The sequence below is a fragment of the Gelidimonas denitrificans genome (assembly GCF_055694065.1).
In genome coordinates, this window is sequence record NZ_CM146350.1 from 1,955,968 (window position 1) to 2,071,310 (window position 115,343).

At 53.6% G+C, this 115,343-nt stretch carries 105 protein-coding genes (1 of these 105 running past the window's edge); 65 read left to right on the plus strand and 40 right to left on the minus strand.

Going from position 1 to position 115,343, the window contains the following annotated elements; genetic code table 11:
• The 6 genes from moaA to FKCLFG_RS09145 form a co-directional block, all read left to right on the plus strand.
• Positions 1-59, plus strand: partial view of a GTP 3',8-cyclase MoaA gene (gene moaA / locus FKCLFG_RS09120; RefSeq protein ID WP_472612779.1) — the end only. The gene continues 1,057 nt to the left of window position 1, outside the view; only the last 59 of its 1,116 coding nucleotides appear in the window; the start codon falls outside the window, past its left edge; the stop codon is at positions 57-59.
• Between the two features lie 157 nt (positions 60-216).
• Positions 217-1,356, plus strand: a complete 1,140-nt coding sequence (locus FKCLFG_RS09125; RefSeq protein ID WP_472612781.1) for a PilT/PilU family type 4a pilus ATPase — start codon at positions 217-219, stop codon at positions 1,354-1,356.
• The gene (locus FKCLFG_RS09130) at positions 1,353-1,739 is read left to right on the plus strand and encodes an ArsC family reductase (protein WP_472612782.1); all 387 of its coding nucleotides are present in this window, start codon (positions 1,353-1,355) and stop codon (positions 1,737-1,739) included. Before FKCLFG_RS09125 ends, FKCLFG_RS09130 begins: the two co-directional genes overlap by 4 nt.
• A 3-nt stretch (positions 1,740-1,742) precedes the next feature.
• Entirely contained in the window at positions 1,743-2,870 is a 1,128-nt protein-coding gene (gene dapE / locus FKCLFG_RS09135) for a succinyl-diaminopimelate desuccinylase (protein WP_472612783.1), read from the plus strand.
• A gap of 30 nt (positions 2,871-2,900) precedes the next feature.
• Positions 2,901-3,809: a 50S ribosomal protein L3 N(5)-glutamine methyltransferase gene (prmB, locus tag FKCLFG_RS09140; protein WP_472612784.1), complete on the plus strand. Its 909-nt coding sequence runs from the start codon at positions 2,901-2,903 to the stop codon at positions 3,807-3,809.
• A 145-nt stretch (positions 3,810-3,954) separates the two neighbouring features.
• A complete protein-coding gene (locus FKCLFG_RS09145; RefSeq protein WP_472612785.1) occupies positions 3,955-5,937 on the plus strand; it encodes an ATP-binding cassette domain-containing protein in 1,983 nt (660 codons plus the stop codon).
• A 16-nt stretch (positions 5,938-5,953) separates the two neighbouring features.
• Here the strand turns inward: FKCLFG_RS09145 and FKCLFG_RS09150 are convergent, their stop codons facing one another.
• Positions 5,954-6,325 (minus strand): VOC family protein, encoded by a 372-nt coding sequence (locus FKCLFG_RS09150; protein ID WP_472612786.1) that lies wholly within the window; start codon positions 6,323-6,325, stop codon positions 5,954-5,956.
• 408 nt (positions 6,326-6,733) lie between these two features.
• On the opposite strand from FKCLFG_RS09150, the gene FKCLFG_RS09155 reads away from it, so the two are divergent.
• Positions 6,734-7,294 carry an NADPH-dependent FMN reductase gene (locus FKCLFG_RS09155; RefSeq protein WP_472612787.1) on the plus strand — a complete coding sequence of 187 codons (561 nt, stop codon included), beginning with the start codon at positions 6,734-6,736 and terminating at the stop codon, positions 7,292-7,294.
• A 186-nt stretch (positions 7,295-7,480) separates the two neighbouring features.
• On the opposite strand, the gene FKCLFG_RS09160 is transcribed toward FKCLFG_RS09155, so the two are convergent.
• From FKCLFG_RS09160 to FKCLFG_RS09170, 3 genes are all read right to left on the minus strand, one after another.
• The gene (locus tag FKCLFG_RS09160; RefSeq protein WP_472612788.1) at positions 7,481-8,146 is read right to left on the minus strand and encodes an amino acid ABC transporter permease; all 666 of its coding nucleotides are present in this window, start codon (positions 8,144-8,146) and stop codon (positions 7,481-7,483) included.
• An 85-nt stretch (positions 8,147-8,231) separates the two neighbouring features.
• Positions 8,232-9,038 carry a transporter substrate-binding domain-containing protein gene (locus FKCLFG_RS09165; RefSeq protein ID WP_472612789.1) on the minus strand — a complete coding sequence of 269 codons (807 nt, stop codon included), beginning with the start codon at positions 9,036-9,038 and terminating at the stop codon, positions 8,232-8,234.
• A 276-nt stretch (positions 9,039-9,314) separates the two neighbouring features.
• Complete coding sequence (locus FKCLFG_RS09170) at positions 9,315-10,232, minus strand: DMT family transporter (RefSeq protein WP_472612790.1); 918 nt, start codon at positions 10,230-10,232, stop codon at positions 9,315-9,317.
• Position 10,233: 1 nt separating this feature from the next.
• On the opposite strand from FKCLFG_RS09170, the gene FKCLFG_RS09175 reads away from it, so the two are divergent.
• The 3 genes from FKCLFG_RS09175 (at position 10,234) to arfB (ending at position 12,890) form a co-directional block, all read left to right on the plus strand.
• Positions 10,234-11,226: a helix-turn-helix domain-containing protein gene (locus tag FKCLFG_RS09175; RefSeq protein ID WP_472612791.1), complete on the plus strand. Its 993-nt coding sequence runs from the start codon at positions 10,234-10,236 to the stop codon at positions 11,224-11,226.
• A 147-nt stretch (positions 11,227-11,373) separates the two neighbouring features.
• A complete protein-coding gene (locus tag FKCLFG_RS09180) occupies positions 11,374-12,462 on the plus strand; it encodes a CaiB/BaiF CoA transferase family protein (protein WP_472612792.1) in 1,089 nt (362 codons plus the stop codon).
• A 17-nt stretch (positions 12,463-12,479) separates the two neighbouring features.
• A complete protein-coding gene (gene arfB, locus FKCLFG_RS09185; protein ID WP_472612793.1) occupies positions 12,480-12,890 on the plus strand; it encodes an alternative ribosome rescue aminoacyl-tRNA hydrolase ArfB in 411 nt (136 codons plus the stop codon).
• Between the two features lie 72 nt (positions 12,891-12,962).
• Here arfB and FKCLFG_RS09190 read toward each other — a convergent pair whose 3' ends face one another.
• On the minus strand, positions 12,963-13,274 hold the full coding sequence (locus tag FKCLFG_RS09190; protein WP_472612794.1) for a hypothetical protein: 312 nt from the start codon (positions 13,272-13,274) through the stop codon (positions 12,963-12,965).
• Positions 13,275-13,455: 181 nt separating this feature from the next.
• Between FKCLFG_RS09190 and ompR the strand changes: the two genes are divergently transcribed.
• Positions 13,456-14,214 carry an osmolarity response regulator transcription factor OmpR gene (gene ompR / locus FKCLFG_RS09195; RefSeq protein WP_472615829.1) on the plus strand — a complete coding sequence of 253 codons (759 nt, stop codon included), beginning with the start codon at positions 13,456-13,458 and terminating at the stop codon, positions 14,212-14,214.
• A 17-nt stretch (positions 14,215-14,231) separates the two neighbouring features.
• Positions 14,232-15,566, plus strand: a complete 1,335-nt coding sequence (locus FKCLFG_RS09200; RefSeq protein WP_472612795.1) for a sensor histidine kinase — start codon at positions 14,232-14,234, stop codon at positions 15,564-15,566.
• Between the two features lie 54 nt (positions 15,567-15,620).
• On the opposite strand, the gene FKCLFG_RS09205 is transcribed toward FKCLFG_RS09200, so the two are convergent.
• The 4 genes from FKCLFG_RS09205 to ispD all read right to left on the minus strand — a co-directional run bounded on the left by FKCLFG_RS09205 (position 15,621) and on the right by ispD (position 17,724).
• Positions 15,621-15,926 (minus strand): encapsulin-associated ferritin-like protein, encoded by a 306-nt coding sequence (locus FKCLFG_RS09205; RefSeq protein WP_472612796.1) that lies wholly within the window; start codon positions 15,924-15,926, stop codon positions 15,621-15,623.
• 80 nt (positions 15,927-16,006) lie between these two features.
• Positions 16,007-16,276: a DUF4404 family protein gene (locus FKCLFG_RS09210; protein WP_472612797.1), complete on the minus strand. Its 270-nt coding sequence runs from the start codon at positions 16,274-16,276 to the stop codon at positions 16,007-16,009.
• A gap of 140 nt (positions 16,277-16,416) precedes the next feature.
• A complete protein-coding gene (ispF, locus tag FKCLFG_RS09215) occupies positions 16,417-16,908 on the minus strand; it encodes a 2-C-methyl-D-erythritol 2,4-cyclodiphosphate synthase (RefSeq protein WP_472612798.1) in 492 nt (163 codons plus the stop codon).
• A 120-nt stretch (positions 16,909-17,028) separates the two neighbouring features.
• A complete protein-coding gene (gene ispD, locus FKCLFG_RS09220) occupies positions 17,029-17,724 on the minus strand; it encodes a 2-C-methyl-D-erythritol 4-phosphate cytidylyltransferase (RefSeq protein ID WP_472612799.1) in 696 nt (231 codons plus the stop codon).
• Between the two features lie 301 nt (positions 17,725-18,025).
• Here ispD and FKCLFG_RS09225 point away from each other — a divergent pair, with 301 nt between their 5' ends.
• From FKCLFG_RS09225 to FKCLFG_RS09235, 3 genes are all read left to right on the plus strand, one after another.
• Positions 18,026-18,274: a DUF2164 domain-containing protein gene (locus FKCLFG_RS09225; protein WP_472612800.1), complete on the plus strand. Its 249-nt coding sequence runs from the start codon at positions 18,026-18,028 to the stop codon at positions 18,272-18,274.
• A 202-nt stretch (positions 18,275-18,476) separates the two neighbouring features.
• Positions 18,477-19,340 (plus strand): fused MFS/spermidine synthase, encoded by an 864-nt coding sequence (locus FKCLFG_RS09230; protein WP_472612801.1) that lies wholly within the window; start codon positions 18,477-18,479, stop codon positions 19,338-19,340.
• A gap of 154 nt (positions 19,341-19,494) precedes the next feature.
• On the plus strand, positions 19,495-20,142 hold the full coding sequence (locus tag FKCLFG_RS09235; RefSeq protein WP_472612802.1) for a hypothetical protein: 648 nt from the start codon (positions 19,495-19,497) through the stop codon (positions 20,140-20,142).
• 128 nt (positions 20,143-20,270) lie between these two features.
• Here the strand turns inward: FKCLFG_RS09235 and FKCLFG_RS09240 are convergent, their stop codons facing one another.
• Positions 20,271-20,528: a hypothetical protein gene (locus tag FKCLFG_RS09240; protein WP_472612803.1), complete on the minus strand. Its 258-nt coding sequence runs from the start codon at positions 20,526-20,528 to the stop codon at positions 20,271-20,273.
• Positions 20,529-20,931: 403 nt separating this feature from the next.
• Between FKCLFG_RS09240 and FKCLFG_RS09245 the strand changes: the two genes are divergently transcribed.
• The 4 genes from FKCLFG_RS09245 to FKCLFG_RS09260 all read left to right on the plus strand — a co-directional run bounded on the left by FKCLFG_RS09245 (position 20,932) and on the right by FKCLFG_RS09260 (position 27,540).
• A complete protein-coding gene (locus tag FKCLFG_RS09245) occupies positions 20,932-22,404 on the plus strand; it encodes a DASS family sodium-coupled anion symporter (RefSeq protein WP_472612804.1) in 1,473 nt (490 codons plus the stop codon).
• Between the two features lie 320 nt (positions 22,405-22,724).
• Positions 22,725-26,252 carry a transcription-repair coupling factor gene (mfd, locus tag FKCLFG_RS09250; RefSeq protein WP_472612805.1) on the plus strand — a complete coding sequence of 1,176 codons (3,528 nt, stop codon included), beginning with the start codon at positions 22,725-22,727 and terminating at the stop codon, positions 26,250-26,252.
• 40 nt (positions 26,253-26,292) lie between these two features.
• On the plus strand, positions 26,293-27,135 hold the full coding sequence (gene serB / locus FKCLFG_RS09255) for a phosphoserine phosphatase SerB (protein WP_472612806.1): 843 nt from the start codon (positions 26,293-26,295) through the stop codon (positions 27,133-27,135).
• Positions 27,136-27,177: 42 nt separating this feature from the next.
• On the plus strand, positions 27,178-27,540 hold the full coding sequence (locus FKCLFG_RS09260; RefSeq protein WP_472612807.1) for a DUF4870 family protein: 363 nt from the start codon (positions 27,178-27,180) through the stop codon (positions 27,538-27,540).
• A gap of 281 nt (positions 27,541-27,821) precedes the next feature.
• Here the strand turns inward: FKCLFG_RS09260 and FKCLFG_RS09265 are convergent, their stop codons facing one another.
• The 5 genes from FKCLFG_RS09265 to phaC form a co-directional block, all read right to left on the minus strand.
• Entirely contained in the window at positions 27,822-28,994 is a 1,173-nt protein-coding gene (locus FKCLFG_RS09265; RefSeq protein WP_472612808.1) for a cystathionine beta-lyase, read from the minus strand.
• A 162-nt stretch (positions 28,995-29,156) separates the two neighbouring features.
• Complete coding sequence (gene rimO, locus FKCLFG_RS09270) at positions 29,157-30,530, minus strand: 30S ribosomal protein S12 methylthiotransferase RimO (protein WP_472612809.1); 1,374 nt, start codon at positions 30,528-30,530, stop codon at positions 29,157-29,159.
• A gap of 157 nt (positions 30,531-30,687) precedes the next feature.
• Positions 30,688-31,260 carry a polyhydroxyalkanoate synthesis repressor PhaR gene (gene phaR, locus FKCLFG_RS09275; RefSeq protein WP_472612810.1) on the minus strand — a complete coding sequence of 191 codons (573 nt, stop codon included), beginning with the start codon at positions 31,258-31,260 and terminating at the stop codon, positions 30,688-30,690.
• Between the two features lie 289 nt (positions 31,261-31,549).
• A complete protein-coding gene (locus tag FKCLFG_RS09280) occupies positions 31,550-32,290 on the minus strand; it encodes a 3-ketoacyl-ACP reductase (RefSeq protein WP_472612811.1) in 741 nt (246 codons plus the stop codon).
• Positions 32,291-32,321: 31 nt separating this feature from the next.
• Positions 32,322-34,043, minus strand: a complete 1,722-nt coding sequence (gene phaC / locus FKCLFG_RS09285; RefSeq protein ID WP_472612812.1) for a class I poly(R)-hydroxyalkanoic acid synthase — start codon at positions 34,041-34,043, stop codon at positions 32,322-32,324.
• Positions 34,044-34,097: 54 nt separating this feature from the next.
• On the opposite strand from phaC, the gene yajC reads away from it, so the two are divergent.
• Positions 34,098-34,313: a preprotein translocase subunit YajC gene (yajC, locus tag FKCLFG_RS09290; protein ID WP_472612813.1), complete on the plus strand. Its 216-nt coding sequence runs from the start codon at positions 34,098-34,100 to the stop codon at positions 34,311-34,313.
• A gap of 37 nt (positions 34,314-34,350) precedes the next feature.
• On the opposite strand, the gene pgeF is transcribed toward yajC, so the two are convergent.
• Entirely contained in the window at positions 34,351-35,124 is a 774-nt protein-coding gene (gene pgeF / locus FKCLFG_RS09295) for a peptidoglycan editing factor PgeF (protein WP_472612814.1), read from the minus strand.
• A gap of 31 nt (positions 35,125-35,155) precedes the next feature.
• Positions 35,156-36,160, minus strand: coding sequence for an RluA family pseudouridine synthase (locus FKCLFG_RS09300; protein ID WP_472612815.1), 1,005 nt, complete (start codon positions 36,158-36,160; stop codon positions 35,156-35,158).
• A 74-nt stretch (positions 36,161-36,234) separates the two neighbouring features.
• Here FKCLFG_RS09300 and FKCLFG_RS09305 point away from each other — a divergent pair, with 74 nt between their 5' ends.
• Entirely contained in the window at positions 36,235-37,032 is a 798-nt protein-coding gene (locus FKCLFG_RS09305; protein WP_472612816.1) for an outer membrane protein assembly factor BamD, read from the plus strand.
• Positions 37,033-37,114: 82 nt separating this feature from the next.
• Here the strand turns inward: FKCLFG_RS09305 and yaaA are convergent, their stop codons facing one another.
• Positions 37,115-37,888, minus strand: a complete 774-nt coding sequence (gene yaaA / locus FKCLFG_RS09310) for a peroxide stress protein YaaA (RefSeq protein WP_472612817.1) — start codon at positions 37,886-37,888, stop codon at positions 37,115-37,117.
• Between the two features lie 34 nt (positions 37,889-37,922).
• On the opposite strand from yaaA, the gene FKCLFG_RS09315 reads away from it, so the two are divergent.
• From FKCLFG_RS09315 to FKCLFG_RS09325, 3 genes are all read left to right on the plus strand, one after another.
• The gene (locus FKCLFG_RS09315; protein ID WP_472612818.1) at positions 37,923-38,354 is read left to right on the plus strand and encodes a putative toxin-antitoxin system toxin component, PIN family; all 432 of its coding nucleotides are present in this window, start codon (positions 37,923-37,925) and stop codon (positions 38,352-38,354) included.
• A gap of 70 nt (positions 38,355-38,424) precedes the next feature.
• On the plus strand, positions 38,425-39,087 hold the full coding sequence (locus FKCLFG_RS09320) for an energy-coupling factor ABC transporter permease (protein ID WP_472612819.1): 663 nt from the start codon (positions 38,425-38,427) through the stop codon (positions 39,085-39,087).
• A 226-nt stretch (positions 39,088-39,313) separates the two neighbouring features.
• The gene (locus tag FKCLFG_RS09325; protein WP_472612820.1) at positions 39,314-40,504 is read left to right on the plus strand and encodes a pyridoxal phosphate-dependent aminotransferase; all 1,191 of its coding nucleotides are present in this window, start codon (positions 39,314-39,316) and stop codon (positions 40,502-40,504) included.
• 79 nt (positions 40,505-40,583) lie between these two features.
• Here FKCLFG_RS09325 and galE read toward each other — a convergent pair whose 3' ends face one another.
• The 4 genes from galE to FKCLFG_RS09345 form a co-directional block, all read right to left on the minus strand.
• Entirely contained in the window at positions 40,584-41,597 is a 1,014-nt protein-coding gene (galE, locus tag FKCLFG_RS09330) for a UDP-glucose 4-epimerase GalE (protein ID WP_472612821.1), read from the minus strand.
• Between the two features lie 161 nt (positions 41,598-41,758).
• Entirely contained in the window at positions 41,759-43,195 is a 1,437-nt protein-coding gene (locus FKCLFG_RS09335) for a mannose-1-phosphate guanylyltransferase/mannose-6-phosphate isomerase (RefSeq protein ID WP_472612822.1), read from the minus strand.
• On the minus strand, positions 43,192-43,476 hold the full coding sequence (locus FKCLFG_RS09340; protein WP_472612823.1) for an NUDIX hydrolase: 285 nt from the start codon (positions 43,474-43,476) through the stop codon (positions 43,192-43,194). The genes FKCLFG_RS09335 and FKCLFG_RS09340 overlap by 4 nt, the downstream gene beginning before the upstream one ends.
• Before the next feature lies 1 nt (position 43,477).
• Positions 43,478-44,887, minus strand: a complete 1,410-nt coding sequence (locus FKCLFG_RS09345; RefSeq protein WP_472612824.1) for an undecaprenyl-phosphate glucose phosphotransferase — start codon at positions 44,885-44,887, stop codon at positions 43,478-43,480.
• Between the two features lie 356 nt (positions 44,888-45,243).
• Here FKCLFG_RS09345 and tsaB point away from each other — a divergent pair, with 356 nt between their 5' ends.
• From tsaB to FKCLFG_RS09385, 8 genes are all read left to right on the plus strand, one after another.
• The gene (gene tsaB, locus FKCLFG_RS09350) at positions 45,244-45,960 is read left to right on the plus strand and encodes a tRNA (adenosine(37)-N6)-threonylcarbamoyltransferase complex dimerization subunit type 1 TsaB (protein ID WP_472612825.1); all 717 of its coding nucleotides are present in this window, start codon (positions 45,244-45,246) and stop codon (positions 45,958-45,960) included.
• Between the two features lie 47 nt (positions 45,961-46,007).
• The gene (rimI, locus tag FKCLFG_RS09355) at positions 46,008-46,472 is read left to right on the plus strand and encodes a ribosomal protein S18-alanine N-acetyltransferase (protein ID WP_472615830.1); all 465 of its coding nucleotides are present in this window, start codon (positions 46,008-46,010) and stop codon (positions 46,470-46,472) included.
• On the plus strand, positions 46,469-47,389 hold the full coding sequence (locus FKCLFG_RS09360) for a uracil-DNA glycosylase (RefSeq protein ID WP_472612826.1): 921 nt from the start codon (positions 46,469-46,471) through the stop codon (positions 47,387-47,389). Before rimI ends, FKCLFG_RS09360 begins: the two co-directional genes overlap by 4 nt.
• Positions 47,352-48,386, plus strand: a complete 1,035-nt coding sequence (locus FKCLFG_RS09365; RefSeq protein WP_472612827.1) for a DUF1853 family protein — start codon at positions 47,352-47,354, stop codon at positions 48,384-48,386. Before FKCLFG_RS09360 ends, FKCLFG_RS09365 begins: the two co-directional genes overlap by 38 nt.
• A 183-nt stretch (positions 48,387-48,569) precedes the next feature.
• On the plus strand, positions 48,570-49,271 hold the full coding sequence (locus FKCLFG_RS09370; RefSeq protein WP_472612828.1) for a histidine phosphatase family protein: 702 nt from the start codon (positions 48,570-48,572) through the stop codon (positions 49,269-49,271).
• 111 nt (positions 49,272-49,382) lie between these two features.
• Complete coding sequence (locus tag FKCLFG_RS09375; protein ID WP_472612829.1) at positions 49,383-50,459, plus strand: phosphotransferase family protein; 1,077 nt, start codon at positions 49,383-49,385, stop codon at positions 50,457-50,459.
• A gap of 21 nt (positions 50,460-50,480) precedes the next feature.
• Positions 50,481-51,743, plus strand: a complete 1,263-nt coding sequence (locus FKCLFG_RS09380; RefSeq protein ID WP_472612830.1) for an acyl-CoA dehydrogenase family protein — start codon at positions 50,481-50,483, stop codon at positions 51,741-51,743.
• 153 nt (positions 51,744-51,896) lie between these two features.
• Complete coding sequence (locus FKCLFG_RS09385) at positions 51,897-52,601, plus strand: glutathione binding-like protein (protein ID WP_472612831.1); 705 nt, start codon at positions 51,897-51,899, stop codon at positions 52,599-52,601.
• A 192-nt stretch (positions 52,602-52,793) separates the two neighbouring features.
• Here the strand turns inward: FKCLFG_RS09385 and FKCLFG_RS09390 are convergent, their stop codons facing one another.
• Both FKCLFG_RS09390 and FKCLFG_RS09395 read right to left on the minus strand, forming a co-directional pair.
• Positions 52,794-53,477 (minus strand): type 1 glutamine amidotransferase domain-containing protein, encoded by a 684-nt coding sequence (locus tag FKCLFG_RS09390; protein WP_472612832.1) that lies wholly within the window; start codon positions 53,475-53,477, stop codon positions 52,794-52,796.
• A gap of 209 nt (positions 53,478-53,686) precedes the next feature.
• Positions 53,687-54,709, minus strand: a complete 1,023-nt coding sequence (locus FKCLFG_RS09395; RefSeq protein WP_472612833.1) for an AraC family transcriptional regulator — start codon at positions 54,707-54,709, stop codon at positions 53,687-53,689.
• Between the two features lie 335 nt (positions 54,710-55,044).
• Between FKCLFG_RS09395 and FKCLFG_RS09400 the strand changes: the two genes are divergently transcribed.
• The 3 genes from FKCLFG_RS09400 (at position 55,045) to FKCLFG_RS09410 (ending at position 59,068) form a co-directional block, all read left to right on the plus strand.
• Positions 55,045-55,881 carry an enoyl-CoA hydratase/isomerase family protein gene (locus FKCLFG_RS09400; protein ID WP_472612834.1) on the plus strand — a complete coding sequence of 279 codons (837 nt, stop codon included), beginning with the start codon at positions 55,045-55,047 and terminating at the stop codon, positions 55,879-55,881.
• Positions 55,882-56,111: 230 nt separating this feature from the next.
• Positions 56,112-57,299 (plus strand): thiolase family protein, encoded by a 1,188-nt coding sequence (locus tag FKCLFG_RS09405; protein WP_472612835.1) that lies wholly within the window; start codon positions 56,112-56,114, stop codon positions 57,297-57,299.
• A 218-nt stretch (positions 57,300-57,517) separates the two neighbouring features.
• On the plus strand, positions 57,518-59,068 hold the full coding sequence (locus FKCLFG_RS09410; RefSeq protein ID WP_472612836.1) for an acyl-CoA synthetase: 1,551 nt from the start codon (positions 57,518-57,520) through the stop codon (positions 59,066-59,068).
• Between the two features lie 42 nt (positions 59,069-59,110).
• Here FKCLFG_RS09410 and FKCLFG_RS09415 read toward each other — a convergent pair whose 3' ends face one another.
• Both FKCLFG_RS09415 and FKCLFG_RS09420 read right to left on the minus strand, forming a co-directional pair.
• Positions 59,111-60,115 (minus strand): NAD(P)/FAD-dependent oxidoreductase, encoded by a 1,005-nt coding sequence (locus FKCLFG_RS09415; protein ID WP_472612837.1) that lies wholly within the window; start codon positions 60,113-60,115, stop codon positions 59,111-59,113.
• 123 nt (positions 60,116-60,238) lie between these two features.
• Positions 60,239-60,685: a CBS domain-containing protein gene (locus FKCLFG_RS09420; RefSeq protein WP_472612838.1), complete on the minus strand. Its 447-nt coding sequence runs from the start codon at positions 60,683-60,685 to the stop codon at positions 60,239-60,241.
• A gap of 178 nt (positions 60,686-60,863) precedes the next feature.
• Between FKCLFG_RS09420 and FKCLFG_RS09425 the strand changes: the two genes are divergently transcribed.
• From FKCLFG_RS09425 to bioC, 5 genes are read left to right on the plus strand one after another with little or no spacing between them, the layout of a single operon-like run.
• Entirely contained in the window at positions 60,864-62,186 is a 1,323-nt protein-coding gene (locus FKCLFG_RS09425; protein WP_472612839.1) for an O-acetylhomoserine aminocarboxypropyltransferase, read from the plus strand.
• Between the two features lies 1 nt (position 62,187).
• Positions 62,188-63,012: an alpha/beta fold hydrolase gene (locus FKCLFG_RS09430; RefSeq protein ID WP_472612840.1), complete on the plus strand. Its 825-nt coding sequence runs from the start codon at positions 62,188-62,190 to the stop codon at positions 63,010-63,012.
• Positions 63,009-64,169, plus strand: coding sequence for an 8-amino-7-oxononanoate synthase (bioF, locus tag FKCLFG_RS09435; RefSeq protein ID WP_472612841.1), 1,161 nt, complete (start codon positions 63,009-63,011; stop codon positions 64,167-64,169). Before FKCLFG_RS09430 ends, bioF begins: the two co-directional genes overlap by 4 nt.
• On the plus strand, positions 64,166-64,906 hold the full coding sequence (locus FKCLFG_RS09440) for an alpha/beta fold hydrolase (RefSeq protein WP_472612842.1): 741 nt from the start codon (positions 64,166-64,168) through the stop codon (positions 64,904-64,906). Before bioF ends, FKCLFG_RS09440 begins: the two co-directional genes overlap by 4 nt.
• Entirely contained in the window at positions 64,899-65,684 is a 786-nt protein-coding gene (gene bioC, locus FKCLFG_RS09445) for a malonyl-ACP O-methyltransferase BioC (protein WP_472612843.1), read from the plus strand. The genes FKCLFG_RS09440 and bioC overlap by 8 nt, the downstream gene beginning before the upstream one ends.
• 176 nt (positions 65,685-65,860) lie before the next feature.
• Here the strand turns inward: bioC and FKCLFG_RS09450 are convergent, their stop codons facing one another.
• Positions 65,861-66,064 carry a DTW domain-containing protein gene (locus FKCLFG_RS09450; protein ID WP_472612844.1) on the minus strand — a complete coding sequence of 68 codons (204 nt, stop codon included), beginning with the start codon at positions 66,062-66,064 and terminating at the stop codon, positions 65,861-65,863.
• A gap of 74 nt (positions 66,065-66,138) precedes the next feature.
• The gene (locus FKCLFG_RS09455) at positions 66,139-66,294 is read right to left on the minus strand and encodes a hypothetical protein (protein ID WP_472615902.1); all 156 of its coding nucleotides are present in this window, start codon (positions 66,292-66,294) and stop codon (positions 66,139-66,141) included.
• On the opposite strand from FKCLFG_RS09455, the gene FKCLFG_RS09460 reads away from it, so the two are divergent.
• Complete coding sequence (locus FKCLFG_RS09460) at positions 66,235-66,606, plus strand: DUF7947 five-stranded beta-barrel domain-containing protein (RefSeq protein WP_472615831.1); 372 nt, start codon at positions 66,235-66,237, stop codon at positions 66,604-66,606. The two genes, FKCLFG_RS09455 and FKCLFG_RS09460, sit on opposite strands and share 60 nt — an antisense overlap.
• A 198-nt stretch (positions 66,607-66,804) precedes the next feature.
• Here FKCLFG_RS09460 and FKCLFG_RS09465 read toward each other — a convergent pair whose 3' ends face one another.
• A complete protein-coding gene (locus FKCLFG_RS09465) occupies positions 66,805-67,815 on the minus strand; it encodes a hypothetical protein (RefSeq protein ID WP_472612845.1) in 1,011 nt (336 codons plus the stop codon).
• A 328-nt stretch (positions 67,816-68,143) separates the two neighbouring features.
• Between FKCLFG_RS09465 and FKCLFG_RS09470 the strand changes: the two genes are divergently transcribed.
• Positions 68,144-68,935 (plus strand): alpha/beta hydrolase, encoded by a 792-nt coding sequence (locus FKCLFG_RS09470; protein ID WP_472612846.1) that lies wholly within the window; start codon positions 68,144-68,146, stop codon positions 68,933-68,935.
• A 133-nt stretch (positions 68,936-69,068) separates the two neighbouring features.
• On the opposite strand, the gene FKCLFG_RS09475 is transcribed toward FKCLFG_RS09470, so the two are convergent.
• Together FKCLFG_RS09475 and FKCLFG_RS09480 are read right to left on the minus strand one after the other, a co-directional pair.
• Complete coding sequence (locus FKCLFG_RS09475) at positions 69,069-69,422, minus strand: YkgJ family cysteine cluster protein (RefSeq protein WP_472612847.1); 354 nt, start codon at positions 69,420-69,422, stop codon at positions 69,069-69,071.
• Positions 69,423-69,549: 127 nt separating this feature from the next.
• Positions 69,550-69,897: a DUF167 domain-containing protein gene (locus tag FKCLFG_RS09480; protein ID WP_472612848.1), complete on the minus strand. Its 348-nt coding sequence runs from the start codon at positions 69,895-69,897 to the stop codon at positions 69,550-69,552.
• 402 nt (positions 69,898-70,299) lie between these two features.
• On the opposite strand from FKCLFG_RS09480, the gene FKCLFG_RS09485 reads away from it, so the two are divergent.
• Positions 70,300-71,517 carry a tyrosine-type recombinase/integrase gene (locus FKCLFG_RS09485; RefSeq protein ID WP_472612849.1) on the plus strand — a complete coding sequence of 406 codons (1,218 nt, stop codon included), beginning with the start codon at positions 70,300-70,302 and terminating at the stop codon, positions 71,515-71,517.
• Positions 71,518-71,945: 428 nt separating this feature from the next.
• Here the strand turns inward: FKCLFG_RS09485 and FKCLFG_RS09490 are convergent, their stop codons facing one another.
• Positions 71,946-72,962 carry an Arm DNA-binding domain-containing protein gene (locus FKCLFG_RS09490; RefSeq protein WP_472612850.1) on the minus strand — a complete coding sequence of 339 codons (1,017 nt, stop codon included), beginning with the start codon at positions 72,960-72,962 and terminating at the stop codon, positions 71,946-71,948.
• Between the two features lie 1,220 nt (positions 72,963-74,182).
• Between FKCLFG_RS09490 and FKCLFG_RS09495 the strand changes: the two genes are divergently transcribed.
• The 4 genes from FKCLFG_RS09495 (at position 74,183) to FKCLFG_RS09510 (ending at position 78,081) form a co-directional block, all read left to right on the plus strand.
• Positions 74,183-74,371, plus strand: a complete 189-nt coding sequence (locus tag FKCLFG_RS09495) for a helix-turn-helix transcriptional regulator (RefSeq protein ID WP_472612851.1) — start codon at positions 74,183-74,185, stop codon at positions 74,369-74,371.
• Positions 74,372-74,849: 478 nt separating this feature from the next.
• On the plus strand, positions 74,850-75,506 hold the full coding sequence (locus FKCLFG_RS09500; protein ID WP_472612852.1) for an inovirus Gp2 family protein: 657 nt from the start codon (positions 74,850-74,852) through the stop codon (positions 75,504-75,506).
• 355 nt (positions 75,507-75,861) lie between these two features.
• Positions 75,862-76,131 carry a phospholipase D-like domain-containing protein gene (locus FKCLFG_RS09505; protein WP_472612853.1) on the plus strand — a complete coding sequence of 90 codons (270 nt, stop codon included), beginning with the start codon at positions 75,862-75,864 and terminating at the stop codon, positions 76,129-76,131.
• 240 nt (positions 76,132-76,371) lie between these two features.
• Positions 76,372-78,081, plus strand: a complete 1,710-nt coding sequence (locus FKCLFG_RS09510) for an RNA-binding domain-containing protein (protein ID WP_472612854.1) — start codon at positions 76,372-76,374, stop codon at positions 78,079-78,081.
• A gap of 355 nt (positions 78,082-78,436) precedes the next feature.
• Here the strand turns inward: FKCLFG_RS09510 and FKCLFG_RS09515 are convergent, their stop codons facing one another.
• Positions 78,437-78,646 carry an HNH endonuclease gene (locus FKCLFG_RS09515; protein WP_472615832.1) on the minus strand — a complete coding sequence of 70 codons (210 nt, stop codon included), beginning with the start codon at positions 78,644-78,646 and terminating at the stop codon, positions 78,437-78,439.
• 200 nt (positions 78,647-78,846) lie between these two features.
• Here FKCLFG_RS09515 and FKCLFG_RS09520 point away from each other — a divergent pair, with 200 nt between their 5' ends.
• The 11 genes from FKCLFG_RS09520 (at position 78,847) to FKCLFG_RS09570 (ending at position 98,809) form a co-directional block, all read left to right on the plus strand.
• Positions 78,847-79,725 (plus strand): helix-turn-helix transcriptional regulator, encoded by an 879-nt coding sequence (locus tag FKCLFG_RS09520; protein ID WP_472615833.1) that lies wholly within the window; start codon positions 78,847-78,849, stop codon positions 79,723-79,725.
• 15 nt (positions 79,726-79,740) lie between these two features.
• Positions 79,741-85,038: a DEAD/DEAH box helicase gene (locus FKCLFG_RS09525; protein ID WP_472612855.1), complete on the plus strand. Its 5,298-nt coding sequence runs from the start codon at positions 79,741-79,743 to the stop codon at positions 85,036-85,038.
• On the plus strand, positions 85,035-87,803 hold the full coding sequence (locus FKCLFG_RS09530) for a helicase-related protein (protein ID WP_472612856.1): 2,769 nt from the start codon (positions 85,035-85,037) through the stop codon (positions 87,801-87,803). The genes FKCLFG_RS09525 and FKCLFG_RS09530 overlap by 4 nt, the downstream gene beginning before the upstream one ends.
• A 10-nt stretch (positions 87,804-87,813) precedes the next feature.
• Positions 87,814-91,818, plus strand: coding sequence for an Eco57I restriction-modification methylase domain-containing protein (locus tag FKCLFG_RS09535; protein ID WP_472612857.1), 4,005 nt, complete (start codon positions 87,814-87,816; stop codon positions 91,816-91,818).
• Complete coding sequence (locus tag FKCLFG_RS09540) at positions 91,818-93,134, plus strand: AAA family ATPase (RefSeq protein ID WP_472612858.1); 1,317 nt, start codon at positions 91,818-91,820, stop codon at positions 93,132-93,134. The genes FKCLFG_RS09535 and FKCLFG_RS09540 overlap by 1 nt, the downstream gene beginning before the upstream one ends.
• Complete coding sequence (locus FKCLFG_RS09545) at positions 93,135-93,671, plus strand: hypothetical protein (RefSeq protein WP_472612859.1); 537 nt, start codon at positions 93,135-93,137, stop codon at positions 93,669-93,671.
• Entirely contained in the window at positions 93,668-94,360 is a 693-nt protein-coding gene (locus FKCLFG_RS09550) for an RNA ligase family protein (RefSeq protein WP_472612860.1), read from the plus strand. The genes FKCLFG_RS09545 and FKCLFG_RS09550 overlap by 4 nt, the downstream gene beginning before the upstream one ends.
• Complete coding sequence (locus tag FKCLFG_RS09555) at positions 94,357-95,118, plus strand: HNH endonuclease (protein ID WP_472612861.1); 762 nt, start codon at positions 94,357-94,359, stop codon at positions 95,116-95,118. The genes FKCLFG_RS09550 and FKCLFG_RS09555 overlap by 4 nt, the downstream gene beginning before the upstream one ends.
• A 126-nt stretch (positions 95,119-95,244) precedes the next feature.
• Positions 95,245-96,267, plus strand: a complete 1,023-nt coding sequence (locus FKCLFG_RS09560) for a hypothetical protein (protein ID WP_472612862.1) — start codon at positions 95,245-95,247, stop codon at positions 96,265-96,267.
• Positions 96,268-96,273: 6 nt separating this feature from the next.
• Positions 96,274-96,717 (plus strand): hypothetical protein, encoded by a 444-nt coding sequence (locus FKCLFG_RS09565; RefSeq protein ID WP_472612863.1) that lies wholly within the window; start codon positions 96,274-96,276, stop codon positions 96,715-96,717.
• Between the two features lies 1 nt (position 96,718).
• A complete protein-coding gene (locus tag FKCLFG_RS09570; RefSeq protein ID WP_472612864.1) occupies positions 96,719-98,809 on the plus strand; it encodes an AAA family ATPase in 2,091 nt (696 codons plus the stop codon).
• Positions 98,810-99,185: 376 nt separating this feature from the next.
• On the opposite strand, the gene FKCLFG_RS09575 is transcribed toward FKCLFG_RS09570, so the two are convergent.
• The 6 genes from FKCLFG_RS09575 to FKCLFG_RS09600 form a co-directional block, all read right to left on the minus strand.
• Positions 99,186-99,380 (minus strand): hypothetical protein, encoded by a 195-nt coding sequence (locus FKCLFG_RS09575; RefSeq protein ID WP_472612865.1) that lies wholly within the window; start codon positions 99,378-99,380, stop codon positions 99,186-99,188.
• A 2-nt stretch (positions 99,381-99,382) separates the two neighbouring features.
• Complete coding sequence (locus tag FKCLFG_RS09580) at positions 99,383-100,297, minus strand: recombination directionality factor (RefSeq protein WP_472612866.1); 915 nt, start codon at positions 100,295-100,297, stop codon at positions 99,383-99,385.
• Between the two features lie 132 nt (positions 100,298-100,429).
• Complete coding sequence (locus tag FKCLFG_RS09585) at positions 100,430-101,431, minus strand: YqaJ viral recombinase family nuclease (RefSeq protein WP_472612867.1); 1,002 nt, start codon at positions 101,429-101,431, stop codon at positions 100,430-100,432.
• A 135-nt stretch (positions 101,432-101,566) separates the two neighbouring features.
• Positions 101,567-102,526, minus strand: a complete 960-nt coding sequence (locus tag FKCLFG_RS09590; protein WP_472612868.1) for a DUF932 domain-containing protein — start codon at positions 102,524-102,526, stop codon at positions 101,567-101,569.
• A gap of 261 nt (positions 102,527-102,787) precedes the next feature.
• Positions 102,788-103,159 carry a hypothetical protein gene (locus tag FKCLFG_RS09595; protein ID WP_472612869.1) on the minus strand — a complete coding sequence of 124 codons (372 nt, stop codon included), beginning with the start codon at positions 103,157-103,159 and terminating at the stop codon, positions 102,788-102,790.
• Positions 103,160-103,242: 83 nt separating this feature from the next.
• On the minus strand, positions 103,243-103,599 hold the full coding sequence (locus FKCLFG_RS09600; protein ID WP_472612870.1) for a hypothetical protein: 357 nt from the start codon (positions 103,597-103,599) through the stop codon (positions 103,243-103,245).
• 276 nt (positions 103,600-103,875) lie between these two features.
• On the opposite strand from FKCLFG_RS09600, the gene FKCLFG_RS09605 reads away from it, so the two are divergent.
• From FKCLFG_RS09605 to FKCLFG_RS09625, 5 genes are all read left to right on the plus strand, one after another.
• Positions 103,876-104,166 carry an H-NS histone family protein gene (locus FKCLFG_RS09605; protein WP_472612871.1) on the plus strand — a complete coding sequence of 97 codons (291 nt, stop codon included), beginning with the start codon at positions 103,876-103,878 and terminating at the stop codon, positions 104,164-104,166.
• Positions 104,167-105,206: 1,040 nt separating this feature from the next.
• Positions 105,207-105,350, plus strand: a complete 144-nt coding sequence (locus FKCLFG_RS09610; RefSeq protein WP_472612872.1) for a hypothetical protein — start codon at positions 105,207-105,209, stop codon at positions 105,348-105,350.
• 60 nt (positions 105,351-105,410) lie between these two features.
• Positions 105,411-106,925 (plus strand): hypothetical protein, encoded by a 1,515-nt coding sequence (locus FKCLFG_RS09615; protein ID WP_472612873.1) that lies wholly within the window; start codon positions 105,411-105,413, stop codon positions 106,923-106,925.
• 536 nt (positions 106,926-107,461) lie between these two features.
• Positions 107,462-108,250, plus strand: a complete 789-nt coding sequence (locus tag FKCLFG_RS09620) for an AbiJ-NTD4 domain-containing protein (RefSeq protein ID WP_472612874.1) — start codon at positions 107,462-107,464, stop codon at positions 108,248-108,250.
• Positions 108,247-111,567 carry an NERD domain-containing protein gene (locus FKCLFG_RS09625; RefSeq protein WP_472612875.1) on the plus strand — a complete coding sequence of 1,107 codons (3,321 nt, stop codon included), beginning with the start codon at positions 108,247-108,249 and terminating at the stop codon, positions 111,565-111,567. Before FKCLFG_RS09620 ends, FKCLFG_RS09625 begins: the two co-directional genes overlap by 4 nt.
• 263 nt (positions 111,568-111,830) lie before the next feature.
• Here the strand turns inward: FKCLFG_RS09625 and FKCLFG_RS09630 are convergent, their stop codons facing one another.
• Positions 111,831-112,445, minus strand: coding sequence for a tyrosine-type recombinase/integrase (locus FKCLFG_RS09630; RefSeq protein WP_472612876.1), 615 nt, complete (start codon positions 112,443-112,445; stop codon positions 111,831-111,833).
• 448 nt (positions 112,446-112,893) lie between these two features.
• Here FKCLFG_RS09630 and FKCLFG_RS09635 point away from each other — a divergent pair, with 448 nt between their 5' ends.
• Both FKCLFG_RS09635 and FKCLFG_RS09640 read left to right on the plus strand, forming a co-directional pair.
• Entirely contained in the window at positions 112,894-113,904 is a 1,011-nt protein-coding gene (locus FKCLFG_RS09635) for a hypothetical protein (RefSeq protein ID WP_472612877.1), read from the plus strand.
• Positions 113,905-113,985: 81 nt separating this feature from the next.
• Positions 113,986-114,735, plus strand: coding sequence for a TRADD-N-associated membrane domain-containing protein (locus FKCLFG_RS09640; RefSeq protein ID WP_472612878.1), 750 nt, complete (start codon positions 113,986-113,988; stop codon positions 114,733-114,735).
• Positions 114,736-115,343 lie beyond the last annotated feature (608 nt).

A 115,343-nucleotide genomic window follows, 5' to 3' on the forward strand; every position in this document is an offset into this window, starting at 1 on the left:
ACACATCCGATTTACCGCCGACGACCAGAAAAGTCGAGATGTCTTATATCGGTGGCTAAAGCAAAGGGCGGGTGCAACCCGCGCCTGAGATTGCGCGCGGGTTGCACCCGCCCTTATTTTTTCGTGCCTTTCGTGTTTTTCGTGGATTGTGTTTTTCTCCATGATGAACGCGCATAACATCAATTATTCACATAACAAATAAATCGAGAGCACATGATGAGCATGGATCGTTTATTTTCTCTGATGAAAGAGAAAGGTGCGTCAGACATGTTTCTGGCCATCGATTCGCCGATCCACCTGAAGATTCAGGGCAATCTGGTACCGATCAATCAGCAAAAAATGGACATGCAGCACATCATGGCGCTGCTGGGCGAAGTCTTGTCTGCGGCCGACATGGCCAAACTTGAACGGGAAAACGAGCTCAATATCGGCATGCCGGCACGAGACATTGGCCGCTTCCGCTTGTCTGCATTCCGCCAGCGCGGCAGCTTTTCGGCGGTGTTGCGGTTCATCCCTTATGACATTCCGGCGCTCGGCACGCTTGGCCTGCCGAGCATTCTGTCCGAACTGATCATGGACAAGCGTGGGCTGATCCTGGTGGTCGGCGCCACTGGTTCCGGCAAATCGACTACGATTGCCTCGATGCTGGATTACCGCAACGAGATGCGCAGCGGACATATCCTGACGCTGGAAGATCCGATTGAGTTTCTGTTTACCAACAAGCGATCGATTGTCAACCAGAGGGAAATCGGCACCGATTCCGCCAGCCTGGAAATCGCGCTGAAGAACTCGCTGCGGCAAGCGCCCGATTGCATCCTGATCGGCGAAATCCGCGACAAGGAAACCATGTCGGCCGCCCTTGCCTACGCGCAATCCGGGCATCTGGTATTGGCTACCTTGCATGCGAACAACAGTTACAACGCATTGAACCGCATCATCAGTTTTTACCCGCTCGAAAATCGCTCTGCGCTGTTGCTGGATATTGCATCGACGCTGCGCGCCATCATCTCGCAACGACTGGTGCGCTCGCCGACGGGGCAGCGTCTGGCCGCAACCGAAGTCATGCTCAATACGCGCTATGTGGCGGAACTGATCGAAAAAGGGGAAATCACGCAGATCAAGGAAGCAATTGAAAAAAGCCTGTCGTCAGGTTCGCAGACTTTCGAGCAAACCCTGCTGCACATGATCAAGAGCGGCAAAATATCGCAGGAAGAAGGCTTGGCCAATGCGGATTCGCCCAGCAACCTGCTATGGCAACTCAACAATAACGAGCAATCGAGCAAACTTGCGCCGCAGGAGCCGGCAGCCAGCAAGCCCAACGAACCAACCTTCACCGAATTCACCCTCAACGCATGAGCGACCACGGCCAGTTCGAAAAAATCACCCTGCACGGCATCCCCAACTGCGATACCGTCAAAAAAGCCCGCGCCTGGCTCGATGCCCGCGCGTTTGCCCACACCTTTCACAACTTCAAAAAGGATGGCGTGACGCCGTCCCTGATTCAATCGTGGCTGGAAAATAACGATTGGGAAATATTAGTCAACCGCAAAGGCACGACCTGGCGCGCGCTATCCGACGAACGCAAAGCGGCTATCATTGACGCGCCCAGCGCAATCGCGCTGATGTGCGAATCGCCGTCCGTCATCAAGCGGCCGGTATTGACGATGAACATTGCCGGTGAAGAACAATCCCATATCGGGTTCACCGACGCACTCTACCAACAGATTTTTAAGATATAGCCCATGAACAAAACCCTCGCACTAGCCGAAGAGTTGATCGCGCTAAGTTCCGTCACCCCGCAAGACAAAGGCTGCCAGCAGCGCTTGATCGCGCTATTGTCTCCGCTCGGCTTTGCGTGCGAAACCATTCAATCCGGCGAGGTCACCAACCTGTGGGCACGCAAAGGCACGACGCAACCGCTGGTAGTTTTCGCCGGCCATACCGACGTGGTGCCGACCGGCCCGATCGAACAATGGCAATCGCATCCGTTCGTGCCGACGCAGCGCGACGGTAAGCTGTATGGCCGCGGCGCAGCCGACATGAAGACGTCGATTGCCGCTTTCGTAGTCGCCACCGAAGAATTCGTCGCCGCCCATCCGGACCATAAAGGCTCGATCGGCTTCCTGATCACCAGCGACGAAGAAGGTCCGTCCACCGATGGCACGATCATCGTCTGCAATCTGCTCAAGGCACGCGGCGAACAGATCGACTACTGCATCGTGGGCGAACCGACTTCTTCCGGTGAGTTGGGCGACACCATCAAGAATGGCCGCCGCGGCTCGATGTCCGGCAAGCTGACCATCAAAGGCATCCAGGGTCACATCGCCTATCCGCAATTGGCAAAAAATCCGATCCACCTGGCCGCACCGGCAATAACTGAACTGGTGGCCGAGCATTGGGACCAAGGCAATGCCTATTATTTGCCGACTTCATTCCAGATTTCCAATGTCAACAGCGGCACCGGCGCCAATAACGTGATTCCGGGCGACATCGTGATCGATTTCAACTTCCGTTTCTCCACCGCCAGCACCGCAGACGGGCTGCAGCAACGCGTGCATGCGATCCTGAATCGGCACGAACTGGAATACGACCTGCGCTGGACCATCAACGGCCAGCCGTTCCTGACGCCGCGCGGCATTCTGAGCGACGCTCTGTGCGCTGCGATCAAGGTGGAAACCGGAATCGACGCCGACCTGTCGACCACCGGCGGCACCTCGGATGGCCGCTTCATTGCGCAAATTTGCCCGCAAGTAATCGAATTCGGCCCGCCCAACGGCAGCATCCACAAGATCGACGAACATATCGAACTACGCTTCATCAACCCGCTGAAAAACATCTATCGCCGCACGCTGGAAAACCTGCTGGCCTGACGAACCTTTAATACCGACATACCGATACCCATGACCCACCAAATACTAGCCCACCCGTTCTCCACCCCGCGCGACTTGTTTCGCTATGCGATCACGCGCTTCAATACCGAACAGCTGTTTTTCGGCCACGGCAGCAGCAATGCGCTGGACGAAGCCGCCTACCTGATCCTGCATACGCTCAAACTGCCGCTGGAAACACTCGATCCTTTTCTGGATGCGCGCCTGCTGCCGGAAGAAGTTGCCGCCATCCTGGAGGTCATCGAGCGCCGCGCCACCGATCGAGTGCCGGCCGCTTACATCACCCATGAAGCGTGGCTCGGCAGCTACCGTTTTTACGTTGACGAGCGGGTAATCGTGCCGCGCTCCTTCATCGCCGAGCTGATTCCTGAATTTTTCTCACCTTGGGTCACAGACCCGGAAAGCGTGACCGACATCCTCGAACTGTGCACCGGCTCCGGTTGCCTGCCGATCATGTTGGCCGATGCGTTTCCGAATGCCCATGTCGATACCGCCGACATCTCGAAGGATGCGCTGGATGTGGCGTTTCGCAATGTCGCTGATTACGGCCTCGAAGATCGGATTACGCTGATCGAGTCCGACCTGTATACTAATGTCCCCGACAAGAAATACGACGTGATCGTCGCCAACCCACCCTATGTGAACAGTGGTTCGATGGGACAATTGCCGCAGGAATACCTGCATGAACCGCAGATTGCGTTGGCTGGCGGTGACGATGGCATGGATCTGGTGCGCAAGATTGTGGCTGGGGCGGTGCAGCGTCTGACCGACAATGGCATACTAATCGTCGAAATCGGCAATGAATATGCGTTCGCCGAAGCTGCCTTCCCGGATTTGGAATTAACCTGGGTCACCACTAGTGCCGGCGACAATATGGTATTTTTGATCACAGCAGAACAATTGAAGCAGCAACTGAAGTAGCAACTAAGACAATAAGCTTCAAACTGCAGCACAGGCAATACGGGAGTCTGGTCAAATTAACCGTACTCCCATTTGTATTTTTAAACGCGCAATGAATACATGCGGTAATAGCATGGTTTTACAGCATACTCCCTAGAAATTAATTATGATTCGGTTCCAGCAAGTCAGCCTGATGCGCGGCATCAAGCCTCTCCTCGACAACGTCGACGTCACACTCAACCCCGGCGACAAAATCGGCCTGATCGGCGCCAACGGCGCAGGCAAATCCAGCCTGTTCGGCCTGTTGCGCGGCGAACTGCACGCCGATCAGGGCGAAATCGACTTCCCGGCCAAGTGGCGCGTCGCCTACGTCGCGCAGGAAACCCCGGCGCTGGAGCGCGCCGCGCTGGATTACGCGATCGACGGCGACCTTACGCTGCGTAAGCTCGAAGCAGAATTGGCCGTGCTGGAAGCGCAACCGGAAAGCCACGACAACGGTATCGCCATCGGCAACATGTACGGCGCGCTGGCCGACGCCGACGCCTACACCGTCAACTCGCGCGGCGAACAATTGCTGCTCGGTCTGGGCTTCACGCTGGAACAGATGCAGCAACCGATTGCCAGCTTCTCCGGCGGCTGGCGCATGCGGCTCAATCTGGCGCAAGCGCTGATGTGCCCGTCCGACCTGCTGCTGCTGGATGAACCTACCAACCATCTGGATCTGGACGCCATCATCTGGCTGGAAGACTGGCTCAAACGCTACGCCGGCACGCTGTTGATCATCTCGCATGATCGCGATTTCCTGGATGAAGTGGTCAACGTGATCGTCCACATCGACGAACGTAAATTGAAGCGCTATTCCGGCAACTACTCCAGCTTCGAGCGCCAGCGCGCAGCCCAAATGATCCTGGCGCAAGGCGTGATGGAAAAGCAGAACCGCCAGCGCGCCCATCTGGAATCCTTCGTCAACCGCTTCAAGGCGCAGGCCAGCAAAGCGCGCCAAGCCCAGAGCCGCATGAAAGCACTGGAAAAGATGGCGGAACTGGCGCCATTGCGCGCCGCCGCCGAATTCTCTTTCGAATTCCGCGAGCCTTTGAATGCGCCGAACCCACTCTTGGTGATGGAAGACGTGAATGCCGGTTACCAGCTCACGGACGAGAGCGGCCACCAGACCGGCGAAAAAATTATCGTCAACAACATCAATTTCTCGCTCCAGATCGGCCAGCGCATCGGCCTCTTGGGCGTGAATGGCGCCGGCAAATCGACGCTGATCAAGACCATTGCCGGCGACATCAATCCGGTCACCGGCACCTTTACCACCGGCAAAGGCTTGACCATCGGCTATTTCGCCCAGCACCAGGTCGAAATGCTGCGCCACGACGAATCGCCGCTATGGCATCTGGCCAAGATCGCGCCCAACGTGCGCGAGCAGGAATTGCGCAACTTCCTCGGCAGCTTCAACTTCCCCGGCCAGATGGTCACCGCCTCGATCGCGCCGTTTTCCGGTGGCGAAAAGGCGCGCCTGGCCTTAGCATTGATTGTCTGGCAGCGCCCTAACCTGTTGCTGCTGGATGAGCCAACCAACCATCTGGATTTGGAAACCCGCGAAGCGCTGACCGAAGCGCTGGCCCAGTTCGAAGGCACGCTCGTGGTGGTTTCGCATGATCGCCATCTGCTGCGCGCCACCACCGACCAATTCATCATCGTCGCCAACGGCAGGCTGCAACCATTCGACGGCGATCTGGATGATTACAAGGATTGGCTGTTTCAGACCAAGCTCGGCAAAGGCACCGATGTATTGCCGGTCCACCGGGACACATCCGACGACTTGCCGAAAGCCACCCCGGTCGCCGCCGCGCCTGCCGTCGACAAGCGCGACCAGAAACGGCTGGACGCCGAACAACGGCAGAAAAACGCCACGACAAGAAAGCCGATCGAAAACAAGATCAAGCGCCTGGAAGAGCAAATCGCCAAGCGCAACGAGCAAAAAACCCAAATCGACGCCGAACTGGCCGGATCAAGCATCTACGACGCCGTTAACAAAGCCAAGCTGAAAACCCTGCTGACCGACCAGACTTTCTACGCCAAAGACCTGGCGCAACTGGAAGGGGAATGGCTGGAGCAGCAAGAAGAATTGGAAAAACTGTAACTTCAGAAGCAGCAACTCAGGAGCCAGCCTTCGCTTGCCACAACGCGAAAGTGGCTCCGGTTGGGTCAGTAATCACACTGATCCAGCCATGTTCGCCAATTTCCATCACGTCCTGACATATTTTTGCGCCCAGCGACTTCGCTTTTTCGGTGCTGGCCTTGATGTCGTCAACCCCGACATAAGCCTGCCAGTGTGGCGCCTCGTGCGGCGCCGGATTCGTCATCATGCCCCCGCCGGTACCCTCGCCCACCTTGATCATGGTGTAGGGCACGCCGCCATCGGGGTTCGCGAGATCTTCCAACTCCCAGTCGAACAACTGAGTATAAAACGCCTTTGCTTTGGCGAGATCGCCGGTGTGCAATTCAATATGCACGAATGGATTTGCCATGATGCCGTCTCCTTTGAATGAACCAAGTGCAAGCAACGCTAACGAAACAGCGTTCGTTCGCCGCCAGTCAATAACCCAGTAACCCAACCGCCGCCGCACAAGGACGGCCAAGCAGTGGATTAAGCAAAATCGCCATTGAGGGCGGCGGTAATCGGAATTGTAGGATGTGCGACGCAGGATTGCTGCAGTAAGTAGCCAACCTTTAACTTGGCGCAATCCGGCAATGCGGCCGTGCCGGCTGCAGGTCCCGATGCGGTATTCACCGCATGCATTTTGTGCCATATTATTAACTCGACCGGAGTGACGTTTTAGTCCTTCGGGTGCATTTCTCATCTTTCCCCGAGAAATGGTCGACTTTTTGTGTTTCACACCGAGTTATCGTTTTGCCTCTTAACCAAAGGAATCATGATGAATACGACCAAAAATGTTGCGATCTTTGTCGGCAGCTTGCGCAAGGATTCATTCAATCGAAAAATGGCGAACGCATTGATTGCGCTGGCCCCACCTTCGCTCAAGCTGGAAATCGTCGAGATTGGCGATCTGCCGTTGTTCAACCAGGATTCCGAGGCGCAGCCGACACCGGCAGTGAGCGCATTCAAGCAGCGGATACAGGCGGCCGATGCGGTATTGTTTGTCACGCCCGAATACAACCGCTCGGTGCCGGGCGTGCTGAAGAACGCGATTGATGTCGGCTCGCGCCCATACGGCAATAGCGCGTGGGATGGCAAACCGGGCGCGATCATCAGCGTCTCGCCGGGGGCAATCGGCGGCTTCGGCGCCAATCATCATCTGCGCCAATCGCTGGTGTTCCTGAATGTGCCGGCGATGGCGCAACCCGAGGCTTATATCAGCAACGCCAGCAAACTGTTCGACGATAAGGGGGCGATTGCCAGCGACGACACGCGCGGCTTCATGCAGAAATTCCTGCAGGCATTTGAAGAGTGGATTGACCATCATCAGGCGCGTTAAGATTTTTTGATCGCAATTCAGGCTACCGCGTGCGCCCCCGATCTTCCTGCAGAACATATACGCAGCCAGGTATTTTTTAATTATGATTAAAATAAAGCGGGAGTTATATGCTTTATGCATATACTCCCGCTTTTTCAATTATTATTGCGTCAGCTTAAATCTCCATTCAAAGCAACCAGCCGCTGGCTAATCCTGCCGGTGGGCCTCCTCCAGCCGGCGCTCCAAACGGCGTTGCAGGGTTTCAAAGCACAGGCACAGGCACCAGTAAATTGCCGCAGCCGCCAGATACAAAGGCAATGGACGAAAAGTGGTGGCGATCACTTCTTTGGTCGCCAGCATCAGTTCGGTGACGGTGATGACGGACACCAGCGAAGTATCCTTGATCAGGCTGATCAGGGTGTTGCTCATCGATGGCACCGCGATGCGCAGGGCTTGCGGCATGACGATATGGCGCAGGGTTTGCAGATAACCGAGCCCGAGGCTGTAGCCGGCGGCCCACTGGCCTTTGCCCACGCCGAGAATCGCACCGCGGATGCTTTCCGACAGATACGCACTGGCATTCAGGCTCAACGCCAGCACCCCGGCCACTGCCGGCGAAAAGTCGATGCCGATACTGGGCAACCCGTAATAAATTACGAACACCTGCACCAGCAGCGGGGTGCCGCGCATCAGACTGACGTACAACGCGGCTGGCGCTCGCACCGTTTTCCACGGCACGATGCGCGCCACTGCCAGCAGGAAACCGAGCGCCAGCCCGCCGCCCATTGAGGCCAGCGCAAACAGCAGCGTGTAGCCAGCGCCCTTGAACAAGACCGGCGCAGCGTGCCCTAGCAGCTCCAAAAGTTCCTCCATGTTGATCCTTAATCCTTTTATGCAGCACCAAAAAACTATCCCCGCAGCGCGTGCGGGGATAGTTTGATGTCAGCCTGGTGGTTATTTATTGCGCTACCGGAGCCTTGCTCACATCGCGGCCAAACCATTTGTTCGATACCCGGCTGAAGCTGCCATCCTTGATGATATCGGCAATCGCCTTGTTGATCGCGGCCTTGAACTTCGGATTGTTTTTCTTGAACGGGATCGCCATTTTATCGATATCGCCCAGCGGCGCGCCCGCTTTCAGCGGCAGATTCGAGGTCTTCAACAGGTACGACACCATCAGGCTATCGTTGAGCGCCGCATCGATTCGGCCGCTGGCCAGATCCTGCAGATACTCCGGCGCACCGGGATAGCTTTTGACTTCGATGCCGGCAACGCTCTTGGCTTTCTGCTCGTGATTGGTGCCCTGTCCTACGCCCAGTTTTTTGCCTTTGAGGTCATCAAAATCCTTGAATGCCCGCTTCTCGCTTTTCTGCACGATCAATTGTCCGCTGGACAGCGTGTACGGATCGGAAAAATCGAAAGTTTCCTGCCGCTGCGCGGTCACGCCGACCTGATTGACGATCACATCGTATTTGCCATTCGCCAGCCCTGCCAGAATGCCGCTCCACTCGGTGGTGGTGAATTCCGGCTTGACGCCCAGTTTGGCCGCCACCAGTTTTGCCACATCGACATCAAAGCCGGTCAGTTCGTTGGTTTTCTTGTCCTTGAAATTGAACGGCGGGAAAGTGCCTTCCAGCGCGATTTTTAGCGTGCCGCGCGCCTTGACGGTGTCCAGCAGATCAGCCGCCGAAGCGCCCATGGTGACAGCAACCAGCAACGCCGCCGCAGTCAATCGGGTTATGCCGGATAACAGTGTCTGTGTCATTTCAGAATCCTTTATGCTTGATGTTTGGTGTTTGATGCCGCGATTTATATTGCGCGGCAGGCCATTGTGCACCGGGTTTTCATTTATGCCAATTTTGACATCCTCCCCTCCCTCAGCCTAGCGGCTGCCGTTTGCGCTGCCGCTCGCCATCTGGCATCAATTCGTATTTGAAGGTTTGAAAGCTTGAAGTCGCTGCATGCTGCAATTATAGCCAGCGTTATGCATTGGCAAACACGATTAGAACAATGACGGCTTTGCCGCCGTTTCATCAGGCCGCTAGCTACTGCAGCCCTGTGTGCGAGGTTGCGCCGGCAATGCCGGTGCCCGGCCCGGCTTGCGAAACGCCAGCACATTTCCCGCAATCACCAGCAGCAAGCCGCCCAGTCCGACCGCAGTCCACTGATAACCTTCCAGCCAGGCCGAAATATTCAGCGACACCACCGGAAACAAAACCGTCGAGTACGCGGCGCGGTCAGGGCCGATGCGCCCAACCAGCATCAAGTATGCGGTAAAGCCCACCACCGAACCCGGGATCGCCAGGTACAGCAACGCGCCCAGATACTTCGGACTCCAATCCATCGTCAGCGGCGTGCCGCTCACCGCGACGCCTGCCAGCAGAATCATGGTGCCCACCAGCATGGCCCAGGCATTGGTGCCAAGCGGCGTCAAGCCGCGCGACTGCAGCGCGCTCGACAACAAGTTGCCGGCGGAAAAGCTCAGGGTGCCGAGCAGTGCCAAACCCAGCCCCAGCCAGGTATGTGGACTGGCCGCATGGTGGCGCATCTCGGGCCAGAACAATGCCAGGATGCCGCTCATGCCCAGCAACGCGCCGCCCATGACTTGCGGGGTGATTTTCCGTTTTAAAAACAGACGGCCGTTGAGCGCATTCCATAACGGCGCGCTTGAAAATACCACCGCCACCAGCCCGCTCGCAATCCATTGGCTGGCGTAATAAAAGCACAGAAAATTCACGCAAAACAAAGTCACGCCCTGCGCCAGCAACAACTTGCCGGCACCGGCCGGAGGACGCTTCAAGCGCCCGGTAAAAGCCAGAATGCAGAACAGCACCAGCGCCGCCAGCCCGAAACGGTAGGCAATCGACAGCGGGATGGCGACGCTGCCAAGCTGCATTTTGATGGCGATCCAGGTAGTGCCCCAGACCACCACCACCAGAAAATATAGAAAGATATTCACAATGCATGCTCCTGTTGAGTTATCCCGAAGTATCGAGCCAAGGCAGCAGCGTGTCTTGCACGCCCTTGCGTTTTTTTGCGCTTGCTTTGCCAGCGCCGCCGCCCGCCGCTATCATGTGATGATGAACGACACCCTCAATCGCCTGCATGTATTCAACCGGCTCGCGCACTCCAGCGCGCAGTTGGAAGGTGCGGCGGCGCTGGGAGACGGCATGGCGGTGGCGGTTTGGCACAATCGGCTGGATGCGGTCAGTTATGCGCCGCAAGGGCATCACACGTTGTCGTGTTATCTGGACGGCGGTTATGACACTTTCTTGCGCGGCCGTCCCGAGCAGCGCGGCGCGCCCGGCCGTCTGTGCGTATTGCCGGATCAGCAGGAGACCGACTGGGTAATCAATGGTCACCTGCGTTTTGTGCACCTGTATTTTTCTCCGGAGCAGTTTGCCAGCCAGACCCTGACCCTGCTGGACCGCGAGCCGCGCGAAATGTGCTTGCCGGAGCAAACTTTTTTTGACAATCCGCAACTGGCCAGCCTGTGCCAGGCGCTGCCCCGGCTGGACTGGCGCGATCCGGGCCAGCGCCTGCTGGGCAATACGCTGGCGCATCAGGCCGTGGCGCAACTGATTCAGTCCCATTTGGGGCCGCGCCGGAATTTGCGTTTGAAAGGCGGGCTCTCTGCAACGCTGCGGCGACGCATGATCGAATGGCTCGAGTGCCGGCTCGATCAACCGATCACGCTGGGCGCGATGGCAACGGAGGCGGCATTGTCCGAAACCCATTTCGCGCACATGTTTCGCATCTCGTTCGGGATGCCGCCGCATGTCTGGCTGCAGGCGCGCCGTCTGGCCAGAGCGCGCCAATTGCTGGGGCAGAATCAATTATCGCTAACCGATGTCGCGATGGCTTGCGGTTACAGTTCGCCCAGCCATTTCAGCAACCGTTTTCGCGCAGCGCTGGGCATTACGCCTTCCCGTTATCGCGATCTGAACCAGTAAAAACTTGCAGTGAATGTTATTTCAATACCGCACATGTTTTTATATACTAATATATGTATTTTTTAACACCGCAATTAAATAATGCGGCGCTTGCACAATATTTACCTATACTCCCTATTTTTTACATAACTAATTATTCCGACAATCATGCCTACACCTATCGATCTGCCGCTCACCGGCATCCGCATTCTTGACCTGACTCGACTGCTGCCGGGGCCGGTGGCTACCATGCATCTGGCCGACATGGGCGCGGAAGTCATCAAGATCGAAGACCGTGGCGCCGGCGACTATGCGCGCACCATGGGGCATGTGAAGCACACGGTGTCGCAGTTCTTTATTGCCGTCAATCGCGGCAAGCGCTGCATCCTGCTCGATTTGAAGGATGCCGGCGAGCGCGAAGAATTTTTGCGCATGGTGGAAAGCGCCGATGTGGTGATCGAAAGTTTCCGCCCCGGCGTGATGGACAAGCTGGGCGTCGGTTGGCAAATTTTACGACAGCGCAATCCGAAACTGGTGATGTGCGCCATCACCGGCTACGGCCAAAACGGCCCTTTTGCACAATTGGCCGGGCACGATATCAATTACACCGGGTTTGCCGGCATGCTGGAGCAGAACGTCGGACCGGATGGCGTCCCGGCGCTCTCGAATCTGCAGGTCGGCGACTTGCTGGGCGGCGCGCAAGCGGCGGTGCAAGGCATCCTGGCTGCACTGCTGGGCGTGAAAATGGGCGGTTGCGGCCGCTTCGTCGATATTTCGATGACCGATACCGTGCTGGCGCACAACATCATGCCGCTGGTGGCGGTGAATAATTTCGGTCGCACTGCTGCGCCGGGGCGCGATCTGCTGACCGGCGGCGTACCTTGCTACAACGTATATCGCACCAGCGACGATCGCTTCATGGCGGTCGGGGCGCTGGAATTGAAATTCTGGGAAGGCTGCTGCGATGTGCTGGCACGCCCCGACCTGAAGTCAAAACACTGGAGCCTTGGGCAAACCATCGGCGGCACCGAAGCGATGGCGATCAAGGCGGAACTGGATGCGATTTTTGCGCAACAGACGCTGGCAACATGGAGCGAACGCTTTGCCGCTGTCGATTGCTGCGTGACGCCGATCCTGCGCATGGATGAAGCGCTCAATCATCCGCTGTTTCTGGCCCGCGGCATGGTGCGTCAGGCGCAACATCCGACCGAAGGGAATTACGCCAGCACAACGCCTGCGGTAAAGTTTCAATCCTGACCAAAATTTTCACAGCCATGCGCACACCCGCCATCACCATAGCCGAGCACGAAGTCGAGATCAGCGCGATCCGCGCCCAAGGTGCCGGCGGCCAAAACGTCAACAAGGTATCGAGTGCGATTCATCTGCGTTTCGACATTCCGGCGTCGTCGCTGCCGGAGCATATCAAGGAGCGTTTGCAGGCCCTGAACGATCAGCGCATCACCAAGGATGGCGTGGTTGTCATCAAGGCGCAAGCGCACCGCAGTCAGGAGAAAAACAAGGGAGAAGCGATGCAGCGCTTGCAGGAATTAGTCGACAGTGTGGCGGTGCTGCCGAAACACCGCAGGCCGACCAGACCAACCCGCAACTCGCAACGCAAGCGCCTCGACAGCAAAGCCACGCATGGCAACCTGAAGCGCACGCGCGGCAAGGTTAGCGGCGTTTGAAGATAATGTTTGTAGAATGTTTAGTACGGAAACGTTTAATACGGAAATTTAGCGGCAATTTTATCGCCTGCTTCACCGCCTGTATTTGCCGGAATAGATATCCTGGCCGGCTTCATTGATCTGACGGCGCAGTGCGCTGCGCTCTTCCGGCGACATGCGGCCATTGTTTCTTGACGGTGCGCGCCGGTTGGCATCGGACCCATTCTGCTCGTTGCGCTGCATTCCACGTCCAGAGTCGCGCTCACCTTCATACCGTTGCTGCGACTGATCCTGCTGGCGTCCTCCCTGCTCCCGGCCCCGGCCTTGGCCTGGATCGGCGTAGGCACTCGCCGTCCCTGCCAGCAACAGTAATGTGAGGAAAATGCTTGTGCATGATATTTTCATTGCGATTTCTTTCATAGTGCCGACTTGACTTTGCCGCATTAATTCAAGTGTAGGCCGCTTTTCTCCTGGCTCTAAGCGCCATACGGTAAAGTGTGTAACTGTTTGTAATGCCCTGCGATTTTGCATTTTCGCAGCATCTTTCTGACGTTACCATAGCCACATGAACAAAATAAACTCGACCATGCCGCCTAATACACAGGCCAGCGCACAGACCAACGATACCCATCAGGCCAAAATCATGGTGGTGGACGACGATATCCGGCTGCGCGATTTACTGCGCCGCTACCTGACCGAGCAAGGCTTTCAGGTAGTCACGGCCGAACATGCGACGGCCATGAACAAGCTCTGGCTGCGCGAACGCTACGATTTGCTGGTGCTCGACTTGATGCTGCCGGGAGAAGACGGGCTGTCGATCTGCCGCCGCCTGCGCGGTGCCGGCGACGACACACCGATCATCATGCTGACCGCCAAAGGCGAGGATATCGATCGCATCATCGGGCTCGAGATGGGCGCTGACGATTACCTGCCCAAGCCGTTCAACCCGCGCGAACTGGTGGCCCGCATCAACGCGGTGCTGCGCCGCAAAGGCCCCGACGAGATTCCCGGCGCGCCGTCCGGCACCCCGCAAACCTTCGAATTCGGCAGTTTCGTGCTCGATCTGGCAACCCGCACGCTGAAGAAGGATGGCGAATCAATTGCGCTCACGACCGGCGAATTCTCGGTGCTGAAAGTCTTTGCGCGCCATGCGCGGCAACCGTTGTCGCGTGAAAAACTGATGGAAATGGCGCGCGGGCGCGAATATGAAGCGTTCGACCGCAGCCTCGACGTCCAGATCTCGCGCCTGCGCAAGCTGATCGAGCCGGACCCCTCCAATCCGCTGTATATCCAGACTGTCTGGGGCTTGGGATATGTATTCATTCCCGAAGGCCAGCCGCGCTAGCGCGCCCGGCAAAATCGATGCACCTTACCGATAAACGTTTCAACTGGCTGCACAGCGGCTTGTTCTGGCGCACTTTTCTGCTGCTGGCGATTCTGATGATGACCAGCATGACGGTCTGGATCAGCTCTTACCGCCTGCTCGAACGTGCGCCCCGCGCCCGCCAACTGGCCGCGCAAGTGGTTTCGATCGTCACCATCACGCGCGCTGCGCTGACGCATTCGGCTCCCGATTTGCGGCGCGAATTGCTGTTCGACCTGGCTAGCAATGAAGGCATTCGGATCTATCCGCTGGAGCGCAGCGACCGGGTGGAACCCGTCCCCGATAGCGAAATCGGACTCGCGCTGCAAGAAAACATCCGCAGCACGCTGGGCCGGGATACCCGTTTCGCCGGGGATGTCAACGATGTCGCCGGTTTCTGGATCAGCTTTAGCATCGAAGACGATGAGTACTGGCTGATGCTGGAAAGGGAGCGCATCGAAAATTTCACCAACCTGCAATTGCTGGGCTGGGGCGCCAGCGTCTTTGGATTGTCTCTGCTGGGCGCGCTCTTCATCTCCGGCTTGATCAACCAGCCGCTGGCCCGACTGACCGCGGCTGCCCGCGCCATAGCAAAAGGCAAACAAATGGCGCCGCTGCCGGAACAAGGACCGACCGAAATCAGGGAGGCCAACCGCAGCTTCAACCAGATGGTCGATGACCTGAACCAGATCGAATCGGACCGCGCGGTGATCCTGGCCGGCATTTCGCACGATCTGCGTACGCCGATCACCAGAATGCAGCTCGAAATCGAGATGGCGCCTTTGTCCGCCGAAGCCCGGCAAGGCATGTCGGACGACATCGCTCAGATGGACGCCATCATCGGGCAATTTCTCGATTACGCCAGACCGGCAGATGCCAATAACTTTTCGACGGTCGATTTATCGGCCCTGTTGCACGACTGCATCGGGCAAGCAGAACGCTGGCCCGACGTCAACATCACGTCCCGCATCGCGGACCAGATGCAAGTGACAGGCAATCAAACCGATCTCAAGCGCGTCATCAACAATTTGGTGGAAAATGCGCGCCGCTATGGCAAGACAGCCGGCACCGACATCGCCGAGATCGATATCCGCGGCACCATTGAAAATGGAAATTCCATCCTGGAAATCGCCGACCACGGCGCCGGCGTGCCGGATGCGGAAATCGATCGCCTGCTGCGGCCGTTTACCCGCATGGATACGGCACGCGGGCAAGCCAACGGCGCCGGCCTGGGGCTGGCAATTGTGCAACGCATTGTCAAGCGCCACGGCGGGCAACTGCAATTAGGCCGCGGCAAGGATGGTCACGGGCTGGCAATCAGAATTATTTTTTAAACATGCCATTTCTGGAATCCCTGCCCGTTGCTGGAGAAATTTTTACTCTTTAATTCACATTTCCGGGTCTTGGTGCTGGCCGGTGATCGGGCCGGCCTTGAACAATGCATCGCGTAACTCATGGTCCATTTTTGGGTCGCGCCGGCGTATCCACTCCAGGATCATCGCAGCATGTTCTTTTTCTTCGTCGCGGTTATGCGCCAGGATCAGCTTGAGTTGCGGGTCGGTACAGGCATCGACGCGCTGGTTGTACCAGTCCACTGCTTCCAGTTCTTCCATCAGCGAAGTCAGGGCGCGGTGCATGTCCATCGTTGGTGCAGTGAGTTTATCGATCGGTTCGTGGTAGCCTTCATTTGACATTCTGTGTTCCTGTTTCAAGTTAAAAATGGCGGTTTCAAGTGCAATGCGGGGAGGTTCTGCAAACCACGTGGTGGGTGTTCTCAGATACCCATGCGATTCAGGATCTGGCCCAATTCTCGCAGGATCGGCTCCAGTTGCGGATGCTGGGCAGCAAATTGGGCTGAAATCGCTTGCGAACGATCTATCAATTCATCTGTGATGGTGGTGTCCGTGGTGTCTTTCTCCAGCAAGTTCTGAATGTCCTTGTCCAGCACCTGCAGGATTTCCTTCAGCTCGGGATCGACGTTTTCGGCTGTCTCCAGATTGGCATGCAGCCTTGTCAGTGTCTGTTTCAGGCTATTTGTATTCATGATGTCCTCGGTCGTAGTGGTGTGGCTGCAATAGTAGTGATTTCAATAGAATGGCTTCAATACCTCGCATGCCGGCTTGTCAGCATTTAACCAAAATTTCAAGCGACTGGGAAGATTTATCGCAACAGCGCTTACCGCGTTTAGCGGCAATAAATCAATACTACCGCCTGGGCCGCGATGCCTTCTTCCCGGCCCAGAGTACCGAGCTTCTCGTTGGTCTTGGCCTTGAGATTGACCTGCGCCGCGGCCACGCCCAAATCTTCGGCCAGATTTGCTGCCATCTGCGCGATATGCGGCGCCATTTTCGGCGCTTGCGCGATGATGGTGGCGTCCAGATTGCCGACCGCATAACCGGCCGCCGCGACCCGTTTAAGCGCTTCGCGCAACAGCACGCGCGAATCGGCGCCGGAAAATTGCGCATCGGTATCCGGAAAATGGCGGCCGATATCGCCCAGGCCAGCCGCACCCAGCAAGGCATCGGTAATCGCGTGCAGCAGCACATCGGCGTCGGAGTGGCCGAGCAAACCGGTCTTGTGCGCAATAGTTACGCCACCGATGATGAGCGCGCGGCCGGGCACCAGCGCATGGCAATCGTAGCCTTGGCCGATACGGAATGGGATTGGATTAGTCATTGTTACATTGCCCTCAAATAGAAAATAAAACAGGGAGTATCATTAAAAAAATGCCAATTACCGCACATGAATAAAGCGGGTATTAAAAATACATTTAACAGTATATGTTTTACAATCATTTTACAATCCAGCGGATAAAAACAGCTCCGCCAGAGCAATATCCTCTTGCCGTGTCACCTTTACATTGCGGGCATGGCCTTCCACCAGCAGCGGCGTCTGGCCGATGGCTTCGATTGCGCTGGCCTCGTCGGTGACATCTTCCACTTCGCGCAAGGCCCGCTCCAGCAATGCGTAACGAAACATCTGCGGCGTCTGCGCCAGCCACAAACCGTCACGCGCAATCGTCTGCACCCGCCCTGTTTCCACCCGCTTGACGGTATCGACCACCGGCAGCGCCAGCAGGCCGCCGACCGGATGGTCGCCGATGGCGGCAATCAGTTTGGCGATCAGGGCCGGCGTCAGGCCGGGACGCGCCGCATCATGCACCAGCACCCAATCGTCTGCAGCAAGTTGATCGCGCAGCGCCTGCAAACCATTGCTCACCGACTCCTTGCGGGTCGCGCCGCCGCAACGCAACACCGTCACGCCGGCCAACGCACCGAGCACATGGTCGATATACGCATCGTTTGGGCTAACCACCACAAAGGTGTGCGCGATCAGAGGACTGTTCAAAAAAGCCGCCACGGTATGGCGCAACATCGGCTGGCCGGCCAGAGGCAAATATTGCTTGGGGCAATCTGCCTCCATGCGGGCGCCGACGCCGGCGGCGGGGATCAGCGCGAAGTGGCGCGGTTGATGCATTGGATTTTGGTTCATGGTTCGGAGTAAGAGCTTACGCAAAACGTATTGTAGGGTGCGCCACGCGCACCGATGCGCGGTCCTCACAAAAATGACGCTGGCAAACCCGCTGGCCACATAGGGCTGGATAGATATTGCGTCATTTGATTCTGCGTGTGTGCGGCGTAATGCGCGGCGCTTATTACGCCCTACGTTGTCTGGAGTATTGCCATTTTTATGGCATTTTTCGCATATTTTTATTGCGGTGCTTTAAAATACTCGCCATAAATGCATCACTCAATCAGGCTAACCCATCACTACCACCATCACAAAAATTAACATGTCCATCAAACTCGGGGAAGAAACCCAGCAGCGCCTGATCGCGTCGATCCAGCGCTATTTTGCAGAAAACATGGATGAGCCGGCCGGCGATCTGAAAGCCAAACTCTTGCTGGATTTCTGCGTCAGGGAAATCGGCCCCAGCATTTATAACCAGGCGATACTGGACGCGCAATCCCATCTGCAGAACAAGGTCGCCGAGATGGATGGCGATTGCTACGAAGCCGAATTTTCCTATTGGCGCAAATAAGGGGCAAGGGGCGTTCTGCTCCATGCCAGCGCTGACGGTTTGGGATGATGTATTGCAACACATGCAACACAGGCTCAGAATCCGGACGAATAATCTGCTGCGACTGTCCGCGTACAATTGACCTCATTCTTACGCACGGCATCCTCAGAGGCGCATGCAAACAATCGCTCAAGCTTATCAAACGCTTATCAAATTACTCAATATGAAAAATTCAAGCCGTGATGACGACATCACCCTTCCCAGTCGCTTTGAAGATGATCTGTATAAAAGTGAAGGCAAGCCCTTTGCGTTCGATCACGGCGATATGCGCACCTTGCACTTCGATGGCAGATTCATTCAAAGCGCAATGCTCATTTCGGAGCCGGAACGGTTGTTGCTGAGTTACACGCAGGCAATGATGGCTTTCCTGCTTTTTAATCCAGAGCCGCAGCATATTCTGATGATTGGATTGGGCGGCGGCTCGCTTGCCAAATATTGCCATCGCAAGCTGCCGGCAACCCGCATTACCGTGCTTGAACTCGATCACGATGTGATTAATCTACGCGGCAAATTCGTCATTCCAGACAACGACGCGCGCTTTCAGATTATTCACGCCGATGCTGCCGACTATCTGGCCGCCATGGACCACAAGGTAGACATCATCTTGCATGATGGCTTCACTGCCGACGGCCTCGCGCCATCACTTTCCACCGAGGCGTTTTATCGACGATGCAACAGCGTACTGGAGCGCGATGGCGTTCTGGTATCGAATCTGTGGGGAGATGCCGACGATCTTGCTCCCGTCATGCAGCGGCTGTATGACGCTTTTGATTCAAGAATATGGTGGAGCGGCGCCAGCGGCAGTTTCAACCGCATCGTTTATGCGGCCAAAAATGGTGATGAAGCAACGTACCAGCTGGCGCTTCCAAAGCGCGCGATTCAGCTCGACTTGCGCCACGACTTCTCATTTTGCGATCTGGTTGACCGCTTGCAGACTTCCAGTGGCAAAAGCCGCGCCGACTTCGAGGCGATTGCCGGCAATGACATGCGCGCTGCCTTCATGCAAGCCGACCCGCAGGACGCCTGAGCAGTCGGTAATATAAGACTCCATTGCCGGCCAGCCCATTCGCAGCGTCCAAAGCATCGACAACATCTGCTGCATCTGGCCGCCGGCCCCCTGCCTCTACTATCCCGCTGCAGTTTCGCGGATAATGCCGCTTCCCTGATCGCACCTACTTGCCATGTCCAACTTTGTATTTCCACTGCAAAAACCTTCGATGTCGCTGGAGCAGGCGACCCAACAAACGATTGCGCATTGTCAGGCCGGCCAATGGCAAGAGGCTGAAAGCTTGTACCAGGCCCTCAAGCAATCCCAGTCGTCCTCGACGCAGGGGCAATATTGGCTGAGTTATATCGACGCCCTGATTCAGGCCGGCAAACCGCGCTCTGCGGCACCGGCACCGGGCATCGCGCCGGCCGCACAGACGATACAGATTGCGCCACCGCAGGAAATTGAAAAAGCGCAGGAAGTTAAAAAAACACAAGAGCGCCCCGCCAGCATCAAGCTGGCCCGGCCGCCCAATCCCTGCTACACCGCCAAGCGACCTGGATGGCCGTGGAAAATGGACATGGGCTGCGGCCATGTGCCCAGCCGCGGGGAAATCCATCTGCTGCTGGCCCGCTATCGAGACGCACGTTATGACGAGGCCGAAACACTGGCGCGCAGCGTCACACGCGCTTTTCCCCGCCACGATCTGGGCTGGAAAGTGCTGGTGGCCGCGCTACGGATGCAGGGCCGGATGGTGGAAGCACAGCAAGCCCAGCAACAGCGCGAGAGTTGCCATGCCGGCAGGCGCAGGAATGTATTGATGGCGCAGCAGCCGATATAACTTGATTATGGAGTATGGCAATTTTCATGCCATTTCACGCATATTTATATTGCGGGATTTAAAAATACCCCACGTAAACGCAAAGCGCGCAGCCAAACTGCGCGCTTTGCGTATTTCCTTGCGGAAAATTATTTTGCGGGAACAACGTGGCGATGATGTTTCGGATGATGCTTCATATGGCGCTTTGGATGATGCTTCACATGATGCATAGGCTTCGCATGATGCATCGGTTTGGCGCCATGCACCGGTGCTCCAGAGTAATTGGCTGCCCCGTTTCGATCGTTACGGGCGTCTGGATGGCCGGGCAACCCCGCACCGCTGTTCTGCGCTTGTACCAGTGGTGAAAATGCCAGGATGAGTGCAGCGATGCTCAGTAGTTTTTTCATTTTCAATCTTTCGAATAGTCAGGTTTCAAAATCCGCATTGGTCGCGGCATGAGACCAGAACGCGGCAGGATATATTCGGTTGACAGCGATTACAGATATGCGCAGCAGTTCGACAAAGCGGATCTTTTTGCTGACCAACCCGTCGATGCGGGCGGTTTCATACCGCGCGAACACTAACGGCATATAACTTTTGTTGTTGGTGATTTTTCATTGATAAATGTCAATATGGCTACTGATACATATCAAACAAATAAATGCGGCAAGGGGGTACAGTGCGGAAATTCTTACTTGCAATGTAGTTTCCTTTACCTACCTCACAAAATTATGAAATATAAAGTCGTCAATCTTCAGAAATTCCTTTTTGCTGTCTGCAGCTGCACCACGGCCAGAGGTGGAAAACGCGATGAATAAGCTCTCACTTCCCAAGCCGATTCCAACCGCCATTGCACTGGCCCTTGCCGTTCTAATCTGGTTTGCCATTCCAGTTCCTGACAAAGTTACGCCTGAAGCGTGGCATTTGTTGGCGATATTTATCGGAACTATTGCCGCCATTATTGGCAAAGCCATGCCGATTGGCGCTTTGTCGATTGTGGGTATCGCTTTGGTTGCAGTGACAGAAGTGACCCGTCCGGGCAACCCGGATGGCGCGATTGCCGATGCTTTAAGTGGTTTTTCCAACCCGCTGATCTGGTTGATTGCGATTGCCGTGATGATGGCAGTGGCCTTGACTAAAACAGGTTTAGGCACACGCATTGGCTATTATTTCATTGCGCTGTTTGGCAAGAAAACCATAGGTGTTGCGTATGGTCTGGTTTTTTCGGAACTGGTCATTGCTCCGGTAACGCCCAGCAACACCGCGCGCGGTGGGGCCATTATTCACCCTATCATGCGTTCGATTGCGGATAGCTTTGGTTCCAGCCCTGAGTTGGGCACTTCGAACAAAATTGGTAAATATCTGGCGCTGGTGAACTACAACACCAATCCGATCACGTCTGCCATGTTCATCACGGCCACCGCGCCCAATCCCTTGATCGTGGATTTGGTTGCTAAAGCGACAAACTCGAACATCAGTATCACTTGGGCGCAATGGGCTATGGCCGCATTGCTGCCCGGTCTGTGCATGTTGCTGCTGATGCCGCTGGTGCTGTATTTTCTTTTTCCGCCTGAAATCAAAAACACGCCTAACGCCAGAGTGTTTGCCAAAACCGAGCTGGTCAAACTGGGGCCGTTGAAGTTGTCCGAGTTCATCCTGCTGGCCGTTTCAGGGTTGATGCTATTCATGTGGGCCGGTGTACCGAGCATGTTGTTTGGCCCCGCTTTTGACGTCAATCCCACCACCACGGCGATTATTGGTTTGGCGCTTTTAATTGTGACCGGGGTGCTGGACTGGGACGACATTCTCAAAGCTAAGACGGCTTGGGATACTTTGATCTGGTTTGCCGCGTTGGTGATGATGGCTTCTTTTCTGGGCAAGCTGGGTTTGATTGGCTGGTTTTCGTCGAGCATTCAAAACGGCATTAGTTATTTTGGCTTGAGTTGGATGAGCGCCACCGCCATTTTGGTGCTGATTTATTTCTACTCGCATTACTTTTTTGCCAGCACTACGGCCCACATCACCGCCATGTTTGCCGCTTTCTTTACCGCCGGCGTGGCGTTGGGCGCGCCGCCAATGCTGCTGGCTCTGCTGTTGGCTTTTTCGTCTTCGCTGATGATGTCGCTGACCCATTACGCCACAGGCACAGCGCCGATTATTTTCGGCTCGGGCTACACCACCTTGAATGAATGGTGGAAAGCCGGCGTAGTGATGAGCGTGGTCAACCTGGTGATTTTGGTAGTGGTGGGTGGAATCTGGTGGCGTGTTTTGGGGTATATCTAAAAATCCAAAACCGTCATTCCCGCGAAGTCCGGGTTCCCGCTTTTGCGGGAATGACGGGCGTGAAGAGCTATCTCATAGTGGGCCGATAGATATACCGCAACAGTTTTATCTACGCCGATTGGCGCGCACAGGCTTGCAAAAAGCCTGTGCCGTTTCGTAGGCGCATGGCACCCCATGCGCACCCTACGGCACGCCTGCTACACCCCTACTTCGCAACCGTCTGCGGAGATTCCCCTATAATGCAGGCTCCGATTTCAATCATCAAACCCTGCCAAACCGGCAATCTTTGACTCTCATGACACACTGCCTGTCATTACCGAATGTCTTTTGACCTCATAAAACATCTCCCCCAATCCGGCCATCGTTTCGTGCTGCCAACCTTGCACGGCTCGGCCGATGCATTTGCGTTGGCGCAAGCTGCGATTGCGCTGAAATCAGAAAAACGCATGCTGGCCATCGTGGTCGCCAACGCCAGCGATGCGCAGCGCTTGCGCGATGAAATTCCATGGTTCGGAGAACAGGGCTCGGGCTCGCTGCGCTGCCACTTGCTGCCGGACTGGGAAACTCTACCCTATGACGCGTTTTCGCCGCATCAGGATCTGGTATCCGAACGGCTGGCGACGCTGTATGAAATCCAGAACGGCCATTGCGACGTTCTGATCGTGCCGGCCACCACGGCGCTGGTACGAATGGCGCCGCCGTCCTTTCTGGCCGCGTACACCTTCTTCTTCAAGCAGGGCGAGAAGCTCAATGAAGCGCGTCTGAAATCGCAGTTGACGCTGGCCGGTTACAGCCACGTGTCGCAGGTGATGTCGCCGGGCGAATATTCGGTGCGCGGCGGCCTGATCGACCTGTTCCCGATGGGCTCGGTGCTGCCGTATCGGCTGGATTTATTCGGCGACACGATTGAAACCATCCGCACCTTCGATGCCGATACGCAACGCTCACTCTATCCGGTGAAGGAAGTGCGCCTGCTGCCGGGGCGAGAATTTCCGATGGACGATGCGGCGCGCGCCACTTTCCGCAACCGCTGGCGCGAACAATTCGAGGGCGATCCGTCCAAATCAGCAACCTACAAGGACATCGGCAACGGCATCGCTGCGGCCGGGATCGAGTATTACCTGCCGCTGTTTTTCGACGACACCGCGACTTTGTTCGAATATCTGCCGGCGGATACCACTTTCGCGCTGCTGGGCGACATCGATAGCGCGATCAAGCGCTTCTGGACCGACACGCAGTCTCGTTACAAATTCCTGAAATCCGACCGCGAACGGCCTTTACTGGCACCGGAAATCCTGTTCCTGAGCGACGAGCAATTTTTTACACAAGTCAAACCGTATGGACGCTGGATCATTACGCCGAGTGATGTTGCGTCCGAACTGTCGGCACCGATCCCGAACATCGCAGTCAATCGCCGCGCCGACGACCCGCTGGTAAACTTGCGCGCCTATCTGCTGCAAACCGATAAACGCGTGCTGATCTGCGCCGAATCCAACGGCCGCCGCGAAACCTTGCAGCAGTATTTCAACGAATACGCGCTTGGCCTGACGGTCTGCGATGGTTATGCCGATTTCGCCACCGGCAGCGCCAAACTGATGCTGGGTGTCGCGCCCCTGCACGCCGGTTTTGAACTGAATGCGACCGCTGGCAATCTGATCTTCATCACCGAAACCGAGCTATACGCCGGCTCCGGCCGCCGCGCCGGCAAGAAGAGGCAGGAAGGCACAACGCAAGTCGAGTCGATGGTGCGCGACCTGTCGGAACTCAAGATCGGCGATCCGGTGGTGCATATCAACCACGGCATCGGCCGCTACATGGGCTTGACCAGCATGGATTTGGGCGAAGGCGAGACCGAATTCCTGCATCTGGAATACGCCAAGGACACCAAGCTGTATGTGCCGGTGTCGCAATTGCATGTGATTTCGCGCTACTCCGGCGCCTCGCCGGAAGATGCGCCGCTGCACGCGCTGGGCTCCGGCCACTGGGAAAAAGTCAAACACAAGGCGGCCCAGCAAATTCGCGACACCGCCGCCGAACTGTTGAATCTGTATGCACGCCGCGCATTGCGCCAAGGCCATGCATTCGCGTATTCGGCGCACGACTATGAAGCGTTTGCGGAAAGTTTCGGCTTCGAGGAAACCCCCGATCAGGCCGCCGCGATTACTGCGGTAATCGACGACATGACTTCCGGGCGTCCGATGGATCGCCTGATCTGCGGCGATGTGGGATTCGGCAAGACCGAAGTGGCGCTGCGCGCCGCGTTCGTGGCGGTGATGGGTGGCAAACAGGTCGCGATTCTGGCGCCGACCACGCTGCTGGCCGAACAGCATGCGCAAACCTTTGCCGACCGCTTTGCCGACTGGCCGGTGCGCATCGCCGAACTGTCGCGCTTTCGTACCAGCAAGGAAATCACGCAAGCGATCAAGGGCATGGGCGATGGCACCGTCGATATCGTGATCGGCACCCATAAATTGCTGTCGAGCGATGTCATATTCTCGCAACTGGGCTTGGTCATCATCGACGAAGAACACCGATTCGGCGTGCGCCAGAAGGAAGCTTTGAAAGCCCTGCGCGCCGAAGTGGACGTATTGACGTTGACCGCAACCCCGATCCCGCGCACGCTGGGCATGGCGCTGGAAGGCTTGCGCGACTTCTCGATCATCGCCACCGCGCCGCAAAAACGGCTGGCGATCAAGACTTTCGTGCGTAGTGAAGACAACTCGGTGGTGCGCGAAGCGTGCCTGCGTGAACTCAAACGCGGCGGCCAGGTGTATTTCCTGCATAACGAAGTCGAAACGATCCAGAACCGCTTGGCGATGCTGGAAGAATTATTGCCGGAAGCGCGCATCGCCATCGCCCACGGCCAGATGCACGAGCGCGATCTGGAAAAAGTGATGCGCGATTTCGTTGCGCAACGCTTCAATATTCTGCTCTGCACCACCATCATCGAGACCGGCATCGACGTGCCGACTGCCAACACCATCATCATGCATCGCGCCGACAAGTTCGGCCTTGCCCAATTGCACCAGTTGCGCGGCCGGGTCGGACGCTCGCACCATCAGGCCTATGCCTACCTGCTGGTCAATGACGTGCAAGGCTTGACCAAACTAGCGCAGCGCCGGTTGGATGCGATTGTGCAGATGGAAGAACTCGGTAGCGGCTTTTACCTGGCGATGCACGATCTGGAAATTCGCGGTGCCGGCGAAGTGCTGGGCGACAACCAATCCGGCGAAATGACTGAAATCGGCTTCCAGCTGTATTCCGACATGCTCGGTGAAGCAGTACGGGCGCTGAAAAGCGGCCAGGAACCGGATCTGGCTGCGCCGCTGTCCAGCACTACCGAAATCAATCTGCACGCGCCGGCCCTGCTGCCGAGCGATTTTTGCGGCGACGTGCATGAGCGCTTATCGCTTTACAAGCGGCTGGCCAATTGCACCACCCAGGGCAAGATCGACGATTTGCAGGAAGAGATGATCGACCGTTTCGGCAAGCTGCCCGACCCGGCGCGGGCATTGGTCGAAACCCACCGCTTGCGGGTGGCCGCCAAAACCATCGGCATCGTCAAAATCGATGCCCATGACGACGCCGCGCTGCTGCAATTCATGCCAAACCCGCCGATCGACGCGATGCGCATCATTGAGCTGATCCAGAGCAACCGTCATTTCAAACTCAGTGGCCCCGACAAGCTGAAGATCACCATCAGCATGCCCGACCTGAATGCGCGCGTGACACAGCTGAAATCGACCATGCGCCTGCTGATGATGGGCATGCCGAAGGCGTCCGAAAAGGCCCCGCCGACCGTGCAGAATGCGCCCCAAGCAACGAAAAAACGTCAGAAAATACATTAAATATGCCTTCCAAACCATTGAATACATTTAAATAATAACCATGAATCTGATCCTGCAAGGCACCAGCACCGACCGCGCCACCATCGAGCGCATCGCCGCGATGGCACAGGCCAAAAACATCGTAACCATCCACGCCAATGCTTACCGTTGCGAAGACATCAGCTATTCGGACGAAATCCAAGCCCAGATAGACGCTGAAAGCCACGCCGCCCGACTGGATGCGGCATTCGTTCCGCCGAATCTGGCCTTGAGCGATTTCAAGCTGATCGCGATGGACATGGATTCGACCCTAATCACCATCGAGTGCATCGACGAAATCGCCGACATGCAAGGCTTAAAGCCGCAAGTCGCGGCCATTACCGAAGCGGCAATGCGCGGCGAAATCGCATTCCGCGAGAGCCTGACCCGGCGCGTCGCGCTGCTGGCAGGACTGGACGCCGGCGCGCTGCAGCGCGTGTACGACGAACGGCTGCAACTGTCGATAGGCGCCGAGCCGATGCTGGCTGCCATCAAAGCTGCCGGATTGAAAACGCTGCTGGTTTCCGGCGGATTTACCTTCTTCACCGACCGCATGAAAACCCGCCTGGGTCTGGATGTCACCCATTCCAACGTGCTGGAAATCGTCGACGGCAAACTTACCGGCCGCGTGATGGGCGGCATCGTCGATGCGGAAGAGAAGAAAGCCACGCTGGAACGCACCTGCGCGGCCCTTGACATCACACCGGCCGAAGCGATTGTGATGGGCGATGGCGCCAATGACCTGCAAATGATGGGCATCGCCGGCTTGTCGGTAGCCTTTCGCGCCAAGCCGATCGTGCGCACGCAAGCGGACGTGGCCTTGAATTTTGTCGGACTCGATGGCATCTTGTCATTGTTCGGGTAAGAACCACACCGCCCCGCACCATTTCACCAATCGGGAGTACGCATGTCGCAAGAAATCGTTTTCGATAACAAACTGAATTCCGCCAAGAACCTGGCGTGGTGGCTGTATCTGCTGCATGCTGCTTGCTTCGTATTTTCCTGGGGTTTGTTCTCGTTCATTCCCCTGATCATCAATTACGTTAAACGCGACGATGCTGCCGGCACTTTCGTCCACAGCCATCACAACTGGCAAATCCGCTCGTTCTGGTGGTTTATGTTCTGGAGCGTGATCGGCTGGATCTGCATCTTCACCTTCTTCGGCATGGTGATCGGAATCCCGATTCTCGCCATTGTGTGGGTCTGGAAAGCCTACCGCCTGATCAAGGGCTTGCTCGATCTGAACGACAATAAGGCGATGCCGGTGTGACGTTTTTATGGTGATAATTTTCTGTTCAAAACCAAGCCTTCTTTAAGTGGAGGCCCAGCGCCGTAGGTGCGAATTTATTCGCACGAGTACGCATGAAATAGGTAAATGTGCGAATAAATTCGCACCTACAAGAGCAACAACAGCGCTATTTTTATTGGGATACGCAGCGCTGCTCGAAAATACAAAAAACAAGGGGTATGCATGAAATTCATGCATACCCCGCATTATTTACGACAGACTTAAAAAATACTGCCAATAATTCTCTGATTAGCGATTATTAATTACAACAAAGCCATGCTCATCGCCTGTTCCAAATCCGCAATCAAATCCTGCGGATCTTCCAGCCCGATGTTCAGGCGCAGCAACTGTCCCTGGTGCGGCCAGTGGGCGCGCATCGTTTGCATCCGGTATGGCACGCACAGGCTGTTTGCACCACCCCAGCTGAAGCCGATCTTGAAAAGCTTGAGCGCATCGACCAGGCTATCGGTCTGCGCTTCCGTGTAACGGGCATCGAATATCACTGAAAACAGGCCACCGGCACCCTGAAAATCGCGCTGCCAGATTGCGTGTCCGGGGCAGTCGGGATACGCCGGATGCAGCACCGAGGCGATCTCGGGGCGCGATTTAAGCCAGGCGGCAACCGCGCGGGCTCCCGCATCGTGCGCCTTGAACCGCATCTGCATGGTCGGCAGGCTGCGCAGCACCAGGTATACGTCATCCATACCGACGCCAAAACCGAGCCGCATGTGCGCTGTACCGAGCCGTCGGTTCAATTCTTCGTCGCGGGTGATGACGGCTCCCATCAAAACGTCGGAGCCGCCGGACTGGTACTTGGTCAGGGCTTGCACCACGATATCGACCCCGTGCTCAAAAGCGCGAAAGGCGATTCCGGCCGACCAGGTATTGTCCAGTGCGACCAATACGCCCTTCTCGTGCGCAGCTTTGCAGATCGCCGGAATGTCTGGCACTTCCATCGATACCGAACCCGGAGTTTCAGTCCAGATCAAGCGGGTGTTGGGCAGAATCAGAGCGGCAATACCGGCGCCGATCAGCGGATCATAAAAGCGTGCGGAGACGCCAAAATCCTTGGCCAGCCAGTTTCCCAGATCGCGGTTCGGGTTGTATACATTGTCTGGAATCAGCACATCGTCGCCGGATTTCAGAAAGGCAAAATCGACCATCGTGATGGCCGCCAGGCCGCTCGGTGCCAGCAGGCAATGCTGACCGCCTTCAATCTCGGCCAGCCGTGCTTCCAGCGTAAAGGTAGTGGGCGTGCCGTGCAGCCCGTAGGTATACGCGTTTTTGTGCTGCCAGCTGCGCGAACGCATCGCGGCGACATTGGAAAACAGGACAGTGGAAGCCGGATGCAGCGCCACTGGAAAAGCCGCAAAGCCCTCAGGTGCGCGGTAATCGCTGTGAATAAGCGCGGTTTGGAAAGATTTTTTGCGTGTCACGATTGACCTTTGTTGTTCTGCTGACGCGCTCGTCCGTTGTGCAATTACTTGTTGGAGCGGGCTTGTGCGCGATTTAGCGGTTGATTATTGAGCACCCCTAGTTTATTCAGTCCCTTTGGGGCTATTCGCGCACGGGCACACTCCTACAAGACCCTCAGAAAATCAAGCCTCGGCCCACAAGTCATGCGCGTCGGCACCATTGATGGTGACATCGATGAATTCACCGACCACCAACTTGCGGTGCGGTTCAAACGGCGGCTTCACATACACCACGCCATCAATCTCGGGCGCATCGGCAGATGAGCGCGCCACGCCGCCATTGCGATTGACTTCATCGAGCAATACGCGCATGGTCTTGCCAACCTTGGCTTGCAAGCGCTTCTTAGAAATTTCTTCCTGCAACAACATGATCCGGCCGCGACGCTCTTCCCGTAATTCTTCCGGCACCGGATTAGGCAGCTCATTGGCAGTAGCACCTTCCACCGGAGAGTAGGCAAAGCAGCCCAGCCGGTCGATTTGCGCTTCTTTCAGGAAGTCCAGCAGATATTCGAACTCGGCTTCAGTCTCTCCAGGAAAGCCGGCGATGAAGGTTGAGCGTATCGTCAGGTCCGGGCATATCTGGCGCCATTGCTGGATGCGTTCGATATTCTTTTCGCCGCTGGCCGGGCGCTTCATGCGCTTGAGCACATCGGGATGCGCATGTTGCAGCGGCACGTCCAGGTACGGCAATATCTTGCCTTCCGCCATCAATGGGATGATGTCGCTCACATGCGGGTATGGATATACATAATGCAGCCGCACCCAAGCGCCATATTGCGCGGCCAGTTCGCCCAGGGCGGCGACCAGTTGCGTCATGTGGGTTTTGATCGGCTTGCCGTTCCAGAAGCCGGTGCGGAATTTGACATCGACACCATAGGCGCTGGTGTCTTGCGAGATAACCAGCAATTCCTTAACGCCGGCCTTGAACAGGTTTTCCGCCTCCAGCATGATCTCGGCCACGGGCCGCGATACCAAGTCGCCGCGCATCGACGGGATGATGCAAAAGCTGCAGCGATGATTGCAGCCTTCGGAGATTTTCAGGTAAGCGTAATGTTTCGGCGTCAGTTTGACACCTTGCGCCGGCACCAGATCGAAGAATGGTGCGTGCGGTTTGGGCAGATGCACATGCACCGCATCCATCACTTCGCCCAGCGCATGCGGCCCGGTGACGGCCAACACTTTCGGGTGTACGGACAAGATGATATCGTTGCCAGCGGCGTCTTTCTTGGCACCGAGGCAACCGGTTACGATAACTTTGCCATTTTCATGCAACGCTTCGCCAATAGCGTCGAGCGATTCCTGTACTGCCGCGTCGATGAAACCGCAGGTATTGACGATGACGAGGTCGGCACCTTCATACGACTTGGCAGTCTCATAGCCTTCGGCTCGGAGCTGGGTCAGGATTTGTTCGGAATCGACCAATGCCTTGGGGCAACCAAGGGAAACGAAACCGACTTTGGGCGTGATTTGGGAAGCGACTTGGGAAGCATTAGACATAGAAAAAGGGCACAAAAACGAATCCGTCATTGTACCCTCCTCATGTCACGCTTGCCGAAACTGCGGCAGGAAAGCGCTTTTTACTGAATCGACACAATGAAGTCTCGACTTCGTCATGTCGTGTTCTCGTTTTATCCCTCTCGGTAATAGACGCGAATCATTTTGGATTGTCGTCCTTTTCAGGCGCAACGGGAGCAACAAACGGAAAAGTATTAAACATGGTGGCGCTTTTGGTCTGCATTTGTTCCTGCATTTGCACGAACAGGGTTTTGCTCTGCTCGATATAGTTGGTCATCATGCCTTGCATCATCGGTCCCTGCACGCTCATGAATTGCGTCCACATCTCGGGGCTGAAAGGTTTGCCCTCGTAGACGCCCTTCGAGTTTTCGGTCAGCTTGTTCTGGATGTCGATGAAAGCCTGGATGTTTTTATCCAGATACGAACCCATCATACCTTGCATCGCATGCCCGTAATAACGAATGATTTGTGACAAGGCTGTGCTTGAAAACATCGGTACCCCGCTAGATTCTTCTTCCAGAATAATCTGCAACAGAATGCTGCGCGTCAAATCTTCATTGCTCTTGGCGTCGATTACCATGAAATCCTCATTATCGAGGACCAGTTGTTTCACATCGGTAACCGTTATGTAGGAACTGGTTTGAGTGTCGTACAGGCGCCGATTCGGATACTTTTTGATCAAGCGCTCGGAAATTTTTTTTGCACTATTCATCGAAATTCCAGTTTATTGCGTCGCAATACATTTAAAGCCATTCAAAAAATGCACGGTCACATGTTTTTTCGGAATTCCATTATAGAGCGGAAAAACCGATATCTGCAGTATATGGACAGTTTTTGCATTATTGCAATGCAATGAATGGTGTTTGCGGGAAGCAGAAAAGGAGCCGTTTTAAAACGGCTCCTTTTCTGCTTAGTGTCTGTTGATTCGGAAGAATCAAAGCGAGGAAAGTACCATCGCCAAGAGTAATTTGTGACGGATTCTCCCGAAGTCAGGCAGCCTCCTAGGCCATGTACAGACCACCATTGAGGGAGAAGTCAGCGCCGGTCGCGTAGCCACCTTCCTCTGACGCGATCCAGGCAATGATGGAAGCGATTTCTTCCGGTTTTCCCAAACGTTTGACTGGAACACCGGCAACGATTTTTTCCAGCACATCAGGTCGAATTGCCTTGACCATGTCGGTGCCGATATAACCGGGCGAAACCGTGTTGACCGTTACGCCTTTGGTTGCCACTTCTTGCGCCAATGCCATCGTGAAGCCATGCAATCCGGCCTTGGCGGTGGAATAATTGGTTTGACCAAACTGCCCTTTCTGACCGTTGACCGAAGAGATATTGATGATGCGTCCCCAACCGCGATCGGCCATACCATCAATGACTTGCTTGGTCACGTTAAACAGTGAGTTCAGGTTGGTATTGATGACTTCATTCCACTGCTGCAGGGTCATCTTGCGAAATTGTCCGTCACGCGTAATGCCGGCATTATTGACCAGCACATCGACCTCGCCAATTTCCTGCTTGACCAAGTCGAAAGCCGCCTTGGTTGAATCCCAATCGGATACATTGCCTTCGGACGCATGCACGTCATAGCCTTCAGCACGCATCTCAGCAAGCCATTTGTCCTTGCGCGGTGAATTCGGACCGCAACCGGCAACCACAGTGAATCCTTCGCTGCAAAGGCGCTTGCAAATCGAATTTCCAATGCCACCCATCCCACCAGTTACATAAGCGATACGCTTTTTCATGCTGTCTCCTTCTTCGTTAAGATCAAGTTATTCAGTTCGCTCTTACCTTGACGTAACGTCCCGGCGCGTCTTCAATCGGTTTAAATGCCGCATTTCCCAGTTTGCTCGGCGCTTTCACCTGCTTGCCTGCATGCTCAGACAAAAAGGCTGACCACTCCGGCCACCAACTGCCCGGATGCTCTGTTGCTGTTTCCAACCATGCTTCAGAATTCGGAGAAAGCGTGTCGTTTGTCCAGTAACTGCGCTTGTTCTTCGCAGGCGGATTAATGACACCGGCTATATGCCCGGATGCCCCGAGTACAAAACGGTTTTGATTTGGTTGTTCTGGATTTAATAGCTCGGTAGACGCATAAGCACTGCCCCAAGGCACGATATGGTCTTCACGCGAACCGAAAATAAAAACTGGTGCATCGATTATGCCAAGGTCGATTTGTTCACCCGCCACTGTTAATTTGCCTGGCACCTTGAGGCTATTTTCTAAATAAGTATTACGTAGATACCAGCAAAACATCGGACCAGGAAGATTGGTACTATCGGCGTTCCAGTACAGCAGATCGAATGGCGGCGGGCTTTCACCTTTTAGGTAATTCGACTGGACGTAATTCCAGACCAAGTCGTTGGCGCGCAAACTGGAAAAGGTAGATGCAAGATCACGGCCAGGCAACAGGCCGCCTTTACCGATCGCTTGCTCGCGCATCTTCACCTGCGTCTCGTCGATGAAAATATCCAGAACGCCGGTATCGGTAAAATCGAGCAAAGTCGTTAGCAAAGTCAGGCTGGCAACAGGTTCCTCGCCACGTGCATACAGCACTGCCAGCGCAGTTGAAACAATTGTGCCACCTACACAAAAGCCCAAGGCATTGATACGATCTTGACCACTCAATTTTTGTACTACGTGAATTGCCTTGATTGCGACATCCTCAATGTAACTATCCCAGGTAACATTAGCCATCGAATCATCGGGATTGCGCCAAGACACCAGAAACACGGTATGGCCTTGTTCCACCGCGTAACGCACCAGCGAATTTTCCGGTTGTAGATCAAGAATGTAAAATTTGTTGATGCAGGGCGGCACAATCAGCAGCGGTTTCTCGAATACAGTCTTGGTCAATGACTTGTATTGAATTAACTGAAATAGCGCATTTTCAAACACCACCGCGCCTTCGGAAGTCGCAACGTTTTTGCCGACTTCAAAAACAGATTCATCGGTTTGGGAAATACGCCCTTTTTGCATATCAGCCAGCATTAGAGCTAGACCTTTAGCCAGGCTTTCCCCTTTGGTGTCGAGTATTTTTTGCTGTGCTTCTGGATTCGTGGCAAGAAAATTCGCCGGTGACAGCGCGTCCACCATCTGCTGCACAGCGAATGTGATTTTTTGCTTAATGTGGGGAGTCGCCTCAACCGCCTCTGCCAGGCTCATCAGAAACCTTGCATTGAGCAGATACACTGCAGCATTGAATGAAGAGAAAGTATTCGATTGCCATGCGGCTGAAGAAAATCGCCTGTCAGTGAGCACCGTCACACTCTTCGTTAGCAAAAAATTCTGCCAAAGCGCTGCCAACTGTTGGATATATTCATTTTGCAAACGAGTAACAGTGGCCGGTGCGATTTTTGCACCGGCTTCTTTCAGAATGTCTGCGATTGGATTGGCGTTGGCTGGCTGAACCGATTTGAGCCAGGATTGCCAGGGACTCTGATCTGTCACTTGCGATAACCATGCTGTAACCATGGCTTGAGAATCCGGCTTATTCATGCTTGCTTCCTTTTTTTGGCGTATCGTTGCGGTTTTTATCATCGCATCAACATCATGTATATCGTTGCTATCGGGTGGATCTATGTTGTGCTCATGATGTCCATCACTGAGCGCTCGGTTATCGCTGGAATTATGACGCTTTTAATGTATGGTGTGTTGCCTTTGGCAATCCTTTGGTATGTAGTGTATGCGCCACACAGAAGACGACAAAAGAAACAACGTGAGCAGATAAAAGCAGAGTCTAAAAACGCTATTAATACCGCCAAATAAGCTTGTCACCGTTAATTTCACTTGACAGGATGTTGCCCTAAAACAGCGCCTCCTGCTTGAGCCAGATCAACGAAGTCATTCTTCCTGTGATTTTGTCGCGCCGATAAGAAAAAAAACGGCGAGAATCGCTGACGGTACAAAACTCGCCACCACTGATGCTATACACCCCTGCGCACTGCAGCCGGGCACGTGCCAATGCGTATATGTCGGCCAGATACTTGCCTTTATGTGCAGCGATTGGCTTGAATGCGCTCGATGCACTAGCGTCTTGCGCAGTAAATGTCTGGAGCACATCTTCACCGACTTCGAAATACCCAGGGCCGATCGCAGGTCCTAGCCAGGCAGTTATTTCGTTCGCACCGGCATCGCGCATTCGGATTACGGTTTTTTCAAGGATGCCGGCGGACAAGCCACGCCATCCTGCGTGCGCGGCGGCAATGACGCGTCCGTTTTGGTCGCACAACAAGACCGGCAAGCAGTCCGCAGTCATGATCGCGCACACCACACCCTTAGCTGTAGTAAAGCTGGCATCAGCCTCGGGCACATCAGATAAGCTTGCCGCATCGACGATGACAGTGCCATGTACTTGCGTCATCCAAGCCGGCTCGGATGGCAGCAAAGTACGCAACAATTTCCGATTTTCGCGGACATGCAGCGGACAATCTGTTACATGCGTGCCCAAGTTCAAACCGTCAGCCCCGCTGCCGCTGCCATCGTCAAATGGAGCAAGACTGACGCCGCCTCGCCGCGTAGTGGACAAGGCACCTACGTTGGCAGGTAAATCAGGCCAATCAGGGATGATTAGATCCATTGCCTTCTCATCTCCCGTTATGCATAACCCTTTACAAGGGGGCTTCGATTCCTGCGCTTGCCAGCAGCGTCAAAAAATCATCGGCCAACGGCACGCTCCAATCGCAAGCATCCCCTGTGGCTGGATGAATCAAACCTAGGTGTTGCGCCTGCAGGGCCTGGCGCGGAAAAACAGAAGCCAAATGGGTTTTTCCGTATAGCACGTCTCCGACCAAGGTGTGCCCGATAGACATCATGTGGACGCGGATCTGATGCGTGCGGCCGGTTTCCAGCTTGCAGCGCATCAGGCTGACCGGGTGACGTCCCAGCAGGCCGGTCGCCAGACGCTCGAAATGCGTCACCGCAGGTTTGGCGGTCATGCTCTCCAGCACCGCCATCTTGATCCGGTCCCGCGGATGACGGCCCATCGCAGCATCCACGGTGCCGGTAAGATTAGGAGTCCCCCACACCAACGCCAGATATTCGCGCCGCACGGTACGGGCCTGCAGTTGGCGCACCAGATCGGTATGCGCTTCCAGGGTTTTTGCGACTACCATCAGACCACTGGTGTCTTTATCAAGACGATGAACGATACCGGCGCGCGGCACGCCGGCAATCGCCGGATAGTGATGCAGCAAGCCATTGAGTAAAGTGCCTGACCAATTGCCGGCAGCCGGATGCACCACCAGGCCAGCCGGCTTGTTGATGATGATGATGGTGGCATCTTCATACACAATCGCCAGATCCATGGCTTCTGCGGTGTATGCGTCATCTTCGGGTGCTGGCTGCGGCGAAACCACTACCGTTTCGTCGCCAAAACTGGTCATCTTGGTCTTTGCAACCTTGTCATCCACGGTGACGTGTCCAGTTGCTATCCATTGTTGAATGCGACTTCTGGAAAATTGCGGAATCAGTCTTGAAATCACTTTATCCATGCGCTCGCCGCACACATCGGGCGTCAGCTTCAGAGTAATGGGTTCCATCTGCAGCAGCGCGCCACTCTCTTCGTCCGCATCATCCAGCGTGGACGCGAAAACAGGTTCCGCCAAATTTGGCATTGCGGGTAATATCACGGCAGGTCCCATCAGCTATAATCAGTGTTCTTGTTAAGATGCATTCTTGCACATACGTCATGCAAAAAAAATTATTTAAAATCGCAACAATCCTTCTGGCCTTGTCAATTTCGGCATGCAGCTTGCTACCTGAAAAAATCGACGAGACCAAGGCTTGGTCAGCCTCGAAATTATACTCGGAGGCTCGCGATGAACTGGCAAGCGGCAATTATGACAAATCGGTTCAGTATTTTGAAAAACTCGAATCGCGTTATCCATTCGGCACCTACGCGCAACAGGCGCAGCTGGAAATCGCTTATGCGTATTACCGGCAGGCAGATCAGCCGCTGGCTTTGGCTGCGGCGGAACGCTTCATCAAGCTCCATCCGAATCACCCGAATGTAGATTACGCTTATTATTTACGTGGTCTGATCAACTTCAACGACCGCGTTAGCGCATTCAATTTCCTGTCTCGCCAAGATGCCACCGAACGCGACCCGAAGGCAGCGCGCGAAGCATTCAATGCGTTCAAGCAACTCGTCGAGCGTTTTCCTGACAGCACATACACGCCTGATGCCATCGCCCGCATGAAATACCTGGTTAATGCCATGGCGCAGTATGAAGTCCACGTGGCCAATTATTACTACAAACGGGGTGCTTATCTAGCCGCCGCCAACCGGGCCCAGTATGCAATCAAGGAATACCGTGAAGCACCAGCACTAGAAGAAGCGCTGTTTGTCATGGTGCGCTCTTATGATGCGCTGGGCATGACGGAGTTGCGCGACGATGCCGAGCGCGTCATGAAAACCAACTATCCGAACAGCGTGTATTACAAGGGTGGCACGGTCAAAAACAAGGCATGGTGGAAACTCTGGTAACTCCGTTTGCTTAATAAAAATGCCCCGGATTACGGGGCATTTTTATATAACGATACAAACGACAGATGCAAACCAAGAAGCATCAAGCCAGCCTGCGACGGAATAACCAATTGTGTTCACTGGAACCATCGGCATCAAACGCATAACCATCCATGTCAAAAGCCTGCAATTGTTTCGGCTGCGTCACGTTATGCAGTGCCGCATAGCGCGCCATCAAGCCACGCGCACGTTTGGCATAGAAGGAAATAATTTTGTATTTGCCGTTTTTCCAGTCTTCAAACACCGGCGTAACAATCGGCACCGACAACAAGTCTGGCTTGACCACTTTGAAATATTCTTCGGACGCCAGATTGACCAACGCAGAATAATTCCGTGCCCGCAGCATCTCATCGAGCGCCGTGGTCACGATATCGCCCCAAAAGGCATACAGGTTCTTGCCGCGCGGGGTGACAAGACGGGTGCCCATTTCCAGCCGATAAGGCTGCATCAGGTCAAGCGGGCGCAACATGCCATATAGTCCGGATAAAATACGGACATGCGACTGCGCGTAGTCGAGTTGCCGCGAGTTCAACGTTGCCGCCGCCAGGCCCGCATAGACATCGCCGTTGAATGCCAAGACCGCCTGCTTTGCATTCTGCGGCGAAAACTCCCGAGTCCAGCTGGCGTAGCGGGCGAAATTCAAAGCCGCCAGCGGATCGGAAATACGCATCAGACTAGCAACTTGTGCCGGAGAAAACGTCTTCAAAACATCGATGAGTTGCACAGAATGCGCGATAAACTCCGGCAGGCTGCTTTTTATCGTAGCGGACGGCGCCTCCATGGCGAGCGTTTTGGCGGGTGACAAGACAATCAGCATTGCAACATCCATAGAAAATTAAAGAATTTAAAACATGATACCGAAACGCATCGTACTCGACACCAACGTTTGCCTGGATTTATTCGTCTTCAACGACCCGCGCTGGGCCGCCTTGCTTGCAGCATTAAAAAACGGCACCGTCGAGGCTGTCACAAAAGCAGAATGCCGCATGGAATGGCAGATTGTCCTGGGCTATTCACAATTACGCCTGAATGAAGCCATGCGCGCCGAATGCAACACAGCCTTTGATGCGCTGATCGACTGCATAGAGCCGCAACCGCTAACAAGTATCAAACTGCCGCTGTGCAGCGACCCCGACGATCAGAAGTTTCTGGAGTTGTCGCGCGACGCACAAGCCGCGACCCTGATCACGAAGGATAAAGCCCTGCTGAAACTAGCCAAGAAAACCGCTCGCGCCGGTCTTTTTGAGATTATCCTGCCGCAAGCTTGGGCGCTAGAAGCCTGAATTCTTTGCAGTTTGCGGTGATAATTGATCGCATATTCGCGCACACAGTTAACTGCAAAGATAATCTCTCGTGGGCATTTTTAATACACCTCTCCCGATTGGCGTAGCCATCATCACATGGTGCCTGGCTATCTTTGTCATGTTGCGTTGCGCCATGAGCGCACCCTGGAAACGGTTGGAAGCGCCGACGGTGTTTTCAGCCTGGTGCGCGCTGCTCATCATGCTGACGATGCTGTGGCGGCTACGCATCAACATCAACAGCGACCTGAGCTTGCATCTAATGGGCTTGTCGCTGTTTCCGCTGATGTTCGGCCGCTCTCTGGCCACGCTGGGCTTGGGGCTATCCGTGATTGCCTACACAGCGCTGTTCAACGGTGTCTGGGGCAATCTTGGCATGAATTTGCTGTTGTTGGCGGTGCTGCCGGCATGGTTTAGCAACGTCATCTTAACTACAGTCAAAAAGCGTTTGCCGCACCATATGTTCGTCTACTTGTTCGGCAACGGTGTTTTCGGCTCGATGGTGGTGCTCTCTCTGACCGGCTTGATGTCAATTGCCGCCCACGGACTATGGATTGCAGCGCCATTGTCCAGTTCCTACGACACGATTGCCTACATGTTGCTACTGGCGTGGGGCGAAACTTTTCTGATCGGATTTCTGGTCACGATCTTCGCTGTGTATCGACCGCAATGGCTTTTTACCTTCGACGACGCGCTGTATCTGCGTGAGCAGTGACGGAATGTTCTCTCGCATATTTTTAGGGAGTATGCAAAAAAACCATGTATTTTGCGCACTATTTTAGCGCGGCATTTAAATATACAAGAGTAGGTATGCATTCCACTCCGGAAATTTTTATGGAAGCGCATATCACCCGCGCATTCCGACACCTCATGCCACCTCCTGCCACCAAACCAGCGCCGGCGTTAAAATGCCGGCTCGACCAATGCATACCGATCCAATCATGAATCAGCCACTCCCGCTTGCAACCGCCCATTTCGAACCGATAGCTCTGAGCTCCAAACTACCCAAAGTAGGCACCACCATTTTCAGCGTCATGTCGGCGTTGGCGCTGGAAAAAAATGCAGTCAATCTGGGTCAGGGTTTTCCGGACTTCGACTGTGATCCGGCGCTGATCGACACCGTCACCGCAGCCATGAAAAGCGGGCTGAACCAATATCCGCCGATGGCTGGAATTGCTCCTTTGCGCGAAGCCATTGCGCGCAAGATTGGCCAACTTTACGGCCACCAGTACAGTGCCGCTGGCGAAATCACGGTAACCGCTGGCGCCACGCAAGGACTGCTGACCGCGATCCTGTGCAGCGTGCATGCCGGCGACGAAGTGATCGTCATCGAGCCGGCGTATGACAGTTACGTGCCGGCCATCGAACTCGCAGGCGGAGTGCCGGTTTTTGTGCAAATGGAAATCGGGCCGCGCGGCTATTCGGTTCCGTGGCACACAGTGGCGGCTGCGGTAACGCCCAAAACACGACTGATCATCATCAATTCGCCGCACAACCCGACCGGCTCGATTTTGGTCAAAAAGGACTTGGATGCGCTGGCCGACATCGTGCGCGGCACCGGCATATTGCTGATTTCAGACGAGGTATACGAACACATGGTGTTCGATGGCATTGCGCATGAATCGGTCTGCCGCCATCCCGAACTGGCGGCGCGCGCATTCATCGTGTCCAGTTTCGGCAAGACTTACCATGTCACCGGGTGGAAAGTCGGTTATGTGGCGGCACCGGCAGCGCTGATGGCGGAATTTCGCAAGGTGCATCAGTTCAATGTATTCACCGTCAACACGCCGATGCAGCATGGCTTGGCTAGTTACATGCGCGACCCTGCGCCCTATCTGGAGTTGCCGGCGTTTTACCAGCGCAAGCGCGACATGTTTCGCGATGGCCTGAAAAGCAGCCGCTTCAGATTGCTGCCGTCGGACGGCACCTATTTTCAGTGCGTCGATTATTCATCCATCTCGGCCCTGAATGAAGCCGAGTTCAGCCAATTTCTGACAGCCGAAATTGGTGTGGCGGCAATTCCGGTATCGGCCTTTTATCACCAGCCGAAGGAATCCGGCATCGTGCGTTTTTGTTTCGCCAAGAAAGATGCAACACTCCAGGCCGCCCTAAAATTGCTCTCTGGAATATAAAAAATACTGCAACAGGTATTTTTTATATTTCTCCTAAAAATTGAATCCGCGAGACGAATTTGTTGACTATGCCGCTGTCTCAATATCCCTGCGGATTCATTTTTTGCCAGCGCCAGTGGTCCACACACATTTCATCCAGATTTTTTTCTGCGCGCCACCGTAGTAATTCACGCGCTTGTGTTGGCGACGCATAGCAACTGGCGATATCGCCGGGGCGGCGCGGCATAATGTCAAACGGTACAGCGCAACCGCTGGCTGCCTCGAAAGCGCGCACCGCTTCCAAAACGCTATATCCCTGGCCCGTGCCGAGATTGACCGTAAATCCTCCTGGTTGTGCAAACAGCCGGCCAAGCGCCGCAACATGCCCCCGCGCTAAATCCACCACATGAATGTAATCCCGTACGCCAGTGCCATCCGGCGTCGGGTAATCGTTGCCAAAGACTGCCAGCCTGGCGCGCCGGCCGACCGCGACCTGCGCCACAAAAGGCATCAGGTTATTGGGAATGCCTTGCGGGTCTTCGCCGATCAAGCCGCTCGGGTGCGCACCTGCCGGATTGAAGTAGCGCAAGATACCGATGCGCCAATCGGGATTGGCCTGCATCAGGTCATTCAGAATCTGCTCCACCATTAATTTGGAACGGCCATAAGGATTGGTCGTTGATAACCGTGCGGACTCCAGGATGGGTACGGATTCCGGGTCACCATAGACGGTCGCAGACGAACTGAACACAAATCGCTTGACGTTCGCATCCATCATTGCCTGCAATAGCGTGACCGTGCCGGATACATTGTTATCAAAGTACCGCAGCGGCTGGGCTACCGATTCACCCACCGCTTTCAGGCCAGCAAAATGTATGACTGCATCAATTGCGTGTTCGCGCAATACACGGTCCAAAGCAGCGCGGTCCCGCACGTCAGCTTCGTAAAATGGCAATGCGCTACCGGTGATGCGCTCCACCCGTGCAATCGCTTCTTGGGAACTGTTGCATAGATTGTCGAGCGCGATGACAGTAAAGCCAGCCTGCAGCAACTCGACGCAGGTATGTGAGCCTATGTAACCGGACGCGCCTGTTACGAGAATTTTCTTTGGCATGATGAAAATTACCTAAGGTGAATTTCACACATAAATCGCATTGTGGAGTATGCCAAATAATATGCAATTTACCGCATATAAAATATGCGTAGCATAAAAATACCCCATAGGTTAGCGCTTAATTCCGCAAAGCCCAACATGGCTTTAATCTTGTCGCCTGCTCATGATGGCGTTCCGACGCGGCCGTAATTGTCTTGCAGTCGAACGATGTCGTCTTCACCCAAATACGCGCCTGACTGAATTTCGATCAGTTCCAATGGAATTTTTCCGGGGTTTTCCAGCGAGTGCACAACGCCTAGCGGAATATAGGTGGACTGGTTTTCCGTCAGCAGATATTCCTGATCGCCGTTGGTGATTTTTGCCGTGCCCGACACAACCACCCAGTGTTCTGCGCGATGGTGGTGCATTTGCAGCGATAGCTTGGCGCCTTGTTTGACCGTAATGCGTTTGACATGGAAACGCGTGCCGACCTCGATGGAGTCGTACGACCCCCAGGGGCGGAATATTTCGCGATGCTGTGTGGCTTCTGTGCGCTTGGTGTCGATCAGATGCTCCACCAGTTTTTTGGCGTCCTGAGCCTTGTCGGCGTCCATGATCAACAGGGCATCTGCGGTTTCAATGATGATCGTATTGCGCATGCCTACTGCGGTAACCAGACGAGTGCTGCCATGTACCATGCAGTTTTGACAATCCTGCAGCATTACATCGCCCTGCTGGGCATTATTGTCGCAATCTTTTCCAGAGGCTTTCCACACTGCTGCCCAGGAGCCAATATCGCTCCAGTCGGCGTCCATTGTCACCATTGCGGCGTTTTGGGTGCGTTCCATCACCGCATAATCTACTGCCTTGCTGGGACTGCCGATATACGACTGGCTGTCGAGTCGAATAAAACTGAAATCCTGTTTGGACAATGCCATGGCCTGGCTGCAGGCGGCAACAATTTCCGGCTCAAAGTGCGTGAGTTCTTCCAGATAACGACTGGCACGAAAAATGAACATGCCGCTATTCCAGAAATAGTTTCCACTAGCGAGGTAGTGTTCAGCGGTGGCATGGTCCGGCTTTTCCACATATTCGATTACAGGATGCGCTTCTGCCGGCCCCGGCTCGGCAGTGCCTGCGCGGATATAGCCATAACCGGTTTCCGGGCCCAACGGGGTAATGCCAAAGGTCACCAGTTTGCCTTTTTCGGCAGCGATTTTAGCTTTGTGAACTGCGCTATAAAAGGCCGCATGGTTATTAATCACATGGTCTGATGGCAGTACCAATAACAAAGGATCGCCGCCTCTGGATAGCGCTTGCAAAGCAGCCGCGGCAATTGCCGGTGCTGTATTGCGCCGTGCCGGCTCCAGCAGGATCTGGGCGTTTTCCATACCGATTTCTCGTAATTGTTCCGCCACCACAAAACGCGAACTTTCATTGCAGACGAGGATTGCAGGATCGACATCCTTAATGCCGGTAAGCCGCTGCATGGTTTGCTGCAGCAGGGTGTCTTTGCCTAGCAAGCGTAAAAACTGCTTGGGATAAGTCTCGCGCGACAGAGGCCAGAGCCGGGTCCCTGAGCCCCCGCAAAGAATGACAGGAATAAGCGGAGTAGTCATTTTGTGACCAATTCAAAATAAGCTTGGGTATAAGAATGGACCAGCGGGTGCTGCTTAGCCTGGTCCGGTTGCATCCAGATGGTGTGGCTATGCTGTTGGCGCGACAGCGTGAACAATCGATGCTCTGTGTGCAGGCGATAGGCCAGCACAATGTAATGTGTGCTGGCCCCTGTGACACCGGCAAACAACTCCGTGCTCAGGGAAGCTTCGGATTCTGCGCCGGAGATGCTGTCGATGCGACAGTCGTCCGCGATTTTTCCTGACCGGATGGAGGTGCTCATGCTAATAGGCATGGTTGCCCGTCCATCCTTTGAATGCAGTCCAGACAATGATGCGCAAGTCGAGCCAGAACGACCAGTTGTGAATATAGTAAAGGTCGGATTGCACCCGCTTTTCCATCTTGTCTATGGTGTCGGTTTCGCCCCGATGGCCATTGATCTGGGCCCAACCGGTAATGCCAGGCTTGACCCGATGCCGCAGCATGTATAACCCCAGGACATCCTTGTATATTGCGTTGTGTTGTAGTGCGTGCGGCCTTGGACCGACGACCGACATATCTCCCATCAGTACGTTGATGAACTGCGGCAGTTCATCCAGGCTGGTGCGTCGCAGGAAATGCCCGATGCGGGTGATGCGCGGGTCGTTTTTGGTGGCTTGCGTGACCTTGTCATGCTCTTGATGCACTTGCATCGAGCGGAATTTATAGATGTTGAATTTTTTCCCGTTCAGGCCCAGTCTGGGCTGCTTGAAAAATACCGGACCTGGAGAAGAATACTTGATGCCGATTGCAATCACCACGAACAGCGGCAGCAACAGTGTCAGCACGATGAGGGCAAACAGCTTGTCGAACAGATCCTTGCCGATGCCACCCAGACCGCTGGACGTCGGGCGATTCAAGTCCACCGCAGGCATGCCCAGAAAGTCGATCATCCTGTTGCTCAACATGTGCAAGCTAAAAATATCAGGTATCCAGCGTATATCCACCAAGGCGTTACGCAGTAAGTATTGCAGTTCATGCAATTGATCCGATGCGCTCATTGGCAACGTAATCCAGATTTCATGAATATCATTGGCCGTCACAAAATCATGAATGTTTTCCAGCTTATGAATACTTACTATTGCGGGGTCTTTTAAAAAATTGTCGGGGTCGCTGGCGCAGGTATGTACGCCTTTAACTTCATACCCATAGAAGTCCTGTTGCAATGCGCGTTTATGGATTTCCTGCCCGATGGGGCCATAACCGACGATTATCACGCGCTTGTTATTCAAACCATTTTTACGCAAATAGCGCAGGGTTGAATACACCAACGTTCTGTAGATCACCAAAAAAATAACGCTGGTTACGTACCAATAAAACAACCACAAGCGTGACAATGCACCTACGTGGTGAATCAGGAAGCTGAAAAACACTCCGATTAGCAACACCAGTGCCAAAGTAGCGGCAAGCCGACCGAACATGCTTAACATCGAGCGTCCACGCCATGATGTATACAAATCGAATTGTGGAAATGTTAAAAAAGCCAATCCGCAGGAGAAGTACAGCAGCACCGCATGAATTGGAGCGGCCATGTCGAGAGATGTAGCGAAATGCAGTTGACTGGCGAAATGACCGGCCACTAGCAGCACAAGAACGTCCATCAACCGCATCGAAAATTCCAGCCGGGTAGAATTTTTGAGAATTAAATCATGCATGATTGACCCACCATTTCGTTCGTTTTAAGTGCGGCTCAAAAAACACATTTCCACGGCGCTTGCGGTATCCGAATGAATGCCTGTGGCTTTTCACTCAAAAAAATGATTTTTCCTTTCTTCGGCAACTGATTTTCTTGCAGTTCGCTTTCAAGTTAAATGTCGCTCAGTTCCTAAATGTATAAATTGATAATTATCAAAAATATAATTACTAAGCTGTCGCGGCGCCGGCGTGGATTCAGATACGACGGGAATCCGGCGTTCGTATCCCGTTCATATCCCGATGACTGGGGTGGATATGAGAATCTCATGTGCATGCTCCGTATCTATGGATCTGGCCGTCGCGGTAAAATGCACGAATGCCACTCATCCTTGCTATCGAAACCTCTTCTGAACTTGCCTCCGCTGCCTTGTTGCAGGGCGATACGCTGCTTGTGCGCGAATCGTCGGGTGTTCAGACCCACTCCCAAACCCTGTTGCCGATGGTGCAAAGCGTGTTGGCGCAGGGCGATATACGCCTGTCGCAATGCGCTGCGATTGCTTTTGGTGCCGGGCCCGGCTCCTTTACCGGCGTGCGCACCGCTTGCGGCATTGCCCAGGGGTTGGCGTTTGGGGCCAATTTGCCAGTGATCTCCATCGTCACCTTGTTGGCTATGGCCGAGGCTTGCCGCGCCGAGACCGGCGCGCATGAAGTGCTGGCCGTACTGGATGCACGCATGGGCGAGGTGTATTGGGCCCAATACAGTTATGCCAATGGCTGGCACACCGTGGTCGCACCGACTTTGTCTGCAGTGGCAAATGTGTTGCCGCAGCCTAAAGATGGATTGGTCGCTTGCGGCAATGGCTTTGCTGCATATCCGGGCGAGTTCGCGCTGCAGGCGCACAGTTATCCATGGGTGCAACACGCGCGCGCCGAAGTGATGCCGCACGCAGCGCAGGTGGCGCGCCTGGCACGTACCGCATTTACAGCGGGTCAACTATTGACCCCGGAACAGGCGCAACCGATCTATTTGCGCAACAAAATTGCGCTGACCACTGAGGAGCGGTTGGCGCTCAAGGCGGGAGGGTCCAAGTGAGTGCCCAGGCCGTATCTGCCTCTGCATCGCTGCTGCGATTTGCGCCGATGCAGCCCGAGGACCTCGATGCGGTATTGACCATCGAAAACACCGTTTATCCACATCCGTGGACACGCGGCAATTTCAAGGATGCATTGCAAAGCGGCTATCAGGCTTGGATCGCTCGCGCGGAAGTGGGCAAGGAAGATAACGACGCAGTGGGCAACTTAGTTGGCAACTTAGTGGGTTATTTTTTACTCATGCTGGTGGTGGATGAAGGGCATTTGCTCAATATCAGCGTGCGGGGCGATTTGCACCGGCGCGGATTCGGGCGTGCGTTGCTGGATCGGGTGGTGTCGATGGCGCGCGAACTGGGACTGACTTCGATTTTGCTGGAGGTGCGGCCATCCAATACGCGCGCGCTCAACATGTATGTGCAATACGGTTTTATGTCGATCGGCCGCCGCAAGGCGTATTACCCGGCTGCCGGCAATACGCGGGAAGATGCCATCGTCATGCGGTTGTCGCTATGACGCTGGAACAGCGCCGCCGCGCCGTTTTTTTGCACGAAATGGGCGTGGGCGAGATTTGGATGCGCCGCAATGTCAAGCCTGTTTTTGAATCCGCATCCAACCCCGACGCAGGCCTGACCAGCGAGGCCGCTAGCGTCGGTGACATTATTAGTGCCACCGCGGTTGCCAAGGTTGTATCCACAGCGGCCAAACCGGACGCTCCATTTTCATTCCCAATCCCATCTCCAGTCAGCCCTTCCCCGGCAAGCACGCATGCGGCGTGGGATGATTCTCCTTTGGTAACCGATCCGGCAACCTTACCGTCTGCAGCGGAAGTCGCCTTGATGGATTGGCCGCAACTGCAGGCTGCCGTTAGCGCTTGCCGCGGCTGCGATCTGTGCCAGAAGCGCAACCAGACCGTCTTCGGCAGCGGCGACCGGCAAGCCAAATGGCTGTTCGTTGGCGAAGGCCCTGGCCGCACCGAAGATCAACAGGGCGCGCCTTTTGTGGGCCCTGCCGGCAAACTGCTCGATGCCATGTTGTCGGCCATGGGTTTGACGCGCGATGCCAACGTGTATCTGTCCAATGTCGTCAAATGCCGCTCGACCGATGCAAATAGTGCCGATCACGCACCGTCGCCGCAACAAATTGCCCTGTGCAAACCTTATCTGGAACGACAAATTGCCTTGTTGCAACCGACTGTGATTGTGGCTCTCGGCAAGACGGCTGCGCTGACGTTGCTGGAATGCAGCCCCGGCACCAGCCTGTCGTCGCTGCGCGGCCAGTTGCATCGGGCTTATCAATGCCCGACCGTAGTTACTTACCATCCTGCCTATTTGTTGCGCAAGCCGATCGCAAAACGCGAGGCCTGGGATGACCTTTGCCTGGCGCTGCGCACCTATGCCGACCAAACTGCCAACGCAAGCGCTGCTGAATAAGCCCGTGCTGTTTGCCACATGCCAGGCCGATTTTCATCGGCGCTGGGGGCATCTGCGCGACCCGCATGTCCGTGCGCTGGCTTGGTTGCTGAGCGCGCCGGATTTGCTGGATGTGCGGGCACCGCAATGGCGCGGCATGATCGCGACGCTGGACGGCGCACGGGATCAGACCACGGTTGACTGGCTGGCAGCACTGGATGCGGCACCGGCCGAACTGCATGCCTTTCTCGATATCAGACCATTCACCCGCCTTGGGCATTACGCCGAAAAGCTTTTGGCATTTTATTTTCGGCGTCAGGGCATGCTGTTTGCGCACGGACTCCAGGTGCGTGCCAGCAAGGACGATACGGTGGGCGAGTTCGACTTCCTGCTATGGCAAGAATCTGGACACGCATCTGCATACGAAGCTGCGCTGCTGCACTGGGAATTTGCCACCAAGTTTTATCTGCTGGAATCAAGCGCAGCCGGCGCCGGGACCAAGATCGCGGCGGATTATTTCATCGGCCCGAATCTGGCCGACACGCTGGGCGCGAAAATGCGCAAAATCCTCGACCAACAACTGATGCTGGCGCAGCATCCGGCGGCGCAAATTCACTTGCCGCAATCGGTCGCATCAGCCCAGGCGCTGGTCAAAGGATGGTTGTTCTATCACGACGACGATGCATTGCTGCCGCCGGTAATGGGATTGTCGCCGGCGCATTGCCGCGGTTTCTGGTGTTCATTAACGGAATTCGAAGCGATGCCGGCAGAACGGCTGGCAATCCTGCCGCGCTTGTCCTGGCTGGCGCCGGCACGGGTAGCGCCAGCGGACGCGCTGGACAAGCCGCAGTTGCAGGATGCACTGGCGGCCCAATTTTCACAGACCACCATGCCGGTGCTGGTGGCGCTTCTGCAGCAGAGCGCGGATGAGGATTGTCTGCTGGAAAGCAGCCGCGGCTTCATCGTGCCCGACGACTGGCGCAGCAAAGCGCATCAGCGCAGCCAACGCAAGGTTTGAGCCGACTTGCCACAATAAACCTCTTGTTACGAAGTTGCACTGGTATTAACCCGATCCAATCCATCGGCAAAAAATACACTCCACCCGGACACAGTTGCAGCCACAATGGAAGCTTATTTGCCGCCATCGCGATGCGCAAAAAGGTATCAGCGCATTACTCTCCAAACACTCACCAGAATACAAATGACTCCACACAAAAGACGACGCATCTACCTGATGCGGCACGGCAGCGTCACTTATTTCGACGCCAACGGCAAACCGCATTTGCCGGAACAAGTTCCGCTCAACGAACAAGGCCGTGCCCAGGCTACTGCTGCCGGCAGGGTATTCGCGCAGGAAAAAATTAAATTCGACCGCGTCATCGTATCTGGCCTGCCGCGCACAGTCGAAACCGCCAACCGGGTGCTGGCTGAAACCGGACAGGATATCGCACCCGAGCATTGGCCCGAACTGGAGGAAATCCGAGGAGGCAAGTTATCCAGTATCCCGGATGACGATCTGAACGATGCCTTTCTGGGCGCCTTTGATGGCGTGGTGGCCGAACACAAGCGCTTCCTCGGCGGCGAAAGCATAGGCCAGTTGCTAGATCGGGTATATCCCGGAATCGACCGCTTGCGCGCCGACAATAGCTGGGATACCGTGCTGCTGGTGCTGCATGGCGGCGTCAATCGCGCCATCCTATCGTATGCCCTCACCGGCCAAAGATTGTTTCTGGGTAACATGGCGCAAACCGCGGGGTGCATCAATGCGCTCGATGTCGGTCAAGATGCCAACGACTGGGTGCTGCGGATTGCAAATTTCTCACCGCCCTCCCTGCTGCAGAGTCAAAACCGGTGCACCACCATGGAAACCCTGCTGGAACAATATCGGCAATTCAGAACATGACGGCATCGGCATTTGGTAACACGCAAAACATTTTATAAATAGTACGACCGTACAATTTTATAGGTTAGAATCGTCTTTCGGCCATTCCCGCCAAACACAGGAGGAGACACGATGTTCGAAGAATTCATGGGAACCATGCCGGTCAGCGAGCGGCAAAAATTCGATACCGACGTTCTGGCCGATTACATGCGGCAGCACGTCGCAGGGTTTTCCGGCCAACTCGAGGTGGAGCAGTTCAAGGGCGGGCAATCGAATCCGACCTTCAAGCTCACCGCAGGCGGCCAGCGTTACGTACTGCGCACCAAACCCGGCCCGGCGGCCAAACTGCTGCCATCGGCACACGCGATTGAGCGTGAATTCCGTGTCATGGATGCATTGCACAAAGCTGGTTTTCCGGCGGCGCAGCAATATGCGCTATGCATCGACGAAGCCGTCATCGGCCGCTCCTTTTACATCATGGAGTTTGTCGATGGCCGGATTCTATGGGATCAGTCGCTACCCGGCATGGACAAAGCCGAGCGCAGCGCAATTTATGATGAAATGAATCGCGTGATCGCGCAGTTGCACAGCATCGATTACGCCGCCATCGGCCTGGCCGACTATGGCAAACCGGGCAATTACTTCACGCGCCAGATCGACCGCTGGACCAAGCAATACCGGGCCTCGGAAACTGAAAAAATAGAAGCCATGGACCATTTGATCGCATGGCTGCCAAACAACATCCCGGCCGGCGACGACACCAGCATCGTGCATGGCGATTACCGCATGGACAATATGATTTTCCATCCGACCGAACCGCGCATCCTGGCGCTGCTGGATTGGGAATTATCGACGCTGGGCCATCCGCTGGCGGATTTTTCCTACCATTTGATGAGCTGGCATATCGCCCCGGGCCAGTTCCGCGGCATTGGCGGCCTGGATCACAAGTCACTCGGCATTCCGTCGGAAGACGCCTACATTGCCCAATACTGCGCGCGCACCGGCAAGACGATCCGCAAGGAAGATCTCAGTTTTTATCTCGCTTACAACATGTTCCGCCTGGCTGGCATTTTGCAGGGCATCATGAAGCGCGTGGTGGATGGCACTGCAGCGAGCGAACAGGCATTAAAGGCAGGTAAAGCCGCCAGACCGCTGGCGGAAATGGGCTGGCGTCATGCTTGCGGGATGAATAAAGATGGGCGTGACTAAATTTTTCAACGAGGAGACATAATGGATTTCGCATATTCAGAGCGGTGCAAGTCGTTACAGGAAAAACTCCTGAAATTCATGGATGAACACATCTATCCGAACGAAAACAGCTATAAGGATGAGGTCTATCGTAACGGCAAGGAACAGGGAAATCGCTGGATTCCAACCCGCATCATTGAAGAAATGAAACCGAAGGCGCGCGAGCTCGGCCTGTGGAATTTGTTCCTGCCCAAATCCAGTCGCGCACCGGAAGGCTTGTCCAACCTGGACTACGCCCCTTTGTGCGAAATCATGGGCCGGGTCGGCTGGGCGCCGGAGGTATTCAATTGCAACGCCCCCGACACCGGCAACATGGAAACCATCGAACGCTACGGGTCAGAAGAACAAAAGACCCAATGGCTGGAGCCGCTGCTGCGGGGCGAAATCCGTTCCGCCTTTGCCATGACCGAACCAGGTGTCGCCTCCAGCGATGCCACCAATATTGAAACCCGCATCGTGCGCGACGGTGATGACTATGTGATCGACGGTCACAAGTGGTGGGCTTCCGGTGCCGGCGATCCGCGCTGCATGCTTTTCATCCTGATGGGCAAAACCGATTCCGACGCGCCGCGCCATGCACAGCAATCGATGATCCTGGTGTCAGCCGACACCAAGGGAGTTACCATCAAACGCCCATTGCCGGTGTTCGGTTATGACGATGCGCCGCACGGTCATTGTGAAATCCTGTTCGAAAACGTGCGGGTGCCGGCTTCCAGCATCCTGCTGGGCGAAGGGCGCGGCTTCGAAATCGCCCAGGGCCGCCTTGGCCCCGGGCGCATCCACCACTGCATGCGTGCCATCGGCGTGGCCGAGCGCGCACTGGAACTGATGTGCAAACGCCTTAACGCTCGCGTAGCCTTCGGTCGTCGCCTGTCGGAACAAGGCGTATGGCGCGAACGCATCGCCGAGGCGCGCATCCGAATCGATTCGGCGCGCCTGCTGACCCTGAAAGCTGCCTACATGATGGATACCGTCGGCAACAAGCACGCCCAGGCGGAAATCGCGATGATCAAGGTGCTGGCGCCGAATGTCGCCCAACAAGTACTCGACTGGGCGATCCAGGCGCATGGCGCGGCCGGGGTTTCAGATGACTTCCCGCTGGCGTATATGTGGGCCGGCAACCGCACCTTGCGCCTAGCCGACGGCCCGGATGAAGTGCACCGCAACGCAATCGCCAAGCTGGAACTGGCAAAGCATATGCCGCCTGCAGACAAGGAAGTCAACGCTCCGGCCAAACACTCTTGATCGACTTCCAATAGGCAGGGAACGCAGCAAGCACGGCTGCAACCACGCGACGGATAGACTAAACTATTCGTCGCGTATTCATTTCCAAAGCTGCTGCCATGTATCCCGGTGACAGCGGCATTGGCCTGTCACTCCCCCACGAAAAGGAACTCCATGATTGACGTTTATAGCTGGCCCACTCCTAACGGCCATAAAGTCCATATCATGCTCGAAGAATGCGGCCTGCGGCTGGGTCGAGAATGGCGTGCATATCCGGTCGACATCGGCGCCGGCGACCAATTCGAGCCGGATTTCCTGGCAATTTCGTCCAACAATAAAATTCCGGCTATCGTCGATGCAGACGGCCCTGACGGCCAGCCGATTTCGCTGTTCGAGTCGGGTGCGATATTGCTGTATCTGGCCAGCAAATATGACCAATTCCTCGGCAACAATGATCGGGAAAAATTCAACACCATGCAATGGCTGATGTTTCAGGTCGGCGGATTCGGCCCCATGTTGGGGCAGGCGCACCACTTCCGCATTTATGCGCCAACCCAGATCGAATACGCAATCGAGCGCTACACCAACGAAGCCAAACGCTTGTATGGCGTGCTCGACCAGCAACTCGCCAAAACCGCTTATCTGGCCGGCGACCAATACACGATTGCCGACATCGCCACTTTCCCCTGGACCCGCTCATGGAACAATCAGGGCATAGACTGGGCCGATTACCCCAATGCGAAACGCTGGTTCGACGAAATCAGCGCCCGCCCGGCAGTCCAGCGTGGGGTACAAGTACTGGCCGATTTGCGCAAGCCTTTGGTCGACGACAAGGCAAAAGAAGCTTTGTTCGGGAAGACGCAGTATCAGAAGAGGTAACCGATATTACGCATGTCTGCGCAAGACATGATGCTTTCATCATCTAACGATATTAGCAAACAATAGGGTGTATCATTATTTTCATGGCGTTTTCCGCATATGTTTATTGGATTCATAAAAAATACTCCGATAAAAATTTGGAATGCGATTAACTGCCATTACAGCGATAAACCCATTCCTGCGCACACCACGTCAAGCCGTTTGCAATTGTTTCAAAACCGCGATTGCAGCTGCTTCCGACGAGGCCGGGTTCTGTCCGGTGATCAGGTTGTCGTCAACCACGACATACGGCAGCCAGTCCGGGCCTTTGGAATACTTCCCGCCGCACTTGCGCAACTCGTCTTCCAACAGGAACGGAACGATATCCGTCAACTGCACCGCCTCTTCTTCCGTATTGGAAAAACCGGTTACTGCTATTCCCTTGAGCAAAGGCAGGGAATCCTGCGCCATGGTATGGCGAAATACGCTGGGTGCATGGCATACCGCAGCAATCGGCTTGCCCAAGGCAAACATGGTTTCGATCAACGTGACCGAATCCGCATTCTCGGCCAGATCCCACAATGGCCCGTGCCCGCCGGGATAAAACAGTGCATCGAAATCGTCAGAAGACACCGTGGAAAGTTCGACCGTACTGGCCAGTGCGGCCTGCGCCGCAGCGTCCTGCTTGAAGCGGCGCGTCGCATCCGTCTGAAATTCGTCCGCGTCGCTTTTCGGGTCCAGCGGCGGTTGTCCGCCTTTCGGTGAAGCCAGGGTGATATTCGCGCCGGCATCCTTGAAAACGTAATAAGGCGCGGCAAACTCTTCCAGCCAGAAACCGGTTTTCCGGCCGGTATCGCCAAGCTGGTCATGCGACGTCAACACCATCAATATATTCATAAGACCTCCAATGTGCAGCGCAGATTTTATGTTCGATAAATATTACATTAAATAGCAAAACATCATCAAAATGCGTTTTTGCATCCGCCGGCAATCTAAGGTTTTTCGTAACTATTGAGCCTGCATACCAGTTAAGAGCGAAGCGGTAAGGCAGGTCTCCGCCATGTTCTTATTCCGTGCAACAACGCCGCGGCCACCCACTTTCCAAGCTATCCATCTTTTCGGCCAGGCCCCAGCCGGCGATAGGCGCCGGGGGCGCTACCCGTCCACAACTTGAATGCCCGATTGAAAGTGGTCGGATCATCGAATCCGATGGACGAGCCGATCTCGGCAATCGGCAACTCGGTCTTGATCAGCTGCAGAATGGCCATGTCACGCCGCAGTTCATCCTTCACCGCCTGAAACGTCGTTCCCTCTTCGGCCAGCCGGCGCGACAGCGTGCGCACCGAAAAATGCAGCGCCCGGGCGGTCGGCGCTACTGTGGGCATGCTGCCCAGACGGGATTCGAGATAGTCGCGCACACGGTGCGTCAGCATTCTTTCGCTAAACGGGACGTAAAGCCAGTCGGCCGGCGCATTGCGCAGAAAATCACTGAGCGCGCTCTTGTCCTGCCGAATCGGTGCGTTCAGGTACTCCGAATCCACGTAGAGCGCCGTCTGTGCCTGATCGAAGTTGGTCGGGCCCGGAAAGACGTACACATATTCCGGCGCTCGTGCCGGACGGGGAAAGGCGAAATCCACCTGCGCCAGCGCAATCTTGCGCCCAATCATCCAGGATGCCACGCCATGCACGAGCTTCAGCATCAGCTCATGCACCAGCACGCGCGAGCCTTGCGGTGGCGCATGCTCGATCAGCGCGATGCGCGTCAGGCTTTCTCCGCGCGACACTTCGAAGCCCATGTCATCCAGCATCAGGCGGAAATAGCTGACGAAGCGATGAAAGGCGATGTCCAGATTAGGCGAGCCAAACATCCCCAAACAAAGAAACTTCAGTGTTCCGTTGCGCAAGGGGCGAGAAAAAAAGCGCGGCGTTTCATCGTCGAGCATCAGGGCAAGCTGGCGATAAAGCTTCGAAAACTGCTCGATCGTTACCCGGCCACCCGCCTCCTGCAATAACTCGGGGGCAATCTCGGCATGGCCGATGGCGGTCCTGACCAATAAGGAGTCAGGATCGAGTCCGGCAAGCAAATCGGTCGCCAAGGCAATCGGAACGGTGGCTGTCTGTCGGTTCATAGGATCGTGCAATGCAACATTTTTCTTGCGCTAATTTTGGCATGAAATGCAAACATTTAGGCCACTTCTGTCATCGCGACAAAACATGACCGCCCCTATAATCATCGAACGAACAGCAACGGCAACAACAAAAAACGCCGGAATTTTATGCACTGTTTGCCCGAGGCGACATACGCGGTGCGTGGCACGCAATGCAGGTTTCGAATGATCGCAACGAGGAGGCAGCCGCCTCCTCCGTTCAAGATAAAAGAGGAGACAAGCCTTGCATCAAGGTTCCGCCAATTCGATCCACCCGATCCTCGAGATCGAAACCATGTGCGCCGGAGATTCCGCTAATGCCTGACGCCCCGCTCGTTCTGGAAATCACCGAGGGGGTGGCGGTGATTACCCTCAATCGTCCGCAACAGCGCAACACCCTGACGCGCCAGCTCGCCGCAGCCTTGCGCGACGCTGTCGGCGAGATCGGCCGCACGCCCGCTGCCAAGGCCGTCCTGCTGCGTGCGGCGGGCGAGCACTTCATGGTCGGCGCTGACCTCAACTGGCTCGGCACTCTGGTCGGCAGCACGCCGGACGAAGCCGTCAACCCCGAACGCGATGCGATGCGCCGGCACGAAGTTGCCGGCATCATCGACGACGCGCATGCGGCAATCCTCGGCCTGCGTCAATTGCCGCAACCGGTAGTGATGGCCGTGCGCGGCGCAGTTGCGGGTTTCGGATTTTCGCTTGCCTGTGCTGCGGATCTCTTGTTGGCCGCGGACAACGCCCGTTTCACAGTGGCTTACAACGCCCTCGGCGCCAGCACCGACGGCGGAGCCAGCTATCATTTACCTCGTCTGATCGGCCCGCAGCGCACCATGGCAATGGCGCTCCTTAATGAATCGATGGATGCCATGATGGCGAAAGACTGTGGATTAGTGTACCGGGTGACTGCCCTCGACCAACTGGACGGCACCGCCCTGGCGCTGGCCCGGCGACTTTCCACCGGGCCGGCTGCAGGGCAGGCTTCGATCAAGCGCCTGATCAATTTCAGCTTCGAACGTACCCTGCCTGAGCATCTGCAGGCCGAGGCCGCGGCTTTTCTCGCGGCCTCGGATACTGACGACTTCGCGGAAGGGGTCCGCGCCTTTCTCGAAAAGCGCCCACCTCGCTTCGGCCAGCTACCGCCTTCATAAATACGCAGCGCTCAGCAGGCGTCGAGCGCCAGGTCCGGTGCCGCCGTCGCGGCAATGTGGGCAGCAACTGAAGCCATCCAGATTTTTGGGAGCATGGGCCGCAGCACCGAATACCCGGTCGAAAAACTCTTCCGCGACGCCAAGGTCGCGGCAGATCTGCGAAGGCGCCAACGAAATCCAGCGCAACATCATTGCCCGCGAAATGGTCCGGGCTTAACCAGGAGAACAGAATGCAGAACAACAATGAACCCGTCATCCTCGCCGCCGTGCGCACCCCCTTCGGCCGTCGCGGCGGCGCCCTGCGCGAAACGCGGCCGGATCAACTGCTGGCCGGCATCATCGGCGCGGCACTCGAGCGCGCCGGGCTGCCCGGCGCAGCCGTCGGTGACGTCATTGCCGGCTGCGTCAGCCAGGCCGGCGAACAGGGTGCCAATATCGCCCGGCAGGCCGCCCTCCTCGCCGGCCTGCCGCAGGAAGTGCCGGGCGTCAGCCTCAATCGCATGTGCGGTTCCAGCCAATATGCGGTGCATGCGGCAGCGCAGGCGGTAGCGGCCGGCGACCTCGATTTCGTCATCGGCTGCGGTGTCGAGAGCATGAGCCGGGTGCCGATGTTCCTCGACCTGACGCTGGGCAAGGGCGAGTTCCGCGGCTTCGACAATCTCCACCCGGGCATTACCTCGCGCTACGCCATTCCGCATCAGATCGAGAGCGCAGAGCTGATTGCCGACCACTGGAAACTGTCGCGCAGCGAACTCGACAGTTTCGCGCGAGAAAGCCATCGCCGCGCCTACGCCGCCCGGCTGGCCGGTGTGCATCAGGAAATCGTTCCGCTGCCCGGTGTCGACAAGGAAGGCGTCGCGCTGACGCTGGATTGCGACGAAGGCGTGCGCCCCACCCTTGATGAACAGAAGATGGCCACCATGCTGCCGATTTTCCGCTCGCCGGAAAACGGTGTCGTGACTGCCGCCAACGCCAGCCAGATGGCCGACGGCGCGGGTGCGGTGGTCATCGGTCGCCGCTCTGCCGCCGAACAGCGCGGCATCCGGCCGAAGGCCCGTTTTCGGGCCCGTGTCGTCGCCGGCTCCGACCCGGTGCTGCAACTCACCGGCGTCATTCCTGCCACCCGCATGGCGCTCGAACGCGCCGGACTGACGATTGCCGATCTCGACTGGATCGAGCTTAATGAAGCCTTCGCCACCGTCGCCCTATGCTGGGCGCGTGAATTCAAGCCCGACATGGAAAAGCTCAACCCGTGGGGCGGCGCCATCGCCCACGGCCACCCGTTGGGCGGCAGTGGCGCCGGTCTGATGGCCAAGATGCTATGCGGCCTCGAACAGCGCGGCGGCCAGTTCGGCCTGCAGGTCATGTGCATCGGCCACGGCATGGCCACCGCCACCATCATCGAGCGCCTGGACTGATCACACCGGCAATATCAACGGCAGCGCAGTTATCGCCTCACCGCATCAAGCATCAAATATGCGCAACATATTGAAACACTGGATTTCTGCCTGCGCGGGTAGGGCAATTCATTTTCATGAAGCGTTCGCCACGGCTTATTGAGAAATTATTGCATCTGACGCAAGATACGCAAGACACGCAACTGACACCCGACAACAACAAACTCCGGAGACAAATCATGAGCCAGACCGAAATCCAGCAGGCCAGCCGCAACACCATCGGCGACGCCCTGCGTCGCTCCGTGCGGCGCAACCCGAACAGGGAAGCCCTGCTTTACGAAGACCGGCGCTGGACTTACGCCGCGCTGGATGTCGCCGCCAACCGCGTCGCGCACAGGCTGCTGGGCCTCGGCCTCAAGCCGGGCGACCGCGTCGCCGCCTACGGTCGCAATTCCGACGCCTACGTGTTGCTCTGGCTGGGCTGCGTGCGCGCTGGGCTAACCCATGTGCCGATCAACTACGCGCTGACCGAAGGCGAACTGCACTACATCGTCGAACAGTCGGGAGCTCGCGCCCTCTTCCACGACCTGGTCATCGCCAGGCATATCGAACAGCTCGGCCCGCAGTCGCCGTGCGAATGGGTCGGCACACTGCACGGCGGCGACACGCTCGATATTCTGGCTTTTGCCCGCGCCCCCGGCTGCGAGAGCGCGCCCGAGGTTTCGATCAGCGAGGAGGATCTCGCGCAACTGCTCTACACCTCGGGCACCACAGCTGCCCCTAAGGGCGCGATGATGACGCACCGGGCGCTGATGGCCGAATACACGAGCACCCTGCTGGCCACCGAAATCAACTCAACTGACCGCTCGCTGGCTTCGTTACCGCTCTACCACTCGGCGCAGATGCACGTCTTCGTGATGCCGCAACTGCTGGTGGGCGCCACCACCATCGTCATCCAGGCGCCACAGCCCGAGCTCTGCTTCGAGCTGATCGCCAAGGAGCGCATCACCTCCTTCTTCGCGCCGCCCACGGTTTGGATCGCCTTCCTGCGCCATCCGGATTTCGACCGCCACGATCTCTCCAGTCTGGCAAGGGGCTACTACGGCGCCTCGATCATGCCGGTGCCGGTGCTGCAGGAGCTCTCCCAGCGGCTGCCGAAAGCCCGCCTGTTCAACTGCTACGGCCAGAGCGAAATCGCCCCGCTGGCCACCGTGCTCTCGCCGGAAGATCATGCCGAGCGCCCTGCTTCGGCCGGAAAACCTATTTTCAACGTCGAAACGCGCATCGTCAACGAGCAGATGGAAGACTGCGCGTCTGGCGAAATGGGTGAAATCATCCATCGCTCGCCGCAGTTGATGACGGGCTACTGGAACAAGCCGGAAGAAACCCTCGAGGCCTTCGCCGGCGGCTGGTTCCACTCTGGCGACGTCGGCTATTTCGACGAAGCCGGTTTCCTCTATATCGCCGACCGCATCAAGGACATCATCAACACCGGCGGCGTCGTGGTGTCGAGCCGCGAAGTCGAGGAATGCCTGTATACCCACCCGGCCGTCAGCGAAGTGGCGGTGATCGGTCTGCCTGACGAGAAATGGATCGAGGCCGTGGTTGCCATTGTCAGCCTCAGGGCAGGCCAGCAGGTCGATGCCGAGACTTTGATCGCTCACGCCAAGGCCCACATCGCCCCCTTCAAGGTGCCCAAGCGGGTGTTTTTCGTAGAATCCATGCCGCGCACTGCCTCAGGCAAACTGCTCAAGCGCGAGTTGCGCCAGCAGTACGCCAGCGCCGGCTGAATAGTTACGTTTTTTCAGGATTGGCGATCGATAAAAACCCGATCAAGAGCCCACTGCCGCGGCCAGTGCCAAGCCGCTCAAATAGGCATTTTCAACCCGGCCGCTGCCTTCCAGGCCAGCCGCGAACCAGTCGCCACAGGCACCGATGCGCAGTTTTGGACGCCACAGGCAATCCTCTGCCAGTGGCGCAAGCGCCTGAGCGTATCGCCAGCGGTGCGCGCTGGCATGGACCGGTTGCACCTGCGATCCGGTCGCCTCGTGAAAAGCCTTCAGCAACTTCTCCTTGGCACGCTCCTCGTCGTCTTCCAGATGTTCAATACTCCAGTCGACAGAGGCGTGCGCCACCCAGCGCTCGCCATCACGATGTTCCGGCTTAGCGTTATCGCGAATAATCCAGGACAGGCGCGAACCGCTGACCCAGGCGCCGTCGTAACCTAGCGTCAAAGGCAACGGAAAGCTCAACATCAGGGCCCAGCACGGAGACATTTTTGCCTTTGCCACCTGCTTCGCCAGGGCCGGTACCGCTGTTAGCAGCGGCACCGCCTGATCGGCCGGAACCGCCAGCAACACCGCATCGAACGGGCCGGCGCTGGCATCGATTGCCACGCTGTTTGAACTGACCGACAGCAGCCATTGCTTGCCGAGCGGTTCAATGCGCCGCACCATCTGCTCGGTGCGAATATCCAGCCCTTGCGCCAGATGTTTGCACAGGCTGCTCATGTCGGGGATGGCGATAAAACGTTTTTGAGAGCGTCCGGCCGGCTTTTGCACACCCGGCGTACCCTGTTCCAGCTGCACCAGATCCGGACTCCAGTCGATGATCAATTCTGCCTTTTTCCAGGCGGAAATCTGCTTGCGAAAAGCTGCCGAGCTAGCGGTAAAATATTGCGCGCCATAATCGAAGCCGCCGAACTCAGTCTGACGCGTGCTCATGCGGCCACTCACCTCGCGGCTTTTTTCATACACAGTCACGCTATGCCCCTGAATTTGTAATTGGCGAGCGCAGGTTAAACCGGATAATCCGGCACCGATGACGGCAATATGCATGGTCGATCCTTTTGTGGTTGAGAGATGGGGCCAGACGTTAAAACAAAAAAAAGCCGCTCGCGGCAGTCTCACCGGGGGCGGCTCTTGCATCAAGCCGCTAACGGCCAGACAGTAATAATCTCTTTAATCCTCCACCTCACCCGGCCAGTCGCGAATGTAAGCTTTGAGCATCTTGTTCTCGTAACTTTGTGCTTCGAGCACTGATTTGGCCACGTCATAGAAGGAAATCACGCCCAGCAGGGTTTTGGCATCGATTACTGGCAGATAGCGGGCATGTTTTTCCAGCATCACGCGGCGCACTTCATTGATGTCGGTATCCGGCGTCACCGTCAGCGGGTGGTCATCCATGTGCTTGCGCACGCTATCGCTGCCCACGCTGCCGTTGTTCTCATGCACCGTCTTGAGCACTTCGCGAAAAGTCAGCATGCCGACCAGATCGCCATACTCCATCACGACCAACGAACCTATGTCCTTTTCCGCCATCGTGTTGATAGCATCGATCATCGGAGTATCAGGCGTGACCGTATAGAGGATATTGCCTTTGACCGTTAGGATTTCTGAGACTTTCATGATTCTTCTTTGTGTGATTGTTAATTGTGCTATGACTGTAGCGCAAGCACAGTGAAAAATCCAGCATGCGAATCAATACAATCTATTTTGATGATGTGGCACATCGCAGCATACAAAAGGCGTGGTGCTAAACTTCCCGCTGCAACGACAAAACCCAATAACGGAGACTTAATCCAGCATGAGCGGCACAAATTACCTCAAATTCGACACCCTGTCGCTGCACGCCGGCGCAGCACCCGATCCGGCTACCGGCGCACGGGCGACACCGATCCACTTTACGTCGTCCTTCGTTTTCAAGAACTCCGACCACGCCGCATCACTGTTCAATATGGAACGCGCCGGCCACGTCTATTCACGCATTTCGAATCCGACCAACGCGGTACTGGAAGAGCGCATCGCCGCACTCGAAGGCGGCGTGGCCGGCATTGCGGTGGCCAGCGGCCAGGCCGCGCTGCATCTCGGCCTGGTGACGATTGCCGGTGCCGGCGCACATATCGTCGCCTCGCGTGCGTTGTACGGCGGCTCGCAGAATCTGCTGGCCTACACGCTCAAGCGCTTCGGCATCGAGACCACTTTCGTCGATCCGCGCGACCTCGATGCATGGCGCGCCGCGATCCGCCCCAACACCAAGGTGCTGTTTGCCGAAACCCTCGGCAACCCGGGGCTGGAGGTGCTGAATATTCCCCAAGTTGCGGAAATCGCGCATGCACATTTTTTGCCGCTGATGGTCGATTCGACTTTTACCACGCCGTATCTGCTGCGCCCGTTCGACTATGGTGCTGACCTGCTGTTCCATTCGGCTACCAAGTTCCTGTGCGGCCACGGCACCGCGATCGGTGGCTTGCTGGTCGATGGCGGTACCTTCGACTGGCAGCAAGCCTATGACAAGACCGGCAACTTCGCGGAATTGTGCGAACCGTATGACGGCTTTCACGGCATGGTGTTTGCGGAAGAATCGACGGTCGCGCCGTTCGCGCTGCGCGCGCGGCGCGAAGGTCTGCGCGACTTCGGCGCGGTGATGAGCCCGCACAATGCGTTTGCGGTATTGCAGGGAATCGAAACGCTGGGCTTGCGCATGGATCGGCATGTCGCCAATACGCGCAAGGTGGTCGAATTCCTGCTCGCACATCCTGCGGTGGAATCGGTCTCCTATCCCGAACTGGCATCGCATCCCGATTACGCACTCGCCAAAACGCTGCTGCCGAAAGGCTCTGGCGCGGTATTCACCTTCAGCATCAAGGGTGACCGTGCGGCTGGTCAACGCTTCGTCGAGGCACTGAATATCTTTTCGCACCTGGCTAATGTCGGCGATGCCAAATCGCTGGTAATCCATCCTGCTTCGACCACGCACTTCCGGGTGCCGGCCGATCAGCTCGCTGCTGCCGGCATCACCGAAGGCACGATACGGTTGTCGATCGGATTGGAAGATGTGGACGACCTGATTGATGACTTGGCGCGCGGTCTGAAGATGTCACAGCCCAGCGCCAAGAAAGGCGGCTAGCATGCTGACCAACATCCACGGCTTCGATGCCTATTGTTATACCGGCGGCAAACCGTTCAACCCATTACTGCCGACTGCCGTATTCATCCACGGCGCACAGCACGACCATTCGATCTGGATACTGCAAACCCGTTATTTTGCGCACCACGGCTTTAACGTGCTGGCAGTCGACCTGCCCGGCCACGGCCGCAGCAAAGGCGCGGCGCTGACCAGCGTCGAAGCCATCGCCGACTGGTTGCTGGCGTTGCTGGATACTGCTGGCGTGGAAAAAGCGATGCTGATCGGCCACAGCATGGGTTCGCTGGCGGCGCTGGAAGCCGCCTGCCGAGCGCCGCAACGGGTGCGCAAATTGGCGCTGGTCGGCACCGCCTATCCGATGAAGGTGTCCGACACCTTACTTGATGCGGCGAAAAACGCGGAACAGAGCGCAATCGACATGGTCAATATCTGGTCGCACACATCGGTAGCACAAAAACCCTCCAGCCCCGGCCCCGGTTTTTATGTAATGGGCGGCAACCAGCGCCTGATGCAGCGCATCTCCAAACTCAATCCGGACCATGTGTTTTACACCGATTTTTTGGCCTGCAATGCATATGCGAATGGCGACATTGCCGCGCAATCGGTGCAATGCCCAACCCTGTTTCTACTCGCCCGGCGCGACATCATGACGCCGATCAAGGCCAGCGCCGACCTGACCCGCACCATCGCGCATGCGCAAGTGGTGCAACTCGACCACTGCGGCCACAACCTGATGGCGGAACAGCCGGACGCGGTGCTCGATGCCCTGTATTCGTTTGCCAATACGTTTGCCGGAAGCGCCGCATGATCCAGGACGAACTCGATAGCGCACTGGCCGGACTCAAGGCGCAAGGCCTGCAACGCCGCAGGCGCGTGCTGGACACGCCCTGCGGAGTTGAGGTCGAAGTCGATGGCTGCGCGCTGCTGTCGTTTTGCAGCAATGACTATCTCGGTCTGGCCGCAGAACCGGCGCTGATCGAAGCCGCGCGTGAAGCAGCGACCCGCTGGGGCGTCGGCTCCGGCTCTTCGCACCTGGTCGGCGGCCATTTGGCACCGCACGAAGAATTGGAACAACGCCTGGCCGCTTTCGTCGGCAGCGCCCGTGCGCTGTATTTCAGCACTGGCTACATGGCCAACCTGGGCGTAGTGCCGGCGCTGGTCGGACGCGGCGATGCAGTATTCGCTGACCGCCTGAACCACGCGTCGCTGATCGACGCCGCCCAGTTGTCGCGCGCCGCCCACCATCGTTATCCGCACAACGATCTGGCCGCGCTGGAGCGTCAACTGGCCGCCAGCAGCTCTAAACGCAAGCTGATCCTGACCGATGCGGTGTTCAGCATGGATGGCGATCTGGCGCCATTGCCGCAACTGCTGGAACTGGCCGAGCGCTTCGACGCCTGGCTGGTGGTGGACGATGCGCACGGCTTTGGCGTGCTCGGCCCGCAAGGGCGCGGCACGCTGGCGCATCTCGGCATCGAGCTCGGCGCCCATCCGCGCCTGCTGTACATCGGCACGCTGGGCAAAGCGGCCGGCGTCTCCGGCGCGTTCGTGGCCGGTGCCGCCAATGTAATCGAATGGCTGATGCAGCGCGCCCGCACCTATATTTTCACCACCGCAGCCAGCCCGATCGTGGCCGCGACGCTGATCAAGAGCCTGAAACTGATCGAACAAGGCGACGCGCTGCGCAGCCATCTGCAGAACCTGATCAAACGCCTGCGCAGCGGTTTGGCAGACACGCGCTGGCAACTGCTGCCGTCGCCGACCGCGATCCAGCCCATCATCATCGGCGCAAACGATGCTGCGCTACGCTGCTCCGCTGCGCTGGCCGAACAAGGGATCTGGGTGCCGGCAATCCGTCCGCCCACCGTGCCCAAGGGCACTGCGCGGCTGCGCATCACACTCTCGGCCGCACACAGCCTTGCGCAGGTTGACCGACTGCTTGATGCATTGAGGCAGTTGCAATGAGCGAACTGGTTTTATGGCACGGCTGGGGCATGCTTCCGGGAGCATGGGATGGTCTGGCTGCGCAGCTCACTTCACAACACGAAATCCAGCCGCAGGCACAGGCGCTGCCCGGCTACGCCGGCACAACAGCACCCTCCTTTTATACGCTGGATGCGCTGGTCGATGCGCTGCTGGCTGAAGTGTCCACCCCGGTCACGCTGTGCGGCTGGTCGCTCGGCGCGCTGCTGGCGATGCACGCCGCGCAACGCCATCCGGACAAGGTCGCGCGCCTGATCCTGATCGGCGCCACGCCCAGTTTCATGCAACGCGCCGACTGGCCGCACGGCATGACACCCGCAGCGCTGGCGGAATTCACCGAGGCGGTCGGCAACGATCCGAAAACCGCGCTCAAGCGCTTCATTGCACTGTTCAACCAGAACGACGTCAACGGCCGCAGCATCGGCCGCGCTCTGGCTCTGACTCTGGCCACGGCCGAACTGCCGCCCGCTGCGATACTCACAGCCGGCCTGGCGCTGCTGCGCGACACCGACCTGCGGGCGCTGGTGCCGCATATCAGTCAATCGACACTGCTGCTGCACGGCGCGCACGACCAGTTGATGCCGCTGGCCGCCGCGCAATGGCTGGCGGCCGCGCTGCCGCAGGCGCGGCTCGACGTCTTGCCGGACGCTGCACACGCCCCTTTTCTGTCGGACCCGGCACGCTGCGCCGCCCTGATTGCGGATTTCATCGATGCCTGACATCGACAAGCGCAAGGTCAGCGCCGCCTTCGATCGCGCCGCCGATTCTTACGACGCGATGGCGCAATTTCAGCACCAGGTCTGCGATCGGCTGGCGGCAACGCTGCCCGACATACAAAACGATCGAAAACTAATCCGTATCCTCGACGGCGGCTGCGGCACCGGGTACGGCGCTGGCCTGCTGCGCCGGCAGTGGCCCGAAGCGCTGGTGGTCGGTTGCGATCTGGCACCGGAAATGGCACGCAAGACGATGGCGCGCGGCGTCGCTTGCGTCTGCGGCGATCTGGAACGCCTGCCTTTCGCCGACGCCAGCTTCGATCTGGCCTGGTCCAGTCTGGCGCTGCAATGGTGCCAGCCGGCGCTGGCCTACGCCGAATTGCAGCGGGTGCTCGCGCCCGGCGGCCTGCTGCTGTTTTCCACTCTGGGCCCGAACACGCTGCATGAACTGGAGAGCGCCTTCGCCGGCATCGACGCGCACCGCCGCGTGCTGCCGTTCGCTGCCGCGGCTGAGGTCGAGACGGCGCTGGCAACCGCCGGCTTCGAGCGCATCAAAATGACATGTGAAAACTGGATCACTCGCCACAGCAATTTCAAGACCCTGCTCGCCACTATCCGCGGCATCGGCGCCAACCAGATCGGCGGCAACCGGCGCCGCAGCATGATGGGCAAAACCGCATGGCAAGCCGCGCAAGCCCGTTACGAAGCGCTACGCGATGGCGACGGCCTGCTGCCTGTAACGTATCAGGTAGTGTTTGGGTATGCGGAAAAGCGGCGGTGATAGCAAGTATACGTCGAATTTCCATCTATTTTCAGGGAGTATAGTAAAAAATACCGAAATTCCCACAAGTATTTATTAGCCTATTAAAAATACAGTCTAATGTATGTGTATGGTGGATGAAACCCGCCAAACCTCCGGTAACAAATCTTCCAGCATCGTCGTGGGTTGCACCCGCGCTACGCCCCGTTCGCCCTATACCCGATCTGCTGCGCGACGAAGCCGTCGAACGCATTCAGCAAGGGCTGAAATTGTTCAATGCCGCCCTCCAGCTGCATCAGCGCGGCGCAAGTCGCCTCCAGCGTGGAAAGCTGATCCGGCCGATGCGCTTTGCAGATCAGGTAATGCGAGGCCGAGGTGTCGCGCAGCGGCAGGCGCGGCATCGTTGCAGCAGCGGATTCAGGTAAAGCATCTTGCGGCTCTTGCGCCAGGTACCGTCCAGCACGATCAGGCGCAATTACGACGGATTGCGCAGCAAGTCCGGCGCCAGAACCGGCTGCGCCGGAATGCCCAGCGCCTTGTACTCCTTTGTCTCCGGATACAGCAGGATCGCATGTTTCGGACTGTATGCCGCCGGCTTGGGCGCGAACTGCGCAGTCAGCAGCGCCTGCAATTCCTGTTCGTCAAACGTCTCACTAGGCTCGCGGATCAGCAGGAAGCAATCGATGGTCGGATATCAAGCTATAACAGCAATACGTTCAAAGGAAGAATCTTCGTCGCGAAGTTTGGACGACCCATTTCATTTGAACTCGCGCCTACCATGCGAACGATCAAGGCCATTCAACTCATCACAACCAGTCTTCGTGCCAACGCCCTGAAGCAACATTCTGAGGTGGGAAGTCTGGTGCATTGTTTGGTCTATCGTAATACAAGCAAGTCAGGCCAACTCAAGACGTTAACCATCGTAGGCGTGAGCGATGCATAAACAGCCATAAACAGGGGATAGACTACGGTTTTTGAGTATTGACGGATAAAAATCGTGGCCCCCTATTTTTTACTCGGACTGGCGAACGGTAGATTTTCCCGTTTGGTCGAAATGACGAGCAGAGCGGTTGACGGTCTTGCCATTCAGTATTTTGCAGCCGGTTCACCTTAAGTCCGACAGGCTTCCTGGCATGCGCCCCTAACGACGCTCCTGCTCGTGCTCTTCCTCGGCCTGGTTCCCCCGCCCGCGATTCTGGTGTTCGGCCTTGTTCCCGCGATCCCTGTTTTGCTGTTCAGCGTTGTTTTCACGGCCCCTGTCTTGCCGATCAGCCCTGTTTTCGCGACCCTTGTCCTGCTGTTCGCCCCGGTTCTCGCGCCCCTTGTCTTGCGGTTCGGCTTCCGGGCGCTGCATTCGCTGCGGCTGCTGCGCGGGCGACGGTGGCCGTTGCTGATTAATCTGCAAGTCATGTTGTTGTTGCTCTTTTTGTTGTTGTCTTTGTTGCTGTTGTTGCTGTTGTTGCTGCTGCTGCTGCTGCTGCTGCTGTTGATGCTGATTCATCTGAAAGTCCTGCTGCGGCCTGGCGCGCGGGTTGTCCCGCCGGTTGTCCGCGTTGCCACGCTGTTGCAGGTGCTGCTGCGTTACTTCATCACGCGGCTGGTAGCGGTACTTCTCGGATCGGATCGAATGTTGTTGTTCTGCCGCGCGGGGATAGCGATTCCCCGAATACTGCCGCTGGTAGACCGGCAACGGTGCGGCGCTTGGGGCGGAGCGGCGGTCCCAGCGGTCCCAACCGCTTCGGCGCTGCTCCCAATCCCGGCCCCAGTGATCGCCCCAACGTGGCGGCGCGTCGGTGCGCCAACCGCGAAAATACACCGGAGGCTGGCGGTAGTAGCGCACCGGAACGCGCAGCACGTACAGCGGCACATATTCAGGCTCCGTCAATTCCCACGGTCCGTTGTACCAGCTGCTCGCATACCAGTTATCGTCCTGGTACACCCAGTACAGGCCGTCGTAAAAGAAGTAATTCGAATTCGCGCGCGGGTTGTAATAGACCGGGTAGCCAGGTATCAAGACAAGATTCGGATACGCCGGCATGTTGATGCCGATACTGATACCGGGCGATTGAATGCCGACGCTGATCTGGGCGTGGGCTGCGGCAATCGAGCCAAACAGCATCGATAACGCAATGAGCGGGTAGCGAATTTTCATTTTCCGTCCTTTTGGGGTAAGCGTTTTGGTGTCCATGAAAACAGCTTGCTCGCAAGCACCTGGCTCCGTCGGTGCGGTAGCACACTGAGCGAGGTGGCAAGTCCGCTTGATTTTTTCAGCGCCGACATGATTGACTGGCCGTATTCGACGCTTCGTCTGGCAGCAGTTGGCATGCGGCGCTACTCGGCCTTTCCCCTGTTTACTTCGCTTTAAGCCATACTGCTAGCCTGTTTGAAGTTATTTTTCTTCCCCCTCATGCGGCAGCGTCAATGAGGATGATTTAAGAAAATGCTATTCCTGTCAAACTATGTTTATTGGGAGAGCTGCTATGCACCGTGCAATAAAAACCTGGTTCGCGTCGTTGCTACTGGTAGTTGTAGTCCACGCGCATGGGCAGACAGCTCAGAAAGTCGTCGATATTCCGACCCGTCCAGGCGTCACCCAACGGATGCTGGTACTGTCCCCGCCCGAGTCGAAAGCCGCTGTGATCCTGATGGCCGGCGGTCACGGCGGGCTGCAAATTTCCCCGAATGGCGCATTCGGGTGGGGCGAAGGAAATTTCCTCGTTCGCACCCGCCAGTTCTTCTCTGAACAAGGCTTGCTGGTGGCGGTCGTCGATGCGCCGTCGGATCGTCAGAGTTCGCCTTTCCTCGTTGGCTTTCGCCAGAAACCCGAACATGTGACAGATATCAAAGCCGTCATTGCCTGGCTGCGCGAACAGGCAAAAGTACCGGTGTGGCTGGTCGGTACCAGCCGCGGAACCCAATCCGCCGCATACATCGCGACAGAGCTTTCCGGCCCGGAAGGGCCAGATGGACTCGTACTGAGTTCAACCATCCTGACCGACAACAAAGGGCGCGCGGTGCCGGCCATGCCGCTAGACAAGCTGCGCATCCCGGTCCTGGTGGCGCATCACGAACAGGACGGCTGTGCTCACTGCGCATTCAGCGAGATTCCGGGCTTAATGGAGAAACTCAAGAATGTACCGAGAAAGCAGTTACTGACTTTCAAGGGCGGTGAAAGCCGCGGCGACCCTTGCGAAGCGTTCGCCCATCATGGCTTCAATGGACTGGAACGCGATGTGGTCAAACAGATTGCGGCGGGAATTCTCGGAAACTAAGCCATAAGCCGCACATGTAGGGCACCTTGTTTACCGCATATATCAATTGTCACTCAAAAAATACAATAATCAGTATATTTGAAGCGACGACAGCCTCTGCGTTTGCCATCAGGTTTGCCGGAAGCGGCGCGCATCAAACCAATACCTGGCGCGTTTGCACAAAATACTGGTGGATTTGCAGCTCGATGTTAGGGTCGATCATTACCGCAGGCCGCCTGCCGTTCGGGCAAGCGAGCCGCGGTGTGGTTCCGAACAAGCGGCAGATCAAAGGACGCTCTGCGTAGACTCCACATCCATTGTCGCCGAGGTGCGGACAACTCAGGTCGGCAAGCGCCGCATCGTGTTCTTCCTCGCTTTTGACGGGCAGCCTTGCCATCTCTTCGGTAGAGGTGGTCACTGGGCCGCAACAGTCGTGGCATCCGGGTATGCACTCGAATGCAGGGATGCGACTGCGGAAAAATTTGATTTTTTGGCTATTCGAGGTCATCCGGGCACATGCGATTCAAAGTTCAAGCCGGCAGCTCATATAAGGCTAGGAGGGTCGAAAGGGTAGCATAAGCGCGCATGGGAAGTGAGCGTGACGCAGCCTGTCAAGTCGCAACCCCATCATGCTTTCAGCATAATTCCTGCTGTCCAATTACCCCAGGCAACCGCTTGGGTCCCTTGATGCGCAATTGTTTATTCACATTCATGCGGCCAAAAACGACCTCGATATCCGAAGGTGACACGCCAAACTCTTCCGCCAGAAAGCGCACCATATAATCAGTCGCCTTGCCGGCGCGGGGTGCTGCCGTGACGCTGATGTTGATCTGCTTTCCTTTGATCTTGCCAATGGCATCTTGTTTTGCGCTTGGCTTGCCAAGGATGTTGAGCACCAGCGTATCGCCATCCCACGCAAAAGCGCAATCCCGAGCCGATGTGTTTGTTCTGGCGGTTTCTGTACTATCTTTGTAACGTTTCATTGCTGCAATTATCACTATCGAATGTGAGTACGCAAGGTTACGTACAAATGAGGAATCTGATTGGGCAACGCATGGCAGCAAAGTCTATGACGTGTTGAGCGCCGCCAACAAGAATATGTGCGACATCGAACTGAATGATGTGCAAGTCGGCAGGGTAAAGTGCGGTATTTTTTGTGCGGGTTGAACTGTGGGGTTTTGGTACTAAACCCCTTGAAGCCGCATGTATATTAGTGTTCTGGCGGAAGCGGTGTCCGCTTAATAGCAATCCAATACCGTCCAGAAACATCCATTTACCCCATATAAAACAATAAGTTACGTCATCACATCGTCCAAAGCCGTCCTTTACCATTCGCTAAAATCCAGCTATCATTTGATAGTCATTTTGATAGTTAGAAAGATCGCATGGGACGCCAACAACAAAGACTCTCTGCATTACAAGTCAGCAAGCTCACCAAGCCGGGATTATACGGCGATGGTGGAGGCTTGACGCTGCAAGTTACCCCTACTGGTGCAAAATCTTGGCTATTTCGCTATATGGTCGCTGGAAAATCTTACGGGATGGGCTTGGGTCCTACGCATACAGTCAACTTGTCGGATGCAAGGCAGCAGGCGTTGGCTGCACGCAAATTACTGCTCTCTGGCATTAACCCTCTGACGGCCAAGAAGCAAGACAAAATCGCTGCCGCATTGGCTAGCGCCAAAATGATGACTTTTGACCAGTGCGCAGAATCGTATATTCTCGCTCACAAAGCGAGTTGGAAAAATGCCAAACATGCCGATCAATGGACAAACACTCTCAACACGTACGCCAGTCCGGTATTCGGACATTTGCCCGTTTCCGAGATCGACACTGGTTTGGTCGTGAAGTGCCTCGCCCCCATTTGGGAGAAAAAAACCGAAACTGCTAGCCGATTACGTGGCCGCATTGAGTCAGTTCTGGGATGGGCAGCCACAAGCGGCTACCGCACTGGTGAGAATCCAGCACGGTGGAAAGGTCACTTGGAAAACTTGCTTGCAACAATCAGCAAGGCAAGTCGAACGAAACATCACCCTTCCCTGCCCTGGCAGCGCATCGGCGCATTTATCTCGGCACTCAGAGCACGTGATGGTGTATCCGCCCGCGCTGTTGAATTTACTATCCTGACTGCTTGCCGATCTGGCGAGGTGCGAGGTGCTCGATGGTCTGAGTTCAATATTGAAAGCAGGATCTGGACGATACCCGCAGAACGCATGAAAGCCAAACGTGAACATGAGGTTCCTTTGAGCGATGCTGCGTTAGCCTTATTGAAGGCGATGTCCACCAATGGCGATATCGTCTTCGCCGGAACAAAGGCGCAGCAGTTATCGGATATGTCGTTGACGGCAGTGATTCGAAGGATGAATGGCGACGACCAGCCGACCTGGGTTGATGCAAATGGCGAAGGCATAACCATTCATGGTTTCCGAAGCAGTTTTCGAATGTGGGCAGCCGAGACAACCAATTATCCGCGTGAGGTTGCCGAACACGCCTTGGCGCATCAACTGCCAGATGCCGTCGAGCGAGCGTATCAGCGCGGGTCTCAATTTGCCAAACGTGATGCATTGATGACCGAGTGGTCTGCGTATTGCGAAAAAGTATAAAGCGACGCGACAGTCAAACCAATTCGAGGTACAGCATAAGACATGTGTTGAAGGCAATCATGCAGTCAATGGATAATCCTGACGATTGCAAGACTATTGAAAAAATTCTAAAGAGAATTTCAAAAACATGGCTCACTGAAAGTAATCTTCTACTGTGCGCCTTCGTACATGATGATGGCGAAGTTTCCGAAAGCGACTCAAGCAATACGTATTTCGATTTAACTAGCCAAGCTTCTTGATGATGAATGCGGTAATCACCAGGAATTTACCGGAAATCGAGTTATGTAGCTGCTCGAAATCCATGAAGGTTCGGTAAAAAATCTATAGATAAAAAAAATTTCGGTGAGACTTTAAAATTACCTGCCTACTTTGGCACGAATACTACCAGCATTATAAATCGATAGCTGTTCTAGGTATTCCGATAAAATTTAACCAAACACCGGCTGTAATTCATTAGCCCACCAATCAGCAAGAGCATGCATTTGTAGCGTGTAACTTCGAAAGCCATCACTAGTATCGTCTCCAAAGTTATTTACCGTCATTGCCTCAATGAATTCCGGCCGAAAGTAACTATGCTTATTTGCCATTTCAATGAAAAAATACCTGAACCCATCTGAATCAAGATGATAATCCGGCCAAGCCATTTTTATCGCATTAGCTATTTCTTTGTCACGTTTTAATTTTGACATTTTGTGCAGTTTTGGAAATATCAGAAGTGAGACATTTCCATTGATGTGCGCCTGAGATTCTTTTAAACTTTGCAATATCATAGTCGATTTACGCGATAAATATGCCACTTCAGGTTTTGTCCATTTATTATTGTTTGGATTTTCTTCACTAGGCTTGATTGTCAATTGATAAGAATATGTCCATTTCATCAAATATTGATTAAAGTCAAACCAATAAACATCAAATAAATGACTTGGGCTTGATGGAATAAGCAATTGTATTGAGATAGCGCAAAAAACTTCATCGGATATAATTTCTTTAAGTTTTGACAAGTTAATGAGAAACTGTTTGGCATCGGATATATTTTTAAATTTGGAAAATTTTGGTATTTTTTTGTCGATCTTTGCATGTACACCCGCCAACTGATCTAACTCATCAATATCGTTTGTACTTAATGAATTGATTGATCTTATTTCAATCTTTGGTCTTTTCAATTTTTCATTAAAGGCCGTTTCGCTATTTGCCTTTCGAGCATTAATTACCTTGGTTCGATATTCTTCAGCCACTACCCGTGCTTGGGCAAGGTTAATATCAGGATACTTCCCAATTTGGTGCATTGAGTCGCGCCCATTCAAGGATATACGGTACTGGAAGTATTTGTATCCCTTTTTATCATGGTGCATGTATAAGCCACCGCCGAAATTTAGCCTGGATGTTCTCAATGGATCGGCATTAATAATGTCTTCTTCAATTGCGTACGTTTTTATTTTCAGCACCACAAGCCCCCTCTTTTTTTACATTTGATTATCCCTACACACCCCACATAACTATCGCAACTAATACCGTTGTCGTAGGTGCTTAGTAGTTTCCCAGCAATCTGAACAACTCGCTGATCTTTGAGCAACGCATTGATTTCCTTAATCGCAATTTACACTGTGTTGCTCCAGCGCATAGGCAAGTCTTATTTCCATGCGTCTTGTTGCTTTACTTTAAATAACAAATAAGTTATTAAATACAAATTTAATAATATTAAATTATTTGTTAGTAAATATTGACATTTATATATTGTCATTTATATAATGACATATAAATAATATTTTTATAATTTTAGTTCACTAAAAAATACGAAGTTTACTCCAATTTTTTTTATTTTTTACATTTTACAATGACGTTTTTTACCTAAATTTTACCCATATTAGCCCTGTTCAAATTCTTTACGTATTCATAGCGGTGCATGGGCTTTTTTAGTCATTTTCATCGTGCAACTCTCAAACTTGATGCACTGCACTGCGCCACCTTTTTTCCTTTATGATGCACCATCTCGTTGTGCACGATCCTTTGCCACACGCGAAGTCCGACCTCCTCATCACCGAACTGGAGAAAAGGGAGGTCGAAGTGGCCGGTAAGATCGATGGGCGAAATAGTGGTAACCGCAAGCGCGTTCCAGAATAATCGGACGGCGATGCCCGTACCAGGATTTACTTGGAGGTAAGTGACGCGCATATTGTGCACATTAACCAGGTCAACTCATGAGTGAGTTGCTCACTTGGGGCTCCACTAGCACGCACAAACCAATTCAAAGATAATGAATGGCAAACTTCCGCTTGTCTCCAATATTGAGGATCTGGCACCGACCGAGGTCGGTCAACGCTACAAATCGCTTCCGATATTGAGCATTGTTTCCGCATTCTAAAATCTGGCATATAGATTTGCCCGATCTATTGCCACCAGCCTGATCTCATCGCACACACACTACGAATTGCTACACCGCGCCATTCCTGTATCGCGTCATGCGCACCCTACGCGGCGACTTTATCGCCGAAGCGCGCCTTATTGAAACTACGCTGTAATTAACTACTCATCCACTTTGCGAGTGGTGCTCGCCAATTTGAATTTGGTTGGCATTGCCGTTTATCAAAATAGGTACGTAAACGAATCAAATGGGAGAAAAAATATTGGCACGACCAATTGTTTGAAAAAACAAATGGAGCCGTTCATGAAAATCATTCGTCTAAACCAGGTCATAAACTCAACAGGACTTGGAAGGTCATCAATTTACAAATACATTGCCGATGGAAAATTTCCTATACCTTTGCAATTAACCGAACGCTGTGTAGGTTGGTTGGAAAGCGAAATTCAGCAATGGATTCAAACTCGTATAGAAGCTCGAGATTTGAAGAAATAGAAAAATAAAACGATATTAATTTTCTAGAGTGACTGACATGCTTAAAATTAAAGTATATCGGTCTCTTTTTAAACATATTCGATTAATACCAACCGCAATAATTTTCGGTATTGGTATTATGCATTATTAGCATGATTTATATGGAAGACTATACCAACAGGAAAAGGAAATACTAGAAGTTTGAATTGATAGTTTTAGCATAGAGTAGTATCAAAAATTTTAAGCAAGGAGTAGTGAGTCATGATGATAACGAACGACACCACCAGCCTACGAAGACACACCAACAGAGTGTCGGACTCTCATTAGTTAGATCACTCGTCCAGCACGCTTTACGTGCAGCACTGACTATCACACTGCAAGCAAGCAGGCAGACATCTTGAATGCTTAATTGTGTTGGTTATTGGTACGCGGTGAAGTAATTTCAAGAAAAAAATACTCACGGTGCATAAGGTATGAACCTAACCACCGGAGTATCCAAATGATTCGTCACGCTATTAACCAGAACCTCACACTTCACTACGAAGATACTTATCAAGGATTTCCAATCCAATTTGATAAAGGCCCATTCATTCGTGAATATCTAAATCGACTTCATCAAACAATATCTTGCGCCCTCATCCAATATCGACGGGTATTTGTATTCAGGTTTGACCTTCGGCTTCCAACAGGACAGAGCCCTCACAACGTCTCTAATGGAAGCGAGATCATTGATCGCTTCATCGGATCATTTAAGGCAAAGATCAAGCACAATCGTCAAATGGCGTTACGAGAAAACAAGAATGCACATGACAGTGTCGTGCGATATGTATGGGCCAGAGAGGTCGGTCAGCATGGACGCCCTCATTACCATCTAGCCATCTTTCTGAATTGTGATGCATTTTGCTCACTGGGCGTATTTTCCTCAGGAAGAGATAATATGTTCAACCGGCTCCAAGACGCTTGGGCCAGCGCTCTAGGTCTGCCACTCGAAGCTATAGTGGGCTTGCTAGAGATACCGGCTAAGCCCTACTACAATTTACATCGTGACGACAATGAAAGCATCGCTCCATTTTTCTACCGAGCGAGTTACCTTTGCAAAGCGGCCACCAAAGTGTTTGGGGATGGCTGTCATGGTTTTGGTGCAAGCAGAGCCTAGTCATGGTCTTCCATTTTTATCAATAAAATTTGAACGCCACGAGATTATCTTTAGGCTCTGGACTGACTGGCCAATTTGATAGTTTTTCTGCGAGAAGGTGTACCGTATCACTTGACGCTGTCCTAGTGATACGGTGTGCTGTTCACCTGTTCTCCTTGTCTAATTTCCGGTGTTTTTGGTGGATCCTTGGTTCCCCATTTCCGTTGCAGGCGGCGACTTGCACCGTGATAACATTCCGCACCTAGAATAAGCGCTTGAGGCACCGGACTCGCATTGATGTTGCTAGCCAAGAAATCGGGTATTCCCGCGACGAAAACGACAGAAATCTGAATAATTTGGAGGTGGGGCAAAACTCATGAAGCTTGTTAGCAACGCCGGAACAGATCGTATTGTGGAGTTGGTGCGTCCATGGTTGAAACCTGACCATCAGTTGGATGTTGTTTCACCTTCTTTGTCACTGTTCGCGTTTGCTGAAGTTATTGCCGATATGCTACATCTCACATATACGAGATTGGTTATGCTGTTTTCACTGCAAAGGGATGCTGAAGTCCGTATTCATGATCATCTAGGCTTGCTCGGCGCCACGGCCGACCGAGCCGCTCGCAATAAGCTGCAAGGCCCATGATTTGCATACCGCTACTTTATCGCGGCACTGCGCCTGCTTCCAACCGCGATGATCAGCCAGCGCATCCCAAACAAGATGCTCGTGGAGAATGGGTCGCCAACCGCAACCGACAGAAAACTGCTCCAAATAGCAAAAAAAGCCAAGTACCTGAAAGCGATCTTTGCAGAGAGCACGCTGTTAACGGTTCCCAGTGGCCGATCTGTGGAGCATTTCGTCAAAAAAATTCTATGGAGTCAGTAGATGAATCAACAATCCTTATTGAAGACCTTGGACAATTTGCGCGGTTTGCCGCGCGAAGCTACGACAGTGGAATTCAAGTCTAATCTCGACCAAGCTGAAGAAATTGGTCAGTATTTGTCGGCACTCGCGAATTCAGCAGCGCTCGAAGGCCGTGATCGAGCTTGGATAGTGTGGGGTGTAGAGGATGGCACACACGAAGTGAAAGGAACGAGCTTCAATCCGTTCACGCGCACGGTGGGCGGCAATCAAAAATTGATCATGTGGTTGCAGCAAATGACTTCGCCACGAGCGGACTTTAGTTTTCATGAATGCAGTCATCCGCAAGGCAATGTCGTATTGCTTGAAATTCATCCTGCACGCAGCGCACCAATTGCATTTCAGCACACACGCTACATTCGTATTGATAGCCACAAAACCAAATTATCAGAGCATCCCGACAAGGAAGCGCGGCTTTGGGCGATGCTGGGCCATAAGGAGGATTGGTCGGGTGAGTTGGTAGCGGGCGCAACAGTGAATGACCTTGATCCAGAAGCTGTAGATGCTGCTCGCAAGCGATTTACCGAGTACCTGATCAAGAGTGAGCCTGATACAGCACGCCATGAACAGATTCGCCGTGACGCGGCAAATTGGGACGTGCCGACACTTTTGAACAAGGCACGCATTACCAAACAAGGATTTATCACGCGTTCAGCACTCCTACTTTTGGGGCGAGATGAGGCGGCGCATTTTCTCTCGCCCGCAGATGTCAAGATCACCTGGATTTTGCGAGACGATAAAAATGGGACGGGACCGTCTCAGCATTTTGGCATTCCTTTATTTCTGTCCACCCAGAAAGTGTTTAGCCGTATTCGCAATGAGATGACAGAGTACATGCCAGATGGAACGCTGTTTCCAACTCCTGTGCCGTGGTATGACGCTTGGGTGATTCGCGAGGCATTGCACAACTGCGTTGCACACCAGGACTATCAACTTGGTGGCAAGATCAATGTGGTTGAGCACCCTGACAAAGTAGTGTTCAGTAATCTCGGCCAGTTTATTCCGCTTAGTGTTGAGTGGATGTTGATAAACCAATCGCCACCTGAGCATTACCGCAATCAGTGGTTAATTGACGGGATGATTCGGCTGCGCATGATTGACCAGGTTGGCAGTGGTATTCGGCGCATGTTTGAGGTACAACGCGCCCGTTTTTTTCCACTACCAGATTACACGTTTGGCGCTACCGAGCAAGGATACCCACGTGTTGAGGCAACCATCACCCGCCAAGTGTTGGACGTCAACTACACGCAGACCTTGATGAAGCGCCCTGATCTGACTTTATTTCAAGTAATGTTGTTGGATAAGCTGCAGAAGCGCCGCCCCTTGACCAAGGAGGACGTACATGAACTCAAATCGCTGAAGCTGATTGAAGGACGCTCGCCAAACTATTTTATCTCTGCCAAGGTGGCTGATTGGACGGAGCAAAAGGCACGATACATCCACAACCGGGGATTGGATGACAGCCATTATCAAAAATTGATTTTGGAATATCTGCAGAAATACCACCAAGCGACACGGCAGGAACTGGATGACCTGATTTTGTCCAAACTGCCCGATGTACTGGATCAAGAACAGAAACTCAACAAAATACGCAATTTACTTCAGGCAATGCGCCGTGATGCACTGATCGAACGCACAGGACCCAAGACGGCCCCGATCTGGAAGTTATGTTAGAAAAATAGCTTTGCTAATGATGTGAAAATTAGCAAAGCTTAGTAAAGCTTAGTAAAGCTTAGTAAAGAAATTATCTCTAAGTTATTGATTATTATTATTAATAAATATTTCTATTTTTAAAAATTGAATAGAAAAAGCAACCAATGTTGCACATCTTTAATGAACATGCGTTATAGGCCACGGCCTTTGATCTAAATGCTATTTCGGCATTTGTGGCCACAATAACAAGCAATTTGGCTGCTAATTTTGAAAAAATATACAAGACTTTAGATGGACGTCAGTTCAAGAAATTCGTCAGTAACGCTGGAGCAGATCGTGTTGTTGAGTTGGTGCATCCGAGGCTAAAGCCTAACCATCAATTGGATGTCGTTTCATCCTCCTTATTGATGGGTAAGTGATCAATGTGAGGCGCGAGAAGCAATTCATTGCAACCATAAAGTATTTCCCCATCTGTTGAAATACTCCACGGTTTAATATGGCTGGCCAGTAAATGCCGTCGATCACTGATACCTGTAACCCTGCAACACTTTTCATTCAGCATCACATTAGCTTTGAAAATTCCCATCCACGCCACAATCCATTTTTCAAGATTATCGCCGTCAGCGGCCAGCCCACAACGCAAGCAGTCAATGCGGAATCAATTGCTTCGAGAAACTTTTCAATGTAACATCTAATCAATTTGATTATATGGTGCGTCAAAAATGTGCAATAAGCTGCGCAAATTTCATCTTTCTACCTTACGCCATGAATGAGGTACAACAGCAAGTGCATCCTCAACGTGTCGGAAGCCTGAGCCAGGCTCAGCGTGAAAGACTAACTTATCTTGAGTTCCGTCTGTATTTCATAGGGGAGATTGGCCGTCCAGATCTTTCTGCCCGTTTTGGCGTCGCGCCAGCTGGCGCTACCCGTGACATCGCAATGTATCGGGAGTTGGCCCCGCAAAACATCGACTTTGACAACAGCAGCAAAACCTACCGTATCAGTAGCGAGTTTGCAACGGTTTTTGAACACTCCCCACAGCGGGTCTTGTCGGCGCTCTCGCTAGGATTTGGCGATGGCGTGGATGGTGAGCCAAGATCGCTACTTCCATGTGAGTTCCCCGCTACCTTGAATTGTCCTCGGATGGACGTGCTGGCACCAATTTGCCGGGCCATACATGCCCGGCGTCCAGTGACAATCCGCTATCACTCTATGAGCAGTGGTGAGTCTGAACGAATCATCGTGCCGTTCGCGCTGGTTGATTCTGGCCTGCGCTGGCACGTCCGGGCGTTTGATCGTAAGTCCGGAGAGTTTCGTGATTTCGTCATTACGCGCATTCAGAATCCGACCATTCTCGATGAAGAGTCTACGGCGCACGAGCGTATGGATGCCGATATCCAGTGGACGCGAATAGTGGAGTTGGACCTAGTGCCACATCCAAGCCTCAGTCGTCCGGAGATAGTGCAGATGGACTACGCGATGCATGATGGGTCACTTCGAATTCGCGTTCGAGCGGCAGTGGCTGGATACATGTTGCTGCGCTGGGGTGTGGATGCGTCACAAGATCACAGCCTTCGTGGCTACGAATACCGACTCTGGCTTAAAGATCATCTAGCGCTATATGGCGTGAAGAGTGCAGTCTTGGCCCCTGGCTACTCTCTTTAACAGAATGGCGAAGAAATGAAAAATGTATTTGATTTCCGGAACGAGTTAGTTGCTGATTACAGTTCGTTTTCAAGAAGCTTCACGACAATTTCCGCGCCCGACATTGATGCGGAAGTTCAGAGACAATATAACGCTGGGCGTTATTGGCCTGAGCCGCTCATTCAGATTAATCCCAATTATCAACGCAGGAGCACTGTACAGGAACTGGCTAGTCAAGGCATTTTGCACAAACACTGCGCGGAAATTTTTCAAGTCGGTAAGCTTGAGGGAAATCCACAGCCATTGCATTTGTATACGCATCAACTCGAAGGAATCGCCAAAGCACAGGCTCGTCAAAGCTATGTAGTTACTACGGGCACTGGCTCCGGGAAGTCGCTTGCGTTTTTTGTTCCCGTTATCGATCGAATTCTGAAGGCAAAAGATGAGGGGGGGGGGGCAAAGACTCGCGCGATCGTGATTTATCCGATGAACGCGTTGGCCAATAGCCAGCTCGAGGAATTGAATAAATTTCTGCATGGCTACTCTCCTGATGCTCAGCCGTTCACCGTGGCGCGCTATACCGGCCAAGAATCGAAGTCTGAACGCGAAGCGATTGCAAAAAATCCACCTGATATTTTGTTAACCAACTTCATGATGTTGGAGTTGATCCTTACGCGCTTTGAAGAAACTGATCGACAAGTAGTTGCGCACTGTAAAGGGCTTGAATTTCTTATTCTGGACGAATTGCATACATATCGAGGCCGGCAAGGTGCTGATGTGGCTTTGCTTGTTCGGCGACTGCGAGAGAAACTCGAGGCTGAGCAGCTGGTATGTATTGGAACATCCGCGACAATGTCTAGTACGGGATCGGTTGAAGATAGAAATAAAACGGTTGCGGACGTATCGACAAAATTATTTGGTGCGAAACCAGCGATAACCTCCCATGAGGTAATCGGTGAGACGTTGGAGCGTGTAACCGACAGTACCAAAGATGTTTCCGCCATCCGCCGGTTTTTGCCAACGGCAGTAACAAAAAACGCATTTGAGTGGAACGATTTTGAAGATTTCAAGCGCGACCCACTGGCTATCTGGGTCGAATTAAACTTGGGCATTGAGTTGCCGGCTAATGAAAAACCAAGAAGGGCAAAGCCGATAACCCTTTCAGATGCATCAAAAAGGCTAGCGGATGATGCGAATTGTTCTGAAGAAGTGGCCAAGCAAGGTCTGCAGAAATTTTTGGTTGCTGCTCAAAACAGCATGGTCACACCAGAAGGCCGTCCACCATTCGCATTCAAACTACATCAATTTATTAGTGGTCCAGGCAAGGTCCACGCTACCCTAGAACCTGAAGGGGTCCGACATATCACTCTGGACGCGCAACGATTCGCTCCAGGTAGGCAGACCGAAGCAGTGCTCCTATATCCCGCTCATTTTTGCAGAGAGTGCGGACAAGAGTATCACCCAGTATGGCGGGAAGAAAAGGCCGGGACTCGATTTAATCCGCGCGAGATTGATGATGTCAGTGCAGATGACAATGAAGATGCCAAATTTGGGTTCCTATGCGCACTTCGTGATGGACAGACCTACCAAGGGCAACTAGAAGATCTACCTGAAAGCTGGCTAGATCTAAGTAAGGCAGAGCCAAAAGTAAAGCGCGACTATAAACATTCAGTGCCTACTGCAACGCAAGTTGATCCCCAAGGCAGCGAAGGTCGCGGTGCGCGCTATTGGTACATTCCAGGCAAATTCAAATTTTGTCTTTGTTGCGGATTTACTCATGAAGCACACGGCAAAGACATGAACAGGCTCTCCAGCCTATCTGGCGAGGGCCGATCCTCAGCCACGACCATGCTTACACTTAGTGCGCTACGACAGCTGTTTGCTCAGACGGACATTCCAGACGGTTTACCCGATCCGAGAAAATTACTTGGATTTACTGACAACCGCCAAGATGCTGCATTGCAAGCGGGGCACTTCAATGACTTCGTATTTCTGCTCACATTACGAGCAGGCTTGGTCGCAGCCTTGCAGAACAATGCAGGCGTTCTCACTGAAGAGCACCTAACAGATGCCGTATTTAAGTCGCTTGGCTTTGATCGTATCGATCCTGCAGTGCTTTCAGAATATCTGCGAACCCCTAAGCTAATGGGCCTTGCAAGGCAAGAAGCGCAAAGAACGTTGAGATTTGTTCTGGGCTATCGATTGTTGAGAGACTTACGAAGAGGGTGGCGATTCAATAATCCGAATCTTGATCAACTTAATTTATTAAACATCGATTACAGAGGGTTGCAGGAATTTTGTGCCGACGGTCAAGTGTTCGGTCACGAAGGAACGCTCCTGTCCAAGCTTGGATCGAGTAATCGCGAAGCATTTTGCCGTCTAGTTTTTGATGAAATGCGCCGCTCCTTGTGCTTAGAGAGCCGCTATCTAGACCCCGTCGAGCAAGACAAAGCTCGTAACAGTGCGCATAGTTACTTGAACGAGCGATGGGCATTTGCACCGGACGAAATTATGTCCACCGCAAAATATTTGGTACTCGGCAAAAGGCCCGAGTATAGAGGTAAGCCGCGAACAGATTTGGTGAGTGGTGGCCCGCGTTCCAGATTGCTCAGACTTTTAAAAAGGGCAGAGTTTTGGAAGCGGACTTTATTTGCTGGGCAAGTAAGCAATTGGAAAGAGCAAGAACTGGTTGAAGCTGTTGAAGCATTGCTTCAGGCTGCAGCGAACTATGGCTACGTACACAAGCAAGCGGTTGAGCCTACCCTTTTGGGGTGGCGGCTCAATGCCGCTGCGTTGGATTGGAGCTTGCCACAAGGGGAATACAACAATCCTCAAAAACCCAACGCATTCTTTCGGCAGCTTTATCTTACGATTGCCGAGATACTAAAATTGCCTGGACATCCCTTGTTTGACTTTGAAGCACACGAGCATACTGCACAGGTTGATTCCGCAAGACGCCAGTTACTAGAACAGCGCTTTAGATACACTGAAAAAGATCGTAAGGACTGGGCCGATAATGCGGCCCACGACGCACCATTGGATCGCCTCCCGGTGATGTTCTGTTCACCGACAATGGAATTAGGCGTCGATATTTCGGCACTCAATACGGTATATCTGCGCAACGTGCCGCCGACACCAGCCAACTATGCTCAACGCAGCGGCCGAGCCGGGCGTTCCGGGCAGCAGGCATTGGTCATTACTTACTGCGCGGCCTTGAGTCCTCATGACCAATGGTTTTTCCATCATGCAAATGAGATGGTTCATGGTGTAGTGCGTGCGCCAACGCTTGATCTTGCAAATCGTGATTTGGTCGAAAGTCATTTGCACGCGGTGTGGCTAGCCAGTGCCGAGATTGCGCTGGAAAACAGTATATCCCCACTTATTGATCTCGAATTACCAGGAAAACCTGTTAACGCCAATCTTCATGCCAAGCTCGCTGATGAAAATGTCCTAGCGCGCGCAAGGTACTCGGCGGCTCGTGTTGTAAATCAGCTGTCTGATGATCTCATCGGCGTGAAATGGTTTAGCAGCGATTACGTGGATCAGGTAATCAACAATTCACCCTACGCTTTTGCCGCCGCATTAGAACGCTGGCGCTCTCTATTTGACGCCACACGCAAGCAAATGGACATGGCTGATGGTATCGTCAAGAGCCATACCGCATCGCATAGTGAACGAGAAAATGCGCGTCGCCGATACGGTGATGCTGCACGCCAGTATGCGGTTCTACTCAAAACCGGCAATACACAAAACTCCGATTTCTATACCTACCGTTACCTCGCAAGTCAGGGGTTTTTACCAGGATATAACTTCCCGCGTTTACCGCTAATGGCTTGGATTCCGGCGGGTGGTAGCGCAAACGGGAGTGGTAAGGATGATGAGGGTAGTATGGTCAGTCGCCCACGTTTCCTGGCGCTGTCCGAGTTCGGTCCGCGTTCCCTCATCTATCATCAGGGCCGCATGTACCGTGTTGTGCGTGCCAAACTGAATGTCGGTTCTGCCGATCATGTTTCAGGCAGTGGGCAACTGGGAACTATAACCGCACGGATCTGTAGCCAGTGTGGTTATGGACACTTAGGGGATGACGCAGGCGCTGAACCGTTAGCCAATTGTTGTGAAAATTGTGGTGCGCTTCTGACGCAGCACGACTGGGTAAATCAGCTTTATCGGATTGAAACCGTCGAGACCGTGCCAGTTGAGCGGATATCGATTAACGACGAAGAGCGCCAGCGACAAGGTTTTGAACTACAAACCACCTACCGATTCTTACCTTCGCCGGATGGCACTATCCAAAAACATGAAGCTCATGTCTTACAAGGGGAGGACACGCTTGCGTCACTCACTTATTCGCCAGCTGCACGCTTATGGCGAATTAATCGGGGCTGGCGTCGGCGTAAGGACAAAGAACAATTAGGGTTTTATATCAACCCAATCACCGGAACTTGGAGTAAGCGAGATAGTCCCGATGAGGAAAAAACGACCGATGCTCCGGATGAAGCTTTGCTCGACAAAGTGCTGAATCAACGCATTGTCCCGTTTGTGGAAGACCATCGAAATGTCTTGATTTTGGCTCCGGTCTATCCGCTTTCGATCGAGGCGATGGCAACTCTACAGGCGGCGCTCAAGCGGGGCATCGAGCAAACATTTCAGATTGAAGAGTCCGAACTGGTTGCTGAGGCCCTGCCCACCGCTGACAATCGTCAGGTGCTGATGTTTTATGAAGCCGCAGAAGGTGGGGCTGGTGTATTGACACGGTTAGCGAACGAAAAGAGAAGCTTGGCGTTGGTTGCCGCTGCCGCTTTGCGGGTAATGCACTTTGCCACGCCTTCAGACGCATGGTCTGTTGAATCGTTGGTAAAGTTGGAAGAAAAAAGACCTGATGGCACCAGCATCTGCGAGGCCGGTTGTTACCAGTGCCTTCTCTCGTACTTTAATCAACCGGATCATGACAATATTGATCGTCGTAATTCCGACGCATTGAGTCTTTTAGTCGCGCTCGCGAACGCGAACGTTTTACCCAAGCTTTCCGTGTCTTCAGGCCAAACACAAGAAAACGTGGCTTCTTCCACGGTGGCCTGGCTAGCTGCACTTGAGTCATTGCAGCTACAGCGACCTGATTCAACGGACGTACCGGTTAATCAAGGTGCTGCAGTTGCGGCTGCGCAGTTCAAGGCCGCGCGAGCTCTGGTCTTCTTGAATCCTGTCACGAATGCGCTCAAGGCACAGTTAGAGGACAAAGGCTGGCGGATATTGGATTTTTCCAATCTGTCAAAATGGTCGGTTTTGTTCGAGGAGTATGCCGACGTGTTCGGCAAAAAAGAGATAAATAAATGAACATACCAATGCACAGCTTCACACCAGGCAACCTGATTAGGGCCCGTGGCCGTGAATGGGTCGTACAACCTGACTCCCAACCCAACTGGCTGCGTTTGCGCCCGCTGGGTGGAGCCGATGATGATGTGATCGCACTCATTCCCGAGTTGGAGTTTCAAGCCATTGAATCAGCAACGTTTCCTTGGCCAAATGCGGAACATCCCGGCAACCATTCCGGTGCGTTGCTGCTGCGTGATGCCTTGCGCCTCAAACTGCGTGCCGGTGGCGGTCCGTTTCGCTCTTTTGGCAATATCGCGGTTGAACCGCGCGCCTATCAGCTAGTGCCTCTACTTATGGCACTGCGCTTGACCACCGTTCGCCTGCTGATCGCCGATGACGTAGGAATTGGTAAGACCATCGAAGCAGGCCTTATAGCGCGTGAATTGATGGATAGGGGGGAAATCACGCGTTTTGCTGTGTTATGCCCGCCTCATTTGGTTGAACAATGGCAAAGTGAACTTGAAGACCGCTTTAACTTGCAAGCGGTCGCGTTGACTGCTGCTAGCGCTAGCCGAATCGAGCGCGACTTGCCACATGGTGTCAGCTTGTTTGATCATTATCCTTGCGTTGTGGTCAGTCTCGATTACATCAAGAGTGAGCGTCACCGCGAACATTTTCTTGCGATTGCGCCTGAATGCATCATCGTGGACGAAGCCCATACTTGCGCTTCCAGCGGTCAGGGCAAGCAACTGCGGTTTGAATTGCTAAAGCGCTTGGTCGCCGATGAAGAGCGTCATCTTTTAATGCTCACAGCAACACCGCACTCGGGCGATGAAACCGCCTTTTATAATTTGCTGTCATTGCTTAACCCTTCATTTGCGGCACTACAAAGTCGGACGTCTGCAAATGACCCCGTACGTCAAGAGCTAGCGCGACATTTTGTACAGCGCCGCCGTAAAGACATCGAAGAATGGCAAGACACACGCGGCTTCCCTAAACGGATGAAAACCGAAATCACCTACGAACTTAATGGCGTGTGGGGCCAATTTTTCGACGAAGTACAAGCCTACTGCCGCGAGCTAGCCGAATCAGTAGAACAAACACAAGCCGGTAGCGCACGCTTAATTTGGTACGCCACACTTGCTTTACTGCGCTGCGTCGCATCTTCCCCAGCGGCGGCGGTCAAAGCACTAAATACACGGCTGGAAGGTACACTGGATATCGAAAATTGCCTCGCCGATGAACGCCTTTATGATGGCCAATCGGATGATCTGGGGGGTAATGATTTGGAGCCACCCGCGCAATTACAAGACGCCAGTCACTTGCAACATTTGATCACTATCGCCGAGCAATTGTGTGGGCGAGCTGGCGACCCTAAATTAGCCACGCTCATTACCCACATTCAAGTCCTGCTCAAAGACGGATTTCATCCGGTGGTTTTCTGTCGCTACGTCGCTACCGCGCACTATGTTGCTGAACAACTGCGCAAGCACTTCCCCAAAGCCACCATTGAATCAGTTACCGGCGAGCTACCGCCAGAGGCGCGACTGGAGCGTGTCGAAACCATGTCTGAGGCAGACCAGCGCGTACTGGTGGCCACTGATTGTTTGTCTGAAGGCGTCAACCTTCAGCATCTATTCACCGCTGTGGTTCACTATGACCTTGCATGGAACCCCACTCGCCACGAGCAACGCGAAGGCCGGGTCGATCGCTTCGGCCAGCAAGCCGAGCAAGTCCGATGCACCATGCTCTACGGGCAAGACAACCCGGTTGATGGCTTTGTGCTTAATGTCATCCTGCGCAAAGGCGAGGCCATCCAAAAAGAACTGGGTGTCTTGGTGCCCATGCCAGAAAACGAGCAGCGCATCAATCAAGCGCTGGTCAAAGCCGCGCTGATGAAACGCAACGACCGTAAAGCCGCTTTGCAGGACAGTTTCGATTTTGGCGAGGCAGAGCAAATACTCAAACCTCTGCAAGCTGAGTGGACTGATGCACTGGAAAAAACCAAAGCCAATCGCACGGTGTTTGCTCAACGTCGTATCCGGCCAGAGGAAGTGATGCCCGAATGGCAAAAACAGCAAAACGCGCTTGGCACACAAGCCGACGTGCAGCGCTTTGTGCAAACCGCGTGCGCGCGTCTGAATGCCCCACTAGAAATCGGCAAGCGCAACACCTTCCGGTTATTGCCGCAGCACTTGCCAGAAGGGCTTCGCCTGCGTATGGCAGATGAAGGTATCGAAAAAACGCTGACCATCGATTTTAGCCAACTTCACCGCAGCCACCCAGTCGTCACGCTTCTGGCGGATCATCTATTGGAGGAAGCTCTATTAGGTGACAAACCCATCGCCGCGCGGTGTGCCGCCACCGTGACCGATAGCGTCGATGTCGTCACCACCGTGTACCTGTTGCGCCTGCGTCATCAACTCAGCTACGTGCGCCGCCGTCAACCCTATCAGCTTATGGCGGAAGAAACAGTCACGCTCGCCGTGCGTGGCCGCACCCAGCCGGAATGGCTGAGTGACGAAACAACCAGCACGCTCTTGGCCTGCCAACCCACTGGCAATTTGCCCAACGACTTGATCCAGCGTGAAATCCGCACTGCACTCGATTTTTTGCAAGCCCATCCTCAACGAATCGAAGCGTTGGCGCAGCAAAGGGCAGAAGTCTTGTTGGCCGACCACCAACGGGTGCGCGAAGCTGCGCGCGATGTCGGTCAATACAACGTCACCCCATGTTTGCCGGTTGATGTGATTGGCGTGTATGTCTTACTACCAGATGCGCTTTAAGGGCTGAACCATGCGATTAATCAAGAAGCGACACCACAGCGTCCTTAATCTGCCGACCTTGCGTTTGGAAGGAGGGCTGTTCTTGCCCGACCAGCTGGAAAAAGCTGCACTCGGCCAAGCCACTTATCAAACCGAGACCGATTATCAAACACCGAAAGGTCTCAAGCTTAAAGATGACTTCAGCCGTGCCTTCCAGATCGCCACCGCGCAGTGGAAGCACTTTGCCTCCAGCCTTGACCGTAAAGACCAAGATGCTGCTAGTGTGACCACCGAGTTTGTGAAAGAACTGCTGCGCGATGCCTTGGCCTACGTTCAATTCAGCACTGTTCCCGGTATCACGCTGGACGAGCGCCACTACCCGATCAACGCACTGTTGAGTGACAACATCCCGCTGGTCATCGCCCCACATAATTTAGATTTGGACGAAACCGATTCGCGCTTTGCTGTTGCGGGCAACGGTTCTCGTAAGAAAAGCGCCTTTCAATTGGCGCAAGAATTCTTAAATGCCAGCGCTGATCATCTTTGGGCCATTGTCACCAACGGCCGCCAATTACGTTTGCTGCGCGATGCTGCCACACTTACTCGCCCCAGTTACTTAGAGTTTGACCTGCAAGACATGTTAGGTGCGCAGCGTTTTACTGAATTTGAAATGGCCTGGCGCTTGTTGCATGCCAGTCGATCCGGAGGAAGTGAGACCACCCTTGTGTGGGAAGCCTGGCGCACCGAAGGCCAACAAGAGGGCACTCGAGTGCGCGATGGTCTGCGCCAAGGCGTGACCGATGCCTTGCTCTCTTTGGGCTCCGGCTTTATTCAACACCCTGCCAATGAAGCCTTGCGGCATGATTTGCTGGACGGCCGCCTTAGCAAAGACGCTTACTTTCAGCAACTGCTGCGTCTGGTCTATCGCCTTATATTTTTGTTCACTGTTGAAGAACGCGGTGTATTACATACCGAAGACGACAGCAAAGAAGCCATTGCAGCCCGTCGCGCCTACGCCGAAGGTTATGCACTTGCGCGTTTGCGCGATCGCTGCTTGCGTCGCCGCTCACGTAATCAATTTGACGATCTTTGGAGTGGCCTGAAGATCGTGTTCCGTGGCTTGGCTAACGGACAGCCCCTGTTAGCCTTGCCCGCCTTGGGGGGCTTGTTTGCCAACGAGCAATGCCACAGCCTCGATACCGCTAGCATCAGCAACGCGGTGTTGATGGATGTGATGAAACATCTGCGCTGGTCTAACTTCAGTGGCAATCTCTCACCGGTGGACTACCGCAACATGGGACCGGAAGAACTTGGTAGCGTATATGAAGGCCTGCTTGAGTTTGATCCACGACCAGATCCATATCAAAGAACATTTGATCTCGTAAACGCAGCTGGAAATGAGCGAAAGACAACCGGTAGTTACTACACGCCTGATTCATTGGTGCAGGAACTGATTAAATCTGCGCTTGATCCGGTGATTGAGCAGCGCCTTGCTGCCCGGCCAGATAACCCCACAGAAGCCCTGTTGGCGATTCGGGTGATTGACCCCGCCTGCGGAAGTGGCCACTTTTTGCTTGCGGCCGCTCGTCGTTTGGGCGAGCGATTGGCGGCACTGCGCACTACCGATGGCGCGGTCAAGCCGCAAGATTATCGCCATGCCCTGCGCGAGGTGATCTCACGCTGTATTTTCGGCGTGGACCGCAACCTCATGGCACTAGAATTAGCGCGTACAGCACTATGGTTAGAAGGTTTTGAAGAAGGCAAACCGCTAAGTTTTCTCGACCATCACCTGCAAGTGGGTGATGCCTTGCTTGGCCTCACCGATTTGCAAGCCTTGAGTAAAGGCATTGCCAAAGATGCCTTCAAACCCCTCTCGGGTGACGATAAAGAAACCTGTAGAACGCTCGCCAAAACCAACGCCGCCGGCCTCAAACAGTTGGAGCGCGACCTGCAGCGTCGCCAATTACTGTTCCGCTTTGACGAGTCCACCGCGCTTAATGCTTATGCCGCTTTAGAAGCCTTGCCAGCAGAAACTACCGAACAGATTGCCGCAAAAGCGGCTGCTTATCAAGTGTGTTTGCATGAGGCCGAGGATAGTCGCATGGTGCGCGCAGCAAACCTGTTGCTGGGTGCTTACCTGCTGCCGAAAACCGCCGATAACGCCGCTCATATCCCTACCAGCGCCGCTTTGTATTTTGAGCTGATGGAAGATCAGCACAATAGCGCGCACCAACAACAGCTTGCTGCTGCCCAAGCTGCCTGTGACTACGCCAGGGTGCTGCATTGGCCGCTGCGCTTTCCGCAAGTGTTTGTCTCCGGCGGTTTTGATTGCGTGCTGGGCAACCCGCCGTGGGAACGTATCAAATTGCAGGAAGAAGAATTTTTCGCGAGTCGAAATCGCGATATCGCACTGGCCAAGAACAAGGCCGAGCGTAGCCAGCGCATTCAGTGGCTGAGCGAGGGTATGTTGGCCCGTCATATTTTTCCGGAAATGGAACACCCCGCACACGAATGCGAAGCCGAGCAACGTTTGTATGCCGAGTTCATCTCGGCGCGACGAGTGGCGGAGGCGGCAAGTGTTTTTGCGCATGTCAATGGCGAGGATGGCGGGCGCTATCCATTAACCGGCGTGGGTGATGTCAATACATATGCGTTGTTTGCTGAAACCATAAGTCAAATTACAGCCATATCGGGTCGTGCCGGGTTCATTGTCCCTACTGGAATAGCTACGGACTCTTCGACTCAAGCTTATTTCGCGACCATGACGCAAAGCAACCGGCTAGTTAGCTTATTTGATTTTGAAAACACCGAGAGAATTTTCCCAGCAGTAGCCACTCTAGTTCGATTCTCTTTAGTTACGCTTGGATATTCCGAGCAAACGAACTTTGCATTTTTGCTGAAATCCACTGTGGATTTGCTGGACGAAAGAAGAAGATTTTTCTTAACTCCGGAAGATTTTTTGCGCATTAATCCTAATACGCTGACTTGTCCGGTATTCCGTTCAAACAGAGATGCTGAAATCACGCGCAGAATTTATCAACAGGTGCCGGTGTTAATCCGCGAGGCGCGTAGCGATTTGCCAGAACAGAATTCATGGGGTATATCGTTCATGCGTATGTTCGATATGTCAAATGACAGCCATTTATTCAAAACGTCATTCGAAATTCAAGATGAAAATGAAATTTCAGTTGGTGAGAAAGCAATTTCAGAGGGGCTTAATGGATTTTTGCCACTTTATGAGGCAAAAATGATGTCGATATATGATCATCGATTTGGAAGTTACCCGGTTGGAGCCGTTGACGATACCCGCGCATTACCACGTCTAACGATTGAGCAGTACTCAGATCCCGAGTTTGAGGTCAATTCAAGATTTTTTGTTGAAAAAAAATTGGTTCAAGAAATTCTTAAAGATTACGACAAGAGCTGGTTTATCTGTTTCCGCTCTATGAGCAACCATTCCAATGTGAGAAGATTTATTGGTGGGGTAGTACCTTATACTGCTGCTGGAAATAGCTTAATTATAGTAAGAATTGATGCTAAATTATCGAGTAGTAAATTGGCTTGCTTTATCGGCAATTTAAGTTCACTGATCTTAGATGTTGTCGCAAGGTGGAAAGTAAGTGGTACCAATTTGAATCTTTTCCTGGTGGAGCAATTTCCTTTTTTGCCTCCTGACGCATATTCAGATTTGGATCAGAAATTTATTTCAGAAAGAGTGCTTGAGTTAGTTTATACAACCTATAGCCTTTCTGGATTTGCGCGAGAGATGGGATACGAAGGCGAGCCTTTTGTATTCAACCCTGAACGTCGCGCAAGCCTGCGTTCTGAACTTGATGCGTGGTATGCCCGTGCCTATGGGATCACTCGCGATCAGTTGCGCTACATACTCGACCCCATTGACGTTATGGGCGAAGGCTACCCCTCAGAAACATTCCGCGTACTCAAAAACAACGAAATGCGTGAATTCGGAGAATACCGCACGCAGCGGTTGGTGCTGGCGGCGTGGGATAAGCTAGAAAGGGGAGAGCTACACTAATGCTGACTCATCTAAAGCTGCAGAATTTCAAGATTTGGAAAACCACGGAGCCAATCCGTTTGGCGCCGCTGACTTTGCTGCTGGGCACCAACTCATCCGGCAAATCCAGTTTGATCCAAAGCCTGCTGCTGATTCGCCAAACGGTGAAAGGTACTGACCATAGCCTTGATCTCAATTTCGGCAACCCCGACGCGGCCGATTCAGTCACCCTCGGCCAATTCAAGGATGTGTTGTGTCGTCATGGTGCGGCTAGTGAAAGCACGCCGGCCAATCAGATCGGTATTGAATTTCGCTGGAGCGACGATGGCACCGCGACTGATTCTGTGTTGTTTTCGGCGCGATATCGAAAAGGCAGTGGTGGTAGTGCCGAGTTGGAATTTCTACGCTTGGGCAAAGAAGGACAAGGCTTCACAGTTAGGCGACGTAAGCCCGGCATTTATAGGCTGTCGTTGGCCACCGAACGTAAATCCCTTGGACAAAGTGCGGAGTATCGCCCAGAGCGCTCGTTTGCATTTTCTGCTGCAACGCTCAACCGCTTGGGTGATAAGGCTGAAACCATCAAATCGGTTGGCCCGGCACTGCTCGATGAGCTGAGCAAAATTATCTATCTTGGGCCGGTACGCCGGCTTGCACAGCGCGATTACATATGGGCCGGCCGTATGCCCGCCCATATTGGTGATGATGGTGCTAAAGCGGTAGATGCCTTGATTGCCAGCGGCGTTGCCAAACAAGCAGCCGTTAAGCGCAAAAGAGCGTTACCGCCCGAGGCTGCGTTGTTTGATCAAGCAGCATACTGGTTACAACAAATGAACCTAGCTGATGGCTTGGAGGTAAGAGCGATTGGCAACTCAGCACGCTACGAATTACTGATCAAGAACGACGGCGAGGCGTCAAATCTGAAAGATGTCGGTGTCGGGGTTTCGCAAGTACTTCCTGTCATCGTCGCTGCACTTTTCGCTAAGCCGGGTCATATCGTGATGGTGGAAGAGCCAGAGAGCCATTTGCATCCGCTGGCGCAAAGCCAGTTGGCCGAACTATTCGCCAGGGTCAGCGCCGAGCGTAACGTGCAATTTATTGTGGAAACGCATTCGGAGCATTTGTTCCGCCGCATGCAGACCTTGATCGCTAAGCAGCAGATTATTTCCGCACAGGCCGCGATGTACTTTGTGGAACGGGATGGAAAATCGGCCAAACTGAGGACACTCGAGGTTGATGAATTTGGCACGGTCAAAAATTGGCCAGTCAATTTCTTTGGTGACACTGTGGGCGAGGCGCGTGCTCAGGCGATGGCTCGCGCAGGCGTTAGGGAGAAATGAATGGTTAATGCGCGCGTGGTGGATACCAATGTGCTTATCGTTGCCAGCGCCGCCGATGATGGCTCGCCTTTTCGTCCCGATGCCACTCCCGTACAGGAGGCCGCTTTGAGACTGCAGGTACTTGATTGGATCACAGCATTTGAACAAGACTCGCAACGCCATGCGGTGCTGGACTGGCACTGGCATATTTGCGGCGAATATCAGAACAAATTGACCGAGCAGGACTACGGTTGGTTGGCGCTCATGCTCAAGCGAGATCGTAATGAAGTGGTGTGGGTTGGTCTGGAAATGGATGCAGATGGACACGCAATTTTACCATCGACACTTGCGGCTGCCGTGACTGACCTGGCCGACCGCAAGATGGTTGCGGCAGTTTTGGCGGCACAAGCCGAGGGGCATGAATGCCACTTGACAAATGCCTGTGACACTGACTGGCTGGACTGCGCTGATGCGCTGGCCGCTGGTGGTGTAGTCACGGAGCATTTAATTGAGGACTGGCTGCGAAACAAATGGGCAGCAATGCGTGGCCTGACATGACCGACTTCTACCGCTTTCCTCATACGCCGCACCTTGCCTGGCTGGCTGAAGGCGCGCCGCGTGACGACAAGGTGTTGGGCCCCAACGAGGTGCAAGCGCTGTTGTCCGGCGGTGTCTTAGTCGAAGAAAAACTCGATGGTGCAAATCTGGGGTTTTCGCTCGGATCGGATGGAAATCTACGCGCTCAGAATCGCGGGCAATATCTGGCAGAACCCCATGCTGGCCAATTTTCCAGACTACCTGCTTGGTTGGCCCTTCACGGTGAAGATCTCGCTTCTGCGTTGACGCCTGACTTGATATTGTTTGGCGAGTGGTGCGCTGCCCGGCACTCGCTGGACTATTCTGTTTTGCCAGACTGGTTTTTGCTGTTTGATGTGTACGAGCGCTCGGCCGGAAAATTTTGGAGCACCCAGCGGCGCGATGACTTGGCCGCAGACATTGGATTGGCAACGGTGCCGGAATTAATCCGCGCCAAATTAAAGTTTGAGGATCTGAAAGCAATGCTGGCCATGCAGCCCAGTCGCTACCGCGCGGGTCCAGTGGAAGGCATCATCATTCGCCATGAATCGGCTGAGTGGTGTGACGCGCGTGCCAAGCTTGTGCGTGCCGATTTTACACAAACGATAGGCGAACACTGGCGCAAACGCGGCATTGAGTGGAACCGGTTGACGACCAAGGTGAAGCCATGAACCCACTACAAAGGGTGCTGATCGAAAAGGCGGGCCGTGAATACGGTTTCGAGAATGTGCTGCTAGGAGATGCGGATACCGTGGTCTTGGGATCGGCGAGGTACGCGGTTAAGGTTTCAGTACATCTACATGACGATGGTTTTCAACTATGGTTGCCAAAAGGATTGTTGGCCCGTGAGCTCGAACGTGATTACGCGTCAGCTGTGAACGGTGGCGTGGCTTTCATTGTTGCAAATATCGAAGAGCTTTCCGCATTGATGCTGCGAACTGCTGCGTTGGCACAATCCTTGCCAAACCAGGCCGCACAGGACTATGAAGTTCGGGTTCAAGAAGCGTTAATTATCGTGTCGAAAAACGGCACGGAGGTGGAACGTATGGTGCGGCAACGCATCGGCCAAGATGCATTCCGTCGTGCCATGATGGACTATTGGGGCGGTACGTGCGCAGTTACAGGAATCAACGTGCCGCAAGTGCTACGCGCCAGTCACGCAAAACCTTGGGCTGAATGCATTAGTGATGCCGAGCGCCTTGATGTATTTAATGGATTTTTATTGAGTGCGAATCTGGACGCATTATTTGATAAGTTTCTGATCTCGTTCGATACTGATGGCAATATATTGATATCCAACCTACTGAATCACTTTCAGATCGAGTTTCTGGGCATCACGGACAATTTACGAGTGCGCTGGCTAGCAAAGCAGCATGGCCCATATCTACAATATCATCGCGATTGCTTTTTTGGAAACCAGTCCAGCTAGCCTAATCAGGTAAGGCAATAACACCACTGGTGTCACCACTTATCTTTGTCAAGCTGCGCGGCTTAATTCGCGGATACACTAACAAGCATGAGAAAGTGGCTTCCCAATAACGGTTAGGATATTATCTTGCTACTAATAAACTTTGCTTATCTCGTTGATTTCAACGTAAAAGATAAGCATAGAAAAGTATGGGATAAGGCAAGAATGCTGCAAACTAAACTGGGGCCATTTAACGGGAAGACGTGGGAAGACCTATGTCAGCTCGTATTCAAAAAAAAATACGATCATCTCGGATATCAACAAATGGTTGCTTCGCCCGGGGATTTTGGGCTCGAAGGCTTCACCCTACAGTCTGGACGGTCTGGACGCTCCGGACTAGGATTTCAATGCTATTGCCCTGAAAAGCACTACGGCCCGTCCGAACTTTACGAAAAGCAGCGGGACAAAATCACTACAGACCTCGGCAAACTGAAGACATATGCCTCTCAAATTGCTGACCGTATTGGCTTGATTAAGATAAGCGATTGGCATTTCGTTACTCCAGAGATTGATAGAAACGCCTTGCTGGCTCACGCGCGAATCAAAGAGGTAGAGGTTCGCAGCTGGAACGTCCCAATTTTAGAGCGGGATTTCACCATACATTTGCGAGATGCTGAGTTTTATCTCACTGAAATTAACGAAATTCGGTCGTTGAATGGCGAGGCGCTCAACTTCGACACGTCACCATCCACACTGCCCCCCCTTGATGGCCCCCCGGAAGAATATGAAACTAATCTTCGGCGAAAAACTGAGATCCGTTTGGCTATGAAGGCCGACCATCCACAAGCGGCAAATCACTTTGCGAAGCTATACGGTCAGACAGAGGCGGCATTTCTTGAACACGGCGCTCTACTTCGAAAAATTGAACAAACAGCTCCGACCGTTTACTTTAAACTTGTGAGACTCGTATGTGAATACGAGATTACCGTGCAGGAACTTGGTACGACGTGGGTTGGTACTGCAGAAGACCTCGTTACAAAGGTCCGTGAAGGATTATCTGACAGGATTGCCCGTCAGCTAGGACCGTATATTGACGAAACCGACGCTGGCAGAATCGCCCGTCATATTGTTGCTCGGTGGCTCGCAGTGTGCGAGCTCGACTTCAGCTAATTCGCCATGCCAACAACACTTAAATTCACTCGGCGTTCGGCGCCAGTACTTCCCGATCATAGACCGCTCTACAAAATTACCCAGATATTGCTCGTCTTGAGCGAGTCGAGAGGAGGGAAATCAAGTTTGTTGCGCCTTCACCTGTTTAATTGGGCCCTAAAGTCGCGGCAGCGCATGCAGCTGCTACGCAATGCAGTCAAGGAAGGCGCACTCGCTCTACTTACCTGGGGCTTCGATCCTGCTCTTGCCATCGCACTTCGGTTTGCGATCGCTGAGGGCCTAGTTAGTCAAAGTACTAACGGATATCAGATTGAAGAAAAAGGACGTCGATTCCTACAGGATGTATTGAAGGATAAAGATATATTCACAGACGAAAGAATCGCTCTGGCTGAGGTGGGTAAAGGTACAACCGAAAAAATGGTCGAAAACGTAGCGAAAGACTGGGAGTAAGATGCAAATCAACGCGGTAAAACTAAGAATCGTCACCGAACGTGGTGACTTTGGCTTTAATGTGCCATTCGGACGAGGCTTGACCATCATACGAGGTAACAATTCCTCGGGTAAGAGTACGCTCTTCCTTAGTCTGCTTTATGGACTTGGGATGGAAGAGATTGCTGGTGGTCGCAACGAATCGATTCTTCCATACGCGGTCAAGGAATATTTTCACTTTGCTGGTGAGCGGGTTAATGTTATTGCGTCCGAGGTCTATGTCGAAATCGAGAATGAGTCCGGTGAAGCTGTTACATTCAGACGGGCAATTCGAGATAATCAAAAAAGTTCAAAGCTGATTGAAATCCAAGAGGGGAGACATCTCACTGGAATTCCCGAATCATTTCGCGTACGCCCTACTTATTTGCACGATCCAGGTGGAGCACAAAAGACGGAGGGCTTCCATAAATTCCTTGAACAGTTTCTCGGTTTCCAACTGCCATCAGTTCCAACAACGTCAGGAGGAGAAACGAAGCTTTACCTACAAGCAATCTTCGCTGCGCTTGCAGTCGAACAGAAGCGAGGTTGGACTGACTATATAGCAAATATTCCTTTCTTTGGCATCAGGGACGCTCGGACGAGGGTCGTGGAATTTTTGCTTGCGCTGGAAGTATTTGAAACGAACGCAGCGCGCAATCGTCTGAATGCAGAATCGATAGCCATCGCATTAGCATGGGATTCCACATATCAGAACCTACAACATTTACTAGATCAAATCGGGGCAACGGCGTACGGGATACCCCAAAAAGTGTCGGCCTTGTTTGACCCGACGGAAGTGCAGCTACAGAAGAGAGTTGGGGATGAGGCGGCTTCCCTCCCAGCTTACATTAACACTCTGCGCACGGAGTACGAACAATTAAACCAGAAAGCAATGTCCTACCGGGAAGCGCCGTCCGACTCCGCGCAGGAAGAACTTGGCAGTACTATGAAAGAGCTTTTTCGCCTGACGAACCTGTTCGAAACGGCATCTGGTACGTTGAGCCTACAAACAGCGTCGTTAAGGGACTACGAGCAGCTGCGCAACGAAGCTGCGGACGACCTCGCACGTAACAAGACAGCACTAAAATTACGTAATTTTGGAGCGTCATCACACGAAATTGAACTGGCCAGTGATCGGTGCCCTACCTGTCATCAGCATCTCGACGATTCACTTCTAAGCGAGGTTATGCACGGCCCACAGATGGACCTGCAAACCAATATCGGGTACCTTGAAAAGCAGGCCCGGATGCTTGACCGACAAATCGCTGGTGGAAAGAGAGCTGCGGGTGAAACCGAAGCTCTAATAAAAGAATTAGCGAAGCGAATGGACGGTTCTCGAACCAAGCTCAATGCGCTACGGTCCGACGTCTCCACTAATGCTACCGAGTCGCGAGCCATTGTTCGTCAGCAGATTCAAATTGAGATTGAAATTGACAAACTTCAGAACGCCGAATCTGAGGCCGCAAAGTTGGTACAGCAGTTCGATACCGTGGCCGCACGCCTTAAAGGCAACCAATCAAGTCGGGCAAAACTACCGAAAGCCTATTATTCTGACGAAGATAAGCGGAGGATAAGGGTCTTTGAAAAACTTTTTCGCGCTAATGCAAGTGCATTCGGTTACGAGAGCGCCTCAATCTCCGAAATACAGATAAACGACGACACTATAGTTCCATTCCTTGCAAATATTGAACTTCGAGAAATTGGTACTGCACCTGCCAAAATTAAGGCCCAGCAGCAATCACGAACCGACATTAAAACCGATTCAAGCGCAAGCGACTTCGTTCGCCTTATTTGGAGTTACCTGCTAGCTCTCTACCAAGCATCATCCTTAGAAGGTGGCGGTAAACGGCACCCAGCGGTACTCTTGCTTGATGAGCCAGGTCAGCATTCAATGGCCCAATCCAGTCAGCGCGCGCTTCTACAACAAATCGCTTCCAGCGCAAAACTGCAGGGTATTGTCGCGGCATCTTTTGATGAATCCGATGCAGTATTTCGTGAGGTAACTCAAGGAATTAAGTTCACACTGATTGAACTCAACGAAAAGTCAATTCGTCCTTTACCGCAGCATACGTAATACCAAAAATATACTTATTTCACGAGAACTCTGACCGGGATCTCGTTTTTATAGCACTATCGCGAGGCCACTTTTAAAGCATAGCAGCAGGCCCCACACCTTAGCCACATTTAGCATTGAGGAGCGTAACGAAATGGTAGACGGTCAATTTTTTCAATAAAAATATTTACATGGCCGAATATTTAGAGTCGTTTTAAAGAATTTTAGATACTACCTATTGCCTAAAATACCCACAGTAAGAATCGCCGAAGCCCTCCCATTTTTTCTCTTCATCTAGAAAATAGCGCGCAATCCGGGGCGGCCTGCGCACTATCTATGATGGGTAGCAAAAATAAATTATGTAAGGAGGCACAGGCAAAAAACAATAATGGTTTAGCTATTTTTCATTAATATTTCTGCTAATTGTTTCGTTAGCTGCGATTAGTGGATCGGATTTCAGACTTAAGTAGTGCTCTGTCAATCGCCCATGAAAATATAGCAGAACAGAGTAGTTTTTGCCGCAAAATAACCAGCAGATGCCTATCGCAATCAGCTCCCTGAAGCAGCGCAGCAAGAGTTTGATGATGATCATTCCTACTCACCTGCAAGGCCAACTGCCTTTTTGTCGAGTTTATCTTTTAAGCTCGGCTTGCCCTTTGCGACATCCGTGAAAGTACTCCCATCTCCACTTCCGCTGCTACCATCAGATGCGGGAAAGAACTCTTCAACAATATCAAAATTTTCCTCCTCGCTATCCTCGAATGCCCCATTGCTGAAACCCTGACTGCCGGCAGCATCGAGCGCCACCTGATCATATCCGCCCGCCTTGCGCCGGACATCGTTTTCCCTAGCTTCAGCTATAGCATCTTCGAGCGTCATTCCCTCCCTTACCGTCAAATCCACATAGTAGATCGCCGAACGATGGCTCATGGTCGTGCTTTTGCCCCGCAGTCGCAATTCCAGCGGCAGACATGCCAGCAGTTTGCCGGACACCGCCTGGTAATAACTGAGCCGTGCTGCCAGACTACGGATGCTGTTAAAACCGGTAGTTCTGAAGATGAAGGTACCCACTTCATCATCGTCCCCGATCTTCACGTTCAATCTGCCATAAGGCTTGCACAGACCGCCTCTGGCAAGCTCGCAACTGTCCGGTGAAGGACACGGCAGCGATTGCACCCCGGACGCCGTATAGCGTCTGCATGTCTCTCCATTACCGACACACAGTGGCCGGCCAGTTTGCCGATCGAACAGGCTGTACTCAGCCCGCAAATTCAGGTCCGGATCGTTGAACAATACTCGAACCGGAATCGAGCGGATCTTGCCATTGCTGGATGCCTTGCGCAGTTCCTCGTCCAGCGGATGATTCACCCAACCATCACGATTCTGCACTTGCGACGTAACCGTAAACTGGTCGTCTTTTTCCGGTAAACGTTTGCCGTTTTTCTCGACGACTTTGCCGATGGATATGCGCCCGAGTATCGGCGGCGTGATTGCAAGTCCCTTGATCATTGCTTTCTCCTTGAAATAGAAAAATAGAAATTAAAAAAAATAAAAAAGCCTGCCCCTAGTTTTCGCCAGGGCAGGCAGTACGAACAATCCGTTTGGACCGGCATGGACTTCTGTGCAGTGCAGGAAAGTCAACTACGTGTTGACAAGGAACCGACGTGAACCGGGCCGAACTAGGGGGTAGGTGGACAACAGCTCAGGCTGTTCCTTCAGTAACGTGGTGACATCCAGACCGAGCCCGTCTTTCGATCTTTTCCACGACACCTCGCCGGTTTCAAACTTGGCCCTGCTGGCGTCACACATGCGTTGCTGGATACGCTGTTTCAGCTCCGCCTCGACTTTTTGACGACCGGCGATATCGTCCCGCACCGATACCAGGTCAGCAAACGCTGACGACATGTCGCGGTCATCGGCAAGGTCCAGCGTAGTGCCCCGGTCCTGTGGATACAGGCATTGCAAAGCTTTGGCTGCAGAGTCAGATCCATCGGCCGGTGGCGGCACGTCGGTTTCAACGTAGCGCCAGAATTGCCGCTCCAGTTCGATCAGACGTGCAATCAATGCATCGTCACGTTCGATGCGATGGATGCGAATTTCCTGACCACACACCAGAACACATACGTCAGCAGCGATCTTGTTGGTGACCGCCAGTTGATGCTGTACCTGGAGAACCACATATTCCGGCACGCCATCCCGCCACAGCCGGGAGCCGAATTCGCCAGCCGTCTTGCACTCAAGGATCTGTACGTCATTTCTCCCGACCACCGTGTAGTCCAGATTGGCCAGCATCCACGCGTGCTCAGGATCGGGGTGCTGCAATACCGCATTGACCCGCCTTACGCGATTCCCGGAATGCTTCGTATAGTGGGCCGCCACGATAGGTTCCAGTAATGAGCCCCAATACATGGGGCAGGTCTCGTCACCCGGATCGATCTTCGGCAAGGTCTCGTCCCGCCCGGTCTTGATCATCCAGAGTTCCAGTTGTGACTGGTACGGATTGAGCCCCACCGCCGCTGCGGCATCGCTACTGCCAATGCCGCCCTTGCGCACAGTGAGCCAGTCGGCCCGGCTTAACTCTTTTGTGGACACCAACCGTAAAGCGGGGCGGTGGGCTTTTACTGCAATCGCTGTATTGCGCATGATGTCGCTCCTTCAAATAAAAAAAACCCGGCCAGCCAAAGCTGTACCGGGTCAGGGGGGTGGGAGTTATCAGTTTTGTGTGCCCATAAACGCCCAAAGACACTTATTGTTTTTTTACCTTTTTATTTATCTCAACTACGTGGCCATCATCAATGCCTGCTCCAGCGCCTTTTGTTTCAGAGCTGCGCCTTGTCCGAACCATGCCGATTCCAGACGGTGATCGACGCTTCTGGCGCGGCGCTCATGGTCGACAAACTCGGTAACCGCATTGAGCAAGCCAAACGCGGTTCCCTTGGAAGATGCCAGTTCCGCACCCATGCCATGTCCTTCAAACAGCGCTATCGCTTTCTTCATGGCGCGCTCGTTGGTGGGTCCCGTCGCTGTTTTTGATTGGTCGGTGAATACCCGTAGGAAGTAGTTGAATGCTTCGTTGGATTTGACCTTCCGTTCGCTGAGGCCCTTCATGCGATACATGAAGCCTTCCCAGGACGATACCGAGATCCCCAGTTGCTTCTTGACTGCTTGCGGATCAAAGCTGGTGTTGTGCGGCACTTTGACGGCACCGTTGCTGCCAGCCAGTGCGACAGCCAGCGTGTTGTTGCACACCACCCGGATTGCCGTGAATTGGGCCGTGGTTGCCAAGGTGCCGTCACAGGCGGTGGCGAGCAGTACATACGCGTTTGTCACGTCATTGCCCTTGAGCGTGGATGATTGTCCGGTTCTTGCCAGTGCCCAGATCTTGCGACCTCCTTTAAGGATTCCGGCAGTTTCCAGTTCGAACCCGGAGATTTCGGTCAGGTCCCGATAGAATTCCAGAATGTCCCGGGGCTGCACTACCTGGTAGCGCTGACTGACCACTGACAACGGTGCATTGGTGTCGGAGCGAAACAGCACTTTGTTTTCCGGGAAAGACATGATCGCGCCGAGACTGCCGGCACTTTCCGTCATGAAGCGTACCGGCGCTTCCCGGATTTGCCAGTCCATGCCGGCTTGTTTAGCCCAGACTTCGAGCGGTTGATAGGCAGTAAGCTGGTTGCCCAGACCATGCCAAGGGGTGGAGCCGACATACGCCATTGTTTCAACAAGATGTGCCATGGGGTACTTCCTTTCGTTTGGTATGCACGTGACAATGCCGCTGCGTGAAAACAGCAGGAGCTAGCGGTGTGCGTGGGGTTGGTAAAAAGTGAGGTGCTGCGAGAGGGATGCTACAGATTACGAAAATGTGGGTAGGACAACAGGATCAAGGTAAATCAGTTTGCGGCCGTGACCTGTGTGGTGACTGCGTATTGACTGAATTCATGCGGGGGGATATTGCTGCGAGTGATGTACCAATGCAGCGACGATTGCGTTGGTCTTTCAACTCCGTTTCTTGCTGAAGGTGTATTCACACTCCAGACAGTGATAGTTGTCCAACACATTGTCATCGACAACTTCGCCAAGCTTCGCGCCTGCTGCACAGCCTACGGCCCCACCGAAAAATCCTCCTAAAATAGCGCCGGCAATGCCACCGATAGCTGCGCCAACGGGACCGGCAATCAAGCCGGCAGCAGCGCCTATTTCTGCACCGCTCATAACCCCTGCTGCGCCGCTGGCAGCTCCGGCCACAGTGCCAATGGTGCCGCCTGTTTTTTTAGCGTGGTTTCTGGTTTCAATGCGCTCCGATTGGCATTGTGGGCATGTAAGTGTCATTGGGTAATACGCATTGGATGAAACGTCAGTTCCTTGCATGGTGAGTCCTTTGGGAATAGTGCTTGAATGAAAAAAGAGGATGTTGCGTTAGAGGGAATAGTGCCGGTAAAAACATAGGCGAACTAATGCATTGCAACTGGGCTTGCTGGGCTACCGAGTAACTTGCGTAGTTTCCACACCCGGGCCAGCGTAATGGCAAACAGGATAAGCAGCGATAGCGTCGCCAGATCCATATTAACCTCGACCTCATCACCAATGGCGATCACGCCATAGGCCACAAACGATATTCCAAAGTAAATGCTGCTGCGTAAATAACTGCGTGCATTCTTGCGCGCTATGGCCTTTGCCAGTACAGGACGCGTTTTAAGCGCTTCATGCAAGTCCTGCACATGCTGTGCTTTGAAGACAGGATAAAACATGACGATCACCAAAGTCGCGATGATGGCATTGAACAGCATGAAAAAGATATTGTGGTCCATGGGATTCCTTGTGTTTGCCTGTTTATAAATTGAACATATTTACCCGTGATTAAACAGCGATTAAACAGTGACACTTGTCTAATCACACTAAAGGAATATATGGTTGAAATTATTTTCAATCGAGGTTTAAGACGGCAAAAAGAGCGAGGGAGTAACCTTGCTCTTTATGTCTGCTCCAAAGATAGTGCTTTATAGTTTTTATTTAATTTATTCCGCTACGTATATAATAAAAACGCGATTTATAATTTAAATATACTTAAACTGGAAACTGAAGAAATGACCACATACAAAGAGTTGCAAGCCAAAATCAAAGAATTGCAGCAACAGGCAGATGAGATGCGTCAAAAAGAAAGCGCAACCGCCATTGCTGAGATTAAAGCCAAGATGCAGGAATATGGGATTACTGCTGCCGATTTAGGTATCACGAGCAAGAAGAAAATTGAAAATGCACGTCCATCAGTAAAAGCAAAATATCGTGATGACACTACAGGGAACACTTGGTCTGGCCGTGGTATGGCACCGAAATGGATATCGGGTAAGGACAGAGAGCAGTTTTTGATTAAGTAAGGCAGTGACGTGGCCGATGGGATGGTGTTTTGCAGTCTGCACCCAGGAAAGCGAGATGCTGGCTCAGCTGACGCATGTAAAAGCGTTCTGTACCACTGTCTGAAGTGAAAGCTTGTCCTGCACAACTTACCCATGAAAAAGCACTGGCATGATGCACTTATTTAATGGGCGACAAATATGAAGCGTTCAGATTCCGTGCTGCTTTTGTTTTGCAGGTGTTAATTGTCGTACTTTGATCTATTCCAGATACAAAGTAGATATGAGTAAAATTGCTTCAGGACTGGTTTTGCACGGCATGCTTCAATAATTACATTCCTGTTATTTACCGGCTTTAATAGCCACCCAGCCGTACAGTGTTAATACATGGTGAATTGTTGTCACCATGCGTGGCTTGGATGCGTTTGTGTAAAACTTTTTTCCATATCGAAATACGACGGCGCATGATTGGGCTGTTGGTGTGATAGTGAATTTGGTAAATTACCAAAATGGCTGTAATTTATATACAACCATATTCAAACGCTTCAATTGAATCAATTATTGCAATACTCTGGAATCGGCATAATTGCCAGGCTATTCTGCCTGGCTTGTCTTCATCGTTCTATTTTAGTTCTACCGGTCTCACAAGCTCTCTAATGAAGCTACGCTTCAATGCCTGGTCAGAGAGAGGTATGAATACCTCTCTTATATTAATAACAGCAAAAGACCCCATTGTTTTGACGGATGGCCAAACTGCTTCCCAGCGCTTGACATAGTATATGCATTAATCTGGTAATTATTTACTGGAATAAAAAATAGGCATTCTAGAAAAACAAAAATCTTTCTCCAGTACAAGTTACAAAATCTCTAATTAATCTTTTTACGACCTTGTTGGGATGCAGTGCAATGACGAAATAGAATAGGCGAAGAATTCCAGCACTCATGATTTTGTGGATGCACCAGAATTGCCGGTCGCGGCAAAACAACGTCGCCAGTTTTCATCTGGATTCGCAAGCACTGATTCCTTACTATGCAGTCTCCTTTCATTCTTATCAGGAGCCCACATGAAACAAGCGACACAGCAGCAGCGCGACCATCGTGCCGATGCACTCAACAAGAACCGTGGAACCAACGGCGCCAATCCTACGAACGCACAAGGTCAAGGCAACCGTGGGAAGCAGTTAAACCCCAACCAGAAGTCTAAGTAATGTCGTGGCACCCCAGACCCATGGGGTGCGTTTTTCATCTTCCCAGTCATTTATCCATCCATGAATCCTGTTAGCTTTCCAACACAAGGCGAAGTGATCCAATTCGTCTTCGACGCCTTAGGTGTTTTGCCCAGAAAAAACGATGATGACGCATCATTCGACGAAACCAGTAAGAAATCCATCCAGAAGGCCCTGCAGCGTCTTGCCTCGGAAGAAGGCGCGTTGAATCAGCGTTTGGGTGAGATGGTGCAAAAACTGAGTTATTTGGTTGCAGGCACCATCAAACCTCGTGTGTGTTTAGTTCTCGGTGATATTCTTTTCGATCTTTTCGAGATCTACCAGAGCACACTTAGGGACGAAGGCACATTCCTCACTAAACCCGATACCGTAAAATGGTTTTTATTGGGTAGCGCCGCGCTCAGACTACCAATTTCCGTTGGCAAACACCTCCAGAGATACAACGTGGCTGCTGATGGACTTGAGACCCCGACCGACATCTACTGGTATCTTCCCACCAACGGGCCGGACGGATGGATCTGGCCACTGGAAAAGATCATGCGTTGGACCTACCAACTGGCAGGAATATCCATTCAGAAATTCCACTGCCCTGATGGCGTTGGCCACTCGACTCAGGAACAGAACTACGATAACGCAAAACACTGGCTGGCTGGTCGCGGCCTTCCTTCCTGGGCCACCTTGCTCAAAAATTTTAATCAATCCTTCGACGCCCTCCCCCTTTCCGAAAATCAAAAAAACAGCATTCGGATGGCGCTGTTTGTAGCAAGGGCTGCGACTTACATATCAAAGTCAGTGCTGGCTCACTACGGCGATGCAGTGTTGCAAGAATTTTGTTCGCGCTACCATATAGTTGCGAACTGTGTGGTCGAAGATGTCCAGAAAATTAGCGACTGTGCCCAGAGAATCATTACCAAACAAAATATTTCATTAAGCGAGCAGGATGCGCTCTGGGATGCCGTTTGCACGGACTACTGGAGGCAATTTGCCGAAAATCAGCATGCGGTCACACAAGCTTTGGACAACAAGCGGATCACCAACGCCGAAGCCTTGGACATCACCAGCCGCTGCGGTCCCCTCGCGGTATTGCCTTTTCAGAAGCCCGAAGCATTCGCCCCGCAGCATTCAATACCCCAGGGGTTCAATGAAGCTATTCTTGATGGGCTCGCGCTACGAAAAAGCGCCGATCTCACCATCGAGAAAACTGAGGTATACGCGGCCCGTCTCGAAGACTGTGGACTTCGCCATGTGTTGCCATGGATGGTCCCATGGCAACTGGCAACCTACCACTACCGCGCCGAACGGTACGAGGAAGCCTATCCGTTCATTCAGGATGCCTTTGAAAAAGCACAATATTGTGCAGGTCGCCACCAGTACATCTTGCTCAACCAATACATTGAGCTGGCAGCAAAAAACGACAAGTGGCGCGACTTTAAACGGGGCATCGAATGGGCGACCTATCTGGGCTTTGAGGTCAGGTGGCTGCGCCAAGATGAGCCAACTGACGAAAAACTCCGATTCGTATATGCAATCATGAAAAAAGCGGTCTATATCGATTAAATTTATTGTCGGCAAAAGCCGTCATTAGTCTGATTAGACCGGTCCACCTCTCATTGCCATTTCGTTAAGTAGCACTGCTAATGCCAACGGCCGCTTTTGTCCGTTATGTATAGCTATACATAAGCAGCGATTTCAGACATCGAGTAATAATGACTTTGGAATGATGATGTGGCAATTAAGGTTTCGAGCGGAAATTTTCTGAATAACTGTGCTCTTCCGATTACTGACGTTCAAGGTGTCGCAAGCAAAATTCTGTTTAGCCAAGTCGCGAAAGGCAGCTTCCAGCTAACACGAACTCACCCTCTCGACCCGAAACCGTCGTTCAATACATAACCAAGCGGACACCCGATAGAATACGGAGCGCTGGGCTACTTAAAAAGCGGTTCGCATTCGGTGCGTACATATATGGATGAGCCGCCGTCATTTCTGACGACGCGTAGCGAGCGCTTACACTGAGGTCTGGATTGGCGGCACGAATGGCGCAGAGTCCTAAGCACAAGGTGTGCGGCTTTTTAGGGCTTACTGAAGGAAATTGAATGGATTCATTCTCAAGGCGTCAAGGTCTCACGCGCCCCGACGCGGAAATTCACATCAGAAATGACGCGCCTCAGATGATTCGAGATGCGGTGATCCAGATCGCCTACCAGTGCGGCCTGAAACCAAGCGATCTCAGGAGCCTTCTTTGCGGCCTCCTCTTCCGTACACCAGATCGAAGTAACTGGTCTGAGCTCCCAAATATTGATGGTGAAGTTCGAGAGCTTATCGAAGACTGTGAATGGTTCGAGGTCTATGACTTGATTGAAGCACTTGCGAAAAGGTGCAGTTCCAGAGGGTATGACTTTTCCGATGAAATGAACCGATTCTTCCACATCGCCGGAGTGGGGTGGCAACTTGTTGACAACCACGTTGAGATGCGTGGAAGCGAAGTATTCGAGATTGCTGTCCGTCACGGCCAAAGCGAACTGCGTCAACAAGGGCGTACGACTGCTGCAAATGAGCTTCACGAAGCATTGAACGACCTCTCCAGACGCCCGGTGCCTGAAACAACCGGTTCAATTCAGCACGCAATGGCGGCACTTGAGTGTGTCGCACGCGATGTAACCGGAAGCAAAGACACGCTTGGCCAACTTGTTCAGCGTAACACAGGCATATTTCCTCCACCCATCGATCAGATCGTTGAGAAGGCATGGGGATACACCTCCAACTATGGTCGCCACTTAACAGAGGGTCAGCCGCCACAGTTTGATGAAGCCGAGTTGATGGTTGGAATCAGCGGCGTCCTTTGCCGATATCTCTCCAGAAGAGCACCAGGAGCGAAGCGATGAGTACCAGCCCAGATGCCGCACCTTTAATTCGAATTTTCATCGGGGAGCCGGTACAAAACAGGTCAGAACACGACTGTCTTCGCGCAGCCTGTGAGGCATTGGCCCAAATGCGTAGTTGGGCCTATATCTTTGCCAATTTTCATGCTGCAGGACGACAGATAGACCTGGCGGTTTTCACGGAGAAAACGACACTCGTTATCGAAGCAAAGGGCTATTCACTGCCAGTTCGAGGGGGTGTGAACGGTCAGTGGGAGCAGCTTGGTCCATACGGCGCGAGAAAGATCGGCAATGCGTACAACCAGGCGTTGAATGCCAAGAACGCGCTCCGTGACGAGATGCAGCGAATGAATCAGATTGATGGTTACCCAAACGGACTTGTTGTAGTTGCCCCCATCGTTCCAGAAAGATCGGCTCTAACTTCAGGAGACTTCAAGGTCGCTATCACCGGTCTAGATCAGATTGCGCAGCTGTTGACACGTCCATCGGGCGCTCTGATAACGCAAGATTTGGGTGAGGCTTTGGCAAGGCAACTGGGCCTTGAGGCGGTAGCGAGTGCTGATGCAGCACTCAACGATGAAGTCCTTGTTGCGGAGAGGTCATGCGACACATATCTCAAGTCCTTCGGTGATTTCTACGGACCGCTGGTAGCGGAGCTTGTTAGCGATCAGTACAAATGCGGCGTTCTTGAAATTGGTCTGTCTCAAGTTAAGTCGATGGTCGCAGACGGTGACGCCGGTGTACTTATCCAAGGGCCATCCGGTTGTGGCAAGACACTGCTCGCAACATCCTGTGCGATATCGTGTGTAGCAGCTGGCTGCATTCCGATATTTGTCTCCGCAAAGAATTTTGAAGGTGAATTTCAGCGACTCCTCGACAGGGAGGCCGCTCTATTGAATGCACGTTCAGCGAGCAACATCATCACTGCGGGCAGGCTTCTCGGGAAGCGCGTAATTCTGTTCTTAGATGGCTACAATGAATGTCGGGATGATCTCAAGGTCAGTTTGACAAGAAGTCTCAAGGCGTTTGCGCTGCGATATGGCGCGGGCGTCGTCGTCAGTACGCAGTACGATCTTGTCCGCGCTGATCTCCTGACAACGAAAACTGTCATCGTCAAACGACCGTCTGATGAACTCAAGGCAACCCTTGCCAGAATCGAAGAGCATGGTGACCGTGCCGGAAATTTCCGTAGTCTTCTCCAGGTGGCGAGCTCCGGTCTTGAAGCAGGGCTTGTGGGACAGGTTGGCGCGTTTTTGCCGGCAGGCGCAAGTAGGTTCGCACTTTTCGACACGTATGCGAGAACGAAACTTGGGACTGCCGCCGCCGAGGGTATTCGGGTCCTCAGCGCATTTGCGGAAACGCTTGTTCACAGAGCCTGCTTCAGCCTCTCTGTGCGCGAGTTCGACCGACTCTGCGACTCGACCAATCTAGATCATGCGGCTCGGCAGCAACTATTGCGATCCCAGTTATTGCAGGCGCGGGGCGACAGAATCAGTTTCATTCACGAGCTATTTTTCTCAGCGTTCTCTGCTGAAGCTGCAATCAGGTCGGCCAATGGGGATTTAACGCGCATTCGCGCCGCATTGGGGTCACCACGATTCTTCTCATCAAAGGCGTTCATTCTCGGAGCCCTCGAGGACGACCGCGTCGTGTATGACATGCTTGAAAGTCTCACTGATCACGACTTGCTGGCCGCTTGTTCTCGCGGAGAGTGTGGCGCTGCCGCGCAATCTATCGTGAAGCGCAAGATTGAGAGTGTGTTAGAAGTCATGATTGCCGAAGCGCAAAGTGTCGGTTTTCAGATTATCGGGGAAGGATGGAACAGCATAGCCATCGACAAAAACTCTCTCCGTCACGAGCTCACAGATTTTGGTTCCTATCTTGCTGCAATTGGACAAGGCTTGATGGATGGGCAGTATCTGGATGCTGTCATGGCTGCGTGCCGGCACATGGACGAAACCATAACAATTTTCTCAAATGCATGTGCTGCTGACGCCAAGGCTAAGAAGATCCCGCTCCGACACGAAGTGTTCTCGGCAGCGTACGTCATGCATCGCGAAGCAGCAATATCGCAACTGATCAACTTTATCCATAGTGGTGGTCTGTCGTTTCGCCGCCAGGAAGGTCACGGATTCGGCGCGGCACTCCGAGCGGCGTGGCCGCGTGCAGAGACACCTGGCCAGTTTTACTTTCTCATCGGGTTGACCAAGTTTTCAGCTCACAGCACGGAGGCTGCCCAACATGTTGCAAGACTGTTGAAGAACATTAGGGTCTATCCGTATCACCTTCAGCTCGATCTGATCGATTTTGCGCAGTATCTTCGTGATGTGGAGGAGCCATACCGGACAGAGATTATCGAAGCGCTCCAGGCCTGTCTGGACAAACTGGGTGTCATGATGAACTCAATCATCTTTGAAGCCCTCAAGAGACTGGGTGCACTGGAAGATGATGAATATAGTTATGTTCCGGTCATCCGCGATGAAATTGACAATGCCTTGAGTACAGATAGCGGCGAGTCCGATTTGGCGGCATGGGGGCTCTTTTCATGCCAGTTCGATCATCCCTTCGACTCCTCATACTGGGACGAGATACAGGGACTTGATGATTCAAGAAGGAAGCTTCTTCTCACGAAAGCATGTCGTGGTGCAGAATCGCCCTACCTTTCGTTCTTAGGAATACTCATCCGACAGCTATCTGAATTCAATGACCCTAATGTGGCATCTGCGATTACTCGATGGACGGTATTGCCGGACAAGCAGAGTTTCATGCCTCAAGATGTTGTAGAAGTTTTCATTGGTGCTCATGAAGCTCTAGGGCATCTCGGGGCTGCACTGCCCCAGTCGAGAGGCGAACCAACAACCGCAGCGGAGCATGCCCTGCTGGCATGCGGTGAGCTCTATTATTGGGCCAACCGGACCGATCTAGATGCTCCTAAAACATCAATCTATACCGAAGTTGCGCGGTCTATTCTCCTAGACCATTCCCTGTGTGCAAGTGCGGGTGCATTACTATTCACCACGTCACGCATGCTGTCGGCCGATGGAGCACGGATTTCCTTAGTGAAGCACTACCCGGATGTCTGTGTTGAAATCTGTAGGGGCGCGCTCAAGGCACGGAATGAACAGGTCTCATACTTCGAGCACGGGTTCCAATACAATGTTGATAGCATTGCGTGCTTTGCCATCCAGGTTTTGGGTGAGGCGGGAGATGTCGGTGATCTACAAGCGCTCCGAGACCTTTGCGATCACGAACGTCACGGCATCAGTTCTCTTGAAGCCATCAAGAAAATTGAGGAGCGGACGCGCGTCCGGTACGATTGATGTAACAGACAAATTGTATTCAACATCTAATGCTCATTGTTTAAGAGCAGATCTTCGAGCACATAGAACCGATCGGAAAGGCTTCATTGCGGTTGCCTTCGGTCGAACAGCTCAATTGTCTTTATATCCCGTTGCAATTCAAATTGCATGGCAAGTCGGAAAGTCCGCTTCTAGCCGGTTGTACGCATTCTGCATCGTTCCAGAAAGCGGCCATACGGCTTCGCGTGAAACGACTGCCGCATGACCGGCATAGACAGCGCTTGCTAGATCTCGGTCTGTTCTGAAATTTCCAGAGCGTCATCTACTTCAATGCCCAGGTAACGAACCGTGCTTTCCAGTTTCGTGTGACCAAGCAAAAGCTGGACGGCACGTAGATTCTTTGTCCGCCTGTAGATCAATGTCGCTTTGGTTCGCCGCATGGTGTGGGTGCCGTAAATTGTCGAATCGAGGCCGATGGCTGAAACCCACTGATGCACGATCCGGGCATACTGCCGTGTTGAAACATGGGGTGACTGTGCGAGACGGCTCGGAAATAGGTACTGTTCCGGCTTCAGGTTCGCCTTATCGATCCAGGCTGCGACTGCGGTTCTGGTCGGTTCCGTCAATTCAAATTGCACTGGCCGTTGGGTCTTTCGCTGCACGACCGTCGTCCGGGCTAAAATTTGATTGCCGTGCGTGACATCGCGAACTCGCAAATTGACGAGATCACAACCGCGCAACTTGCTGTCGATTGCGAGGTTGAACAACGCCAGATCTCGAATCTGCTGGCTGTTCTGGAGGTGGATTCGGATTGCCCAGATATCCTTTGGCTTGAGTGGCGGTTTTTGCCCGATCAGCTTGCCTTTGTTCCAGGGTTCCCGAGTGTGAGTTGATTCCACATCAGACTCCTTCGTGGTTGATTGAAGTCTGATTGTGTTGCCATGCCTATGTCAGCCTGCCACCTCGGGGCTCAGATCCCTTGAGGGCAGCTTTTTCGATTGATGCCGAATGCATGCAATCGGCCAATAGAGGTCGATCGCATTCTCACTCCAAAGCAGACATTCTCATTGCGAAATAGTGGTGCAACGATGTAAATATGTTATAAATTGGCAATTATTTTGACCTTGTTACATTGCGTGGTTTGTCGTTTTTGTTTTTACGTATTTTTGAACTGGAAAACGACTCAAAACGAAGACTAATACAGGATTAAGTAGGATCGGAGTCCCATGTCATATCGCAGTTATCAATTTTATTCAGGCGTTTTTCGATATATAACAAGTTGGGCGCCGTAACTTCCGCTTTGAGTCAAAATTGCAAATGTCATCTGATGCCGAAATGAAACTCCTAATGGAACGACACATAAAGGCCATGGCCGACCACGCTCGCTCTGAACTGGAAAGGTCAGCGGGTCTAATCGAGCGTTTTACGCAAATGGCAGCTTCCAAAGGACTTGCACTCGATTCAGATTCCTTTAGCTACATTCAAACAATTGGGATCGTGGCCTCCGCGCCTGGCCTCGCGAAAATGCTGCTTGGAGTCACGCCGACAGAAAGGGACGGGCTGTTCGCATACGAAGAGATTGCACAACGCTTGCCACCAAATCAGTTTCAAGAAGGGTATTTCGTTGGCAGCGACTACATGCTCATGGCTCACCCATGCTATCGACGCAGAATGTATCCAATGGCCAATTGGGCGCCAAGATTTGTTGACCTATTCTGGAGGTTGGATTCGTCGAATATCAAGAAATACATTGCCATTGACGAAGACCGCGTAAGAATTAATGTCGATGGTTCCGCCTACATGGAAGCAGATACTTGGTATGGTGCGCCTTTCAATAAAGACATCAGCAAGATAAAGGACGGGACCATAAAACTCAGGCCACCACTTGATCTTGATTCTAGCTACGTTGATTTTTTTTTCGCGCAGACTTACTGCCTTGACATCAAATGGAGTGAGTCTAGCCAAATCAAGACGTTCCAAGCGCTTGAGGTAAAGACGCAGGATACTCAGATCATCGTCGACAGCCGGACTTTTTTCCCGGCCCGCTATTTGCATGCTGAGTTCGATTTATCTAGTGGAGTATTCAGGCATTTTGATGGAGCAATTCAGCTATTTACTGAAGAAGAGTACCTCCGTCGACGAGACTCTGACTTCAATATGACGTTCAAAAATATTGAGCACATTAAGGCCCGTTCAAAGAAGGTATTCAAGCTCAACGGTCCGCTGCCCGTCGATTCATGGGTAGAGTTCTGCTGTCATTTCTTCACCGCCAATCCACTCACTTTCGAATACTTCACTGGCGCCTACCCTGAACACGTGGCAGACATCGTTGCCAAAGTTCGAGCACGTCCCCAATAAACGCAACGGTGCCCAACCCTTCAATCAACCCGACTTGCCTTCGGTAAGCCGGTTATTTCGAACGTTAGACCTTAGGAAATCATGCTCTTCAACCCGTACATATCGTTTTTTGAATCACTAGTAAAGGCCTGGAAGCGCGACGACAAGCGCATCCGGGCAGCGCTAATGCTGGCAGTTGCAGCCACAGCTATCGCCATCTCGATCGCGCTGTTTGCCCAATCCGGGTTGGTCGACAAGAAGATCACCGAAACATTTGCTGGAGTAATCGGTGCACTGGCCGGGCTCGTTGCAGTCGGCGTTGCGGCATACCAAGGCCTCGCAGAGCAAGAAGCCCGAGAACAAAAAATTGAGACGGTAGAACAGCGCCTCCGCGAACACCCCGAGAAACCCCAACTCGCATGGGATCTCGCTAGGGTCAAGCTCGAAAGCTACCTAGATCGCAACCTCAGCCAGGTACGATCGATCTATTGGCTCACCCTGATCGTCATGCTGTGCGGCTTCGGCTTTGTTAGCTACGGGCTGTTTCATGCATCCCAAAACCCCGAAAAGCTCCCCGTATCAATTGTTGCTGCAGCTTCTGGCGTACTCATCAGCTTCATTGGCGGCTCTTTCCTGCTCATCTATCGGTCGATCTTGGCTCAGTCCAAGGAGTACGTCACTGTCCTTGAGAGAATCAACGCCGTTGGCATGGCGGTACAAGTCATCGCAACAATTCCTGATGCGAGCGCTGAGCTGAAGAGCCAAACAAAGGCCGAGCTTGCCAAGCAGCTCTTAACCCTGTACGCGCACTCTGGCTCACAAAGCGCTGGCGATGGCGCGCCTAAGGCCTAACATGGCGCTCAACCTCGCTCCCTTCGGTCGCTGGACGCTGCGCGATAAAGCCGCGCGGCGAGTTAGCTCTACTTTGAACGTCAGCTTTCCCAAGTCGCCTACTTCCGCTATGGGTCGGGACCTGCCTGCCAGGCTTTGAAAACCAGCCGCTTGTAGAGAAATTTCTGTCAACGGCCGGTCTACCCACCAAAGCCGCCGTTCATTCCAATGTAGGCAAAGTACGCTTTTTGCATAGAACTGGTTCGCGGTCCATCGAAGCCCAATGACCGCAACCAGTCTTTTGCAGTCATTCAACAACACTGACAAGACAGTCTCATCTAAGCAATTTTCAGGTCTCCACACACATACAGAAAACGCTCATTTGCGAGGATGGGAAACTTATGCCAACTTTCTGTGGATAGGTTTGTGCATAACCCCCAGGCATCACCATCCCAGACCAATACCGGCGAGTATTATCTTTCGGTGCCTACTATGTAGGCATACCTACCCAGATACCCGTAAAGCCACAAAAGTTCGTCAACAAGTGCGCATTCACAGTCCGATTTAAGTGTAGAAAGTAATCCGTTGTCAGTGCCGGGATAATTATCGATGCAAACCAGTGTGGGAAC

Excerpts from the sequence above, each read along its gene's own strand:
- FKCLFG_RS09510 (WP_472612854.1), top strand. The coding sequence starts at position 76,372 with ATGAATCAACAATCCTTATTGAAGACCTTGGACAATTTGCGCGGTTTG.
- FKCLFG_RS09130 (WP_472612782.1), top strand. The coding sequence starts at position 1,353 with ATGAGCGACCACGGCCAGTTCGAAAAAATCACCCTGCACGGCATCCCC.
- FKCLFG_RS09570 (WP_472612864.1), top strand. The coding sequence starts at position 96,719 with ATGCAAATCAACGCGGTAAAACTAAGAATCGTCACCGAACGTGGTGAC.
- rimO (WP_472612809.1), bottom strand. The coding sequence starts at position 30,530 with ATGTCTAATGCTTCCCAAGTCGCTTCCCAAATCACGCCCAAAGTCGGT.
- FKCLFG_RS09210 (WP_472612797.1), bottom strand. The coding sequence starts at position 16,276 with ATGAATACAAATAGCCTGAAACAGACACTGACAAGGCTGCATGCCAAT.
- FKCLFG_RS09610 (WP_472612872.1), top strand. The coding sequence starts at position 105,207 with ATGAAACAAGCGACACAGCAGCAGCGCGACCATCGTGCCGATGCACTC.
- FKCLFG_RS09440 (WP_472612842.1), top strand. The coding sequence starts at position 64,166 with ATGAGCGAACTGGTTTTATGGCACGGCTGGGGCATGCTTCCGGGAGCA.
- FKCLFG_RS09545 (WP_472612859.1), top strand. The coding sequence starts at position 93,135 with ATGGTTAATGCGCGCGTGGTGGATACCAATGTGCTTATCGTTGCCAGC.
- ompR (WP_472615829.1), top strand. The coding sequence starts at position 13,456 with ATGCCGCCTAATACACAGGCCAGCGCACAGACCAACGATACCCATCAG.
- FKCLFG_RS09160 (WP_472612788.1), bottom strand. The coding sequence starts at position 8,146 with ATGGAGGAACTTTTGGAGCTGCTAGGGCACGCTGCGCCGGTCTTGTTC.
- tsaB (WP_472612825.1), top strand. The coding sequence starts at position 45,244 with ATGCCACTCATCCTTGCTATCGAAACCTCTTCTGAACTTGCCTCCGCT.
- FKCLFG_RS09505 (WP_472612853.1), top strand. The coding sequence starts at position 75,862 with ATGAAGCTTGTTAGCAACGCCGGAACAGATCGTATTGTGGAGTTGGTG.
- bioF (WP_472612841.1), top strand. The coding sequence starts at position 63,009 with ATGATCCAGGACGAACTCGATAGCGCACTGGCCGGACTCAAGGCGCAA.
- ispD (WP_472612799.1), bottom strand. The coding sequence starts at position 17,724 with ATGAACCAAAATCCAATGCATCAACCGCGCCACTTCGCGCTGATCCCC.
- FKCLFG_RS09375 (WP_472612829.1), top strand. The coding sequence starts at position 49,383 with ATGTTCGAAGAATTCATGGGAACCATGCCGGTCAGCGAGCGGCAAAAA.
- FKCLFG_RS09565 (WP_472612863.1), top strand. The coding sequence starts at position 96,274 with ATGCCAACAACACTTAAATTCACTCGGCGTTCGGCGCCAGTACTTCCC.
- yaaA (WP_472612817.1), bottom strand. The coding sequence starts at position 37,888 with ATGCTGATTGTCTTGTCACCCGCCAAAACGCTCGCCATGGAGGCGCCG.
- ispF (WP_472612798.1), bottom strand. The coding sequence starts at position 16,908 with ATGACTAATCCAATCCCATTCCGTATCGGCCAAGGCTACGATTGCCAT.
- FKCLFG_RS09245 (WP_472612804.1), top strand. The coding sequence starts at position 20,932 with ATGAATAAGCTCTCACTTCCCAAGCCGATTCCAACCGCCATTGCACTG.
- FKCLFG_RS09300 (WP_472612815.1), bottom strand. The coding sequence starts at position 36,160 with ATGCCAAATTTGGCGGAACCTGTTTTCGCGTCCACGCTGGATGATGCG.
- FKCLFG_RS09190 (WP_472612794.1), bottom strand. The coding sequence starts at position 13,274 with ATGAAAATATCATGCACAAGCATTTTCCTCACATTACTGTTGCTGGCA.
- FKCLFG_RS09365 (WP_472612827.1), top strand. The coding sequence starts at position 47,352 with ATGCCGACCAAACTGCCAACGCAAGCGCTGCTGAATAAGCCCGTGCTG.
- FKCLFG_RS09395 (WP_472612833.1), bottom strand. The coding sequence starts at position 54,709 with ATGAACCGACAGACAGCCACCGTTCCGATTGCCTTGGCGACCGATTTG.
- arfB (WP_472612793.1), top strand. The coding sequence starts at position 12,480 with ATGCGCACACCCGCCATCACCATAGCCGAGCACGAAGTCGAGATCAGC.
- FKCLFG_RS09540 (WP_472612858.1), top strand. The coding sequence starts at position 91,818 with ATGCTGACTCATCTAAAGCTGCAGAATTTCAAGATTTGGAAAACCACG.
- FKCLFG_RS09400 (WP_472612834.1), top strand. The coding sequence starts at position 55,045 with ATGCCTGACGCCCCGCTCGTTCTGGAAATCACCGAGGGGGTGGCGGTG.
- rimI (WP_472615830.1), top strand. The coding sequence starts at position 46,008 with ATGCAGCCCGAGGACCTCGATGCGGTATTGACCATCGAAAACACCGTT.
- FKCLFG_RS09180 (WP_472612792.1), top strand. The coding sequence starts at position 11,374 with ATGCCTACACCTATCGATCTGCCGCTCACCGGCATCCGCATTCTTGAC.
- FKCLFG_RS09260 (WP_472612807.1), top strand. The coding sequence starts at position 27,178 with ATGTCGCAAGAAATCGTTTTCGATAACAAACTGAATTCCGCCAAGAAC.
- FKCLFG_RS09315 (WP_472612818.1), top strand. The coding sequence starts at position 37,923 with ATGATACCGAAACGCATCGTACTCGACACCAACGTTTGCCTGGATTTA.
- FKCLFG_RS09615 (WP_472612873.1), top strand. The coding sequence starts at position 105,411 with ATGAATCCTGTTAGCTTTCCAACACAAGGCGAAGTGATCCAATTCGTC.
- FKCLFG_RS09410 (WP_472612836.1), top strand. The coding sequence starts at position 57,518 with ATGAGCCAGACCGAAATCCAGCAGGCCAGCCGCAACACCATCGGCGAC.
- dapE (WP_472612783.1), top strand. The coding sequence starts at position 1,743 with ATGAACAAAACCCTCGCACTAGCCGAAGAGTTGATCGCGCTAAGTTCC.
- FKCLFG_RS09150 (WP_472612786.1), bottom strand. The coding sequence starts at position 6,325 with ATGGCAAATCCATTCGTGCATATTGAATTGCACACCGGCGATCTCGCC.
- FKCLFG_RS09530 (WP_472612856.1), top strand. The coding sequence starts at position 85,035 with ATGAACATACCAATGCACAGCTTCACACCAGGCAACCTGATTAGGGCC.
- FKCLFG_RS09385 (WP_472612831.1), top strand. The coding sequence starts at position 51,897 with ATGATTGACGTTTATAGCTGGCCCACTCCTAACGGCCATAAAGTCCAT.
- FKCLFG_RS09280 (WP_472612811.1), bottom strand. The coding sequence starts at position 32,290 with ATGAAAAAGCGTATCGCTTATGTAACTGGTGGGATGGGTGGCATTGGA.
- phaC (WP_472612812.1), bottom strand. The coding sequence starts at position 34,043 with ATGAATAAGCCGGATTCTCAAGCCATGGTTACAGCATGGTTATCGCAA.
- prmB (WP_472612784.1), top strand. The coding sequence starts at position 2,901 with ATGACCCACCAAATACTAGCCCACCCGTTCTCCACCCCGCGCGACTTG.
- FKCLFG_RS09625 (WP_472612875.1), top strand. The coding sequence starts at position 108,247 with ATGAGTACCAGCCCAGATGCCGCACCTTTAATTCGAATTTTCATCGGG.
- phaR (WP_472612810.1), bottom strand. The coding sequence starts at position 31,260 with ATGAATAGTGCAAAAAAAATTTCCGAGCGCTTGATCAAAAAGTATCCG.
- FKCLFG_RS09340 (WP_472612823.1), bottom strand. The coding sequence starts at position 43,476 with ATGAGCACCTCCATCCGGTCAGGAAAAATCGCGGACGACTGTCGCATC.
- FKCLFG_RS09390 (WP_472612832.1), bottom strand. The coding sequence starts at position 53,477 with ATGAATATATTGATGGTGTTGACGTCGCATGACCAGCTTGGCGATACC.
- FKCLFG_RS09225 (WP_472612800.1), top strand. The coding sequence starts at position 18,026 with ATGTCCATCAAACTCGGGGAAGAAACCCAGCAGCGCCTGATCGCGTCG.
- FKCLFG_RS09480 (WP_472612848.1), bottom strand. The coding sequence starts at position 69,897 with ATGAAACGTTACAAAGATAGTACAGAAACCGCCAGAACAAACACATCG.
- FKCLFG_RS09600 (WP_472612870.1), bottom strand. The coding sequence starts at position 103,599 with ATGGACCACAATATCTTTTTCATGCTGTTCAATGCCATCATCGCGACT.
- FKCLFG_RS09240 (WP_472612803.1), bottom strand. The coding sequence starts at position 20,528 with ATGAAAAAACTACTGAGCATCGCTGCACTCATCCTGGCATTTTCACCA.
- FKCLFG_RS09230 (WP_472612801.1), top strand. The coding sequence starts at position 18,477 with ATGAAAAATTCAAGCCGTGATGACGACATCACCCTTCCCAGTCGCTTT.
- FKCLFG_RS09405 (WP_472612835.1), top strand. The coding sequence starts at position 56,112 with ATGCAGAACAACAATGAACCCGTCATCCTCGCCGCCGTGCGCACCCCC.
- FKCLFG_RS09465 (WP_472612845.1), bottom strand. The coding sequence starts at position 67,815 with ATGAAAATTCGCTACCCGCTCATTGCGTTATCGATGCTGTTTGGCTCG.
- FKCLFG_RS09635 (WP_472612877.1), top strand. The coding sequence starts at position 112,894 with ATGGAACGACACATAAAGGCCATGGCCGACCACGCTCGCTCTGAACTG.
- FKCLFG_RS09325 (WP_472612820.1), top strand. The coding sequence starts at position 39,314 with ATGAATCAGCCACTCCCGCTTGCAACCGCCCATTTCGAACCGATAGCT.
- FKCLFG_RS09205 (WP_472612796.1), bottom strand. The coding sequence starts at position 15,926 with ATGTCAAATGAAGGCTACCACGAACCGATCGATAAACTCACTGCACCA.
- FKCLFG_RS09590 (WP_472612868.1), bottom strand. The coding sequence starts at position 102,526 with ATGGCACATCTTGTTGAAACAATGGCGTATGTCGGCTCCACCCCTTGG.
- FKCLFG_RS09580 (WP_472612866.1), bottom strand. The coding sequence starts at position 100,297 with ATGATCAAGGGACTTGCAATCACGCCGCCGATACTCGGGCGCATATCC.
- FKCLFG_RS09605 (WP_472612871.1), top strand. The coding sequence starts at position 103,876 with ATGACCACATACAAAGAGTTGCAAGCCAAAATCAAAGAATTGCAGCAA.
- FKCLFG_RS09450 (WP_472612844.1), bottom strand. The coding sequence starts at position 66,064 with ATGCCGCGCCTGCCGCTGCGCGACACCTCGGCCTCGCATTACCTGATC.
- FKCLFG_RS09575 (WP_472612865.1), bottom strand. The coding sequence starts at position 99,380 with ATGATCATCATCAAACTCTTGCTGCGCTGCTTCAGGGAGCTGATTGCG.
- FKCLFG_RS09430 (WP_472612840.1), top strand. The coding sequence starts at position 62,188 with ATGCTGACCAACATCCACGGCTTCGATGCCTATTGTTATACCGGCGGC.
- FKCLFG_RS09165 (WP_472612789.1), bottom strand. The coding sequence starts at position 9,038 with ATGACACAGACACTGTTATCCGGCATAACCCGATTGACTGCGGCGGCG.
- FKCLFG_RS09585 (WP_472612867.1), bottom strand. The coding sequence starts at position 101,431 with ATGCGCAATACAGCGATTGCAGTAAAAGCCCACCGCCCCGCTTTACGG.
- FKCLFG_RS09360 (WP_472612826.1), top strand. The coding sequence starts at position 46,469 with ATGACGCTGGAACAGCGCCGCCGCGCCGTTTTTTTGCACGAAATGGGC.
- FKCLFG_RS09555 (WP_472612861.1), top strand. The coding sequence starts at position 94,357 with ATGAACCCACTACAAAGGGTGCTGATCGAAAAGGCGGGCCGTGAATAC.
- FKCLFG_RS09335 (WP_472612822.1), bottom strand. The coding sequence starts at position 43,195 with ATGACTACTCCGCTTATTCCTGTCATTCTTTGCGGGGGCTCAGGGACC.
- FKCLFG_RS09500 (WP_472612852.1), top strand. The coding sequence starts at position 74,850 with ATGATTCGTCACGCTATTAACCAGAACCTCACACTTCACTACGAAGAT.
- FKCLFG_RS09470 (WP_472612846.1), top strand. The coding sequence starts at position 68,144 with ATGCACCGTGCAATAAAAACCTGGTTCGCGTCGTTGCTACTGGTAGTT.
- FKCLFG_RS09525 (WP_472612855.1), top strand. The coding sequence starts at position 79,741 with ATGAAAAATGTATTTGATTTCCGGAACGAGTTAGTTGCTGATTACAGT.
- pgeF (WP_472612814.1), bottom strand. The coding sequence starts at position 35,124 with ATGGATCTAATCATCCCTGATTGGCCTGATTTACCTGCCAACGTAGGT.
- FKCLFG_RS09460 (WP_472615831.1), top strand. The coding sequence starts at position 66,235 with ATGTTTCGGACTGTATGCCGCCGGCTTGGGCGCGAACTGCGCAGTCAG.
- FKCLFG_RS09495 (WP_472612851.1), top strand. The coding sequence starts at position 74,183 with ATGAAAATCATTCGTCTAAACCAGGTCATAAACTCAACAGGACTTGGA.
- FKCLFG_RS09640 (WP_472612878.1), top strand. The coding sequence starts at position 113,986 with ATGCTCTTCAACCCGTACATATCGTTTTTTGAATCACTAGTAAAGGCC.
- FKCLFG_RS09595 (WP_472612869.1), bottom strand. The coding sequence starts at position 103,159 with ATGCAAGGAACTGACGTTTCATCCAATGCGTATTACCCAATGACACTT.
- FKCLFG_RS09535 (WP_472612857.1), top strand. The coding sequence starts at position 87,814 with ATGCGATTAATCAAGAAGCGACACCACAGCGTCCTTAATCTGCCGACC.
- FKCLFG_RS09370 (WP_472612828.1), top strand. The coding sequence starts at position 48,570 with ATGACTCCACACAAAAGACGACGCATCTACCTGATGCGGCACGGCAGC.
- FKCLFG_RS09235 (WP_472612802.1), top strand. The coding sequence starts at position 19,495 with ATGTCCAACTTTGTATTTCCACTGCAAAAACCTTCGATGTCGCTGGAG.
- FKCLFG_RS09145 (WP_472612785.1), top strand. The coding sequence starts at position 3,955 with ATGATTCGGTTCCAGCAAGTCAGCCTGATGCGCGGCATCAAGCCTCTC.
- FKCLFG_RS09475 (WP_472612847.1), bottom strand. The coding sequence starts at position 69,422 with ATGACCTCGAATAGCCAAAAAATCAAATTTTTCCGCAGTCGCATCCCT.
- FKCLFG_RS09420 (WP_472612838.1), bottom strand. The coding sequence starts at position 60,685 with ATGAAAGTCTCAGAAATCCTAACGGTCAAAGGCAATATCCTCTATACG.
- FKCLFG_RS09155 (WP_472612787.1), top strand. The coding sequence starts at position 6,734 with ATGAATACGACCAAAAATGTTGCGATCTTTGTCGGCAGCTTGCGCAAG.
- bioC (WP_472612843.1), top strand. The coding sequence starts at position 64,899 with ATGCCTGACATCGACAAGCGCAAGGTCAGCGCCGCCTTCGATCGCGCC.
- FKCLFG_RS09380 (WP_472612830.1), top strand. The coding sequence starts at position 50,481 with ATGGATTTCGCATATTCAGAGCGGTGCAAGTCGTTACAGGAAAAACTC.
- galE (WP_472612821.1), bottom strand. The coding sequence starts at position 41,597 with ATGCCAAAGAAAATTCTCGTAACAGGCGCGTCCGGTTACATAGGCTCA.
- FKCLFG_RS09200 (WP_472612795.1), top strand. The coding sequence starts at position 14,232 with ATGCACCTTACCGATAAACGTTTCAACTGGCTGCACAGCGGCTTGTTC.
- FKCLFG_RS09125 (WP_472612781.1), top strand. The coding sequence starts at position 217 with ATGAGCATGGATCGTTTATTTTCTCTGATGAAAGAGAAAGGTGCGTCA.
- FKCLFG_RS09415 (WP_472612837.1), bottom strand. The coding sequence starts at position 60,115 with ATGCATATTGCCGTCATCGGTGCCGGATTATCCGGTTTAACCTGCGCT.
- FKCLFG_RS09345 (WP_472612824.1), bottom strand. The coding sequence starts at position 44,887 with ATGCATGATTTAATTCTCAAAAATTCTACCCGGCTGGAATTTTCGATG.
- FKCLFG_RS09425 (WP_472612839.1), top strand. The coding sequence starts at position 60,864 with ATGAGCGGCACAAATTACCTCAAATTCGACACCCTGTCGCTGCACGCC.
- yajC (WP_472612813.1), top strand. The coding sequence starts at position 34,098 with ATGTATATCGTTGCTATCGGGTGGATCTATGTTGTGCTCATGATGTCC.
- FKCLFG_RS09620 (WP_472612874.1), top strand. The coding sequence starts at position 107,462 with ATGGATTCATTCTCAAGGCGTCAAGGTCTCACGCGCCCCGACGCGGAA.
- FKCLFG_RS09485 (WP_472612849.1), top strand. The coding sequence starts at position 70,300 with ATGGGACGCCAACAACAAAGACTCTCTGCATTACAAGTCAGCAAGCTC.
- FKCLFG_RS09550 (WP_472612860.1), top strand. The coding sequence starts at position 93,668 with ATGACCGACTTCTACCGCTTTCCTCATACGCCGCACCTTGCCTGGCTG.
- FKCLFG_RS09175 (WP_472612791.1), top strand. The coding sequence starts at position 10,234 with ATGCATGCTCCTGTTGAGTTATCCCGAAGTATCGAGCCAAGGCAGCAG.
- mfd (WP_472612805.1), top strand. The coding sequence starts at position 22,725 with ATGTCTTTTGACCTCATAAAACATCTCCCCCAATCCGGCCATCGTTTC.
- FKCLFG_RS09305 (WP_472612816.1), top strand. The coding sequence starts at position 36,235 with ATGCAAAAAAAATTATTTAAAATCGCAACAATCCTTCTGGCCTTGTCA.
- FKCLFG_RS09515 (WP_472615832.1), bottom strand. The coding sequence starts at position 78,646 with ATGGGAATTTTCAAAGCTAATGTGATGCTGAATGAAAAGTGTTGCAGG.
- serB (WP_472612806.1), top strand. The coding sequence starts at position 26,293 with ATGAATCTGATCCTGCAAGGCACCAGCACCGACCGCGCCACCATCGAG.